General features: G+C 48.9%; 105 protein-coding genes, 4 pseudogenes and 2 riboswitches (1 of these 111 running past the window's edge). Of the genes and pseudogenes, 86 read left to right on the forward strand and 23 right to left on the reverse strand.

The genetic code is table 11. The annotated features are described in order from the left end of the window. Positions 1-1,231 carry the 5' portion of an MFS transporter gene (locus tag QMK20_RS05435; RefSeq protein ID WP_044645276.1) on the reverse strand. The gene continues 38 nt to the left of window position 1, outside the view, so the window shows 1,231 of its 1,269 coding nt (coding positions 1-1,231); its start codon is at positions 1,229-1,231; its stop codon lies off the left edge, out of view. A gap of 375 nt (positions 1,232-1,606) precedes the next feature. On the opposite strand from QMK20_RS05435, the gene QMK20_RS05440 reads away from it, so the two are divergent. Next, complete coding sequence (locus QMK20_RS05440; protein WP_283654916.1) at positions 1,607-3,376, forward strand: acid phosphatase; 1,770 nt, start codon at positions 1,607-1,609, stop codon at positions 3,374-3,376. 167 nt (positions 3,377-3,543) lie between these two features. Here QMK20_RS05440 and queF read toward each other — a convergent pair whose 3' ends face one another. The 6 genes from queF to QMK20_RS05470 all read right to left on the reverse strand — a co-directional run bounded on the left by queF (position 3,544) and on the right by QMK20_RS05470 (position 7,793). Continuing rightward, positions 3,544-4,041 (reverse strand): preQ(1) synthase, encoded by a 498-nt coding sequence (gene queF / locus QMK20_RS05445; protein WP_283654917.1) that lies wholly within the window; start codon positions 4,039-4,041, stop codon positions 3,544-3,546. Positions 4,042-4,337: 296 nt separating this feature from the next. After that, positions 4,338-5,216, reverse strand: a complete 879-nt coding sequence (gene queE / locus QMK20_RS05450) for a 7-carboxy-7-deazaguanine synthase QueE (protein ID WP_283654918.1) — start codon at positions 5,214-5,216, stop codon at positions 4,338-4,340. Further along, positions 5,209-5,700: a 6-carboxytetrahydropterin synthase QueD gene (gene queD, locus QMK20_RS05455; protein ID WP_283654919.1), complete on the reverse strand. Its 492-nt coding sequence runs from the start codon at positions 5,698-5,700 to the stop codon at positions 5,209-5,211. Before queD ends, queE begins: the two co-directional genes overlap by 8 nt. Continuing rightward, positions 5,693-6,376 (reverse strand): 7-cyano-7-deazaguanine synthase QueC, encoded by a 684-nt coding sequence (queC, locus tag QMK20_RS05460; RefSeq protein ID WP_283656212.1) that lies wholly within the window; start codon positions 6,374-6,376, stop codon positions 5,693-5,695. The genes queD and queC overlap by 8 nt, the downstream gene beginning before the upstream one ends. Positions 6,377-6,508: 132 nt before the next feature. Beyond that, positions 6,509-6,552, reverse strand: a riboswitch (PreQ1 riboswitch). A 70-nt stretch (positions 6,553-6,622) separates the two neighbouring features. Beyond that, positions 6,623-7,327: an AIM24 family protein gene (locus QMK20_RS05465; RefSeq protein WP_283654920.1), complete on the reverse strand. Its 705-nt coding sequence runs from the start codon at positions 7,325-7,327 to the stop codon at positions 6,623-6,625. Between the two features lie 25 nt (positions 7,328-7,352). Beyond that, positions 7,353-7,793: an SH3 domain-containing protein gene (locus QMK20_RS05470; RefSeq protein ID WP_283654921.1), complete on the reverse strand. Its 441-nt coding sequence runs from the start codon at positions 7,791-7,793 to the stop codon at positions 7,353-7,355. A 304-nt stretch (positions 7,794-8,097) separates the two neighbouring features. On the opposite strand from QMK20_RS05470, the gene QMK20_RS05475 reads away from it, so the two are divergent. The 3 genes from QMK20_RS05475 to QMK20_RS05485 all read left to right on the forward strand — a co-directional run bounded on the left by QMK20_RS05475 (position 8,098) and on the right by QMK20_RS05485 (position 10,299). Continuing rightward, positions 8,098-8,253, forward strand: a complete 156-nt coding sequence (locus QMK20_RS05475) for a hypothetical protein (protein ID WP_283654922.1) — start codon at positions 8,098-8,100, stop codon at positions 8,251-8,253. A gap of 223 nt (positions 8,254-8,476) precedes the next feature. Continuing rightward, the gene (locus QMK20_RS05480) at positions 8,477-9,244 is read left to right on the forward strand and encodes a hypothetical protein (RefSeq protein WP_283654923.1); all 768 of its coding nucleotides are present in this window, start codon (positions 8,477-8,479) and stop codon (positions 9,242-9,244) included. Between the two features lie 71 nt (positions 9,245-9,315). After that, a complete protein-coding gene (locus QMK20_RS05485; RefSeq protein WP_283654924.1) occupies positions 9,316-10,299 on the forward strand; it encodes a helix-turn-helix transcriptional regulator in 984 nt (327 codons plus the stop codon). 44 nt (positions 10,300-10,343) lie between these two features. Here QMK20_RS05485 and QMK20_RS05490 read toward each other — a convergent pair whose 3' ends face one another. The 4 genes from QMK20_RS05490 to QMK20_RS05505 all read right to left on the reverse strand — a co-directional run bounded on the left by QMK20_RS05490 (position 10,344) and on the right by QMK20_RS05505 (position 14,245). Continuing rightward, positions 10,344-11,015 (reverse strand): 3'-5' exonuclease, encoded by a 672-nt coding sequence (locus QMK20_RS05490; RefSeq protein WP_283654925.1) that lies wholly within the window; start codon positions 11,013-11,015, stop codon positions 10,344-10,346. Between the two features lie 244 nt (positions 11,016-11,259). Beyond that, entirely contained in the window at positions 11,260-13,146 is a 1,887-nt protein-coding gene (locus tag QMK20_RS05495; RefSeq protein WP_283654926.1) for a 5'-nucleotidase C-terminal domain-containing protein, read from the reverse strand. Positions 13,147-13,337: 191 nt separating this feature from the next. Then, a complete protein-coding gene (locus tag QMK20_RS05500) occupies positions 13,338-13,763 on the reverse strand; it encodes an ImmA/IrrE family metallo-endopeptidase (protein WP_044645259.1) in 426 nt (141 codons plus the stop codon). Positions 13,764-13,774: 11 nt separating this feature from the next. Continuing rightward, complete coding sequence (locus tag QMK20_RS05505) at positions 13,775-14,245, reverse strand: helix-turn-helix domain-containing protein (protein WP_283654927.1); 471 nt, start codon at positions 14,243-14,245, stop codon at positions 13,775-13,777. Positions 14,246-14,645: 400 nt separating this feature from the next. Here QMK20_RS05505 and QMK20_RS05510 point away from each other — a divergent pair, with 400 nt between their 5' ends. From QMK20_RS05510 to QMK20_RS05625, 24 genes are all read left to right on the forward strand, one after another. Further along, positions 14,646-15,122: an ArpU family phage packaging/lysis transcriptional regulator gene (locus QMK20_RS05510; protein ID WP_283654928.1), complete on the forward strand. Its 477-nt coding sequence runs from the start codon at positions 14,646-14,648 to the stop codon at positions 15,120-15,122. 361 nt (positions 15,123-15,483) lie between these two features. After that, a complete protein-coding gene (locus QMK20_RS05515) occupies positions 15,484-16,455 on the forward strand; it encodes a hypothetical protein (protein ID WP_283654929.1) in 972 nt (323 codons plus the stop codon). 10 nt (positions 16,456-16,465) lie between these two features. Continuing rightward, the gene (locus QMK20_RS05520) at positions 16,466-16,684 is read left to right on the forward strand and encodes a YqzN/YkzM domain-containing protein (RefSeq protein WP_283654930.1); all 219 of its coding nucleotides are present in this window, start codon (positions 16,466-16,468) and stop codon (positions 16,682-16,684) included. A 2-nt stretch (positions 16,685-16,686) separates the two neighbouring features. Next, positions 16,687-18,153 carry a phage tail sheath family protein gene (locus QMK20_RS05525; RefSeq protein WP_283654931.1) on the forward strand — a complete coding sequence of 489 codons (1,467 nt, stop codon included), beginning with the start codon at positions 16,687-16,689 and terminating at the stop codon, positions 18,151-18,153. Between the two features lie 63 nt (positions 18,154-18,216). Beyond that, positions 18,217-18,624, forward strand: a complete 408-nt coding sequence (locus tag QMK20_RS05530; protein WP_025685150.1) for a phage tail tube protein — start codon at positions 18,217-18,219, stop codon at positions 18,622-18,624. Positions 18,625-18,689: 65 nt separating this feature from the next. Next, the gene (locus QMK20_RS05535) at positions 18,690-19,124 is read left to right on the forward strand and encodes a phage tail assembly chaperone (protein WP_025678604.1); all 435 of its coding nucleotides are present in this window, start codon (positions 18,690-18,692) and stop codon (positions 19,122-19,124) included. A 177-nt stretch (positions 19,125-19,301) separates the two neighbouring features. Further along, a complete protein-coding gene (locus QMK20_RS05540) occupies positions 19,302-21,224 on the forward strand; it encodes a hypothetical protein (RefSeq protein WP_283654932.1) in 1,923 nt (640 codons plus the stop codon). 40 nt (positions 21,225-21,264) lie between these two features. Continuing rightward, entirely contained in the window at positions 21,265-21,903 is a 639-nt protein-coding gene (locus QMK20_RS05545; RefSeq protein ID WP_283656213.1) for a LysM peptidoglycan-binding domain-containing protein, read from the forward strand. Further along, positions 21,900-22,880, forward strand: coding sequence for an XkdQ/YqbQ family protein (locus QMK20_RS05550; RefSeq protein WP_283654933.1), 981 nt, complete (start codon positions 21,900-21,902; stop codon positions 22,878-22,880). The genes QMK20_RS05545 and QMK20_RS05550 overlap by 4 nt, the downstream gene beginning before the upstream one ends. Next, positions 22,873-23,280, forward strand: coding sequence for a hypothetical protein (locus QMK20_RS05555; protein ID WP_283654934.1), 408 nt, complete (start codon positions 22,873-22,875; stop codon positions 23,278-23,280). Before QMK20_RS05550 ends, QMK20_RS05555 begins: the two co-directional genes overlap by 8 nt. Then, positions 23,273-23,731 carry a DUF2634 domain-containing protein gene (locus QMK20_RS05560; RefSeq protein ID WP_283654935.1) on the forward strand — a complete coding sequence of 153 codons (459 nt, stop codon included), beginning with the start codon at positions 23,273-23,275 and terminating at the stop codon, positions 23,729-23,731. The genes QMK20_RS05555 and QMK20_RS05560 overlap by 8 nt, the downstream gene beginning before the upstream one ends. Next, positions 23,731-24,882 carry a baseplate J/gp47 family protein gene (locus QMK20_RS05565; protein WP_283654936.1) on the forward strand — a complete coding sequence of 384 codons (1,152 nt, stop codon included), beginning with the start codon at positions 23,731-23,733 and terminating at the stop codon, positions 24,880-24,882. The genes QMK20_RS05560 and QMK20_RS05565 overlap by 1 nt, the downstream gene beginning before the upstream one ends. A gap of 7 nt (positions 24,883-24,889) precedes the next feature. Next, on the forward strand, positions 24,890-25,492 hold the full coding sequence (locus tag QMK20_RS05570; RefSeq protein ID WP_349361953.1) for a YmfQ family protein: 603 nt from the start codon (positions 24,890-24,892) through the stop codon (positions 25,490-25,492). 1 nt (position 25,493) lies between these two features. After that, the gene (locus tag QMK20_RS05575) at positions 25,494-28,010 is read left to right on the forward strand and encodes a hypothetical protein (protein ID WP_283654937.1); all 2,517 of its coding nucleotides are present in this window, start codon (positions 25,494-25,496) and stop codon (positions 28,008-28,010) included. Positions 28,011-28,023: 13 nt separating this feature from the next. Further along, positions 28,024-28,635, forward strand: a complete 612-nt coding sequence (locus QMK20_RS05580) for a hypothetical protein (RefSeq protein WP_283654938.1) — start codon at positions 28,024-28,026, stop codon at positions 28,633-28,635. A 60-nt stretch (positions 28,636-28,695) separates the two neighbouring features. Continuing rightward, positions 28,696-28,962 (forward strand): hypothetical protein, encoded by a 267-nt coding sequence (locus QMK20_RS05585; RefSeq protein ID WP_283654939.1) that lies wholly within the window; start codon positions 28,696-28,698, stop codon positions 28,960-28,962. A 198-nt stretch (positions 28,963-29,160) separates the two neighbouring features. Then, positions 29,161-29,607: a phage holin family protein gene (locus QMK20_RS05590; RefSeq protein WP_283654940.1), complete on the forward strand. Its 447-nt coding sequence runs from the start codon at positions 29,161-29,163 to the stop codon at positions 29,605-29,607. A 134-nt stretch (positions 29,608-29,741) separates the two neighbouring features. Then, entirely contained in the window at positions 29,742-30,707 is a 966-nt protein-coding gene (locus tag QMK20_RS05595) for a glycoside hydrolase family 25 protein (RefSeq protein WP_283654941.1), read from the forward strand. 891 nt (positions 30,708-31,598) lie between these two features. Next, positions 31,599-33,254, forward strand: a complete 1,656-nt coding sequence (locus tag QMK20_RS05600; RefSeq protein ID WP_283654942.1) for an ABC transporter substrate-binding protein — start codon at positions 31,599-31,601, stop codon at positions 33,252-33,254. Between the two features lie 38 nt (positions 33,255-33,292). Continuing rightward, entirely contained in the window at positions 33,293-34,297 is a 1,005-nt protein-coding gene (locus QMK20_RS05605; RefSeq protein ID WP_283654943.1) for an ABC transporter permease, read from the forward strand. A 35-nt stretch (positions 34,298-34,332) separates the two neighbouring features. Beyond that, positions 34,333-35,244, forward strand: a complete 912-nt coding sequence (gene nikC / locus QMK20_RS05610) for a nickel transporter permease (RefSeq protein WP_283654944.1) — start codon at positions 34,333-34,335, stop codon at positions 35,242-35,244. Positions 35,245-35,473: 229 nt separating this feature from the next. Next, positions 35,474-36,889 carry a deoxyguanosinetriphosphate triphosphohydrolase family protein gene (locus tag QMK20_RS05615; RefSeq protein WP_283654945.1) on the forward strand — a complete coding sequence of 472 codons (1,416 nt, stop codon included), beginning with the start codon at positions 35,474-35,476 and terminating at the stop codon, positions 36,887-36,889. Positions 36,890-36,957: 68 nt separating this feature from the next. Then, positions 36,958-37,902 (forward strand): MsnO8 family LLM class oxidoreductase, encoded by a 945-nt coding sequence (locus QMK20_RS05620; protein WP_283654946.1) that lies wholly within the window; start codon positions 36,958-36,960, stop codon positions 37,900-37,902. Positions 37,903-37,915: 13 nt separating this feature from the next. Further along, the gene (locus QMK20_RS05625) at positions 37,916-38,905 is read left to right on the forward strand and encodes a THUMP domain-containing class I SAM-dependent methyltransferase (protein WP_283654947.1); all 990 of its coding nucleotides are present in this window, start codon (positions 37,916-37,918) and stop codon (positions 38,903-38,905) included. A 4-nt stretch (positions 38,906-38,909) separates the two neighbouring features. On the opposite strand, the gene QMK20_RS05630 is transcribed toward QMK20_RS05625, so the two are convergent. After that, positions 38,910-39,866 carry a D-2-hydroxyacid dehydrogenase gene (locus tag QMK20_RS05630; protein ID WP_283654948.1) on the reverse strand — a complete coding sequence of 319 codons (957 nt, stop codon included), beginning with the start codon at positions 39,864-39,866 and terminating at the stop codon, positions 38,910-38,912. Between the two features lie 185 nt (positions 39,867-40,051). Here QMK20_RS05630 and thpR point away from each other — a divergent pair, with 185 nt between their 5' ends. The 21 genes from thpR (at position 40,052) to QMK20_RS05735 (ending at position 65,022) form a co-directional block, all read left to right on the forward strand. Next, positions 40,052-40,654, forward strand: a complete 603-nt coding sequence (thpR, locus tag QMK20_RS05635) for an RNA 2',3'-cyclic phosphodiesterase (RefSeq protein ID WP_283654949.1) — start codon at positions 40,052-40,054, stop codon at positions 40,652-40,654. Between the two features lie 102 nt (positions 40,655-40,756). Next, positions 40,757-41,569, forward strand: a complete 813-nt coding sequence (locus tag QMK20_RS05640) for a cell wall hydrolase (RefSeq protein ID WP_283654950.1) — start codon at positions 40,757-40,759, stop codon at positions 41,567-41,569. A gap of 140 nt (positions 41,570-41,709) precedes the next feature. Then, a complete protein-coding gene (locus QMK20_RS05645; RefSeq protein WP_283654951.1) occupies positions 41,710-42,393 on the forward strand; it encodes a metal-dependent hydrolase in 684 nt (227 codons plus the stop codon). A 462-nt stretch (positions 42,394-42,855) separates the two neighbouring features. Further along, positions 42,856-47,454 carry a glutamate synthase large subunit gene (gene gltB, locus QMK20_RS05650; RefSeq protein WP_283654952.1) on the forward strand — a complete coding sequence of 1,533 codons (4,599 nt, stop codon included), beginning with the start codon at positions 42,856-42,858 and terminating at the stop codon, positions 47,452-47,454. Positions 47,455-47,778: 324 nt separating this feature from the next. Next, positions 47,779-49,416, forward strand: a complete 1,638-nt coding sequence (locus QMK20_RS05655; protein WP_283654953.1) for a sensor histidine kinase — start codon at positions 47,779-47,781, stop codon at positions 49,414-49,416. Positions 49,417-49,509: 93 nt separating this feature from the next. Continuing rightward, on the forward strand, positions 49,510-50,151 hold the full coding sequence (locus tag QMK20_RS05660; protein WP_044645228.1) for a response regulator: 642 nt from the start codon (positions 49,510-49,512) through the stop codon (positions 50,149-50,151). A gap of 325 nt (positions 50,152-50,476) precedes the next feature. After that, entirely contained in the window at positions 50,477-51,220 is a 744-nt protein-coding gene (locus QMK20_RS05665) for a YveK family protein (protein ID WP_200893390.1), read from the forward strand. Beyond that, positions 51,204-51,842 carry a CpsD/CapB family tyrosine-protein kinase gene (locus QMK20_RS05670; protein ID WP_283654954.1) on the forward strand — a complete coding sequence of 213 codons (639 nt, stop codon included), beginning with the start codon at positions 51,204-51,206 and terminating at the stop codon, positions 51,840-51,842. Before QMK20_RS05665 ends, QMK20_RS05670 begins: the two co-directional genes overlap by 17 nt. A 39-nt stretch (positions 51,843-51,881) precedes the next feature. Then, positions 51,882-52,775, forward strand: a complete 894-nt coding sequence (gene galU, locus QMK20_RS05675; protein ID WP_014280252.1) for a UTP--glucose-1-phosphate uridylyltransferase GalU — start codon at positions 51,882-51,884, stop codon at positions 52,773-52,775. A 16-nt stretch (positions 52,776-52,791) separates the two neighbouring features. Continuing rightward, the gene (locus tag QMK20_RS05680; RefSeq protein WP_025685121.1) at positions 52,792-53,490 is read left to right on the forward strand and encodes a sugar transferase; all 699 of its coding nucleotides are present in this window, start codon (positions 52,792-52,794) and stop codon (positions 53,488-53,490) included. Next, on the forward strand, positions 53,490-54,425 hold the full coding sequence (locus QMK20_RS05685) for a glycosyltransferase (protein WP_283654955.1): 936 nt from the start codon (positions 53,490-53,492) through the stop codon (positions 54,423-54,425). The genes QMK20_RS05680 and QMK20_RS05685 overlap by 1 nt, the downstream gene beginning before the upstream one ends. Positions 54,426-54,434: 9 nt before the next feature. Continuing rightward, a complete protein-coding gene (locus QMK20_RS27550; protein ID WP_283654956.1) occupies positions 54,435-55,100 on the forward strand; it encodes a hypothetical protein in 666 nt (221 codons plus the stop codon). Further along, the gene (locus QMK20_RS27555; RefSeq protein WP_283654957.1) at positions 55,063-55,773 is read left to right on the forward strand and encodes an O-antigen ligase family protein; all 711 of its coding nucleotides are present in this window, start codon (positions 55,063-55,065) and stop codon (positions 55,771-55,773) included. Before QMK20_RS27550 ends, QMK20_RS27555 begins: the two co-directional genes overlap by 38 nt. A gap of 4 nt (positions 55,774-55,777) precedes the next feature. Then, positions 55,778-56,548, forward strand: coding sequence for a WecB/TagA/CpsF family glycosyltransferase (locus QMK20_RS05700; RefSeq protein WP_283654958.1), 771 nt, complete (start codon positions 55,778-55,780; stop codon positions 56,546-56,548). A 5-nt stretch (positions 56,549-56,553) separates the two neighbouring features. Continuing rightward, positions 56,554-57,996, forward strand: coding sequence for an O-antigen ligase family protein (locus tag QMK20_RS05705; RefSeq protein WP_283656215.1), 1,443 nt, complete (start codon positions 56,554-56,556; stop codon positions 57,994-57,996). Between the two features lie 5 nt (positions 57,997-58,001). Beyond that, a complete protein-coding gene (locus QMK20_RS05710; protein WP_283654959.1) occupies positions 58,002-59,381 on the forward strand; it encodes a lipopolysaccharide biosynthesis protein in 1,380 nt (459 codons plus the stop codon). A 22-nt stretch (positions 59,382-59,403) separates the two neighbouring features. After that, complete coding sequence (locus tag QMK20_RS05715; RefSeq protein WP_283654960.1) at positions 59,404-60,243, forward strand: glycosyltransferase family 2 protein; 840 nt, start codon at positions 59,404-59,406, stop codon at positions 60,241-60,243. Continuing rightward, positions 60,230-61,417 (forward strand): glycosyltransferase family 4 protein, encoded by a 1,188-nt coding sequence (locus QMK20_RS05720; protein WP_283654961.1) that lies wholly within the window; start codon positions 60,230-60,232, stop codon positions 61,415-61,417. Before QMK20_RS05715 ends, QMK20_RS05720 begins: the two co-directional genes overlap by 14 nt. Beyond that, entirely contained in the window at positions 61,411-62,559 is a 1,149-nt protein-coding gene (locus tag QMK20_RS05725) for a glycosyltransferase family 4 protein (RefSeq protein ID WP_044645219.1), read from the forward strand. The genes QMK20_RS05720 and QMK20_RS05725 overlap by 7 nt, the downstream gene beginning before the upstream one ends. Positions 62,560-62,587: 28 nt before the next feature. Beyond that, a complete protein-coding gene (locus QMK20_RS05730) occupies positions 62,588-63,688 on the forward strand; it encodes a glycosyltransferase (protein ID WP_044645218.1) in 1,101 nt (366 codons plus the stop codon). Positions 63,689-63,693: 5 nt separating this feature from the next. Continuing rightward, positions 63,694-65,022, forward strand: a complete 1,329-nt coding sequence (locus QMK20_RS05735) for a UDP-glucose dehydrogenase family protein (protein WP_283654962.1) — start codon at positions 63,694-63,696, stop codon at positions 65,020-65,022. Between the two features lie 352 nt (positions 65,023-65,374). Here QMK20_RS05735 and QMK20_RS05740 read toward each other — a convergent pair whose 3' ends face one another. Further along, positions 65,375-65,596 carry a hypothetical protein gene (locus tag QMK20_RS05740; protein WP_283654963.1) on the reverse strand — a complete coding sequence of 74 codons (222 nt, stop codon included), beginning with the start codon at positions 65,594-65,596 and terminating at the stop codon, positions 65,375-65,377. 173 nt (positions 65,597-65,769) lie between these two features. Here QMK20_RS05740 and QMK20_RS05745 point away from each other — a divergent pair, with 173 nt between their 5' ends. The 4 genes and pseudogenes from QMK20_RS05745 (at position 65,770) to QMK20_RS05760 (ending at position 71,831) form a co-directional block, all read left to right on the forward strand. Continuing rightward, on the forward strand, positions 65,770-67,146 hold the full coding sequence (locus QMK20_RS05745) for a sugar phosphate nucleotidyltransferase (RefSeq protein WP_283654964.1): 1,377 nt from the start codon (positions 65,770-65,772) through the stop codon (positions 67,144-67,146). Positions 67,147-67,312: 166 nt separating this feature from the next. Next, positions 67,313-67,393: riboswitch (cyclic di-GMP riboswitch) on the forward strand. After that, on the forward strand, positions 67,374-68,999 hold the full coding sequence (locus QMK20_RS05750; protein ID WP_349361924.1) for a glycosyl hydrolase: 1,626 nt from the start codon (positions 67,374-67,376) through the stop codon (positions 68,997-68,999). Its footprint overlaps the riboswitch before it by 20 nt. Positions 69,000-69,048: 49 nt before the next feature. Continuing rightward, positions 69,049-71,338 (forward strand): annotated as a pseudogene (locus QMK20_RS05755) (hypothetical protein). 310 nt (positions 71,339-71,648) lie between these two features. After that, a complete protein-coding gene (locus QMK20_RS05760; RefSeq protein ID WP_283654966.1) occupies positions 71,649-71,831 on the forward strand; it encodes a hypothetical protein in 183 nt (60 codons plus the stop codon). Between the two features lie 54 nt (positions 71,832-71,885). On the opposite strand, the gene QMK20_RS05765 is transcribed toward QMK20_RS05760, so the two are convergent. Further along, positions 71,886-72,254 carry a helix-turn-helix domain-containing protein gene (locus QMK20_RS05765; RefSeq protein ID WP_044645213.1) on the reverse strand — a complete coding sequence of 123 codons (369 nt, stop codon included), beginning with the start codon at positions 72,252-72,254 and terminating at the stop codon, positions 71,886-71,888. Between the two features lie 309 nt (positions 72,255-72,563). Here QMK20_RS05765 and QMK20_RS05770 point away from each other — a divergent pair, with 309 nt between their 5' ends. The 15 genes and pseudogenes from QMK20_RS05770 (at position 72,564) to QMK20_RS05840 (ending at position 88,133) form a co-directional block, all read left to right on the forward strand. Beyond that, the gene (locus QMK20_RS05770) at positions 72,564-73,313 is read left to right on the forward strand and encodes a YveK family protein (RefSeq protein WP_283654967.1); all 750 of its coding nucleotides are present in this window, start codon (positions 72,564-72,566) and stop codon (positions 73,311-73,313) included. Continuing rightward, positions 73,294-73,980, forward strand: coding sequence for a CpsD/CapB family tyrosine-protein kinase (locus QMK20_RS05775; protein WP_283654968.1), 687 nt, complete (start codon positions 73,294-73,296; stop codon positions 73,978-73,980). The genes QMK20_RS05770 and QMK20_RS05775 overlap by 20 nt, the downstream gene beginning before the upstream one ends. 86 nt (positions 73,981-74,066) lie before the next feature. Beyond that, complete coding sequence (locus QMK20_RS05780; protein WP_283654969.1) at positions 74,067-74,765, forward strand: sugar transferase; 699 nt, start codon at positions 74,067-74,069, stop codon at positions 74,763-74,765. Positions 74,766-74,796: 31 nt separating this feature from the next. Next, on the forward strand, positions 74,797-75,735 hold the full coding sequence (gene fcl, locus QMK20_RS05785) for a GDP-L-fucose synthase (protein WP_283654970.1): 939 nt from the start codon (positions 74,797-74,799) through the stop codon (positions 75,733-75,735). A 20-nt stretch (positions 75,736-75,755) separates the two neighbouring features. Further along, complete coding sequence (gene gmd, locus QMK20_RS05790; RefSeq protein WP_283654971.1) at positions 75,756-76,745, forward strand: GDP-mannose 4,6-dehydratase; 990 nt, start codon at positions 75,756-75,758, stop codon at positions 76,743-76,745. Positions 76,746-76,868: 123 nt separating this feature from the next. After that, the gene (locus QMK20_RS05795; RefSeq protein WP_283654972.1) at positions 76,869-78,212 is read left to right on the forward strand and encodes a flippase; all 1,344 of its coding nucleotides are present in this window, start codon (positions 76,869-76,871) and stop codon (positions 78,210-78,212) included. After that, positions 78,199-79,467 carry a hypothetical protein gene (locus tag QMK20_RS05800; RefSeq protein WP_283654973.1) on the forward strand — a complete coding sequence of 423 codons (1,269 nt, stop codon included), beginning with the start codon at positions 78,199-78,201 and terminating at the stop codon, positions 79,465-79,467. Before QMK20_RS05795 ends, QMK20_RS05800 begins: the two co-directional genes overlap by 14 nt. A gap of 533 nt (positions 79,468-80,000) precedes the next feature. After that, positions 80,001-81,239 carry a glycosyltransferase family 4 protein gene (locus QMK20_RS05805; RefSeq protein ID WP_283656216.1) on the forward strand — a complete coding sequence of 413 codons (1,239 nt, stop codon included), beginning with the start codon at positions 80,001-80,003 and terminating at the stop codon, positions 81,237-81,239. A 158-nt stretch (positions 81,240-81,397) separates the two neighbouring features. Further along, complete coding sequence (locus tag QMK20_RS05810) at positions 81,398-82,603, forward strand: glycosyltransferase family 4 protein (RefSeq protein ID WP_349362257.1); 1,206 nt, start codon at positions 81,398-81,400, stop codon at positions 82,601-82,603. Further along, the gene (locus tag QMK20_RS05815; protein WP_283654975.1) at positions 82,581-83,390 is read left to right on the forward strand and encodes a WecB/TagA/CpsF family glycosyltransferase; all 810 of its coding nucleotides are present in this window, start codon (positions 82,581-82,583) and stop codon (positions 83,388-83,390) included. The genes QMK20_RS05810 and QMK20_RS05815 overlap by 23 nt, the downstream gene beginning before the upstream one ends. A 51-nt stretch (positions 83,391-83,441) precedes the next feature. Continuing rightward, on the forward strand, positions 83,442-84,782 hold the full coding sequence (locus QMK20_RS05820; RefSeq protein ID WP_283654976.1) for a UDP-glucose dehydrogenase family protein: 1,341 nt from the start codon (positions 83,442-83,444) through the stop codon (positions 84,780-84,782). Positions 84,783-84,797: 15 nt separating this feature from the next. Beyond that, positions 84,798-85,776: pseudogene (locus QMK20_RS05825) on the forward strand (LCP family glycopolymer transferase). Positions 85,777-85,837: 61 nt separating this feature from the next. After that, positions 85,838-86,329 (forward strand): hypothetical protein, encoded by a 492-nt coding sequence (locus QMK20_RS05830; RefSeq protein WP_283654977.1) that lies wholly within the window; start codon positions 85,838-85,840, stop codon positions 86,327-86,329. A gap of 108 nt (positions 86,330-86,437) precedes the next feature. Next, on the forward strand, positions 86,438-87,358 hold the full coding sequence (locus QMK20_RS05835) for an ABC transporter ATP-binding protein (protein ID WP_283654978.1): 921 nt from the start codon (positions 86,438-86,440) through the stop codon (positions 87,356-87,358). Continuing rightward, positions 87,351-88,133, forward strand: coding sequence for an ABC transporter permease (locus QMK20_RS05840; RefSeq protein ID WP_283654979.1), 783 nt, complete (start codon positions 87,351-87,353; stop codon positions 88,131-88,133). Before QMK20_RS05835 ends, QMK20_RS05840 begins: the two co-directional genes overlap by 8 nt. Positions 88,134-88,552: 419 nt before the next feature. Here QMK20_RS05840 and QMK20_RS05845 read toward each other — a convergent pair whose 3' ends face one another. Beyond that, a complete protein-coding gene (locus QMK20_RS05845) occupies positions 88,553-89,014 on the reverse strand; it encodes a bactofilin family protein (protein ID WP_283656217.1) in 462 nt (153 codons plus the stop codon). A gap of 45 nt (positions 89,015-89,059) precedes the next feature. Continuing rightward, positions 89,060-90,091, reverse strand: a complete 1,032-nt coding sequence (locus QMK20_RS05850; RefSeq protein ID WP_283654980.1) for a M23 family metallopeptidase — start codon at positions 90,089-90,091, stop codon at positions 89,060-89,062. 127 nt (positions 90,092-90,218) lie between these two features. On the opposite strand from QMK20_RS05850, the gene cls reads away from it, so the two are divergent. Together cls and QMK20_RS05860 are read left to right on the forward strand one after the other, a co-directional pair. Continuing rightward, positions 90,219-91,649 (forward strand): cardiolipin synthase, encoded by a 1,431-nt coding sequence (gene cls, locus QMK20_RS05855; protein ID WP_283654981.1) that lies wholly within the window; start codon positions 90,219-90,221, stop codon positions 91,647-91,649. A gap of 195 nt (positions 91,650-91,844) precedes the next feature. Next, entirely contained in the window at positions 91,845-92,789 is a 945-nt protein-coding gene (locus QMK20_RS05860; RefSeq protein WP_283654982.1) for a YitT family protein, read from the forward strand. A gap of 55 nt (positions 92,790-92,844) precedes the next feature. On the opposite strand, the gene ligD is transcribed toward QMK20_RS05860, so the two are convergent. After that, entirely contained in the window at positions 92,845-93,735 is an 891-nt protein-coding gene (gene ligD / locus QMK20_RS05865) for a non-homologous end-joining DNA ligase (protein WP_283654983.1), read from the reverse strand. Positions 93,736-93,891: 156 nt separating this feature from the next. Between ligD and QMK20_RS05870 the strand changes: the two are divergent. From QMK20_RS05870 to QMK20_RS05900, 8 genes and pseudogenes are all read left to right on the forward strand, one after another. Further along, positions 93,892-94,542, forward strand: a pseudogene (locus QMK20_RS05870) (sulfotransferase family protein); the annotation flags it as partial. Between the two features lie 690 nt (positions 94,543-95,232). Beyond that, complete coding sequence (locus QMK20_RS05875) at positions 95,233-97,158, forward strand: asparagine synthase-related protein (RefSeq protein WP_283656218.1); 1,926 nt, start codon at positions 95,233-95,235, stop codon at positions 97,156-97,158. Between the two features lie 44 nt (positions 97,159-97,202). After that, the gene (locus tag QMK20_RS05880; protein ID WP_013369856.1) at positions 97,203-97,331 is read left to right on the forward strand and encodes a paeninodin family lasso peptide; all 129 of its coding nucleotides are present in this window, start codon (positions 97,203-97,205) and stop codon (positions 97,329-97,331) included. 109 nt (positions 97,332-97,440) lie between these two features. Then, on the forward strand, positions 97,441-98,502 hold the full coding sequence (locus QMK20_RS05885; protein ID WP_283654984.1) for a dephospho-CoA kinase: 1,062 nt from the start codon (positions 97,441-97,443) through the stop codon (positions 98,500-98,502). Further along, positions 98,471-98,773, forward strand: a complete 303-nt coding sequence (locus QMK20_RS05890; RefSeq protein ID WP_283654985.1) for a lasso peptide biosynthesis PqqD family chaperone — start codon at positions 98,471-98,473, stop codon at positions 98,771-98,773. The genes QMK20_RS05885 and QMK20_RS05890 overlap by 32 nt, the downstream gene beginning before the upstream one ends. A 1-nt stretch (position 98,774) precedes the next feature. Then, a pseudogene (locus QMK20_RS27335) lies at positions 98,775-99,236 on the forward strand (lasso peptide biosynthesis B2 protein); the annotation flags it as partial. Positions 99,237-99,242: 6 nt separating this feature from the next. Further along, positions 99,243-100,439, forward strand: a complete 1,197-nt coding sequence (locus tag QMK20_RS05895; protein ID WP_349361954.1) for a nucleotidyltransferase domain-containing protein — start codon at positions 99,243-99,245, stop codon at positions 100,437-100,439. A gap of 20 nt (positions 100,440-100,459) precedes the next feature. Further along, positions 100,460-102,346, forward strand: a complete 1,887-nt coding sequence (locus QMK20_RS05900; protein WP_283654987.1) for an ABC transporter ATP-binding protein — start codon at positions 100,460-100,462, stop codon at positions 102,344-102,346. 56 nt (positions 102,347-102,402) lie between these two features. On the opposite strand, the gene ku is transcribed toward QMK20_RS05900, so the two are convergent. Next, positions 102,403-103,317 (reverse strand): non-homologous end joining protein Ku, encoded by a 915-nt coding sequence (gene ku, locus QMK20_RS05905; RefSeq protein ID WP_283654988.1) that lies wholly within the window; start codon positions 103,315-103,317, stop codon positions 102,403-102,405. A gap of 352 nt (positions 103,318-103,669) precedes the next feature. Here ku and QMK20_RS05910 point away from each other — a divergent pair, with 352 nt between their 5' ends. The 3 genes from QMK20_RS05910 (at position 103,670) to QMK20_RS05920 (ending at position 104,711) form a co-directional block, all read left to right on the forward strand. Next, the gene (locus QMK20_RS05910; protein WP_044645187.1) at positions 103,670-104,068 is read left to right on the forward strand and encodes a RidA family protein; all 399 of its coding nucleotides are present in this window, start codon (positions 103,670-103,672) and stop codon (positions 104,066-104,068) included. A 166-nt stretch (positions 104,069-104,234) separates the two neighbouring features. Further along, positions 104,235-104,474 carry a hypothetical protein gene (locus QMK20_RS05915; RefSeq protein WP_014280296.1) on the forward strand — a complete coding sequence of 80 codons (240 nt, stop codon included), beginning with the start codon at positions 104,235-104,237 and terminating at the stop codon, positions 104,472-104,474. 57 nt (positions 104,475-104,531) lie between these two features. Continuing rightward, complete coding sequence (locus QMK20_RS05920) at positions 104,532-104,711, forward strand: H-type small acid-soluble spore protein (protein ID WP_044645186.1); 180 nt, start codon at positions 104,532-104,534, stop codon at positions 104,709-104,711. A gap of 309 nt (positions 104,712-105,020) precedes the next feature. Here the strand turns inward: QMK20_RS05920 and QMK20_RS05925 are convergent, their stop codons facing one another. Genes QMK20_RS05925 through QMK20_RS05940 form a run of 4 tightly spaced genes read right to left on the reverse strand, consistent with a single transcriptional unit; the run spans position 105,021 to position 108,363 of the window. Then, positions 105,021-105,677 carry a 3-oxoacid CoA-transferase subunit B gene (locus tag QMK20_RS05925; protein ID WP_283654989.1) on the reverse strand — a complete coding sequence of 219 codons (657 nt, stop codon included), beginning with the start codon at positions 105,675-105,677 and terminating at the stop codon, positions 105,021-105,023. After that, positions 105,674-106,339 carry a CoA transferase subunit A gene (locus QMK20_RS05930; protein ID WP_283654990.1) on the reverse strand — a complete coding sequence of 222 codons (666 nt, stop codon included), beginning with the start codon at positions 106,337-106,339 and terminating at the stop codon, positions 105,674-105,676. The genes QMK20_RS05925 and QMK20_RS05930 overlap by 4 nt, the downstream gene beginning before the upstream one ends. A 41-nt stretch (positions 106,340-106,380) precedes the next feature. Further along, entirely contained in the window at positions 106,381-107,121 is a 741-nt protein-coding gene (locus tag QMK20_RS05935) for an acetoacetate decarboxylase (RefSeq protein WP_283654991.1), read from the reverse strand. Between the two features lie 57 nt (positions 107,122-107,178). After that, entirely contained in the window at positions 107,179-108,363 is a 1,185-nt protein-coding gene (locus QMK20_RS05940) for an acetyl-CoA C-acetyltransferase (RefSeq protein WP_283654992.1), read from the reverse strand. Between the two features lie 745 nt (positions 108,364-109,108). Here QMK20_RS05940 and QMK20_RS05945 point away from each other — a divergent pair. Together QMK20_RS05945 and QMK20_RS05950 are read left to right on the forward strand one after the other, a co-directional pair. Beyond that, a complete protein-coding gene (locus tag QMK20_RS05945) occupies positions 109,109-109,696 on the forward strand; it encodes a DJ-1/PfpI family protein (RefSeq protein WP_283654993.1) in 588 nt (195 codons plus the stop codon). Positions 109,697-109,727: 31 nt separating this feature from the next. Continuing rightward, positions 109,728-110,426: an alpha/beta fold hydrolase gene (locus QMK20_RS05950; RefSeq protein ID WP_283656219.1), complete on the forward strand. Its 699-nt coding sequence runs from the start codon at positions 109,728-109,730 to the stop codon at positions 110,424-110,426. 96 nt (positions 110,427-110,522) lie between these two features. Here QMK20_RS05950 and QMK20_RS05955 read toward each other — a convergent pair whose 3' ends face one another. Beyond that, positions 110,523-110,897 carry a hypothetical protein gene (locus QMK20_RS05955; RefSeq protein ID WP_283654994.1) on the reverse strand — a complete coding sequence of 125 codons (375 nt, stop codon included), beginning with the start codon at positions 110,895-110,897 and terminating at the stop codon, positions 110,523-110,525. 152 nt (positions 110,898-111,049) lie between these two features. Between QMK20_RS05955 and QMK20_RS05960 the strand changes: the two genes are divergently transcribed. From QMK20_RS05960 to QMK20_RS05970, 3 genes are all read left to right on the forward strand, one after another. Beyond that, a complete protein-coding gene (locus QMK20_RS05960; protein ID WP_044645178.1) occupies positions 111,050-111,283 on the forward strand; it encodes a helix-turn-helix domain-containing protein in 234 nt (77 codons plus the stop codon). A 655-nt stretch (positions 111,284-111,938) separates the two neighbouring features. After that, positions 111,939-113,822 carry a beta-glucoside-specific PTS transporter subunit IIABC gene (locus QMK20_RS05965; protein WP_283654995.1) on the forward strand — a complete coding sequence of 628 codons (1,884 nt, stop codon included), beginning with the start codon at positions 111,939-111,941 and terminating at the stop codon, positions 113,820-113,822. 1 nt (position 113,823) lies between these two features. Next, on the forward strand, positions 113,824-115,272 hold the full coding sequence (locus tag QMK20_RS05970; protein WP_283654996.1) for a glycoside hydrolase family 1 protein: 1,449 nt from the start codon (positions 113,824-113,826) through the stop codon (positions 115,270-115,272). Positions 115,273-115,343: the final 71 nt, after the last annotated feature.

Raw genomic sequence — 115,343 nt, forward strand, 5'->3', positions numbered from 1 at the left:
GGGTTTTATCTGTAGGAAGCAGGAACGTCAAAATGCCGAGCAGCGGCAAAAAGCCGCACAGGAACATGATGTTGGTGATGCCTACTTTGTCGATCCAGTTGCCGAGCACAAGCGCACCTACCCCACCAAGGCCAAAAGCGAGGCCCGTGATCAGACCGGAGACGGTTCCGATTTTGCCGGGTACGAGCATTTGAGCATATACGACCGTAATCGAAAAGCTCGACAGCATAATAAATCCGATAATCGGCAACAGGATAGCCGTCCAGAATTGGTTGGCGTAAGGTAACAATAGCGCGAGAGGCGCGGCCAATACCATGGACAGGAAAATCATGTTGCGTTTACCAAAACGGTCTGCCAGTGGACCGCCAAAGAAGGTGCCTAGCGCACCAGCTCCGAGAAACAGGAAAATGTACAGTTGTGCATCAGCCAGAGGCATTTTAAACACTTCCATCAGGTAAAACGAATAGTAGCTTCCGACCGAGGTTGAATACCACGAACGGACGAATACCAGCAGAATGAGAACAACCATGGCAAACATAATACGGTTGCGTACTTCGGGCTTCATCTGGCGTGCCGCCGCTTTTTTACGTGCATAGCCTTCCGTGCGCAGGACGTTACCATACCAGCGGGCGATGAACGACTGGACCACAATCCCGGCCGCAGCAATACCTGTGAACCAGATGGCGCCAAATTGCCCTAACGGGATAAAAATCCAGCTCGTAAGCATGGGTGCCAGCGATTGGCCCGCATTGCCGCCAACCTGGAAAATAGACTGAGCCAGCCCCCGACGAGGTCCGGCCGCCATGTGGGATACCCGCGAGCCTTCCGGGTGAAAGGCAGCCGAGCCCAGGCCCACGAAGATGACCGCGATGAGCACTGCTTTATAATCGGCAGCATAGGCGAGCAGCAGCATGCCTGTCAGCGTAAAGCCCATGCCGATCGGAAGGATCGCGGGCGTAGGTCTCTTATCCGAAAACAAGCCAATGACTGGCTGCATGATCGAAGCTGTAAAATTGATGGCGAATGAAATCCAGCCGATCTGCGTGTAGCTCAGGCTCATGGATTCTTTTAAGATCGGAAAGATCGCAGGAATGACCGATTGAATCGAGTCATTGAACAGATGGACGAAGCTGATGGCAATCAGAATCGCAAAAACGGTGCCCTTCGCTTGAGGTCCCGGCAGAGGGAGCGATTGGCCCGCTTCTTTTTTTGTAGCAGATTTAGTAGTCATGGCAACCTCCGATTATGTATGTATATTTTAAGATATAGGAAGCGATCCGTTTGCAGCAAATGGCTGAAAGGGGCATAAAGGCCGCCTTTACTCGGTGGTTCTTTCCCATCCTGCTGCATACTCGCAATTGCTTGATTTAGTTGGATTTTCTACACGTCGCATGGGAATTCAAACCAGCTTTTCTATAACAGACTAAACAAGGGTGTCTCAAGAGTCCGTATATGCGGCTCTGGGGGTGCCCTTTTTTCTTTTAACAAAACCATGCTCTTCATTTAACAAACTTAAGATATGATTCTTTATATCATACAACTTGTTGTATAGGTGATAGCTTTGTAGAGAACGCATGAAGAGCACAAGAGAGGATATGATTTGAGAATGAAATTGTTAAGGAAACCGTTATCAGTTGCTTTATTATCTGTACCCTTACTTATAGGTTCCCTGGGTGGAAGTTATGCGAGTGCGGCAACAATGCCAACAACGGTAACTGCGCCAGAGCCGTCTTGGGGATATTTCGTAGATCATTACAAAAATAATAATTCTGATAATAAGACGGAAAGTTCAAATCCGACACTCGGGTTGCTTTCCGGATTTAATAAGCTTTGGACTCCCGGCACCACCTGGGATACAGGTACCAAGCTGAATAGTAGCGTACTGGACGCCAATATTCAAAAAGTTATTGATATTGCTGCTCGCCGTACTTCCAGTGAGGCAGATGCGGCTTATTTGGATGATCGCAGAAATCAGAGCTACAGTGTGATCGATGGTCTGGGTTCGCTTACCGATGTATATCGAAAGAATGCAGGGGCAACTACAACAATCAATGACATTCCGGCAGATGCCTTGACTAAAAAATATGAAGATGCCGGAACCAATGCAGGCAGTACGAGTTCCGCTTTAGGCAATATCGTGAATTTAGTCAATACCTTGCGTGGTGATTACTCTTCGACGAGCTCGGCTAAGGCTTATTTTAGCTATCCTCGTCCGTTTCGCTGGAGCAATAATTCAGTCGTGGTTCCGACCCTGCTGCCCGCGCAAAATTCTGATCCGAGCAAGGATGGCGGTTTTCCTAGTGGTCATACCAATGCCGCGTATCTCAGCGCTTTTGCGATGGCCTATGCCGTACCAGAACGTTATCAGGAATTGATGACGCGAGCTTCGGAGCTGGGCAACAACCGTATTGTTGCCGGTGTGCATTCGCCATTTGATGTTATGGGAGGGCGCGTCATGGCAACTGCGGCGGCGGCTGCCATCCTGTCTGATCCGGCCAATAGCAGTTTAAAGAAAGCAGCTTATCAGGATGCTCACAGTACATTGTTAACGCAAACGGGTACAGCCTCGGATCGGTTCAGCAATTACTCTGCCAATAAAAAAAGCTATACTGAACGATTGACATACGGGTTTAGTCCAATGAACCCGACCGCGACTGCAATGAAGGTGCCTAAGGGAGCTGAGGTGCTGCTGGAAACACGTCTGCCTTATCTGGACAGCACACAACGCCGTTGGGTTTTGGCTACTACAGGTCTTCCTTCCGGCTATCCTGTACTGGATGATGCTGAGGGATGGGGACGGCTTAATCTCTTTTCCGCGGCGGATGGTTTTGGGGCTTTTGCCAATAACGTTACCGTGACCATGGACGCTTCCAAAGGCGGTTTCAATGCTTTGGATCGCTGGCGCAACAATATCTCCGGCGTTGGAAAGCTGACTAAAAAGGGAACAGGTACGTTGAAGCTGCTGGGCAACAATACGTATTCCGGCGGTACACAGCTCGACCAAGGCAGACTTGAGGGGAATTCGGAGACGGCTTTCGGAAATGGGGATGTTACGAACAACGGGGGTACCCTCACTGAAAATGTTGCTGGCAAGCTGATCATCGGCGGCAATTACAAACAATCTGCCAAGGGCACACTTGAGCTCAACCTTCAGAGTAAAAATGATTTGCTCAAAATTAAAGGCACTGCAATACCTAATGGGAAATTGCGTCTGAATTTTTCAAACAAATATGTACCAGCTAACGGTGCCACGATCATGACTTATGGTAAACGAAATGGAGCATTTACTTCTATTGAAACCACAGGATTGCCAAGCAAGTACAAAGTGAAGGTTGTCTATAAAGCTGATAGTATTCAGTTAAAAGTTACAAAGTAATAAACTCGGAATACAACAATTGAAGTGCACCTTTAGAATTCATCGGATAACGGAAGGGTTATTCCCATGTCAATTCTAAGGGTGCACTTTGTTGTTTAATGATGAGGATATTGGGTTTTAAGTATCTTTACAATAGCAAATCATTGGTAGTGAAATTTCGTGAAATGTTAACGGTTATCTATAGTCTCCGGGTACATATCATGGTTCATCATACGGTGCTCTGCTATCTGCTCATACTTTGTTCCCGGTTTGCCGTAGTTTGTGTATGGATCAATGGAGATGCCACCGCGCGGCGTAAACTTGCCCCACACTTCGATATAACGCGGGTCCATCAGCTTGATTAAGTCATTCATAATGATGTTGACGCAGTCCTCATGGAAATCGCCGTGGTTGCGGAAGCTGAACAGATATAGCTTGAGGGACTTGCTTTCGACCATTTTGATATCGGGAATGTAGCTGATGTAGATGGTGGCAAAATCCGGCTGTCCTGTAATTGGACACAGGCTGGTGAACTCCGGGCAATTGAACTTTACAAAATAATCGCGGTACGGATGCTTATTATCAAAGCTTTCAAGAATGGCGGGATCATAGGCAAAGGTGTATTGTGTGCCTTGATTGCCAAGCAGAGTAACGTTGGTCATTTCTTCGGGTGTTCTTCCGGTCATATTGGATAAGGCTCCTTAAGTTTAGTTTGGTAAAAGGGGGAGGGAGTTATGGTGATCGGAGGGGGAAAGCGCTCCGCCATCAACACCATAAAATCCCTACTCGTTTTACATGTAGGTTGGGGCAGAAGTGAATAGTGTTCGCTCTTTTATTAAAGGAGCGCCACTTTGAGAAAGCCCGTCTTTAGAGACGAGGCTTTCTCTTTTTTATAACTTTGGATGTCGAAAGTGTACTTCAACGAATTTGGTGTAACTTTTGTATCACATACAGCTCATATGGAATATATTACTTATCAGTGCTATACGCCGCGTTTGTTGCCCCATACGAGGGCGTGGAGCTGCGGGAGTACCCGTACGTCGTTCAGACGTGAATCGTCCATAACACGGTCAATAAGCCATTCATAACGATGCAATAGGGATTCCGCAATCTGTCCGGTGTTCTCCGTGTTCACATCCGGGTTGCCAGTCTGGAGGAACAGCGGTACATGTGGATAGCGCTCGTGAACGGTGCGTGCATATGCGAGATCAATGTCATCGAATATGACGACCTTCAAGCTGCATGCTCCGTGGTAGCATCTCACTGATTCATTAGTGGCTTCCTTCGTGCACGTTGCGGTAGAGAAGTTGGACGCTGACGAGGGCTCTCCAGCCGCCTTCCAATCAGTAATCTTCCGATTTGACAGGCGGGCTACGATGTCATCCAGCACGTCCCAGTGGGTCGACATACCAGAGCTGGGCGGCTTGGGTGACAGGGTTACCTCGTCGATATCATACAGCCATTCCTGCCAGCGGGAGCCTTGTGTTTCGACAGCGGTGGCAATGCCTTGGCTGCGCAGCAGCGTGATTAGCTCTCCAAGCTGCGGCAACAGGGCCGGGTTGCCCCCGGATAGGGTCACATGTGAAAACCGTGTGCCACCGATGGCCTGAAGCTCCTGCCAAATGTCTGTGGCGCTGAGACGACGGATCTGATCCTTGGCGCTGCCGTCCCAGGTAAAGGCGGAATCGCACCATGAGCAGTGGTAATCGCAGCCTGCGGTACGAACAAACATCGTTTTGCGCCCAATGACCATGCCTTCGCCCTGAACGGTAGGACCAAACACCTCCAGTACAGGGATAGGGGCTGTTTTTGGGCCCCGGGAAGGTGCGGCTGTTTGGTGAGTCGCCGTGATATTACTCATCCAGCATCCACTCCCGTCGGAATTCGGCGTAGCTGGTAGGTGTTTCGAACAGCCGTACAAATTCAGTGCGCCCGCCTTCCACACGATGGCGGTATGCTTCCGAGGTTAGGGCGGACTCCATTTGTTCGAAGATCCAGACGACCATATTTTCCGCCGTTGTATTCATCGGGGGCAGCGTCTCATTCAGATAGTGGTGATCCAGATAAGGCTCAATCCGCTCCTTCCAGATCGTTTTGATATCACCAAAATCAAGGGTCAGACCGATTTCGTCCGGTATGCCGCTAATGCCGAAAACGACGATATAAGTATGTCCGTGCAGATTTTTGCATTTGCCTTCGTAGCAGTGCAAATGGTGTGCTGCATCGAACGTAAATTGCTTGCTGACCAGTACACGTTTGCGATGATAACGCAGCTGGGAGCGTTCAATGTCCGTCCCGAACTGCTGGAGCTTGTCGACGATACGAAAGGGGCCCGGCTCACGCATGGTCTTCAACTCCTTGCGACGAAGCTCCGCGTACAGCCAGATACTGTTCCAGCCCGGCGCGGCGCAGTTTGCAGGCAGGGCATTCGCCACAGCCGTCGCCAATGACGCCGTTATAGCATGTTAGTGTACGGGTTCTCACAAATTCAAAGGCTTCCAGCTCATCGGCCATTTGCCAGGTTTCGGCCTTATTCAACCACATGAGCGGGGTATGAATGACAAAGGGATAGTCCATGGAAAGATTTAAAGTAACGTTCAGCGATTTGATAAAAGAATCCCGGCAATCGGGGTAGCCGCTAAAATCCGTCTCGCATACGCCTGTGATCATGTGACGGGCTCCTTTTTGTTTGGCGAGCACTGCTGCGAAGCTGAGGAATAGCAGGTTGCGGCCGTCTACAAAGGTGCTGGGCAGCTCGCCTTCCTGCTGAGTAATGTCAATGTCGGTGCGTGTGAGGGCATTGGGGGCTAATTGATTGAGCAGGCTCATATCCAGTACCGATTGCGGAACACCCAGCTCGTGGGCAATCCCGGCCGCTACTTCGATTTCCTGCTTGTGGCGTTGACCGTAATCGAACGTCACCGTTTCTACTTCGGCAAAATGTTTTTTCGCCCAGAATAAACAGGTGGTGCTGTCTTGGCCGCCGCTAAATACGACGACCGCTTTTTCGTTTGCAAACATAAAAAAACCTCTCGATCTTCTTGGAATGGTGTAAGACACAGGGTCTTGTCACATGGAAGAAGGAGAGTTCTTGAACCGACTTCAACAAAAAACAGGCCTTGCCCCGCGATTATTTTTCATGCGGAGGACAAAGCATCGTTAGTTTTTTATAGAGGGAGTTCGCGAACCTCTCCCATGCATGGAGCATGGACTTTCTTCATTTGGTGTCTGACAGAGGACAGACGCCTTCATTATAGCATGGCAGAGCTATTTGATAAACACTCCGCCAAATGGAATGACTTCCCTTAAAAAGCGTTTGATCACGCCATCGTCGTTCATATCCTGCTGGAGCCGTCGATGATGCTCACCCGCATGAAAAAGCACAGTACCGTGTCCGGTCATTTTAAAATGATAATTCATATGCTGGCTGGCCAAATGGTTGCCATACACTGTCAGCTCCAGCTTGGCGTTTTCGGGATAGGCAATGACGCTGCTTGCATCGACATACATCGGCTCTGTTGGATGAAGCTGTTCCTGGCATACCAGTCCCTGAGTCAATAGACCGATCTGGCCGATGCCATCGAATTTCATTTTAATGACATCCCGACTGAACAACATGTTTTTCATGCTCAGCAGCTTGGTGCGCATATGGATACCGGAGCTGTACCAGAACAGGTTGCGAAAATCGTATAGCAGATCGTCGCCTCCTTCCAGCTCAATCATTTTCAGACTGAAACCGGGAGGAAGTGCGGCAATGAGGCGGCAAGCTCCTGTAAAATCGGCCTGAATCAGCTTGTGCTTGCGGTACATGCCTTTAATATTCATCAGTTTGTCACTACGGCCTGAGCTGGGTCCGCGGTACGCGATGATTTGCTGCGGGTGAAGAACATGCAGCTTTTCGCCCTCCGTCAGATCAAGCGTTACGACAGAACCGACACTTTCATCATGGTGTTGTCCTGCTTGTATGTCCATTCTGACCTTTCATCCTTTCAGGGGGCTAGTATCTTCCCGAACGTCGACGCATCCCGTAACGCAACAGGCGGATACCGATAAAATAACCAGCCAGCAGAATGACAGCTGTGAGGATCAGCATCTTGTTACGGTGTGAAGCCTGATCGCGCTGAACCTGAAGATTTTTCAGTTCGGTGACGGTGTCAGTCAGCTTGCGATTTTGCTCTAATAGTTGAGCGTTTTGCTCCTGATAAGCCTCAATGCTGCTACGGGCCTTTTGCAGCTCTTCCTGCGTTTGCTTATAGCTTTCCTTGAGCTGGTATACATCGCCAGGCAGTCGGGAAAATTGCTCAAAGCCCTGGTATACATCATCCCAGTAGGCGGCATGTGCTCCCGGAACTCCGTTTCCGCCAAAAATAAACAGAAGCGCTACAGCAGCGCAGACGACACGGCGGCAGAAAGCAAAGCGAGAAATTTGTCGTATCAAGAGATCTTCCTCCTTCTGATGCACCAAGATGTTAAATGATAAGCATAATTACCCATATCTTATGGTTACGCATAGTGTAATGATTAGGGTTCAAAGTTTAGAATAACAGGATGACAAATCCGGGAGGAATATTTACAAAAAAAGTCGATATTTTAGTTTAAGTGTACCTCAAAACGGGTATATCAAGGAAGCAACTACATTCCGGTAATTTTCTGGGGAGCACGTACAAGAGCCAGCCCTATTTGATGAAGAACAGAAATGAGTATAAATATATTAAGCAAGAATATAGAAGGAGAAATGAACGATGAACGAAAAGGAACAAACCTATAAAACGTTAAAAATAACGGTAAACGGAAAGCCTTTGTCGAAGGAACTAGTGGTGGACAGTATAACTTTTGCGCCTGTTCCCGATATTTTCACAAAAGCGAATGTTTCTTTGACAGAAACTATGATATCTTAGCTTTATATATGAAACGAGACTATAATGCAGCCCGGCTTACGCCGGGCTGTTTTTGCGTAATCATGCAATTTCAATGGGTTAAAATGTTATTTATTGATGTACTCCCCCTTTCCTATAGATTACCATGTATAATTTTCGGTAACGAACATATGTTCCCTGACAATATAGTGTCAGATAACACTGTTAATTTAGAGTTACATGTTCTTTTAGGGGGAATTTACCAGTGGTGAAGTCAATGATTAACGTAACGTACACATGGGACAAAGAGTCTATATCTGCGAATGGGTCCGAGCAAGTAAATCTGCTGATAGAATGGGGCCATGGGGCTATACGTAAAAGAAAAGGGACTTTAATGCCGAAAACAGTTGGATGTGACCTGCAACTCCGGTTCATTCCAGAGAGTGGGGTAAATCTATTAAAAGTGGATGGGGCCAGGCTGAGCTTCAATCGCTCGGAAGACGGAGAGTGTATGCTTGTTCACTGTGGTGATATGCGGAGGGGGAAGTATAAGCAGGCAATTTTGTCCTTTTCTATACCGGCCCACTCTTCCGGAAGACATATCATTGGATTGATGGAGTGGAGCTGGTGTAAGCCAACTCAGGAAAAAAGGACGCTGATTCGAACGGATCAGCTCTATATCCATTACACGCATCATCTCGGTCTGCTGAGCATTCCAATCAACCCGAAGGTGGAAAAATACATAAAGCTGAATGAGACGGCTCCTATTGTGAAGAAAGTATTGCGTATGTACGAGAAGGGGGAACAGGAGCGAGGGGCGTTTGTGCTTACCAGACAAGCAGATGAACTGCTTATACGGGCGGCGAGAACAGAAGACATGGAATATCTGCAGGAAGCCGAATTACTCTTTGCCGTACGCAATAAATGGAATGGGACTTTTGGATTATTTGAAACGTATAGTTCTAAAGTCTTTGTTAATAATGGGATAGCTGTAGAGGATGTTCGCTTTACCGAAATTAATATTTTAAAGTAGGCAATTATGCTAGTTTATTTATGTAATATAGTGAGTCTAATTTACTATCTTTTTGTAAAGGAGAGACTTCCTTGACTGATCGGTTGATACGGTTAATGCGGATTATTACTATTGTTCAGGCAAATCCGGGGATATTGGCAAGAGAGCTTGCCGAACGTTGTGAAACATCAGAACGCACCATTTACCGAGATATGGAGGCTCTAAGCGCTATGCATATTCCGATAGCCAATATGGGACATGGCAAAGGATACATATTTATTAGTAACTTCGCCTTGTATCCTCTCAATTGGACGGAAGAAGAGGCACTGGCTTTTGCCAGGCTGGGGGATGTCATGGAAACCGTAAAGCCTCTTTTACCACCAGCTTTTGAAAGTGCTTATGAGAAAGTGATGGCCTCCAGTCAGAAAAAAAAGATGGACCAGACAAGCTTCGCGCAGGAAATGAAAAATATCGTCCGGCTCGGCTCGACACTTGAGCGGGAAAACCAGCCCTATCTGCTCAGGCTGATTGTTTTGGCAAGTCTTACGCAGCAGACCATTGAAGCGGAATACAGTTCGCCTCAAAATGAAGATGTATCATTGGTTCAGATTGATCCTTATTGTCTGGTTCCACAGGATCGGCGTTTTTATATGCTTGGTTTTTGTCACAAGCAAGCCGCCATGAGAACCTTTCGGATCAGCCGCTTTCGAAATATGAGGATTTTGCCGTATACGTTTCAGAAGAATACTTATGAAATGGAAATGTTTTTTAAGGGAACCTGGTCGGTTACCAAGGGAGACCAGAATATCCGTTTTGTGGTAAGGTTTTCTGCTGGATCTGTATATCGGGTCAAAGAAGAGGAGCTGTTCATCAAGCCTTTTCTCAAGGATTTGCCGGATGGAAGTCTATTGTTTGAGGTAACGGTTAATCATGATGGTGAATTTCTGGACTGGCTCACTCAATATGGAGCGGAGGCGGAAATTTTGGAGCCTTTGCGATACCGCAAGCGAATGCAGGAAATGCTGCGAACCTGGGGGGCATTTTATTCCGATAAAAAGGCAGGGAATCACGAATGACAAGGGGTGATAGATCCCCCGGAACGGGCCGGGGTGCTATCCTCCTAACGGTCCTTAAACAGGTTGGCGAGATTGCCAAATGGACTGTACTGCTCCTGTTCTTCTTCCGGTGTGGAGTATACAAGCTTCGAACCCCGGCTTTCCTCATCGTCAGAAGCGTTATTGGATAATGTGATACGATCAAAATGATGCATGAAAACCTGAGCGGTATTCAGTGCATCGTCCAGCGCACGGTGCTGTTGACCATCAAAGTCAATGTTGCACAGCTCCAGCGCCTGAGACAGGCTTAGTTGACGGTATTTGCCATTGGAGCCGGACAGACGGGAGATTTGTTTTTGTATATCATTCGTATTATGAATCCAATGGAGGTCCACATGATGGGTGCGGCAATGAGATACCAGCTTCTGACGGTCATCTGGCCCCCAAGCACATAAGTAATAGGGGGAGTCCGTTCCGAGCCATGCGATAAATTGCTTCACAGCTTCAGGGAAGAGCGGGGCCGCATCAATGTCTCGTTGAGTAATACCGGTGAACTGCACAGTATCTGTAGACAGCACAGGCCGATTTGAGGGCCTGACAAAGCTATGGAACGTGTCCGCAACGTACAAGCCATCGTCTCCCTTCATGACTTTGACGGCACCGATATCAATGATTTCGGAGGAATATCTGGCGTTACGGCTAACGGTAAACTCAAGATCATAAATAATATATTGCATTTTTGTGCTCCTTCCACACATGTAACTGATCCCGTTATAGAACGGGATGGATATTTTCTGCCCGAATGGCTCTTCTCCATCATACCTCCCGGTTCACAACTTGTCAGCGTCTAAAAGGCTTGCTTTTGAAAAAAATATGCGATGTCCAAATGAATTTGGACTATCGCATAAAAACAACCTTCTGACATACAGCAGCGTCCGAAACCATTGGGATTCCGGACGCTGCTTTTGCAAGCTTATTGAATTAGGCCGGGAGGTCAAGCTTTTGTCCCGGATAAATGCGGTGAGGATTTTTCAGCTTGTTCAGCTTTTGAAGCTGTTGCCAGGTGATACCGTATTGGCGGGAAATGTCATACAGTGTATCCCCGGACTTTACAATATACACATGGCTTTTTGTAGCTTGTGCAGAAGCAGGTGTCTGCTGTGGCTTCGCTGTTTGAGCTTTGGCTGGTGCAGGTTTCGCAGACGGGGTAGAGACCACTTGCGGTTCTTCCTGCACGGGTGCCGGTGTTGCGGTTGGAGCAGATGGTACAGGCTGCGCGGCAGGAACGGAAGCCTTGCCGTCTGCTTTGGCTTCTTGAATGCGGCCGTCTGCTTGTACTTGCAGGCTGGCGGAGCCAACCTTTTGCATGTAGCGAATCAGCGCCTCGTCAAGCGATCCGAACATACCTGCCTGCGGATATTTGGCGAACATTGTATACTGATCTCCGCCTACAGCAGTAAAGTCATTGGTTGCCAGTGTGTACGTGGCATCAGGATCAAGCGTTTTTCCGCCAATCAGAATGGAGTGGACGCGACTTCCCTTGGCTGCCGATGTATCTATTTTAAACGAGATCCCCGATACTTGTGGAAAACCGCCGCTTGGCTCCGGATAGGAGGCTGTGCCATTTTCAAGTGCTGCCTGAATGTCGGAGCCTTTCACTTTCAGGGTAACAATCTGGTTGCCAAAGGGCAGCACAGTGATGATGTCTCCCTTGGTTACCGTTCCTGTCTTGATGGACGCCCGAATGCCGCCGCCGTTGGTCAGGGCCATATCTGCCCCCGAAATATCACGCATGGCATCGGTGAGCAGGTCGCCGAGATTCGTTTCACCTGCACGTACCTTTTCACGCGCTCCTTCCAGGTTCACACTCGTTTGTGCTACAACTTCTTTGAGAATAGGCTCCTGTTCCTTCTGGATGGAAGCGATCAATGAAGTAATCTCAGCATTTGGCTGAATGTCGGCTGCTTGCGTCGAATCAATCAGCTTGGCTTGTTTTTGGGTAACCTTACCCCCGTCGACCCATAAATCAACAACGCCCAGATACTTCGTATATTCACCCGCGCTTGCGATCAGTGTACCATTGTCACCGACCAAGCCTTTTTCCAGTACGGTATGGCTGTGTCCATCAATGAAAATATCAATGCCAGGCACTTCCTTGACGACCTTAAGGCTGGTGTCTTTGCTGGAAGCATCTTGTCCCAGATGACCAAGGACCACGACCACGTCCACTTTACTGCGGATTTCATCTACAGCCGCTTTGGCTTCAGCCGCGGGATCGGTGAATTGAATGCCCTCGACATTTTTAGGATTCGTTTTGTATGCCGTTTCGGGTGTGGTCAGGCCGATAATGCCGATTTTAACGCCATCGACCTCTTTAATGACATAAGGCTGGAACAAACGTGTTCCGTCCGTTTGCTTAATATTGGCGCTGAGTACCGGGAATTGAATTTCCTTACTCAACTCTACAAGATGCTTCCAGCCGTAATTAAACTCATGGTTGCCTGGTACCATCGCATCATAGCCCAGCTTGTTAACCACTTTTACAATGCTCTCACCGTTGACCAAAGTAGCGAAAGTCGTTCCATGAACAGTATCTCCGTCATCCAGCAGCAGCGTATTGGGATTGGAAGCACGGTACTGATCAATGATGCCTGCCAGCTTGGCGAAGCCCATTTCCTTGTCGTTTGCCACCACGTGGGAATGAGTATCGTTCGTATGTAGGATGGTGATGTGTTTCCCGCTGACCGGAGGAGTTGCAGCTCCCGCTGTTCCCGTACTGACTGCCGGGTCCGCTGCTGCTGTGCCAAGACATCCGAGCAGAAGCGCGGCGGTCGTCAAGATGGACGAGATTTTTTTCCATGAGTTCATGTTGTTCTTTCAACCTCCTATAAAATGAATGAATTAGAGAAACCACTTACGTCCACATTTTATCAGAAGATTGTAAAAATAACTTCTATTTTATATTAGGGCACTAAATTTTTTTGCATATCGGTTGTTAAAGCCATCGCCAAATTACCTATATTGAAGATGAATTAATAAACGACAATTAGATGTGGGAACTAATGTTCCGTTTTAGGGTCAAAAAAAAGGGCAGCCTCCTTGGGCAGACCGATCCGAGATAAATAATGCTCCTGCGTTTCGTCAGTAAGCGGTGGTTGTCCTTCACTGAGCAATAGCACAGCGAACCGGTTGGCTTGCATCTCAAATTTGCCGGGGAAAAAGTAGGAATGCTCCTCCATAAAAAAGCGGCTGACGCCTTTATGAAGCCGATCATGCCCTAATTCATGCGCACAGACGAATCGTTCCCATTCCGGTGTAAGCCCGTTGTGGATGACGATGAATCTTCTGCGCAGCTTGCGGTAATACAGCCCTTTGGTTGTGGGGCCCAGATCGCAATAACGGATATGGATACCCAGAGCTTCCGCAATATCGAAGGGGGAGTTCGTACGGTATTTTCGGACGAGTTTGTGAATGAGTTCGTTCATGCGCTCACCTACTATTCCTGATCACTGCCCGCTGGGGGCGATTTGGGTTTATGCTTGTTCATCTGTTTGGCTTCCCAGAACAGACCTGTCAGCACATCCTTGATCCGTTGACGATCTTCTTTATCCAGTGGAATGCCGTCGAACATCAATTCGCCGTCTTCCTCCAGCATTTTTTTAAAATCCCGGCGGTCCTTGGAAGTAGCCCATTCCGGTACGCTGGAACGATAGGAGTCGTGTGAATGTTGCTCTACGGAATCATGGTCTCCCCAATATCCGGCGTTCTTCATCATCTCGGTATACGATACGCCGAGCGCGTCCGCTATTTTGCGGAGAGTAGAGGGCTTGGGTACTCCACGCAGCCCGTTTTCAATGCGGGAAATTTGTGAATTGCTGATGCCAGCGGCTTCTGCCAATTGGTTAATGCTCCATTGCTTGTGCTCACGCTGCTGCTTTAAGTATGTTCCAAATGCTGGTTGTTCCACAATGGCGGCTCCCTTCTGCAACAGAATAAAAGATTAGTTTCATTATACCATTAGGTAAATAGTAAAAGCACGTAATATGCCAAAAGGCATAGGAAAATAAAGCGAATATCCTGTTTTTGAAGCTATACCGCTTTTTTTGCTGATGGATAGCTATCCTAAATAATGCTATGTTATACTCATAATACGAACAAAAGGGGAACAAATTGTAAACGTAAGAGTTGTACGATTGAGGATTTTGCAAAAATCCAATAAGCGACTTCCAATGAACAATATATAGATCGAAAGGGTCTAGTTCGTCTATATATTGCACTTTGGAGCGACTGGAATCGAATTTTGCAAAATTCTGGATCTAAAAAATACATCATTGTCAAAAGGCATAAGATAAGGAGTGTTGCTTTACATGAAAAATAACCTACCCGAATTGGACAGACGCAAAACGCAGAACGCACTGGAGGGGGTATTTGAAAAATATCGGATCTATAAAACCATTACCTTTATGGACCGGGAAAGTTTTATCACTGCCGGCTATACGGATCGCCCGAACAGCCCGACGAATGTGACCAGCGATCCAACGGCACGGACAGCCGTATATAATGTAGATGCTCCTGCGGCTCGCTTGGCTTATTGTGAAATGGTGGATGCCGTAGTCGGCCGTTTGAATGAACGCGAACAGCTGCTCATCCGTGAGCGTTATTTAAAGGATGACGATGTGTTCGACTACAAGGTTTACAATTATGTACTCGACCCGCCAGTAAGCAAGGATACGTACACGAAAATCCGCACACGGGCTTTTTACAAAATGGCGCTTGCACTGGCGGATCAAGGTGTGTTGAATCTGGCGGGTTTACAGAAGGGTACGGATCGAAAATTGGGATAGTGTAATAATTATCCATTCGTTCGCATTTCTATTTTAATATCGTTTCTTAAAAGGCTTTGATTTCCTGCAATAGCGGGGGTCAAGGTCTTTTTTAATAACGAGAACACATGTTCTCTAAATACCGCCTAATTTCATCCCTAGTCTCTGCTTTTATCGTCCATTTCCCCGGCAACGCATTCGTTATAAGGGTGTAAGATTGTATCATCGGGAATCAAGACAAGAGGACATACCGAAGACACACACAGTCAAACGTTAGCCGGCCACCAGGGCCGGTTTTTTCATGCGGTTGTCGTCCCTGTCGATTCCCGGGAATTGTTTTACAGAAAGGAGGAGTCGTGTTGCCTAAGCAATGGATGCTGCAATGCATGAGGTTGAGGCTGCGCCGGATGAGAACACGGAAGTGGAAAAAAGCCTGGCTAAGCAGCCACAACATGCGAGTGCAGGATGCGCAAAGGTGGCATGCCGCAGGATGAGACAAGCCTTTAAACAAAAGCTCATTGAAATTGTTCCAGCGCTACAAGGGCGCGTATACGATGTTCAGCCACCGTCGCAGGCGGCAGAGGAGCCGTACGCGGTTATGGCGCTGGGCGAGGAAATCTGGAAGTCGTCCTGGGCTGGATATCGGCAGGTTGTCCGTATCAAGCTGTACGCAGGACAAGCCGGGCTGGCACAGGCCGATGTATGGGCGAACGCCCTGATTGCCGGACTGCACCGGGAACCGGTGACAGGCGAAGGCGAGGACACGTCGGCTTTTACCGCGCACTATTTGGGCGTGCGGGATGCGGAAAAGCTGGACACCGTCACGTGCAAGGCCTACAGAACGCTGCGATTTGGCGTGTATGTGCCTGAAACGGAAGGGAGTCCGGCGGCCGCTCCGGCAAACGGTGTTGCACAGCCGGATGAATGGCTGGCGGCGCTGACCCGCTGGACACAGAAGCAGCTGGGTGAGACGTGGTCGGTATACGCCGATGCATGGCCCGCACAGCCGGGACGCCACTCGGTGCTATGGCGGCTAAGCGGCTGCGAGACAAGGATGGCGGGAGCCTCCATGTATGAACTCCGCAAACGGTTCATTGGGCACGTTATTGCCCCGGACACTGCTGAAGAGAACCGCGGGGCTTCCGTGCTGGTCGAGGGCTTTGGCGCTCAAATTCAGCTTCCTCTGGATCAGGAGAAGGGCCGTTATATGTCCACGGCGGAAGCTTCCGCAGACTTGCAGGCGGATGCGATTTTGGACGGTCAGCTCCGGCTGACGCTGGTACAGCGGCGGATGCGTCCGGCTGAGGAAGCGGCGTTAATCCGCAGAGTGGAAATTCATCCTATTTTGAAATGAGGTGGTCCGAGTGACCTTGGACAACAACGGGAAAGCCCCGGTTAATGCCGGGCAGGAAGCAAGCGGTCCCCGCTATACGCTGGAGGAGCTTAAGGAACACGCGGAACAATTGTTTTCCGTGAAGGAAGAAGTGCTGGCAGGCGCATTTTTTGGCACACAGGACAAGCTGTTCACGGTAGCAGAAGCACACACTAAAATCGAACAATTTATGAAAGCGAAGGTGGACTAATTATGGCAGGCGGAACATGGGAAAACACGAATAAACCGGTATTGCCGGGTTTGTATATGAATTTTCAGGCAGCAGCAGCTTCAGCTATTCAAGGTGGTTCACGCGGTACGGTCGTTGTGCCGGTTAAAGCCAACTGGGGACCTGTACGTGAGTTTGTAGAGATTGGCAGCGAAACGGCGATCAACCAAATCTTTTCGAATGACAGTCTGGATGGAGCAACAGCGTATTCTACGCTGTATCTGGCTCTGCTGGGTGGACCGAAAAAGCTGTTGGCCTACCGTTTGGCAGATGACACGGCTGCTCAAGCAACTGTGACGCTGAAAAGCGGCGGTGAGGCCCCAACCGATGTGCTGCGCTTGCAGGCTTTGTACACAGGTAGTCGTGGTAATGGCTTTGCCGTAACGGTACAGCCAACCTTGGGTGACGAGCAAGCCCGTGAGGTGCGTCTCTATGAGGGCACTAAGCTGCTGGGTACGTATAAAGGCAGCGACGGTACGGCTGCTTCGATTGCCGAAGCGATGAACAAGAACAGCGAAAATGTATGGGTGAAGGCGGAAGTTGTCGGCAACGGCGGCATTCCGGTGGATGTCAGCGGCGTACATCTCACAGGCGGTAACAGCGGTAATAGCAAGCTGGTTAATGCAGACTACATCGCCATGCAGGAAGCGCTGGAAGGACAGGAATTTAACGTCCTCGCGCTGGATTATGCAGCCGATCTGGCCTTGCTGCAAAGCTTTGCCGCGTGGATCAAGCGTGTCCGGAGCGAAGGCAAGGGTGTTATCGCCGTGTTCGGTGGTTCTGCGGCGGATGATGTATCCAAAACCGCTGTCAGCCTGGCCTCTGCCCGCTCCCTGGCGCTCAACCATGAAGGTATCGTAAACGTGGGTACTGGCGTGCGTCTGGCAGGTACGGACTACAGCTCCGCTCAAACGGCTGCTTATGTAGCCGGACTGATCGCAGGCCAACGTCTGAATCAATCCGCCACATATGCGGTGACGCCTTTTGAGGATGTAACCCGCCGCTGGACACGCTCCGAGCAGGAGCAGGCTGTCCGCAATGGTGTCTTCCTGCTGTTCTTCGACGGCCGTCAGGTCAAAGCGTTGCGTGGGATCAACAGCTTGGTGAACCCGGCTGCCGGGCAAAACAACGCATGGAAGAAAATCCGTTCCATCCGCGTTATGGATGCTATTAACGCTGACTTGCAGCGTGCAGCCGAAGAGACCTACATCGGCAAAATCAACAACACGGTAGAAGGCCGTCTGGCACTCATCGGTGCGATCAAAGAATACCTGGCACAGCTGTCGCTAAGCAACGTTATCGAAGCCGATGGCTACGATGTCATTCTCGACCCAGCCTACTATGGTGATGCGCCAGTCATCAAACCGGAGCCGGACCAAGTGTTCCTGCAATGGAATGTGAAGCTGACCGACGTGATGGAGCAACTGTTCGGTACATTTTACGTGCAATAAGCATTTCGTGGAAAATTAGAAATCCAAAACTATATTATGGATCATTTTGAGGAGGAAAAATAAATGTTGGATGCTTCAAGAGTCATTTTAGGTACGTATGGTCAGGCATATATTGACGGGGTATGGCAGACACATGTCAACAAGCTGGAAGCCAGTGTGGAAATTGATAAAAGAGAACTGAATTTGGTAGGTAATACCTGGAAAGTGCATAAAAATGGAGCCAAAAAAGGGACTGGGACAATGAGCGGTTACAAAGTAACTTCTGATATGATTCGTCGTGGATTTGCAAAATTCGATATTATTTCCAAGCTGGATGATCCTGAATCTTTTGGACATGAACGTGTTCGTTTGATTCGCTGCATGCCAGATAAAATTCAGTTGGCTAACTGGACCGCTGGAGAAGAAGTACCGGAGGAAACGACATTTACCTTTGAAGGCTACGAGCTTCTCGATCCTATCGTCGCTGAGTAATTTATTGCTTAATAGTGGGCCTGGAGTAATCCAGGCCTAATTAAAAAATATTAGGGGGATATAAAATGAGCTTGCCAGAAAACATGTCAGAAGAACAAATTTTAGATAGTCTTTTTGAAGCCGCAGACAAATTACCAGAGGAAACTGTTCGTATTCAGCGCTTGGATATGCTTCTCACACTTCGTGGCTTAACTTCCAACAAAGTCGATAGCATCCGTGAACGTTGCACAATTCGTAAAACAATTAAAGGCCGTGTGGATGAAAAAGTAGATACAGAAACATTTAATGCGTTGCTTATCTCTGAAGCTACGGCTGGACTGGAAGTCAAAGGCCTCCAAATTAATGGATGGGGTGATCCGCGAATCACTAGCCGTCTCAAATTGTCCGGTGGTGAACAGGCAGTACGTCGTATGCTTTTGGCTGGTGAGTTGGATGCGGTAGGTGACAAAGTTCTGGAACTATCCGGCTTCGGTGTGGAGATTGATGATCTAAAAAACTGATTCGCTCCGGCGGGATGACGACGCTGCTGTATCATTTGTGGATACGGCATCATCTCCGTCCCGGAGAGTTTTGGGCCTTAAACAGAGGAGAAAAATCCATGTTAATCGCATTTGCACAAGAGGAACTGGATGCATTATCCAAACAAATACAGCAATGATACGTTAGGAGGTGAATATATGGCAGGATCAAGTAGTTACAGAGTTAATATTGTTACAGATGTAGAGGATTTGATCATGACAAACCGGGAACTTAAAGCCACAAGTCGTTATATTGAGCAAATACAGCGACTTTCTGATCGGCTAGGGCGCGCTCGTTATCAGAGCTTGATTAAGCTTAATACTGAACTCAAGTATATGCATAGGCATCTAGGCAACATTTACAGTTTGGCTATTCGTCTTAGTCGCCTGCGTATTATGCCGAAAGTCTTTCTAATTGACAAGGCTACTCCAGTGCTTGAAGCGCTCATCAGAAAGCTAAAAAGTCTTAAGGATGTCTACATTGTTGCGCGTGCTAAAACGGGCATTGATCAAGAGGGTACAAATAAGAAGAAGGCTAGGGGTGGCGGCTCTGAGGGGAACAATTTAAATATCTCTAATATTGTAGAGAAGACTGTTAGCGTTACTGCAAACATAGAGATAAAGGATCCTAAGTTTGACTTTAACTTTAATTATGATATCAAGGTTAAACCACCGAGATTGAATATTAGAGTGGCGGCTCCAAAGTATGCGCCTAAGATCAATGTGAAAACAGGCCCCATTCGAGTTTCTCCCAGAATAAAGGTGATTTGTGATTGTTGTTGTTGTGGAAAAAAAGGCGGCCGCAAAAGAGACGCTCCTGAACAAGACGGACCTGATCGTAAATACAAAAAGAAAGACAATAAGAAGAACAAAAAAAATCCTGGAAAAAAACCAGGGTTTTCTGATTTGTGGGAAAAGGTAAAGAGTCTTTTAAACCCAAAACCAGGCTCTAAGCCTACCAATAAGCCGGGAATTCCAGGGGGACGGCCGACTCCAAATGGAAATAAGGGAACGTTTGGAAAAATCTTTGATTTCGGAAAAAAAATACTTGGTGAGAATCCGGGTAATACACTTAAGAAGCTAGGCAAGGGGGTTATGAAGGGGGGCAAGAGGTTACTTGGACCATTTAGCTTGCTTTTAGATGCTGTAGACATTGCTACTGCTTCGCCGGAAGAACGTCCGGCTGCTATTACATCAGCAGTTTTAGGAAGTAGTCTTACCATAGCTGGTGCAGGTATTGGTACAATGATTGCTCCGGGTATAGGTACCGTAATTGGTGGTCTTATTGGTGCAATTGCTAGTGTTATAGTAGATAGTTTAGCAGGTGAATGGTTAGCTCAAAAGTTCTCTGAAATGAGTGATTGGGCCGGAGAAAAAGCTACTTCTGCAATGGACTGGGTTGGAGAAAAAGCTATTGGTGCAAAGGATTGGATTGGCGAAAAAGCTACTGTTGCAAAGGATTGGGTTGGAGAAAAAGCTTCCCAAGCAACGGATTGGATGAGTGATAAAGCATCTGATGTAGGTAATTGGTTTTCCAGTCAAACAGATAGTATGAAAAATGACTTATCCAATATATTTGGTTATTCAAAAGAACCAGAAAAATCACAACCTGCTGTATCTGAAAATAAGATCTCACAAGCTTATAATCCCGCTTCCACCACACCTGGGCAGTCGTTAGCTCTGTCAAGATTTCCTTCGGTAGATCCGGGACTGCCGCTACCATCTTTTATCCAGGATGCCCAAAACCGTTCTAAGGTAATTCAAGGCATGGGACCAGGTGGTTCACAAGCTCCTACAGCGAATGGAGGAAAACCTGCTCCGCAGCTCGTGCGAATAACGGATGAGCAAATGAGCAGTTTTTCAGGCTTTCTCAAGGATTTCAAGACAGAAATGAACAATCAGATTAGTGTGACGTTACCCCCAGGGGCAGTACAGGTAACAGTTCAGGAAGATTCAATTGATTTTGACACGATGGCACTTCAAGTGGGACACCGGATTGTAAATGAGGTGCGACAGGCAATTATTAATAGAGGTGGAGGAGACAATAGCTCCCTTAAAAAGGGTAAAGTTGTACAAGCCTAACGTAAATCTATCATAGTAGAAAGGAGGGGGGGCCATGAGTATAGACTTTTTTTTGATTAATGGTAGAAGTGTATTTCAATTCCCGGTTAATCCTGAAGAGGTGAATATTTCACGACAAAAGGGATATGAAACAGTTACGATGCTTACACACGGAGAGTTTGATTTTCCGCAAGGAGAAAAGGTGAAAGAAATCACCTTTTCTTCTTTTTTTCCCAAGGTATATGATGCATCTTATTGCCGTTATAAAAATATTCCGGATCCTAATGAAGCGATGAACAGGTTAAATGCAATGTTAAAAGCAGAGAACCCATATCAATTTATTATTACCAATACGCTAATTAGTGTTCCGGTTTTTATCATTGCCCATAATACGACCTTTCGTGGAGGAGAGGCAGGGGATATCTATTTTGAAATTACTTTGCGTACATGGCGTGAACCCAAAATAGCTCTACGAACTGGAAGCTCTCCCCAAAAAGTGAACTCAAAAACCCTTCCACGCACGGATCTTAAAGCTAAATCTAAAACGTATACTGTCAAGACAGGGGATTCACTTTCCAAAATTGCAAAGCTGGAGTTGGGGGATAGTTCCAAATGGAAAAGTATATATCAAATGAATACAAAGGTCATAGGCAAGAACCCGAATATGATTAAAGTGGGTCAAAAGCTGGTGATGCCATGAGCTACCAAGTAATACTTCAAGATAAATATGATCTTACCCCTCTGGTGGAGAAAATAACTTTAAAAGATGCTCTTAACCAAATTGCATATCAGGCCAGCATCCGAGTAGCTGCTTCAAATGGTATGCCCGCGATTACTCCGGGAATGCCTATTCGTGTCAGTGGAATTCCATTTGGGAAAAATGTGAAGGTGCCACTTCTCCATCCTGCTGTTGTGTGGGAAGTAGAGAGTTCTAACAGCGGAACAAAACGTTACTCTCTGGTTGTATACGATAGGACGATTTATTTGGATAAATCCGAGGACGAATATTTATTTCCCAAAGGACAAACGGCCACACAACGGTTGCGCAAATACGCGAAGGATTGGAAGTTTCAAATCGCCTCAATACCCGATACGAAAGTGCAGTTAGGAAAAGGTATCTATCGTGCCCAGACTCTATATTCCATGATGCTGGCTGATTTGAAAGAGACAGCAAAGTTGGGCGGAGATTTGTACCAGTTACGCATGACAAGTGCTGGATTAGAGTTATTTAAAATCGGCAGCAATCCTTCCCCCTATGTGTTAGACCGATTTATTGATCTTACTCAGTTGCGGACACTTGAGGGAGCCGTAACTAAAGTTAAAGTGATGACAGCTAATGAGAATGTAGGAAGCGGACAAGAGGTGCCGTCTAAGGTGCTGGCTGTAGCAGAAGGGGATACTAAAGCGCTGGGTACTTTGCAAAAGCTGGTTGAGGATGATCAAGTGAAAGCAGCTGGTGGAGCCAGTAAGCTTGCTAAAAGTCATATAACTGGGATCCAGGAAACTTTTACAGTTAATTTACCAGATATTAATACCCTACGTGCTGGTGAAGCTGTAATGTTACAAGGGTTGAAGCTGATTGTTACATCAGTCAGTCGGGATTTGGGGAATCCGGGAAATATGACTTTAGAGCTCGCTTCCTTCGATATGGTAAAAAGGAGGTATTTTCTTGAGTAAAGACCCCTATGGTGCATTTGTAAGTGTAATGCAGTCGTCTATGGCGGGACACACTCGGCAAGCGCTGAGTGGAGTAGGTGCGGTACTGGGCACGATTACTTCCACGGGACTCAAGCTGGACGATTTTAAACATGAGCTTCAGGACTATTTGGTCGCCGAGCTGCCGGGATTGCTGTCTGTACCGCGTCATATGTACAAAGGAACCTCAACCGCAGTAGAGTCGGAGAATTGGGAGGGCAAGGAGCTGAAAACCTCCTTTTATATCGGGGAGGACGAGCTGAAGGATGTGAATCTGAGCCTGAACGAAGGACTTAAACCCGGAGATCGCGTACTTGCGGTTCGGGTGAATAGCGGCAACGATGTGGTTGTGGTGTGCAAGGTGGTGAGTGGACGTGGCTAATTTATTTCCCGAAACGGATGATATGCTCTGGACGGATATTACGGACCCGGATGTGCTGGAGGATAATCGGGCAGTATTTGGGCGAAGCTGGCGGTTTGATTTTGAAGCCGGAGAATTTGTCATGAGTCCCAGTCGTAAAATCGTGACTACAGGTGAAAAAGAAGCTTGGGTACAGTGGTGTGAAAAAGCAATTCGTACCCCCCGCTACCGTCATGTCATCTATTCTCCCGACTATGGTAGCGAGTTGGAGGAATTAATTGGCAGCAGCTATGGGCACGGTGTGCAGGAAAGTGAAATCAAGCGCATGGTCACCGAAGCGTTGCTGGCAGATGCTCGCACGGCTAGTGTGGATCAGTTCACGTTTAGCTGGGAAGGTGAGGTATGCCATTTTAGCTGCCAGATTACGAATGTGCGGGATGAAACGGAAATTGTAGAAAGTGTGGTGATCTAATGGCAGACTTGCCGGAATATTTGGTAGACCAGACGGAAGAGGAAATTTTGAGTCGTATGCTGGAAAAAGTGCCTTCGGACATTGATAAGTCCGAGGGTTCTTTTATTTGGGATGCGCAGGCACCGGTAGCGTTTATGCTCTCCGAAGCGGCGATTTGGGCGCAGGAGCTGCTAAGACGTGGCTTTGCCAGCACAGCAGCTAGCGATAACCCGGATTTTCGCTCGCCGGAGCTGGATCTGCGAACAGCAGAGCATGGAGTGACACGGCGGGAAGCGGTTGCTGCCTCAGGCATGGTCACATTCACGGGCACAGCGGGAACGACCGTTCCGGCGGGAACGTTGGTTGCGACCCCGGCAGATGATGTATCCGGGGAAGCCTCCATTGAGTATGCGACCACGGCATCAGTCACGCTGGATGAGCAGGGTAAAGGAGAAGCGGCGATTCGGGCAGTCAATCCCGGTCGCAGCGGTAACGTACCCGCGGGCGTCATTCAGGTGATGGCTAGCCCGGTCAATGGTGTTTCCTCCGTTATCAATACGGAGGAAACGAAAAGTGGCACGGACATTGAGAGCGACCAGCTGTTGCTGGAGCGTTTTTATGCCAAGGTGCGGAACCAGGGGACAAGCGGCAACAAGGCGCAGTATATGCAGTGGGCGAATGAAATCGCTGGAGTAGGCGGCGTGGAGGTTGTTCCGCTGTGGAAAGGGCCGGGTACGGTGGCTTTATATGTGCTGGACACAGATAAACGCGCTGCCAGTCCGGTTATCGTCGCTGCGGTACAGAAGTACATTGATCCGACTCAGGATGGGCAAGGCGAAGGGTTGGCACCAGCGGGTCCCGTAGTGACGATCATGCCAGCGACAGAGGTGGAAATTAACATTTCGGTCAAGGTACAGCGTACCAAGGAGAAGCCATCCACCCTGGAAGAGATCAAAAAGCTGATCGAAAGTGGTGTGAGGACGTATTTGAAGCAGCTTGCTTTTTACAAGGAAGACCCGTTGGTTCGGTATACCCGGATTTCTGCTGTTTTGCTGGACATTCCGATCATTATTGATTTCTCTGAGCTAAAAATCAACGGACTGACCAATCAAAATATTGAGATTGGATCAGGCCAGGTGGCGGTGCTGGGGACGGTGAGCGTCAGTGAGTAATGATGGAATGAACATGAACGATCAAACGAATCGTCTAGCTATGGGTGAAGAGGGGCAAATGAGCAGCTTGCGGGGACGCGAGCTGTTTTCCTATTTACCCGCCTACTATGAAATTTCCCGTGTGATGCGCTCCGATATGGATGCGAAGGGCAGTGAACTGGATTCCTTGTATCTGGCGATGGATGCGACGGTGGCTCAGTTTTTCGTCCGTACCGCTACATGGGGATTGGAACGCTGGGAAATGGAGCTGGGTATCGAAACCGACCTTGGCAAGCCGCTGGACCAGCGTCGTGCAGTAGTAGAGTCGAAGCTACGGGGAGCAGGGACTTTTTCCGGCCGACTTGTCAAAAATGTAGCTGAAGCATATGACGGCGGTACAGTAGATGTTACCTTTCATCCCGCTGAATGGGGATTCACGGTCAAATTTATAGATACCATCGGGATTCCGCCCAATGTGGAGGATCTTAAAGCAGCCATCGAGGAGATCAAGCCGGCTCATTTGGCGGTTGAATATAAACTACGCTACCTGACCATTGCTGAAGTCGAATCTATGACCATCTATGAAAATGAACATACAACACAGGATAGATATTTAGGAGGTGGCGCATAACATGGCAAGTGAAAAAACACCAAATCTGGGCTTAAATCAAATTGACCGTACATCGCCTAAAACAACGTATTTTGATCTGGAGAAGTATTTGGATCAAAACTGGCGTGCTGTAGATAATTTTGCAGGTGATGTGAATGATGGTGTGGATGCGATCAAGAAGCGGTTGGATACGACGGAGCGTAAGGCGGTAACCCTGGAGCCTGGGGTGCAGATTGTTCATGCGGAAAAGGCTTCGCCGTTCTCGCTCACGGGGCTGAGCGGGCGTACGTTGGTGAATTTGTTGGGTAGATGGGGGAATTTAAGTAGTTTAACTGGGATTATGCCATATCAGACCGATTTAGCGCTGGATACTACGAATAAGGAAACGATGCCTAATTCGTTAAAAGTAACAATCAAATCGGGATATACAGTCGGAGTTGGGTTTTATAGCGATTTTAAATTTTTGGCCGGAAAGTATTATGTTGCAATCGCAAAGGTGAAGGTTGGAAACTCTACAAATGCGGGAATATCAGCCCCGAACGTTCAGGAAGGAACGACAGTAACAGATAAGACTAAATTTACTACATCTTGGTTCAGGGCGGCTCCTACCAGCAATGTGACTTCAAATATTGATTTGAGAATACAGGGGACTCAAGGACAGTATTCTTATTTTGAGGCTGTGCGCATCTATGAGATTTCTGCTACTGACTATAGTGCATTAGCAGCAATGACAACTGACCAAATTGACGCTAAGTATCCATATGTGGATAGCGTAATGCCTGTACGTAATCCGTATGCGATACGTTATGGGGAGAACCTATTGCCTTCCCTGTTTGAGTGGTCAGCCAAACAGGGAACACCTACCATAGCGGATGTAAAGAGCGTTTCCGTCACGGTGGATAACAAAATAGTACACACCGTATCACCGTTAGTGCCTGGGCAAAAGTACACTGTCTCAGTTCAATCCGGCGGAGCGACTGGTAGAATTACGGTCACGGATGAACCGGAGACATCAGTAATAGCCGAAGCGGCTGGTTCTGGGCTATTGAGCGTCACGTTTACGGCGGGCCGGGCGGTGAATGTCAGATTACTTGGTACGTCAACGACAGCGGTGACTATTTCTAACCCTATGCTCAATATCGGCAGCACAGCCAAACCATTCAAGCCTCGTGAAGACTCCATGCTTGCGCTGCAAACAGACCTGTACGCCGATCCAGTTACAGGTGCAAATGCAGATATGGTATTTGAGCGTGACGGGCAATACTTTAAGGTGAAAAGGTTCGAAAGCATCCTACTAGATGGCGGTAGAATCACCAAAGTGAATAACGTAGTGTCGGGAACGGGTTTCAAAGTCCTCTATCCTGTAGTGCCCGATGTAAATTATGCATTTGTTGGCAATGGCACGGCAGTAAAATTTGATGGCAAAATATTGTTGTGGGGCGGGCAAGACACTTCAACCGACAGATGGGCTATAGACGCGACCGCATCCAATTTTGCTGTTTCTGTCTCTGTGGCAGACAGCGGATGGGCTGACAGCTACGCACCGACGTTAGACGACATCAAAGCCTACTTTTACGGGTACAAAGCATACGATGCTAACACCATCACGCCAGCACAGGCACAAGCGGCAACAACGGCAACATGGACAGGTACGGGTACTAAGTATTGGGTACAACGTGTAGGCGCAGCTAATTTCACGCAAACCGTTCCGCAAACGTCATATGCGGGGTACACGCCGTATCAACTTGTATACCAGCTTGCAACGCCTACCGTGGAGCCTATCGTTTCAGAGGGTCAGCTATCCTTTGTGGAGGGAGACAATCAGGTTGAAGTAGGTACGGGTATTGTGTTGCGTGAGCGTGCTAAGCCTGCCAAGTATGATAACTACGACATCAATACTGGGAAATCACAAGGCAATGCCCTTGCTCAGCGTGTAGCTTCTTATATCGGCCTGTACGAGAACGGTAATCGCAAGTTACGCGGGTGGGGCGTGTTTAATGGTATAGATAACGGTCAAGCCATAGCGATATATCCTGACAGCTATGTTTCGGATGCTTCTTACAGTGTCACATATCTGATGCTGGATAAATCTCCTTTAGCATCCTTTGTCGGCAGTTATGCCGCAAACGAAAAGACGCTACTCCTCGACTTGGTAGATAGCGTACAGCAGAATACGGCGCGTGTGTCGGTGCTGGAGAATAAGAAAGTTGACAAAGACAATACCACATGGATTAAACCTACGCTGCTTAATGGGTGGTCTTCTGGACAAGTAGGTTACCTTAAAATGAGCGATGGACTTGTCCTTTTTAGGGATAGCATAACGGGAGGCGCGGTGGCACCAGGGACATTATTGTTTACCTTGCCCAAAGGATATAGACCTGGGAAACTGACAGAAATAAGGGTGCGGTCTAGCAACGGTGGAGGGGTTGAATCTAATAATTCCACGATCATGGTAGATGCCTTGGGACAGGTAAAAACGCAGAACACAACCTATATGACAATTTGGCTCGACGGTGTTTCATTTTTGGCTGAACAATAAAGGAGGGCACACCATGAAAGTAGTACCTAAAGTAAATACAGACGGTCTCTATCTGGAGGACGAGTTGGTGGACGATGCCTTTTCTGGCGTCGTCCCTTTTTATGCTCCATCTTCGCTCCCAATATCTGATACGGACCAGCAGTTAGGCACCTATCAGCTTATTGCAGATAGTTCGAGTGCCACAGACGAAGCGAACTCAAAAACTATCCCTACTGGCTATACCGTTGGTATTCCAGTGCCACCGGGCTTATACCATCCCCGTTTTGACATCCAAGGCTGGCTGACCTATGAAGCAGAATATGACGAAAAGCTGCTAGAGCCTCAAAACGCGCACGAGCAGTTGAACAAGGAATCTCATGCTTCATTTCAGAAGCTGCATGATGAATGGCAAAGCAAGCCAGAAAACGAACGTGGGGAAGAACCCGTATATTCTGTACCAAATTTTACAACTCCAGAACGAAAAGACCCAACGACATTCTGGGGTGAAGGATTAAGTGACGAAGCGATCAAGGAGCTGACACAAAAAACGGAGCAACAGCCAAGCGAGGCAGACCAATTGAAGCAGCGTATTGCAGATCTGGAAGTAACGCTGATCCAACTCATGCTTGGTAACACAGGAAAATAACGTGTACTGACTATTATATACAGTAGCAAAAATCTATATAAAAGAGGTGAAATCATAACCATGGCAGCTTTAACAGAGGCTCAATTGCGTATTTGTGCTCATGCCTGCATCACCCGCTATGATCGGGGAGAGGGCGATGTAGCTACGATCATTGGAAGCTATGTTTTGGATGAACAACAGCGTGACGAGGTCATGGAGATTATTTTATCCAAACGTTCCGATCTAGTGCCGGGTAACGTAGAAGATTCGTCATCTGAGGATATTTTGAATGAACAGGAAGAAACGGTTCCTTGGTACAGCTCTATTTTTCGCAAGAAAACAGTATAACGATTAGGAAAATAAATATATACACGAATCTACAAATTCCACTGTATAGATGTGCTGGTGACGTTATAGGACATCGTTGTAAAAATTTCGGTTTTATAGAGAAAGTGAAAAGCATAGCGCACAGCAGGTGATACTATGATGCCCTTGGACCAACCAAGGGCATCCATTAGATAAGTTGGTTCAAAAGGGGGAACAAGCATGCATGAAAAGGTCGATCAGATTTGGCTGGGGTTTTCCACGGGGACCTTGATCGGTTATTTTTTCGGGGGGTGGACGACGATGTTGACGTTGTTGTTATGGATGGTCATTATCGACTTTTTTACCGGCTGGGCGGCGGCCTGGATTAATGGAGCATTGAAAAGCCGAGAGGGCTATTACGGTATTTTTCGCAAGGTTACAGTGTTTTTGATGATTACGGTAGCTCATCTGATCGACGGTATTCTGGGGGATGCACATTATTTCCGGGATGCCGTTGTTTTCTTTTATTTGGCGAACGAGCTATTGTCGATTATTGAAAATGTGGGCCGAATGGGAGTGCCAATGCCGGATATTTTGCGAAATGCGGTAGCCATTTTTGAATCCAAGTCGGTCGGGGAAAAGAAAAAGCCAACAGACCCCTCCGACAAAAGAAATAAAGCTTCATAAGGTGAGCAGAATGCACCTTTGCCCCATTTTCAGCACCAAGTTGGAAAAGCCCGGACCACGTCAATGGTCCAAGCATAGTTATAACAGTAACATCATCGGTTACAACATTATGAATGACAAGGAGGGATCGACTTATGCAAGATCGCAGTCCTAACGCTGCCGAGGGCATTGACGTGTCCCGATACCAGGGAAATATTGATTGGAAACGTGTACGAGCCGATGGCAAATCGTTTGCCTTTATAAAAGCGAGTCAGGGACAGCGTTACGTCGATCCGACATTTATCACCAACGCCAAAGGGGCCAAGGCAGCAGGGGTATTGCTGGGAGCTTACCATTTTGTAGATGCAACCAGCGTTGACGCGGCCAAAGCGGAGGCCAGACATTTTGCCGAGGTACTGGATCGGGTTGGAGGTGCAGAAGCGCTGGACTTTCCAGCGGTCATGGATTATGAGAATAATCCGGGTGGACTTAGCTCTGCCGCGATCCATGACGTAGCCATGGCGTTTTTGACGGAATTTGAAAGGGTAAGTGGTCGCAAGCCGATGGTATATACGGGAAACGCTTTTGCAGCCCATTTCAAAGCGTCGCTGGTAGCTTATAAGCTGTGGATTGCGCGCTATAGCACACGAGTGCCCAATGATACCACAGCATGGAAGCTGTGGGACTTCTGGCAATACAGCGACAGTGGACGAGTTGATGGGATTCAAGGGCCAGTTGACCTGAATGTATACGCCGGAACTGAGGCAGAGCTGCGCCAAGCTTTTGCAGGAGAAGAGGGGGATGAGCCGATGACAGCAGAGGAAAAAGCGGCATTTAAAGCCTTGCAGCAGCAGGTTGCCGCACTTGAAAACAGCAAGGATGTGCTCAAACAGACATTGAACGAACAGACCGCTTATATTAAAAAAGTGGATCAGCAAGTAGCTGACCTGGAGGCGCGTCAGGCTATGCCAGTGCCAGCTTGGGCAAAGGAAGCCGTAGCCGCAGCCGTTGCTTTTAATCCGTCGAGTCCGATTGTGGATGCCAAGCAGCCGAGCAGCTATGATTTTTATCGCCTGCTCGTAGTCTTGAACCGTCTGGGTGTGTTTAAGAAATCGTCGTAAACTACTGAACAAACAGGAACTAAGTAGGAGAATTGGATCTTACAAAAAGGACGCGAGCAGCTGTTACAGCGGCGTTCTTTTTTGTATATTTGTAGATATTTCCCTGTGATATTAACTAACATTACTCTCCGAAAACGTTCGGAAATTTAAAAAGATCTATGAAAACGCTCTTGTCTACCATCTCATTTTATAGTAAAGTATCCAGTAATCACTCTCCATTCATGTAATCACTTGTATATACTGTGAGTATATATGACATTTTTCACTATGATTCAACAAAAGCTGAATGCTTGGAGATAGCAATCTTCCTCATAACCTCACAGACCATCGCATCGGGTACGAGACTTTAGGCATACATCACGGAGGCCGATTGAATTGAACCACAGGGTGTTGATATCTACTTCTACATATAAAATTACCTTACACACCTCCTACTTGAGCATTTTGCAACAATCCCAAGAGCGATTTCAAATCAGCAATATATAGATCGAAACGGTTTAGTTCGTCTATCTATTGTACTTTCGAGCGTTGGGAATCGAATGATGCAAAGTGCTGACTTATGAAATAGCTTCCATCAGAGAAAATGATATCACTCGGTAATAGGCTAAAAATCAGCTTGATTCCCTCATACTCACGCGAAATAATGAACATGCAACCCAGAAGAAGTCTATTTTTCTGTTGAATATAAAGGGAGATTCATTTTAGCAATTTGTCCTCCATCATTTGATAATACCTTACGATTGGTGATAGATATTTGCTGTGTAAGCTTACGTAACTGTGTGTCATCGGGTTTAATTTGGACCCTGTGTCCATTAGATCATAGAGATTATCCGGGCATCCATCTGGTATCAACGAACTAACAATATATGAGGTGTGAAAGGGGTCTGCTGCATGAGGAAAAAGTACGTAAAGAACAAAGCTTGGACCGTCCTACTGGTGCTTGCATTGGGGGCTGTTCTGGCACTTTCCGGCTGTGGAGGTTCCAATGAAGGCGCAAAACCGGAGGCAGGAAAAACGCCAGGCGGCGCAGGAGAGGGCAAGCAGGATACATTAATTTATGGACGCGGTGGCGATTCCGTGGCGCTGGACCCTGCGATTGTGACCGAAAGTGAATCGCTAAAAATTGGAATGCAGGTGTTCGATACCTTGCTGGAATACAAGGAGAGCACCACGGAGATTCAGCCGGGGCTTGCAGAGAGCTGGGAAGTATCACCGGACGGACTGATTTATACGTTCAAGCTGCGTCAAAGTGTAAAATTCCATGATGGAAGCGACTTTAATGCAGAAGCCGTTGTATTTAACTTTAACCGCTGGTCTGATCCGAAAAGTCCATACAAATTTGAAGGGGACTCGTATGATTATTATGACTCCATGTTCGGCCCAGAAGGGAGTCGGGTGATCAAGGAGGTCAAAGCGGTAGCTGCGAACACTGTCCAGTTTAAACTGACCAAGCCGCAGGCGCCTTTTTTACAAAATATCGCTATGCCATCCTTTAGTATTGCAAGCCCTAAGGCTATTCAGGAGAAAAAGGCTGATTTCAAGAGCAATCCGGTCGGTACGGGACCCTTTGTATTTAAGGAATGGAAACGAAATGATACCATCACGCTGGAGAAAAATCCAAACTATTGGAAAGAGGGACAGCCGAAGCTGGCCAAGATCATTGTTCGTTCTATTCCCGACAATACCGCGCGATTTAATGCTCTGCAAAACGGAGAAATTGATCTGATGGAGGATCTGAACCCGGACGATGCGAAGCAGCTGGAAGGCAATAACGAACTGCAAAAAATTGAACGCCCATCCTTTAATGTGGCGTATATTGGATTTAATTTAAAGAAAAAGGTATTCAATAATCCTAAGGTACGGCAGGCGCTTAATCATGCGGTGAACAAGCAGGCCATTATTGATGCATTGTTTGCGGGACAAGCCAAGCCTGCGGTCAATCCGATGCCACCTACGTTATGGGGATATAACGATAGCATTCAGGATTATGCCTACGATCTGGATAAGGCTAAATCCTTGCTGGCGGAAGCGGGCTATCCTAATGGGCTTACCGAGCCGTTAACCTTTTACGCGATGCCTGTATCTCGTCCGTATATGCCTGACGGCAAAAAGGTAGCGGAAGCCATTCAAGCTGATTTTGAAAAAATAGGTGTGAAAGTGAACATTCAATCGCCGGAATGGGCCACTTATCTGGATGATGTCAAGGCGGGCCAGAAAGATGATTTGTATATGCTGGGATGGAACGGAGATAATGGCGATCCGGACAACTTCCTGTACACCCTGCTGGACAAGGATACGATTCCGGGCAATAACCGTAGTTTTTATGTCAATGAGAAGCTGCATAAAATATTGGTGAAAGCTCAGGTTGAGGTCGATCAGAACAAGCGGGCGGAAATGTACAAACAAGCACAAGTGATTATTAAACAGGATGCGCCGTGGATTCCACTGGTTCACAGCACACCACTGATGGCAGGTAAAGTGAACCTCAAGGGCTTCGTGCCTTCTCCGGCAGGTATTGAATCGTATGGCAACGTTTATTTTGAATAGTCCAAATAGCACATACGCAAGCAGGCGGTGATTTTGGTATGAACTCATATATTGTAAAAAGACTGGCCGTTTTGATTCCGGTATTACTGGGCATGACGCTCATCGTTTTTTCGATTATTCATGCCATTCCGGGGGATCCGGCGGAAACGATACTGGGAGACAAGGCCACAGAGCAGTCCAAACAGGCACTACGTGAGCAGTTGGGGCTGGACAAGCCGTGGTTACAGCAATATGGAACTTACCTGGGTGAGCTGGCCCATGGCGATTTGGGTGATTCGATCCGCACCAGACAGCCGATTGCCCGGGAAATGCTGCCTTACTTGGCGGCTACGCTGGAGTTGACGGTGGCGAGTATGTTTTTTGCCGTTGTTGTTGGAATGAATGCGGGTATCGTGAGCGCCTGGAAGCGGAATTCCTGGTTCGACTATGTCAGCATGGTCATTGCCCTTGTCGGGGTGTCGATGCCCATTTTCTGGCTGGGTCTGATGGAGCAGTGGATTTTTGCCAATAAGCTGCATTGGCTTCCTTCTATCGGACGTATGAATTCCCGTGATCCGGTGGAGGCGGTAACGCATTTGGCGGTTATTGATGCGATGATTGGTGGACGTATGGAGCAGGTATGGACGGTCATCAAGCATTTGATTTTGCCCAGCATCGCACTGGGAACCATCCCGATGGCGGTCATTGCCCGCATTACCCGTTCCAGCATGCTGGAGGTTATGGATTCGGATTATATCCGTACAGCCCGAGCGAAGGGACTGGCATCTTTTCAAGTCGTGTACAAGCATGCACTTAAAAATGCCGCCATCCCCGTGCTTACCGTCATCGGTCTTCAGACGGGCTCGCTACTGGGCGGCGCGGTGCTGACAGAGACCATTTTTGCATGGCCCGGCATCGGACGCTACATTTTTGAAGCGATCAGCTCGCGTGACTATCCTGTCATTCAAAGCGGGATTCTGATCATTGCGTTCCTGTTCGTCATCATTAATCTGATTGTCGATTTACTGTACGCGGTTCTGGACCGGCGTATCCGTTATCAGTAATCAAGTCGTCAATGGGTCAAGGGGGAGCTTGTCCGATGTCACAATTTTCGATGGAACCCAACAATATACCGACGACACGCCATACGCTGGCTCATGTGCCTGTCGTTTCCGGCCCTTGGAGAGACGCGTGGAGGGCTTTCCAACACAATAAAATGGCGCTCGTCGGCCTCAGCATTATTATCTTCTTTGTCATTATCGCTTTGATCGCTCCGTGGATTGCTCCTTTTGATTATAAAGCGCAGAATTTGGTGGGTCGCTTGCAACCCCCTTCCGCAGAGCACTGGTTTGGGACGGACGATCTCGGCCGGGATCTGCTGACTCGTACACTATATGGAGCCAGAATCTCGTTGTGGGTCGGTTTTTTGTCCGTCATTGGTTCGATGATCGTAGGAACGGCCTTGGGTTTAATTGCGGGATTTTACGGAAAATGGGCAGACATGCTCATCTCGCGGCTGTTCGACATTTTACTGGCATTTCCGGGGATTCTGCTGGCGATTGCTATCGTTGCTATTTTAGGGCCTTCCCTGGAAAATGCACTGTATGCCATTGCGATCGTCAACGTACCGACATACGGACGGTTGGTGCGCTCCAAAGTGCTCAGTGTCAAAACCGAGGAATACATCACTTCTGCCAGAGCGCTTGGGGCGAATAATGTTCGAATCATACTCCGATATATTTTGCCGAACAGCCTGACACCGATCATCGTACAGGGCACGCTGGGGATAGGAACGGCGATCATTGAAGCGGCAGCGCTTGGATTTCTCGGCTTGGGCGCACAACCTCCTGAACCGGAGTGGGGGAAAATGCTGTCGGATTCACGCCAATACATCCAGAATGCACCATGGACTGTTATTTTTCCGGGTATATCCATTATGCTGACTGTATTGGGCTTTAACCTGATGGGTGACGGCTTGCGGGATGTGCTGGACCCGAGGGCGAAGCGCTAGAACAAAAGTAGTTTAGCTTATATACTTCTAATATTATTAAAAAAAGGTGTTCCCCGGCCTGAATCCTAATGGCTGGAGGAACACCTTTTTCATATGACATTTTTCGTGTAATGAACTTCGATTCATTCAACTGTGACATACAATCTTCTCAATGCAAGTCATGTCAGCTTTCCTGAGACGTGAAAAAAATGTATAATCACTCCAATTGAGTACGTTGGGAGTGGGCTTTATGACATGGCAAAATAAGAGAGAGCATCGGCAGTTTCCGGAACAGACACGAAGCGACGCTTCACGGGCAGCATATGAACGGGATTACTCCCGATTGATCCATTCACCGACCTTTCGTCGGCTGCAAGGCAAATCTCAGGTTTTTGGCGCAGGCACGGGTGATTATTATCGCACACGGCTGACGCATTCGCTGGAGGTAGCGCAGATTGCACGCGAAGCGGCACGCAGCTTGCTGCGGCGGCATCCCGAGGTGGAGCTGGGGCAGGCTGATAACGCCGGGCTGATTATTGACCCCGAGGTGGTGGAATGTGCGTCCATTGCGCATGATTTTGGCCATCCACCGTTCGGACACAAGGGCGAAGAGGTACTGGACGGCATTTTGGATCAGTTGATCGAGACGAAGGTGGAAAAGATAGCGGCCGCTGGAAGCTTCACGCCTGATTCCAGGCAGGGGCTGGAGGCATATGCACGCGAGCGGCAAATCTACGAGCATTTTGAGGGGAACGCACACAATTTCCGACTAATTATGTTTTTGGAGAAGCGTGAGAACGTAGATGGTTTGAATTTGTCGGACGCTGTTTTACTGGGGATCAACAAGTATCCGTATCCGGGGATTTTGAACAAAAAAGGGATGTATCTGCATGAGTGGGAATACATTCGTTCCATCCGCGAGGATTGGGGAATTCCTGATGGTCAAAAGACGCTGGAGGCCCAGCTTATGGACCTGTGCGACGATATTGCGTATTCCGCGCATGATCTGGAGGACGGAATTAAGGCAGGGAAAATTGAGGTGCACGAGCATTTTTTGTATGATCCGTACTTGATCCGTCTGATTACAGAAAAAATCACCACGTTGGAGGATAGCTTCTGGCAAGGCTGGCAGCTGGCTCAGATCGAACAGAAGGTGGCGGCTGTGCTCAGTGAATTTTTGAAGGTATGGAATGGCAAGATGCCTATGTGTGAACACGATTATTCCCGTACCCGTCGTGAGGTGAAAGCGTACTGGGTCAGTCTGTTCGTCAGCAGCTTGGGTGTAATTGATGTGGGTGATTGGAAAAAGGTTACTTTTGTGCGGGATGGAAGCGAGGATCTCGATATGCTTCGTACCGTGAGTGTGCTGAAAAGCTTTGCTTGGGTCACGATGATCCGTGATCTGCGCGTGCAGCGGCTGCAAAAACGGAGTGAATGGATGCTCAGACGCCTGTGGCTGGCTTTTCTCGATCCAGAGACATCCAAGTCCATTATTCCGAGTGATTGGCTCCAACGCTTTGAACGTGATCAGGGCAAGGCAAAACCGATTTGGACATGGGAGCATATGGTCATTGATTATATTGCAGGGATGACCGATGCGTTTGCCGAGAAAATCTATAATGAGCTGTATGGTTTGAAGGTGGGTTCCATTTACGATTTGGACTAACATTTCATGTTGGCCCTATATAGTAGAAGAAACTGGTTTTTAAGTATGGAAAAGAAGGGGGGATATCAATGGGTTCTCAGTCTATACCTGCCAAATCACTGAATTTGGGGGTACTGGATATGGTGCCGTTATTGCCCGGAAACCGACCGGAGCAGGCCGTTCAATGGGCAGGAGAGCTGGCCAGACGTGCAGAAGCGTGGGGCTATACGCGCTACTGGACCTCGGAGCATCATGATATGAAGGGGCTAGCTTCCTCCAGCCCGGAAGTGTTGCTGGCTCACATCGGGGCGGTGACCCGGCAAATCAAGCTGGGGGCAGGCGCTATTTTGCTTCCGCATTATAGTCCGGTCAAGGTCGCAGAATGGTTTCATCTGCTGGCGGCTCTATATCCGGGCAGAGTCGAGCTGGGTCTCGGGAGAGCACCCGGTGGAGGACCACATGCTTCGATGGCGCTGAGCGGCAACTTTCTCCAGCATGTGGCTGAACTGCCACAGACGATGGAAGCGCTGCTGGCTTTGCTGGAAGGTACCTACGAGTATGAGCAGGTGCCTGTGTTTGCCCGCCCGATGCCTGAACAGCCACCTGCGCTGTGGATGCTGGGTACAAACCGTAAAAGTGCCGAATACGCCGCCCGGTATTCAACTGGCTATGTGTTCGGTCAATTTATGAGTGGGCAGGATACGAGAGATATGCTGAGCATGTACCGTTCCGGCTTTCAGCCGTCCAAACGAATGGACAAGCCCCGTACGATGGTTGCTGTAGGGGCCATAAGTGCCTCAACGAATGAACAGGCGCAGCGGTGGGCTGCACAGATTACGATGGGTGACCCGGCGATGCGGGCCAATTGGCTGGTGGGAACACCATCGGATGTTGCCGAACGGTTGCGCAGCTTGCAGGTTGAGTACGATAATGATGAATTTTTGTTGGTCACACCCATTCCCGATTATGAGCAGCGGCTTCAATCCTACCGTCTTATAGCAGAGGCCATAAATTCTAGCTATGATTCTAAATGAAAAGAGATCTGACATGAACCGACATGAAATAAATAGTTCTGCTATGAATATGCAAAGATACATATATACCTACGCGTGTCATGAAACCGAGCGAGAGCTGTGTCTTTTGGAGTTGAAAAGCTTTTTCGGCCAGCCGCCTGCGCATGATTCCATGCTGTTGTCCTATCGGCGGTTGGAGCCGGGCACCAGCCCGTTCATCCATCTTCGGCTGGATGTGACCGCAGATGCGGGTACGTTGGATGAGCTATGCGAAGCAGCTTCCGCAATTCACCTTGAAGAAGGGAAGACCTTCAAGGTCCTGTGCCTTAAGGAAGGCGACAACGTGGCTGACTATGACGAGCGTCGCGGTATAGAAAGACGCATTGGCGCACGTATTCGAGGACAGGCGCAAATGAAAGAACCGGATGTCACCCTGGGTGTCATACGGGTAGGAGAGCGATGGCTGCTTGGCAAGTGCATATACAGCGACAGATCGTGGCTGGAGCGCCGTCATAAGCCGCAAAACTACTCCACCGGACTACCAGTGCTGGTAGCCAAAGCGCTTGTGAATTTAGCAGTGCATGACATAGCAGCACAGGATATAGATGTGGGCCGATTGAAGTTGCTGGACCCGTGCTGTGGCATGGGTAATGTGATGATTGAAGCATTGAGCATGGGAAAAGATATTCGCGGTTGTGATATTAATCCGCTGGCGGTACGCGGGGCACGCGTGAATTTGCGTCATTTTGGATATGAAGAGGATCGGGTGAAGCTGGGAGATATGAATCTGCTGGAGGGAACCTATGATGCAGCGATATTGGATATGCCCTATAACCTGTGCTCCGTGCTCCCTGCCGATGAACAAAAGCAGATGCTGCGCAGCCTGAGGCGCTTGGCCGCACGAGCGGTAGTCGTAAGCACGGAGCCGATGGCAGCATTGCTGTCCGAGTCAGGCTGGACCCTCACGGAGCAATGCCGCATACACAAGACAGGTATGAGCCGGGAAATATGGATCTGTGAATAGTTTGTTAATACTGAGTTTTGTAGTTAACCAAATTCAGCGGCAGCTCCTGATCGGCTGCGTAGGCTTTCAAATTGGTGAGGAAAATATCTACCGCCCGTTCAGCGTAACGGTCCGTGTCGCCTGCAATATGCGGCGTAATCAGGACATTCTCCAGACTCCACAGTGGATGTGACGCGGGTAGCGGTTCTTCCTCGAATACATCCAGTCCGGCAAAGGCAATATGCTTTTGCTCCAGAGAGCGCACAAGTGCATCCGTATGGACAGTGTTGCCACGACCTACATTAATGAAGAAAGCTCCCTTACGCATGGCTGCAAATGCCTTTTCGTCAAAGAAGTGACGGGTTTCCTCGGTGAATGGCAGAATATTTACCACGATATCCGCCTCTCCCATCGCTTCATGTAATTGCTCATTTGTGTACATGCGCTTCACATGAGGGGCATCCTTGCCGGAACGACGAACTCCGATCACCCGCATGCCGAAGGCTTCTGCGATCCGGGCCGTTTCACGACCGATTTCGCCCACGCCCGTAATCAGCAGCGTTTTACCGCGTAATTCCGTTAGGTCGCCTTCCGGTGGCTGCCATGTTTTCTGACGTTGCAAGAGAACTGCTTGCTGTAAATACCGTGTATGCGACAGCAGCATCCCGAAGATTTGCTCCGTAATCGGAACGGCATGAACGCCGCTTGTATTGGTGAGTAAAATATGACGCTTTTCCAGCTCTGCAAGTGGCAGCTTATCAATGCCCGCCGACCAGGTCTGTATCCATTTCAGTTTGCTGTCAGGATGCAAAGCCGCTTCGGAAATATGCTTGGACCAGCCTAAAATGACCTCTGCCTGTCGGATTTGTTCAGGCTCCAGCTCTTGGGCTTTACCAATGAACAGCTCATAGCCCGGAGCTGCTGCACGAATTTGCTTTTCTTGCTCTGCGGTAAGCTGGTGTAAACTTACGATGGTTCCCATGATTCATTACCTCCTCGGTTTTTGATTCTTTGGAGCTTCCAATATATTCTGCTGAATCATCCTTTCAAGGATAACAGATTGGTGAAAAGATTGCATAAATAGGGGTAAAAGCGAGCTTGCTGTGTCACTATAGATAACAACGAATGACTGTAGCTCCGATTAGGGATGAAAGGAAGACCATGACGATGAACGGATTACCGCTGGTAGTACCGCAAACAGCACAAACACAAAGACTTTTTACCGCGATTGCTCTCCCGAGCGAGCATAAGAAGGAGTTACGCCGCTGGGTGGAACAGGATGTTAACGAGCTTTCTTTTCGCAAATGGACCGATTTCAGGGATTACCACGTGACACTTCAGTTCCTGGGGGATGTGGCGACCAAGGATATACCGGAACTGGAACAGGCTTTATTTCAGGCGGCCGCTGCACATTCCCCGTTCACTCTCGGGCTTGGCGAACCGGGGACTTTTGGACGAGATGGATTTCCGCGTGTGCTATGGAGGGGAGTTACGGGGCAGAAGGATTCTTTGAACCAGCTCCACCAATCCATAGTTGAGGCTACCGAACCGCTTGGTTTTAAGCCCGAGGAACGGCCTTACAGGCCCCATATCACAGTAGCACGTTCGTATACAGGGCAGGAGCCTATTCCGGCGTCTATGTTTCAGTCCAATGACCGGATAGGCGAGCCGTGGGAAGTGGGAGAATTTGTTTTGTACGCGACCCGAATGGGCCAAAAACCAATGTACCAAATAATTCAAACAATCCCATTATCAAGGTGGAACCCTTGATCTATCAGCGATTTTAGTGATATAGTATTTCAGCGTTATTCAAAAGGCGCATTTTGGGTTACATATCTGAGGAATGTGCCTAAAGTTAACAGGAGGAACATTATGGAAATCGTTAAAGAACATCGTTGGTTTGCACCTCTTTTGAGTGTGCTGCTTGTTTGTATATTGGGGGTAGGCCTCTACGCTGAGGTTCAACAAACACAAAAAAATCATAAAAATGCACCTATGCAATCTCTGAGCTGGTCAGGGAATTCTTCGGCTCCTTCACACGGGGACAGGATGGAGACCCATAACGGGTCAAACAGGACAAGTCCCATCTTTGCCAAGGCTCATGGGCAGCCGAGCTGGAAACAAATCATGCCGACTCCGTTACCCGCTTCCCAGATGAAGCAGGCGGGACAAGCCCGGAGCAATGTTGCAACCGGCGTGAAAAAACCTGAAGTCCAGCATAGCAAGTCCGCAATTCTTCCCCCTCCTACAACCATCTACTTTACGAAGACACAAATGCTCTCTCAGGATGACAAGGCGTTGTCTACCTGGAGCTATCCTGTCTCCGCTAAAGAACTGCTCCTGCTACAAAAAATAGTCATGGCAGAAGCAGAAGGCGAACCGTACGAAGGCAAAGTGGCAGTTGCCAACGTTGTCTTAAACCGGCTGCGGTCAGCCCCATTTCCCGATACGATTCAGGCAGTGATTTATCAAAAAGCGCAATTTAGTCCGGTTGCGAACGGGCGTCTTCGTCGTGTCCACCCCAACCAGGACAGCATTCGTGCGGTTACGGCTGCTTTGAATGGCCATAAAGCCGTGCCTGATAATACCTGTTTTTTCCTGTCGCTGACGTTGGCTCAGGATCTTACGGTTCATCATTCGCGTACCAAAGTGAAAACAATCGGTCATCATACCTTTTACAAATAACAGCCCTTTCTAAACAACAGGGTTCAGCTTTGTGAACGTATTTTTTTCGTGTACAGATGAAGCTTGTATGCAAAAAGCGGTATAATGGGTAAATGAAAGGTACCTAAGTTCTGAAAGTGACAATGGAGGTGGCAGATGATATGAAAATCACATATTACGGGCATTCAGCTGTGCTGGTGGAGGAAGAGGGCAAACGGATTATTATTGATCCTTTTTTGACCGGGAATCCTAAAGCGGTAGTAAAAGCTGAGGATATTCAGGTGGATGCAGTGCTGTTGACGCATGGTCATGCGGATCATTTTGGAGATGCTGTTGAAATTGCCAAGCGCAACGATTGCCCTGTAATCGCGGTGGCGGAATTGGCTGACTATTGTTCATCTCAGGGAGCCAAGGCTCACGGCATGAACCTTGGCGGTGGTCACCAATTTGACGGATTCCATGTAAAATTCACGCTTGCGTTCCACAGCTCCTCTTTAAATGTGAATGGACAAACGATATATATGGGTGAGCCTGCGGGCATTTTATTGACCATAGGCGGCAAAACATTTTTCCATGCTGGCGATACCGCCCTGTTTGGCGATATGCGTCTCATTGGGGAAACTAACTCGATAGATGCTGCGGTATTACCGATTGGTGACGGCTATACCATGGGACCGGAGGATGCGCTGCTGGCAGCTAAATGGCTCCGGGCAAGCCGCGTGATACCAGTGCATTACAATACATTCCCGGGCATTGAGCAGGACGGGAACGCCTTCTGTGACCGTCTGCACAAGGAAGGGATTGAGGGGAAAGCCCTGAATCCCGGTGAAAGCCTCGAATTTTAACCTGCACTGCCGAATTGCAGGGATACGTCTGAGAGTCAGAATGTTCAACAGATATCCTTTATCAGCCTTTTTTGTTCCTTCGGGAATGGGAAAGGCTGGATTTTTTAAAGTGAATATTTATACATAAAAACAGTATATTTTTGCATGTAACATTGAAGCTGTAATGTAAAAGATTTATTATCACAATCATAAAAACTTTGAATTGCTAACATGGTAGGTCAATGATAAAATGATAGAACTAATTAGATTCATCAGTAGATCCGACGTGTTTTTCAAGTCAAGCTATTGCATAATTATTGAAAAGCATTCGCATTCGGCGGACCGTACCGCCTTGAATACGTCACATGTTTTGTCCCCCAATCCTCGTAGTTGTTCTTTGAGTTACCTCTTGTTGCCACTGTCTTCTATTCGGCCGCCTGTATTTCAGGCCAGCATGACTTTATAACAGAAAGGTTGCGTTCCATGAGACAGACAGGTTTACCACCCAAACAGGGATTATACGATCCCCAATTCGAAAAAGACGCCTGCGGCATGGGCTTTGTTGCCCACATCAAGGGAAAACCATCGCACGATATCGTAAGTCAGGCTTTGACCATGCTCGTAAATATGGAGCACCGGGGCGGTCAGGGAAGTGAACCGAACTCCGGTGACGGAGCGGGGATCATGATTCAGGTACCGCATCTGTTTTTTCAAGAGGAAGCGGAGCGACTGGGCTTCAAGCTGCCAAAGGCTGGACATTACGGCGTGGGGATGCTTTTTGTATCCAATGATCCGAAGGTTCGTGAAGTTCATGAGCAGAAGCTGAGAGATATTATCGTAGATGAGGGCCAGAATTGTCTGGGCTTCCGTGATGTTCCGACTTATGACGAAATGCTGGGCAAATCGGCGAAAGCGGCCAAACCGGGCGTACGTCAGGTGTTTATCGGTCGAAGCAGCGATTTGAAGGAAGAGCTGGACTTTGAACGGAAACTGTATGTTATTCGTAAACGGGCGGAGCTTGCCATTCGCTATAACGAAGAGGACCAGAACCGTGAGTCGTTTTATATCCCGAGTTTGTCATGCCGCAAAGTTGTATACAAGGGTATGCTTACAACCGAGCAGGTAGGCAAATTTTATCTGGATTTGCAGGATGAGCGGGTGACTTCGGCAATCGCGCTGATCCATTCCCGTTTCAGTACCAACACGTTCCCGAGCTGGGATCGTGCGCATCCTTATCGTTTTATGATTCACAACGGTGAAATTAACACGATGCGCGGTAACGTGAACTGGATGCATGCACGTCAGGCCCAGTTTGAAAGTGAAGCGTTTGGCGAAGATATCGGCAAGGTAAAACCGGTCATTAACCCGGATGGTTCAGATACAGCCATGTTTGATAATACACTGGAATTTCTGTATTTGAGTGGACGTTCCCTTCCTCATGTAGCCATGATGATGGTGCCGGAGCCTTGGAACAAACACGAGACGATGGACCCGAAGAAGCGGGCATTTTATGAGTATCACAGCACGATGATGGAGCCTTGGGATGGACCGGCTGCGATGGCGTTTACGGACGGTGTTCAGATCGGGGCGATTCTGGATCGCAACGGCCTGCGTCCTGCGCGTTACTATGTGACCAAGGATGACCTGATCGCATTGTCTTCAGAAGCGGGTGTACTGGATATCGCTCCTGAAAATGTACTTTACAAGGATCGTCTTCGTCCGGGACGGATGCTACTGGTCGATACCCAGGAGGGCCGCATCATTTCTGACGAAGAGTTGAAGGAGCGTATCGCTTCCGAGGAACCTTATCAGGAATGGCTGGATGAGCATCTGGTCAATCTGGATGAGCTGCCGGAAGCTCTGGAGCAGCCGGAGCCGAAGCATGAGAATGTAAACCAGCTTCAGCTGGCTTTTGGCTATACGTTTGAAGAACTGCGCAAGATTCTGGAGCCGATGGCGCTCACAGGTGCGGAACCGATTGGCTCGATGGGATATGATGCTCCATTGGCGGTGCTGTCTGACCGTCCGCAACGTTTGTACAACTATTTTAAACAGATGTTTGCTCAAGTCACGAATCCGCCGATTGATGCCATTCGGGAAGAGATCGTAACGTCCACGGCAACTACGATTGGACCTGAGCGCAATTTGCTGCATCCGGAACCTGAAAGCTGTCGTCAGATTCGTCTGGATTCACCGGTGCTGTCGAATGAGGAATTTGCCAAAATTCGTCATGTACACCGTCCAGGCTTCAAGTCGATGACGATTCCGATCTTCTTTGAAGCGAAGGAAGGCGCAGAAGGACTGCGTAAGGCACTCGAAGGACTGTTTGAGGCTGCTGACCGTGTCATTGACAAGGGTCATAACATCCTGATTCTGTCCGACCGTGGCGTGGATGCTGAGAATGCGGCCATTCCGGCGTTGCTGGCTGTCTCCAGCCTGCATCACCACTTGATCAAGCAGGGTACACGCACACGTGTAAGTATTTTGCTGGAGTCCGGAGAGCCGAGAGATATTCATCATTATGCGGTGTTGCTTGGTTACGGCGTGAGTGCGGTTAATCCGTATCTGGCTTTCGAAACGCTGGATGTCATGATTCAGCAGGGCTTGCTGCGCGGTGTCTCGCATGAAAAAGCAATTAAAAATTATATTAAAGCAGCTACCAAGGGTGTCGTTAAAATATTGTCCAAAATGGGTATTTCCACGATTCAGTCGTACCGTGGAGCACAAATTTTTGAGGCCGTAGGTCTCAAACAGGATTTCGTTGATCGCTACTTCACCTGGACACCTTCCCGCATTGGCGGTATCGGTTTGGAGGAAGTCACGGTGGAAGCGCTGGCTCACCACAATCGTGCTTTTACTGACAAGGACGGCAACGACAAGGTGCTGGATTCAGGCGGCGAATATCAATGGCGTAACGATGGGGAAGAGCATTTGTTTAATCCGCAAACGATACATTTGCTCCAGCAGTCGGTTCGCTCGGGAGACTACAAGCTGTACAAGAAATACGCCAAGCTGGTTCAGGGTGAAACTGAACAGCATTTGACGATTCGCTCCATGCTTCAGTTGAAGCCTGCGGGTGAACCTGTGCCACTGGAAGAAGTGGAATCCGCTGCATCGATTATGCGTCGTTTTAAGACGGGAGCTATGTCCTTCGGCTCAATCAGTCAGGAAGCGCATGAGGATATGGCGATTGCGATGAACCGTATCGGCGGCAAGAGCAACACCGGTGAAGGTGGGGAAAACCCTGCACGTTTCATTCCGGATGCCAATGGCGATTCTCGCCGCAGCTCGATCAAGCAGGTGGCATCAGGCCGATTTGGTGTAACGTCGAATTATTTGGTGAACGCCGACGAAATTCAGATTAAAATGGCGCAAGGCGCGAAGCCGGGCGAAGGCGGACAGCTGCCAGGACGCAAGGTGTATCCTTGGGTGGCTGAGGTGCGTGGTTCTACGCCGGGCGTGGGACTGATTTCGCCGCCGCCGCATCACGATATTTATTCTATCGAGGATTTGGCAGAGCTGATCTACGATCTCAAAAACGCCAATCCGCGTGCTGACATTAACGTGAAGCTGGTGTCGGAGGTAGGCGTAGGTACGATTGCAACAGGAGTGGCTAAAGGCCGCGCTGACATTATTCTGGTCAGCGGCTATGACGGGGGTACAGGCGCTTCTCCGCAAGGCTCCATCCGCCATGCGGGTATGCCTTGGGAGCTGGGTCTGGCCGAAACGCATCAGACGCTGATGCTGAACAATCTGCGCGACCGCGTGGTGCTGGAGACAGACGGCAAGATGCTGTCTGGCCGCGATTTGGTGGTAGCTGCTCTGCTGGGCGCGGAAGAATACGGCTTCTCTACAGCGCCGCTTGTGGCGTTGGGCTGTATTATGATGCGGGTTTGCCAAATGGACACCTGTCCGGTTGGTGTGGCTACACAGAATCCGGAGCTGCGCAAAAATTATATGGGTGATCCTGCCCATGTGGTGAATTTTATGCGTTTCATCGCAGAAGATGTCCGCGAAATTATGGCGGAGCTGGGCTTCCGCACGATTCAGGAAATGATCGGACGTACGGACTGTCTGGATACCGTAAACGCCGATTCGCACTGGAAGAAGAAAGGCGTCGATCTGAGCTTGCTGCTGCATGTTCCTGAGTTGGAAGACGGTAGTGTACGTTACCGCGTACAACGCCAAAACCACGGGCTGGAAGAAACGCTTGATATGCAGGAGCTCGTACCGATGGCTGCTGGGGCGTTGGAGAACGGAACAGCTGTAGAGGCTACCATGCCTATAACGAACGTGAATCGGGCCGTAGGTACGATTCTGGGCAGCGAGGTCACCCGCAAGTACGGAGCGGAGGGCTTGCCTGAGGATACGATTCGCTTTAACTTCATCGGATCAGCAGGTCAGAGCTTCGGGGCTTTTATTCCTAAAGGCATCACGCTGAGCGTTGAAGGCGACAGCAATGACTATGTAGGTAAAGGGCTATCCGGTGGTAAGGTTATTGTGAAGAAATCTCACAAAGCGACCTTTAAGGCAGAAGAGAACATTATTATCGGAAATACGGCTTTGTATGGAGCGACCAGCGGGGAAGCTTATATTAGCGGAATTGCAGGGGAGCGCTTTGCCGTTCGGAACTCCGGCGCACGTATCGTCGTCGAGGGTGTCGGCGATCATGGCTGTGAGTATATGACAGGCGGACGTGTAGCTGTACTGGGCGAGACTGGACGGAATTTTGGAGCCGGGATGTCTGGAGGTATTGCATACGTCTATGACCCTCAGGGGACGTTTCTGAGCCGTTGTAACCTGGAAATGGTGCTGCTGGAAGACGTGGAAGCCCCCGCGGAAGCAGCGGATCTGCGTGGTCTGATTCAGCGTCATGTCACGTACACAGGCAGCGAAGCGGGACAACGTATTTTGGATGACTGGCAGACTGCGATTCAGCAGTTTGTACGGGTGATTCCAAAGGATTACAAGCGTATGGTAGAACAGATACAAAAAGAAGAGGCGACCGGCTTGAGCGGGGATGAGGCTCTGCTGGCTGCATTTGAAGCCAATATGCGTGAACTGGCGCGTGCCGGGGGTTAATGAAGCCCCTCACCAAATTCACTAAAAAAGGACTTGCTGAATACCGTTGTTAAGATCACGGTAGTACCAGCAAGTCCCTTTTTTAGTTCTTTGAAAACATGATTTATGTCCTTGACAAACGTTATAGTTTCTGACATTACCCCCAAAATGTTTTCCTGAAACGGTAAATATGTTATAAAAAGTGTCATTTTTTTTGGAATGTAACCGTTTACGTTAGAGTTTATGTCTTGTTATTTATTTTTGGATTGGTTATGATTTTTTTAGAGTACACATGCAAATCTAGTATGCCCATCGTCACTTCAAAACACAGAATAGGGTGACAGGATGAAGTTGAAGAAGTCAGCAGAAGACCAAATGATTTTTTTGTACCGGTATGTATCACTATCTTTAACGTCGCTTGTTTTTCTGTTCGAATCATCCGGATTAATCGTGTGGCAGAAGTTATTACTCATTGTGTTTCTATTTATATCTGTTACATTATTTACGTGGATTTACCGCAAGTACAGACTTCATGAGATGGTACTGAAATGTTGCATTGCTCTGGAAACCGCAGGGATCATTTTGTTGCTGCTCCCGACGGGAGGGATGGATAGTCCGTTCAAATGGTATGTGATTACCCCTATGCTGGTGGCTTGTGCTCATCTTTCTATGAGGTACAGTTGGACGCTCCTTCTTTCTTATATCGGCTTGGTACTCACATTTTGTTATATCTTTTTTACACCAGGTCAATATTTTTTGTGGGATATGGTGTTGCAAAATGCGAATTTATTTCTGGTGCTGATTGTGACCACGATGGCGATGCAGGTGATCGGTGTCATGAAGAATGAGCTGAAGATGGCGAAGGAGCAAGCTAATGAGACGATGGAGCATATTAAGTCGATTTACCACATCATGGAGACGACCAGCCACAACGAGGCATTGAATCTGGGGCAGGTCATCTCGGACTACACGGTTAAGCTGACGAAGCAGAGTCGCGCGTTTTTCTGGTTGGACAGTCAGGAGGAGGATGCGCCGGAGAGCAGCCAGACAGGTTGGACGGTGGAGGAAGAGGAGCAGCTATTCGAGGAGCTGGGGAATTATCGTGAGGAATTCAGGGAAGAACGGGAGCCTTTTTTCAGGCATCTGCCGGAATGGGGCGATTTTCTCATGATCACGGTACCGATGACGACTCGATTTGTAGCGACCATCGGACTCAAGCTGGGCCCGGATCAAAGTCTGACGGGAAGACGCTGGCTTGTGCAGCAACTGATATTCCTCGCTGAGCTGAGCGCCGTGTTTTTGGAGCGCTATGAGCTGGAGCGTATCGAAAATCAGTTGATTGTGACAAATGAGCAGAACCGGATTGCGAATGAAATGCATGATAATGTATCACAAAGTCTTTTTGGCATTGTGTACGCGACGCATTCACTTCGGCAGACATGGCATGATCAGTCGAAGGAGCAGGTGGAGGAACAGATTGAGCTGATTCAGCAATCCGCTAATCAGGCAGTGAGAGAGCTAAAAGGGGCCATTCATAGCTTAAGCTCGAAAAAGAGCGGGGGCCCGACTTGGTTAGGAACAGTGAAAAGCCATCTGCATACGCTGTCCAAGCTGAATCATGTACAGATTGATTTTGATATTCATGGGGATCATTTTTCACTGCCGTACTTGTATCAAAAGGCTTTGTTTCGTATCATATCCGAAGCCGCAGGTAACGCAATCCGGCATGGGTTGGCGAAGCGGATTGATGTGAAGTTAAAATTGACGCCTCAAGTGATTAAATTGTCTATTCATGACGACGGAGTAGGGTTCGAGACAGCGAGAATGGTTGCAGGAGGTGAGGTGGTCAGTGCAGGCAGTGGCCTGGGCATGATGAATATGGAATATTTAGCTCAATCGATGGGAGGTGAATTTGATATTTCAAGTCGAATCGGAGAGGGAACACAGATCCGATTGTCCATTCCGGTAAATGCTTATGAATAAAGATGTGTGAACATCCTGCAATACAAAATCTGCGGTAACAATCGGATACATAGGGATTAAGCAAATCCTGAACTGTAGACAGGAGGCCGAATCATGAAAATTGTCATTGTCGATGATCATCCTTTAGTACGGAAAGGACTCGCTGCGGTTATATCCATGCAGCCCAATGTTCAGTTTGCGGGAGAGGCCCAGAATCAACAGGAAGCACTTGTGGTTATCGAGGAAACGGATCCAGACCTGGTGCTGCTGGACTTGAAACTTGCCGACGAATCAGGTCTGGATATTATCAAAATAGCACGTGGACGCGGGTTCAGAAGCAAATTTATTTTGCTGACATCCTCAGCCACACGAGAAGACTTCCTGAAAGCGGAGGAAGCTTCTGTGGACGGCTACGTACTCAAGGAGGCTTTGCCTGAGGAACTAATTTACGCGATTCATCTTGTCAACAAAGGACGCAAATATTATGATCCTGCTATTCTGGAGAACAAGCTGCGGGAGGATGCGGGCAATCTGACAGACGACCTGACACCGAAGGAAAAGGAAGTATTGGTCGAGCTGGGACAGGGAGCCTGCAACCGCGAAATTGCATCCCGGCTATTCATCAGCGAATTTACAGTCAAAAAGCATGTCAGTCAGATTTTGGCCAAGCTGCGGCTGGCGGATCGGACGCAGGCAGCGTTGTATGCCAATGCGATTGGGCTGGCGAAGTACGAGCCAAGGACATCTAGCGTGTGATACGCTGAAGGCGGTGGCAATGGAATGCCTGTCCGACTGGACAGTGCGCCCATGTAGCTTTCCAGTTCAGTTTATATACCGAGTAACAGAAGAAGCCTCAAAATCACCAGCCTCGGTGGTTTTGGGGCTTTTTTTCGATTTATTTTTCCATAATCAACTAAGACTGGTACAAAAGTATACCATGCCGTAGCCAAAAGTATACAAACTCATCCCCCTGTAGTGATGGAGAAAGTGCCGTCCGGTTCCATGTCGTTCCCACAGCAGCTTGTTACAATTAGATCATCATTAAAATAAGAAGAAAAATGGTATGGGAGGGAGGATTTTTGTGGAGAAAACCATTTTGGATTATCTGGTCCTAATCAAAAAAAGATTGTGGCTGATTGCGATTTTTGTCATTCTCTCATGCGTAACGACTTACTTTGTGAGCGACAATGTCGTGAAGCCGGTCTATTCCGCATCAAGTCAGCTGCTGGTTAACCATATTTCCGGTAAGCAGGGGAGCAACAATCTGAACGACGTCAACACAAGTCTTAATTTGGTGGAAAGCTACAAGCAAATTCTCACTTCACCCAAAATTATGGAGGCTGTCGTAACGACCCATCCCGAATTCGGCTTGACGCAGCAAAAGCTGGCAGAAAAGCTACAGGTCAAAACCTCGGATAAAAGTCAGGTCATCGGCTTGACGTTTGAGGCAGGGAGTTATCCACAGGCCGCCGCTGTTGTCAACGCGGTAACCCAGAAATTCGTGCAGACGGTTCCGGGACTGATGGAATTGAATAATGTGAAAATCTTGAATGAGGCGGACCCGCGGGCCAATCCTGACCCGACCAATGGAAATCCGCTCATGAATATTGCGATTAGCTTTCTCGTATCGCTGATGATTGCGCTGGGCACGATTGTGTTTCTGGAAAGCATCAACGGTACGCTGCGCACGGAAAAAGAGGCAGATGCGGACATCGGTATTCCGGTGATTGCATCCATCCCGGTCATTCGCAAGAAGGACATCGACGGCGCAGCCGGAAATTCCAAAGAACGGGTAGGGGAGCGTAAATATGCTGCGATTGAATGACATGTTGATTACAGAAAGCAATCCTTCATCGTATGTCTCGGAATCATTCCGGTCCCTCCGTACATACATCCGGCAGCAGGTCATCGGGCAGACGGACCGCGGGACGGTTCTGCTGCTGACCTCGCCAGAGAGCGGAGCAGGCAAAACAACGCTGCTCGCCAACATCGGCGTTTCCTTTGCACAAGAAGGCAAGAAGGTGGCTCTGGTGGATTGCAATCTCCATACACCAGCGTTGCACGAGATATTCGGTTTGGAGAATACCGGAGGTTTATCGGCTTATTTGCACGGTGGAGCTTCTTCCAAGTCCATCGTCAGGCATGGCGTGCCAGAGCTGTCTATTATTCCCGGCGGAGACATCTTGTACAACGCAGCTGACTTGCTCGGCAGTGAACGCATGGTGGAGCTGCTGGAAGAGCTAAAACGCGAATATGACATCATACTGCTCGACTCGGCTCCGGCGCTGAACTACACGGATGCCCGGCTGGTCGCAAGCTTGACGGATGGTGTGATTCTCGTCGCCAGACACGCCCGGACCAAACGGGAAGATTTACGCAAAACAAAGCAACTCATGGATCAGGCCGGTGCGACACTGGTTGGAATTGTGATGAATCAGGTGAAGTAAGCAACACCAAAATTCGATGAAGCAAGGAGAATGAGTGCGATGACGAAAAGAGTGAAAAAGGCCATTATTCCAGCAGCAGGGTTGGGTACGCGCTTCCTACCTGCGACCAAAGCAATGCCTAAGGAAATGCTTCCGATTATCAATAAGCCCACAATTCAATATATCGTGGAAGAAGCAATTGCTTCCGGTATTGAGGACATTATTATCGTAACGGGCAAAGGCAAGCGTGCTATTGAGGATCACTTTGACAACGCATTTGAGCTGGAATCGAAACTGCTGGAGGACGGCAAGCTGAAGCTTCTGGAAGAGGTACAGCGTTCTTCGGGAGTAGAAATTCACTACATTCGCCAGAAAGAACCCAAAGGTTTGGGACATGCGGTATGGTGCGCAAGACGCTTTATCGGGGACGAGCCGTTTGGCGTACTGCTGGGTGATGATATCGTAACAGGTCAGAAGCCTTGCCTGCGTCAGCTGATGGATCAGTATGAGGAAACTCAAAATTCCGTCATCGGTGTACAGCGGGTACCGCAGGAATTCACGAATCGCTACGGCATCATTGAACCGGATCAACAGGACGGACGTCTGTATCGGGTAAATAATTTTATAGAGAAACCGGCTCCAGGCACAGCGCCTTCCGATCTGGCTATTATGGGCCGTTATGTATTCTCACCAAAAATTTTCAAGTATCTCGATCTTCAGGAAAAAGGGGCGGGCGGCGAAATTCAGTTGACCGATGCCATCCAAAAGCTGAATCAAAGCGAGCGCGTGTACGCCTATGACTTTGAAGGAACACGTTATGACGTGGGCGAGCGTCTTGGTTATATTTTGACCACACTTGAATTTGCACTCGCTAGCGATGATTTGAAGTATCCGGTTATAGAGGCCATGCACGAGTGGCTGAAAAAGACCGAGAAAGCAACCACGGCAGGTTGAGAGGGGGTACGTCAGCATGAGCATGGAAAATTTACCGGAGGACGGCGAGGCTGTCATGTCAGGTAAAGCGTTTTACATGCCATACGGAAATACACAAATTCAGGATAAAACGTCTTACCTGGTAACCAAGCGATTGCTCGACATGTTGCTGTCTTTCGTGGGTTTGATCGTATTACTGCCGCTTTTTATCGTGGTGGGTGTTTTGATCAAGCTCGAAGATCCGAAGGGAAGCGTGTTTTTCAAGCAAATTCGGGTGGGCAAGAACGAGAAGCTATTCAACATGTATAAATTCCGTTCGATGGTGTCCAATGCCGAGGAGCTGAAAAAAGATTTGATGGAGCTGAATGAAGTGAGCGGCGCCATGTTCAAAATTAAAAACGATCCGCGGATTACGAAGATTGGCAGTTTTTTGCGCAAGACGAGTATTGATGAGATTCCGCAGCTGTGGAATGTGCTGGTCGGGGACATGACGTTAGTGGGTCCGCGTCCGCCATTGCCGAGCGAGGTTGAGCAATACTCCGATTATGACAAGCAACGCCTGATTGTCACACCGGGATGTACCGGCTACTGGCAGGTGAGCGCACGTAACAGTGTAGGCTTCGAAGAAATGGTGCAAATGGATTTGAAGTATATTCATGTTCGCAATACGTGGCTCGATCTGAAAATCATCATGAAAACAGGCATTAAAATGCTGTTCTCCAAGGATGCTTACTGATGGATGCATTCAAGCGGTGTCCCGCAGTGTCCGTCGTTATTTGCACCTATAACCGGGCGAACCTGCTGGAAAAAACGCTAATGTCCCTGCTGGAGCTGAACGACCTTGCGCTGGCTGAGATCATTGTGGTCGATAATCGCTCCACCGATCATACGGCGGCGACGATCAAAAGATTTAGTGCCGCACACGGTCAGGATATTCATCTCCGGTATCATTATGAGCGCGAGCAAGGATTATCAGCTGCTCGTAATGCGGGCATTACGTTATCGAGGGCAGAAGTCATTGCTTTTCTGGATGATGATGCGATCCCGTGTGTTTCATGGCTGCAAACGATTATGTCGACCTTCGGGAACAACCCCGAGCTGACGGCCATGGGCGGGAAGATAGATCCTTTGTTTGAAACGGAACGACCGGGTTGGCTGACAGGGCCGCTTGAGCTGCCTTACACGATTATTGACTTGGGAAAAGCCATCCGCGAATATCCGGCGGGACTGAATCCGTTCGGAGCGAATATGGCCATGCGCAAAACGGCTTTTGCTGCCGTGATGTTCCCGCTCCATTTGGGAAGAAAGGGAGATATCCTCTTATCTGGTGAAGAATCGTGGGTTTTCGAGCAGATTCGTAAAAATGGCGGAACGATCATGTATCATCCTCACATGGCTGTGAAGCATTTTGTTCCGGCTGCACGGTTGACGAAGGAATGGATCATGAATCGTTACTACTGTCAGGGCATGTCTCACGCTGTTCAGGCCGCAGGCCTGCGCGGCAACGTGATGCTGATGGCGAAGACGGCAGCCAAATGGCTATACAACACGGTGGACTCCCTGCTGGCACGTACTGAGGGCAGAAAGCTGTTGAACCGGTGCAGATTTGAAAGTATACGGGGAACCCTGGATACGCTGCGCAACCGGAAAAGCGAGTCAGCTGCGGGGTGAAGATTGATCATGAGCAACTATCCTTGGACTTCGAGAATAAACACAATACAGCATGTTTTCATTTTTCTTCTGGGCGCTCTTGCTGTAGGAGTTGCGGCTACTTATCAGCCGGTGGCCAGCATTGCGGCGGTATGCTTACTGCTTCTGCTGGCCGTTTCTATCCATCATCCGGAGCGCATCAGCTATGCAGTTCTGCTGAGCACGGCGGTATCGGTGGATTCCTTGTATCAGGGTGGCGTATTCGGTATCGAGATTTTGTCATTATACAAATTGGGCATTTTGGCCTTGCTGGTACCGTGCATGCTCGTTTACGGCATACGCCTCAAATTTAGCTATCCGATCTGGGCATTGGTGATCATGCTGGGGATTACATTTGGATTTTCAGCATGGCTGCCTACGCTGACGACCTCAATTGCAGTGAAGGCGTTCGTCGGACTATCGCTGCCCTTCTCTTTTTTACTGATCCAGTGGAAGAAGGAGGTGGCGGAAAAGCATATCCGGTTGATCAGCCTGCTGCCGATCATTAGTGTGGTCGTTGGACTCGGTTTACAGGTCGTAGGGCTGCATTCGTTTACCGATGTGGAATTTACGGGAGCGGTGAGAGTACAGGGGGGCGAACATTCCGCCGCATCTGGCGATGCTCTCCTTTCTCGGGATTGCCGTCTCGCTGATTGAGGTCAAACGCAAGCCGCAGCAAGCTGCCTTTTATTATACGGTGCTGGCGCTGAACTTTTTGATTCTGATTGCCACCGGTACACGCGGCCCGATTCTGGCACTGTTGCTAATGTTTGCAGTGTATCTGTTCGATATCGCCAGGCAGTATCTCAAGGGGAAAGTCAATTATTTGCTACCGCTGGCCGGATCGTTTTTGATTGCTCTGGGGGCGGTGGCCCTGCAATGGAACAATTTAAAAAAACGCTCCTTCGAGCGGGAGACCGATACGGGAATTGATCTGTCGGGACGCTCGGAGGCATGGGAATATTTCTTGAACAGAGTACAGGATTATCCGTGGTCAGGCAGGGGTCTTGGCGCGGTGACGGTTGCGAACGACGGGACGTTATTCAAAGGCTTTGTCGTGCCGCATAACGAGTATATACGCTTTTATTTTGACACGGGATATATCGGTTGCGGGTTATTGATGCTTTCATTGCTGGTCGTGTTCGTTCTCATTTACCGGTCGCTTGCCAAGCCAATCAAACCTTATTTTGCAAGCTTGATTGCGGGCTTTCTGATTTATTCGTTTTCAGATAACACGTTGTCGACGGTTCAGATGATTATTCCATTTTGCTGGTATTTGAACGCTTTATACCAGACATCTACTCAAACCGATTTTCGCAAAGAGAAGTGATACGATGAGCAGAGTGAACATGTTCGATGTCAACTTTGATAATTATGATTTTAACGATCTACTCGAATTTATAGATACTTCTATTGAGCATCAGCGTCATTCCTACATTTTGACCTGTAATGTCGATCATGTGATCAAGCTTCGCAAGGATGATGAATTCCGCAAGGTATATTCCGATGCAGGAGCTGTGGTGGCCGATGGAATGCCAATTATATGGGCGTCCAGGTTGCTGAAAAAGCCCCTCAAGCAAAAGGTGTCAGGCTCCGATCTGTTCACCCGGCTGGGGGAGGCTTTTGAGGATCGAGGCTATCGGTTGTTTTTTCTGGGTGCGGCGGACGGTATTCCTGAGAAGGCGATGGTCAATCTTCAGGAGTCGTACCCAAACATGAATGTAGTGGGTTGTTACTCTCCTTCCTATGGCTTTGAGAAAAATGAGGAAGAGAACAGACACATTGTCCAATTGCTGCAAGAGGCCCGCCCGGACATCGTTTTTGTCGGCGTAGGCGCACCTAAACAGGAAAAATGGATTTACAGATATTACGAGACATATCGCGCTCCGATTTCGATAGGGGTAGGAGCTACGTTTGATTTTCTGTCGGGAAATGTGAAACGTGCACCGGAGCTGATGCAGAAGACGGGATTTGAATGGTTTTGGCGGTTGTCTCAGGAGCCTAAACGTTTGTGGAAAAGATACTTGATTGAGGATTCCCAGTTTCTCGTTCTGCTGTTTAAGGAAATGTTCAAGCGGAACCGGGTGAAGGGAGGTCAGGGGTGAGAAATATGACTCGGCTGGCAGATCAGCAGGTTTCCGTTTGGTTAGGAAATCGGCGTGGAATCGGCATGATCGGCATGGGAGTGCTGGCTTGTATGCTGCCACTCGCCATCGGATTTGTCAGCGCCAAGATGAATCCCACCATGAGCCAGCAGGGAGCCATATTGCTGGCGCTCGTTTTTCCGGCCTTTTTGCTGGCGATCATCCAATCGCGGATGCTGATTCCGTACACACTGATGGTGTGGGCAGTAGGACCGGAAATCCGGCGCATTGCAGACTGGCTGGAGGGAACGTATCACTCGGTGTCCTTATTGAGCTTGGCACCGTTGCTGGTCAGCAGCATGTTGATTATTCCTGTGCTGCGTGGCATTCATCAGGCGGAAAAGCCATTAACCCGAATTGCTGTGTTTTTTGGTATTGAACTGGCCTACGGAAGTGCGGTCGGCTTGTTCAAAAATGGTATCGTTTTTGCTTATGATTTGGCCAACTATGTGATTCCTTTGCTACTGCTGCCTTATTTTGCGATTAAGCCCATGAAAGCGAAGGAGCTGGACCGTCTGCTGTATTCATATGCCAACATTGCCGTTCTCGTGGCGATTTACGGCATTATTCAGTATTTGACGGTGCCTCCATGGGATGCGTTTTGGATGAATAACGTAGAGATGAATTCCATTGGTATACCAGAGCCGCTTCAAATCAGAGTTTTCTCATTGATGAACTCGCCTGGTCCCTGCGCTATTTTTCTGGCAATGGCGCTCGTACCCATGATGATGGAAAAACGGTGGCGCGGCACATTGGGATGGATCGGGGTCCTGCTGACGGTCGTTTGTCTTTTGATCACGCTGGTACGTTCGGCTTGGCTGATTGCATTCGTTATGCTGCTGGCATATATCCTCACTTCATCCTCCAAGGGAAAGTGGAAAACCTTGTTTCAACTTGCTGTCGTTGGCCTCCTTCTCTACATCATTGTTCCGAAGCTGCCGGGGGCAGAAGGTCTCGTGGCCCGCATGCAAACGTTGACGGATATTCAACAGGATCATTCGTACAATGAACGCCTGGATCTGTTGCATACGATGCTTCCGGCCATTGTCGGTAATCCGGTGGGGCAGGGGATCGGGAGTGTAGGAATTGGAACCAAGCTAGATAACGGCGGCGATCTCGGTGAACTTGGGATTATGGATAATGGCTATATTGCCATTTTTCTCACCTTCGGTATTTTCGGAGCGTTCTTTTTCTTCGGTGGTCTGTTCGTTATCGTCAAGCGCCTCCTTGTGCGCATTGCCGAGCGAGATTCCAGCCAGCCTTATATCAGACTGGCGTTGGCTACGTGGGCCGGAGCTGTAGCCAGTCTCATATCGGATAACGGTTTTCCCGGTATGCGCGGCTATCTGATCTGGATGATGATCGGCATAGGACTGTGGGCGAAAGATGTCATCGTGGAAAGAAGGTAAAGGCTGTGCAAAACTTACAAACATTATCCGCACCTGTCCGGACACTATGGTCCACGGTGGTTCGCTTTGCCAAGAGCAAGGATAGCAGCTCGGCAGCAGTCAAAACGATGATATTCAGCATGCTGATTCTCGTCGTAAACATGCTGACTGGCGTGCTGACGGCCCGATTCTTGGGTCCTACCGGACGCGGGGAACAGACCGCGATGGTGAACTGGTCCCAATTTCTTGCCTTCTGCATGAGCTTCGGTGTCCCGTCCGCGTTGATTTACAATGCGAAAAGGAACCCGGAGGAAACAGGCAAGCTGTACGGCCTCGCCTTGCTACTGGCGACGATGTTCGGGGGCTTGGCGACACTTATCGGCGTGTTCCTGATTCCTTATTGGCTGCGCTCCTTTTCTTCATCGGTCATCCTGTTCGCCCAATGCTCCATGATGATGTGTCCGCTTATCGCGATCTCACAGATCAATAATGCATTGCTTCAGGTCCGGTCGGAATACAAGCAGTACAATTTGTTTCGGTATCTTGTGCCGCTGAGTACGCTGCTGGGTCTGGCGATCCTGATCCTGACGGGTCAAATGAATCCGTACACCTCAGCCCTGGCCTATTTGCTGCCAGGTTTGCCGATTTATATCGGTGTCACGATTCGAATGGTTCGGCTGTACAAACCGAAGGTGAAGAACAGCTGGACGCAATTCAAAAATCTCTTTACCTACGGCATGGGCTCATACGGCAATGATCTCATGGGGCAGGTTTCTACTTACATTGATCAGATCCTGATTGCGGGTCTGCTCAGACCGGCTGATCTCGGCTTATATGCGGTAGCGGTCAGCCTGGCCCGGATGGTGAATGTATTTTCAACCTCGATTATCGTCGTGCTCTTTCCCAAGGCCTCCGGGTTAAACAAGGAGGACGCGGTTGCAATAACATTCCGGGCATTTCGGGTGACTTCAACAGCAACGATTCTGGCTGCCACGATGCTGATGCTGATTGCTCCGTTCGTATTTACATTGCTATATGGTCAGGAGTTTAAACAAGCGCTTACGGTATTCCGGTTACTGGTGCTTGAGGTTGCTATCAGCGGAGGAACCATGGTGCTGGCACAGCAATTCATGGCGCTGGGTAAGCCCAAGCTGGTTACCATCCTACAGGGTGTCGGATTGGCGCTCGTCATACCATTGCTGTCTATACTCGTTCCGAGATACGGCTTGACGGGTGCAGGGATAGCAATGCTGTCTTCGGGGATTCTACGGTTCGGTTTCATTTTATGTAATGTTAAATTCGTTCTGAAAATGAAAATTCCGAGACTGCTTATTTCCAAACAAGATATTCAATGGCTCCGATCAACGATGTCACACTACATCCGGAAAAAGCCAGTTAACGGTTAGATAAAGAAGGAGGCACCCCCTAATGAACCACATGTCTAGCGTTCCCGCGGACAACCGGATATCCGTAGTTATTATCGCTCAGGATGATGGCACTCGAATCACAGCCGCCATTAAATCCTGCAAGCCCTTTGCGGACGATATCGTCGTCATTGACGGAGGGAGCAAGGACAATACGATTCAGGTAGCTGAATCATTGGGCTGTCGGGTGTTTTCCAACCCATGGCCCGGTTATGCGAAGCAGCGCATGTTTGGTGTTGAAAAAGCCGAATTTGATTGGATTTTCCTGATTGATACGGACGAGGTTGTAGATGCGGAGCTTCTTGGAGATTTGTTGAAGGTCAAGGAAACACTCCATGATCCGGCCAAAGCATATTCTGTGTTTCGAATTGGTGATTTTCTGGGCAAATGGATGAACAAAGGCGAGCATTTGGTTCGTCTGTACAATCGGCGTATTTACGGCATTACGAATAGTCTTGTTCATGAAATGCCGGATGTAGCCTCTTCCCAGATCATTAAACTGGAGGGTGTGTTATGGCACTACGGCTTCCGCAGTATCAGTGATCATATGACCCGTTTTAACAAGTATACGGACCTCGAAGCTGAGACGGCCTTTAACAAAGGCAGATCCTTTCGGATTTCCAGGCTGTTGTTGCGACCTCCGGCCCGCTTTGTGCAGAAGTATTTTGTCCAAGGCTTATACCGCAAGGGATTGGCAGGTTTTGCAGTAGCGGTCTTTTGGGTAATGTACGAGTTTCTGGTCTGCTTCAAGCATTATGAGCTGACGAAGCGGCGAAAAAAAATAGAGATTGTGGAAGACGGACAGACCGAGCAGAAAGGAGAAACCAGCTATGTCGTACAATAACGGATTTCGCATTGCAGCAACAGGGCTTAGCTGGCCGTCCCTGCAGCCCGGCGGATTAAACACGTACTTCAAATCCATCTGTGAGCAACTGGCGGAGCAAAATACGCTGGATGCTTTAATCTGTAGCGATGAGAAGCCGCAAGTACCTGAAAATATCCGAATTCATTCAATTGGCAGCAAGCAGCAATCCATCTGGAAGCGTCGAGAGCTGATGCAAAAATATGCAGCAACGCTGTTCGACAAGCAGCCGATAGATGTGCTCTACTCCCATTTTGCCCCCTATGGTGTCGGCCCGGCGCTGGAGGCGAAAAAACGGGGAATTCCGGTAGTCACCACCTTCCACGGCCCATGGACGGAGGAAATGAAGATTGAAGGGCAAGGCCTCAAGCATCTGCTGAAAACAACGTTGGCCAAATCCATTGAAATGAAGGCTTATGGTCTGGCGGACAAATTTGTAGTGCTGAGCGAAACCTTTCGGGATATTCTGCATGAGCATTATAAGGTTCCACTCAGCAAAATCCATATCATTCCCGGTGCGGCGAATGTAGAGAGGTTCCATCCGGCAGAGGATCGGGGGATGGTGCGGGAACGGCTGAATTTGCCACAGAATGCGACGATTGTGCTGACCGTCCGTCGTCTTGTTAACCGAATGGGACTGCTACAGCTGCTGGAAGCATGGCGGCGGGTAACCGAGCGTCATCCTGATCATCTGCTGCTGATTGGGGGGAAGGGACCTCTGATGGAGGAACTGGCTTCCAAGGTGGCAGAATACAATCTTCATAATCATGTGAGATTGCTTGGATATGTATCGGATGAGGAACTCCCCCTGTATCATCAGGCATCGAATATGTTCGTTGTGCCGACACAGGCACTGGAGGGCTTCGGCCTGATTACGGTGGAGGCGATGGCCTCGGGGTTGCCAGTGATGGCGACTCCTGTAGGCGGCAACAGGGAAATTTTAAGTGGATTCCGTCCGGAGCTGTTGTTCCGGGGAACGGACAGCGAAGCCATTGCGGAAGGACTGCTGCGTGTGCTGGATAACCGCGAAGCCCTTCCCAACGCACGGGAATGCAGGGACCATGTCCTGAGCAAATATACGTGGGGACATGTGGCGGAGCAGGTTGAAGATGTGTTCCGGCAGGTCCTTGACAGAAAGGCGGCTGCAAAATGCTGAGAATAGCTTATATCGACCACACGGCAAGATGGAGCGGTGGCGAAGTTGCGTTGTATAACATACTGACGAACATCGGGGAACATATCGACCCGCTCGTGATTTTGGCGGAGGAAGGCGATTTGGCCGATCGTCTTCGGCAGCGCAACATTGATGTACGTATCGTTCCACTGGATGATTCCATTCGCAATCGGGGGCGGAATGCCGTCAATCTGGGTGCGCCTGCGGCAGCCTACCGACTGTTGGCTTATGGGAAAAAGCTTGCGCCTTTGCTGCGCGAGGAAAAGGTCGTGTGTGTTCACACGAACTCGCTCAAGTCAGCGTTCTACGGCGCAGTAGCCGCGAAGTCAGCGAAGGTGCCGTTGATCTGGCATATCCGTGACCATATCGGTCCGCCGTACCTGAAGCCGATTGTGGCCAAAGGCATACGGCTGATGTCCCGCTTTTTGCCCAACGGCGTCATTGCCAATTCCAAGTCCACGCTGAGTGCGCTGGAGCTGCCCCCGGACAAAAAGACGCTCGTCGTCTACTCGGCATTTGCCAAAGCGATTACAGCCCGTGATGCGACTGCAAATTCACGTGACGATGACTCGTTTAACGTCGTGTTGGTCGGTAGACTGGCAGAGTGGAAGGGACAGCACATTTTACTGGAAGCGGCGCGCTCTTTTTTACCGGATAAGCGTGTGAAATTTTGGCTGGCTGGAGATGCGCTCTTCGGCGAAGAGGAATACAAACGCCGTCTGGAATCCACGATGCGCGAATACGGATTAGACAACGTTAATTTACTTGGACACGTCGATGACATTCAGGGCTTGATGCAGCGTTGTGATCTGCTGATTCACACCTCCATCACACCGGAGCCGTTCGGGCAGGTCATTATTGAAGGCATGGCCGCAGGGCTGCCGGTGATTGCTTCGAATGAGGGTGGACCCAGGGAAACCGTCGTACCGAACGAAACCGGGCTACTTATTGAACCGGGTGATCCGGCCAAGCTGGAAGAAGCCATCCGCTGGATGCTGGAGCATCCACAGGAACGTCAGCAAATGGGCGATAAAGGGATGGAACGGGTCAAGAAGCATTTTGTTATCGAGAACACGGTTAAGGATATAGTTCATTACTATAAGGGTTTGTTGGCAGGAGTCTGACCGACATTCGCGTTAAAGGATGATTCAGATGAAAATAGCGATAGCACACGATTACTTAATCCAAATGGGCGGAGCGGAAAGGGTGGTAGAGGTATTCCACGATATGTATCCGGAGGCTCCAATCTTCACAACGGTGTTCAGCGACGACCGCCTGTCGAACAACTTGAAGGATGCAGATATTAGAGCCACCTGGCTACAGAACATCCCGGGAGTGAAGGCCAATTTCAAAGGAGTGCTGCCGCTGTACCCCATCGCTATCCGTGATTTTGATTTTAGGGATTTCGACATTGTGTTAAGCTCCAGCAGCGCATTTATGAAAAGCATCCAGGTACCTAAACATACGTTTCACATTTGTTACTGTCACACACCGATGCGGTTTGCCTGGGATTACGATACATATATGGCCCGGCAGTCCAAATCCAACCTGCTCAAAAGCATGCTAAAGCTTTACATGAATCGGTTGAAAACATGGGATGCCAAAACTTCTCGCAACGTAAACCAATTTGTCGCCAACTCTTCGGTCGTCAAACGGAGAATCCTGCACTATTACCAACGGGAGTCGGATGTCATTTTCCCTCCTGTTAATACATCCCGTTTCCAACGTGCTACAAGCATCGGTGACTATTACCTGATCGTATCCCGGTTAGTGTCCTACAAGCGCGTTGACCTGGCGATTGAGGCATTCAAGCGCAATGGTCTCAAGTTGCGCATTGTCGGTGAAGGACCGGATCGCAAAAGACTGGAAGGCATGGCCTCCCCGAACATTGAGTTTCTTGGCAGACTTGAAGACGAAGAGGTCAACAAGCTGATGGCAGAATGCCGTGCGCTCGTTTTTCCGGGGGAAGAGGACTTCGGTATCACGCCTCTGGAGGCGAATGCAGCCGGACGGCCTGTTATCGCTTATCAGGGCGGGGGAGCGTTGGATACCATTGTCCCTAATGTGAATGGTGTATTTTTCCGCAGACATCAGGTAGAGGATGTGCTGGAGGCGGTCGCCAAGGTCGAGCAGCATGCATGGGATGTGGACGGTATCATTAGCCATGCACGCAAATTTGATGAAGATACGTTCAAGGATCATTTCAAAAAGTATGTAGAGCAAGCCTATGTGAACTTTCTAAAAGGAGGATGAACGGAATGAAGCTGGCTGTAATCGGTACTGGATACGTTGGACTCGTCTCGGGCGTGTGTTTTGCACATAAAGGTAATGAGGTGATTTGTGTCGATCTGGAGCAGCACAAAATCGATATGCTGAACCGGGCGGAATCTCCTATTTATGAACCTGGCATTGAGGAATTGATCGCGTTAAATCTGGAAGCGGGTCGTTTGGAGTTTACTTCGGATTTGGCCGACGCGGTTCGCCGCTCGGATATCGTTATTTTGGCGGTAGGTACGCCGTCTCTGGCTAACGGTGAAGCTAATCTGTCCTACATTGAGCAGGCTGCTGCTGATGTCGGGAAGGCCATGAACGGGTATAAAATTATAATGACCAAGAGCACGGTGCCTGTCGGAACGAACGAAAAGATCAAGGACGTGCTGGCCCGTCATACGAGTTTGTCCTTCGATATTGTATCCGCTCCGGAATTTCTGAGAGAAGGCTCTGCTATCAATGATACACTCCATCCAGATCGCATCATTATCGGTTTGGACAACACGGGGCTGCGTGAAACGATGGTTTCGCTGCATCAGGTGTTCACGGATAAAATTTATGTAACGGATATCCGCAGTGCAGAGATGATCAAATACGCGTCCAACGCATTTCTGGCGACCAAAATCTCGTTTATCAACGAAATCGCCAATATTTGCGAAAAGGTAGGCGCGGATGTTACCTGTGTGGCTGACGGTATGGGGATGGACAAACGAATCGGGTCCTCTTTCCTGCAAGCTGGGATCGGGTACGGTGGTTCTTGCTTCCCGAAAGACACGAATGCGCTCATCCAAATTGCGGGTAATGTGGATTATGAATTTAAGCTGTTAAAATCGGTGGTCGAGGTTAACACTGACCAGCGTTTCATGATCGTATCCAAGCTGCGTGAATCGCTGGGTCAGCTGCACGGCGTGCCGATTGGCATTTGGGGCTTGGCCTTCAAGCCGAATACAGACGATATCCGCGAGGCTCCGGCACTGGAAATCGTTGAAACGCTGGTTCAGGCAGGTGCTATTGTGAAGCTGTATGATCCGATTGCAATGGAAAAATTCAAGGAGCGCGTGGATCATCCGAATATTGTATGGTGCTCCTCCCCGCAGCAAGCTGCCGAGGGAAGCGACGCGGTCTGCCTGCTGACCGATTGGGAAGAGTTCAAAAACGTCAATCTCTTACAATTGTCTTCCATTCTGCACAAGCCAGTCCTGATTGACGGTCGTAACGTATTTACGGAGGAGCAGATTCAAGGCTCGGGGCTGGAATACTATTCCGTGGGTCGTCCGCGGATGAGTGGGTGGAATCGGGATAAGGTGGAAGCTTAAAAAAGTGACGGATTTAAAAGTGAAACATTAAAAAGTGACTGTGGTGGTTTTGGAGACGCTACGCGTGCAGATTGTTCTTCCGATTGCTGTTACCCCCGGATTTTCTTGATTGTGTAAAACATTCAAAGGTTAAAATCCGGGGATAAAGGCAAACGCTGCCGCTTCTTCAGAACAATTCTGCCCGCTTCGCTGCTTTCCGCCGTGGAGTCACAATTTTTAACCTCCACCTTATGGGGGGAGGTAGGAAGGGCGTATCCGAAGGAGCGGCGCGGGTGGTACCGCTCCTTCGGATTAAGGCGCCATGCGGCTGCGCCGCACCGCTCCTTCGGAGCAAGGCTGCCATGCGATTGCGCTATGCTGCTCCTTCCGAGCAAGGGCGTGGCAGGGCCGACTGATACTTGAAGCCTGCAAGCACGGCAGGCAAGCGCGCGAGCGTCTTTACAGGCTGACCGGACATGAATCGTCCGGTCGTGCTTTTTGCAATAAACGGTATGATTGGCATGATGCATATTTGAGTAGCGCAGGGATGGATTTGAAGCTGGAGAAGCGGAGCGTTCGCCTGAAAGCTTTCCAAAGGAAAGCTCGCATCGGAAGCATTAGCTTAGTGGGATTCTTACATCTAAATGTCTTACACAATCCAAAGAATCCCACGGCAACAGCGATCGTAAGATCAAATCCATCCCGTAGCGGGCTACTCGACCTTGCCCATCCGATCACCTACCCAAATTAGAGAGGAAGTGGAGAGTTATGAAGCTCGTACTTTTGTCTGGTGGTTCCGGTAAGAGATTATGGCCTTTGTCCAACGATTCCCGTTCCAAACAATTTTTGAAGGTGCTGGAGAGTCCGGAGGGTAATTCGGAATCTATGGTGCAGCGGGTGTGGAGACAACTGGGGGATAACGGCTTGTCCGAATCCTCGTTTATTGCAACAGGGAGAGCGCAGGTTGAAATGATTCAGAGTCAGGTTGGGCAGGATACGCGCATCATTGTTGAGCCGGAACGAAGAGATACTTTTCCCGCGATTGCGTTAACAGCCACTTATCTATATTCCATCGTGGGTGTTTCGCCCGATGAAATCGTTGCTATATTGCCGGTAGATCCCTATGTAGAGGATGCTTTCTTTGCTACAGTTGCCCAGTTGGAACATACTCTTCAGGAGAGTGAAGGCAAGCTTGCGTTAATCGGGGTTGTCCCTTCCTATCCTTCTGAGAAATATGGTTACATTATACCTAAAAATGATGCCACACAAGGTAGCACAGGCTACCGCAAAGTGAGCCATTTTCAAGAGAAACCCGACCGGGAGCAGGCGGAGCGTCTGATGGAACGCAATGCTCTATGGAACTGCGGGGTTTTTGCATTCAAATTGGGTTACTTGCTCGATATCTTGGCATCCAAAGGATTGCCGTTGAACTATGAAGAAATGCAAAAGCAATATTCTTCTCTGGAAAAAATCAGCTTTGACTATGAGGTAGTCGAGAAGGAGAAGGATATCGTTGTTCTTCCATATGATGGATTCTGGAAGGATTTAGGTACCTGGAACACCTTAACGGAAGAAATGTCCCATCAGCAAGTGGGCAGAGGCGTAGTAACGGAGGATTGCGTCAATACGAGCCTTATCAACGAACTGGATATCCCCGTGGCGATCATCGGAACGAATGATCTGATCGTAGCTGCCAGCCCGGATGGCATCCTTGTGACCAATAAGGCGGAAAGTCCGCGCATCAAGGAAGTGCTCAAGGCTCATAATCAGCGTCCAATGTACGAAGAGCGCCGTTGGGGTCATTATCGGGTAGTGGATTATGTGAAGTATGACGAGGGCAACGAGGTATTGACCAAGCGAATCCGTGTGCTGCAAGGCAAAAATATCAGCTACCAACTTCATTTCAAACGGAGTGAAATTTGGACCATTATTAGCGGTGAAGCGGAAATTATTTTGAATGAAAAGCTGCATAAGGTGAAGGCTGGTGATGTGGTTCGCATTCCAGAAGGGACGAAGCATAGCATTTTAGCCGTGACCGATGTGGAATTGATCGAGGTACAGACAGGTTCTGAGTTGATCGAAGAGGATATTGTCCGTTTTTGCATGGACTGGGATGAAATTTCCCGTCACCAGTTTATTTCATAAATGAGCATCTTGCAACCATCCTGGAAGATAAAAAAGGACTCATTTATGAAGTTTTTTAGCCCGAACTGTCGAAAATACGCGAAAATCTGTAAATTCATGAACATGACCTATTAAATTTTGGTAAAAAAAAGTCGATACTTAGGGTAAGAAGGAATCCAAACTCCTTCCACGATAAACGCAGCCCTGTTGAAAGGCAGGTACGCAAAGCTAAAGGGCCTTCCGTGAGGATGGCAGCCTGGCTACCGAAAGGAAGAGCGAGAGTGAGCCCCTATTTTACCCCTGTGTATCGATTGATACGCAGTGTACTCCCCGTTGTTATGCTTTTTTCCTTGTTGCCCGCCGGTTTTGGTGAATCTCTGTCCGTGGCGAATGCTGCCACATTACAGCCTGTTAATTCGGACGCTTCTGCTGAGGCCCGTGAACTATACAACTATTTGATCAGCATCTCGGGAAAAAAGATGGTCACAGGTCAACATGATTATTTGGAAAGTCCGGATGAATTAAGCAACAAGGTCCAGAAAATCAGTAAGGCGTATGCTGGTGTACATGGCTACGAGATGGGAGCCATCTCCGGCCAGTCCGCCGCTACGGAGGCAGCACAACGTAAAAATGTCATCGATAGCGCCATACGTTGGAGTAGAGCTGGCGGAATGGTTACGATGACTTATCATGAACCGCTGCCGGGTAAACCACTGACTTGGGCCAATGTGCAGGCGAAAGTAAGCCAGGCGGAGTTCAATAAATACGTGACGCCGGGTACTACGCAGTATAATCTTCTCATTGCCGATCTGGATAAGGTCGCTGTATCGTTAAAGCAGCTTCGTGATGCAGGCGTTCCAGTATTATGGAGACCTTACCACGAAATGAACGGCGACTGGTTCTGGTGGGGAAACAAAAACAATTTCAATCAGCTCTGGAATATCATGTATGACCGTTTTGTAAACACGCATCAACTAAACAATCTGCTGTGGGTATGGAGTCCGAACGCGCCTAATTCGTACACTGTTCCATATACCCCGAAATATCCGGGGGATGACAAAGTGGATATTTTGGCTGTAGACATTTACAACCATGATTTTAAGCAAAGCCATTACGAAGGACTGCTCGGACTGGCACGGAATAAGCCGATTGCCATTGGGGAACACGGTGAGGTGCCCAGTCCCGAGGTGATGCAGGCTCAGCCAAAATGGGTGTATTCCATGACCTGGGGCAAGATGCTGACCGAAAATAACACGACGGATCAGATTCAGGATTATATGAATGATTCGACAAGCTTGACGCGGGATGATGTGAAAAAAGGGTTAGCTGCGATGAAAGAACCTGAGACGGAGCTACCGACCGTACCGGACACGGGGCCAAACGATCCAACTCCGGCTCCGCCAGTGGTAAGTAAACCAGCCCCGCCTTCCGTTCCGGATATGGTCTACGTGAACGGGCTGCGGGGTGAATATTTTAACAGCATGGATCTGGACGGCACCGCTGTTTTGGTTCGTACAGACAGTAAGCTGGATTATAACTGGCGTGCGGCCTCGCCTGATCCCGAGGTGAAGGCTGATCAGTTCTCGGTCCGCTGGACGGGCAAAATCAAGCCGCAATATAGTGAGACCTATACGCTTACCACGATATCCGATGATGGCATTCGTGTATGGGTAGACGGCAAGCTGGTTATTGATAGCTGGTTCAAACAAAGCTGGACAGAACGCAAGGACAGCATTACCTTGCAAGCAGGCAAAATGGCAGATTTGAAAGTTGAATATTATGATGAAAAAGGCGACGCAATGGCACGTCTGATGTGGGAAAGTCAGCATGAAGCGAAAGCGGTAATTCCCGGCAACGCTTTGTTTCTTCCTTGATATATACTCTTTCCCCGCCAAAAATTTTGAGGAGAGAGGGTGGAGCACAATGATGAAAAAATGGTTGACCCAAAGGTATATAGTATTATTGGCCGGGCTGCTGGGGGTCGCAGCTATAGCGATGATCGCCTGGTTTATTCATACGCCTCCCAAGAGTGAAGAACTTCAGACGATTAAAGTAGCGGCGGCCAGTCCGGTATGGAAACTCGGTCAGCGGGATGACTCTTCAGCAGAATTTAAAGGTATGGTCGGTAAGGACAATGTCAATATTTCGGCGGCCTCCACCGAGTCGTCTGCTAAAGGAGCATCGTCAGCGATGTCCATAGCAGAGAGTACAACGGCTCCGGTATTGCTCAGCAGTGGAGATATTCCTCCCGGTTTAAATGCGTCCATGAATCCTGAACTATCACTCCAGTACAAGCTGGATCAGGTTCCTCCCAACGGGATGATATTCCGTGTACGGATTTTGGATGCGGGCAAAGCCGTTCCCCAAATGGCTGTATTTTCAAATCATCAGCTGTCCGGTATCATTCAGATTGCCGGGGTTTCCGGCACAGGCAGTGCATATAATTTCAAAAACAACTACGAGCTGTATATCCCCAAAGAGCAATTGCAAAGCGGTGTTAACGTACTCAAGCTAAAGACAGCGCGCTGCCTATACTGCTCCTCTGCTGAAGATAAAAATGTGTGGTGGACTTGGGATGACTTGAGCTTGGAGACGTTAGCTTCACCTGCGACTGAGCCGATACACGGTAAATATATACTGACCGGAACGAATGTGAACAATAAAGAATTTTATTATGATCAGGGTGCAGTAAAACATTTACCATACGTTCTCAAATGGCTGGGAATTGCATATAGCGGCAATGTCATGAGAGTCACATGCGCTAGTAATGTGAACAAGGCATGCACAGACGTGGAAGAGTACTACCAAACGTTGAAGCAGTATAATATGCAATCGTCGGCTTTGTATTTATATACGGGCGATATCAAGCTGCAAAAAGACGGCTCCCTGCCGGAGACGGCCAAGCAGAAATTGCGCGATTATGTAAAAAAATATGGTTCATACCTGCAATATTATGAAGTGGATAATGAACCGGGATTGTTTAACCGCTCGAAAGCGGTCAATCTGGCCGTGGCCCAAGTGGCTGAATACGGAAGGTAAGCAATTGGCGCCACATCTCAAAACGGTAGCGCCGGGCTGGGCCTACTGGCCGACGTATTCGACCAAGGCTTGTAAAAACCAAACCGGAGGTACGCTGAAATGCGGCGATCCGGATGGATGGGAGCGGGACCCGGCACAACGTAAACAGCTGGAGGATGTCACCGACCTGACTAACGGGCACGCCTACGGCGAATCGTATAATGAAGAGGGCGGGGGCAGCTTCGTTCAAAATCTGAAAACCTTCGGCGGTTCAAGCAATGGGCTGGAGAAGAAGATGCTGAATACGGAGTTTGGTACGAACGATACGCATCGGGACAACCCTGATTACGGGGCCAGTCAGCCACAAGCAGCAGCATTCGACCGGATTATGCGTTCGCAGATCGGTTTTGCCAATATGTTTATCCAGCATGCTGCTTTTTATAAGGACTACACGCTGTTTAAAACCGGCTTTGACCTGCAAAATCACAATCCGGCGAATACGGAAATTTATCCGTTCGGACAAGGGCAGGACAGCCGTGTAAACATCATGAGACGCTTGAGTCTGGCTTATGCCACACACGGGAAACCATTGACTTATACGGTCCTGAATCCGGAGGAAACGAAGGATAAGATGGTCTATGTCCGTACAGTGGATACGTCTAAGCTTAAACCGCTGGCTGGCAGTGGGGCCACCTCGGACAAATTGCTAGTGAACCTGGTGAATTTTGAATCCACAGCACAGACGATCCGTGTACGGGTGACGATGCCGAAAGCCGGTTTGTACACGGGTGAACGCTTCGGAGCTGGCTCTACGTACAGCCAGGCACAGCGTTCCATATCCGGACTCAAGGCTTCGCCTGCCCTTGATTTTGAAGAAAAGCTGGGTCCCGGAGAGTCGGTGCAATACATTCTGGAACTGAAAAGTACAGATCAGACCGCAGCTTCGGCTCCTACAGAGGTGAAGGCCGCCTCTGTTCAGGAAGGCGCGGTAAAGATCAATTGGCTTCAGGCAGAAGGCGTATCCGCCTATGATGTACTGCGTGCGGACGGGACAAACGGGGCGTATCAGGTGATTGCATCGGAAGTAGTGGGAAGCGCGTATACGGACCACACGGTGAAAGCCGGAAGTCACTACGCTTACAAAGTCCGAGCGACTGGGGGCACCCAAGTGTCCCCGGCGGCCGAGGTCGCTTAATCAGGACAGATACAGAGTAGGACCAGCGTCGAAGAATACCTTACATGCAACCGAAAATAGAATGCCAAAGAACCTATCAGGAGAAAGTAGGACCTGACAGGTTCTTTTTTATCTGTAAATGGTTCTGATTTGGAAGTTCATTGCGTATATTTCAGAAGAAAATCCGAAAATCCTTTAATTTTCTCGCCATAAGACGACAACATTACAGGTATGTATTCATATATAATAGTTTTGCTCATAACTATACATACATGGTTTGTGGGGATTCTCTTTCCAGTGACCAAGAATGATAAAGTGAGGTAAGTGCCGAATGAACAAGGAGACTGAATCAGGAATGGACAACCCTCTTCTACGAAACAACGAACGGAAAGCAGACAAACCTGTCGTCCACTTGGACATCCGGGATATTTTGCTTCAATGCGGCATCACAATGCCGCATTGTCTACAGAGCGAAGCTGACGGAACCAAGGACCGAAAGGATAAGAGCTTGTAAAATACCGGTTGCCGGTACTGCTTAAAATAGGAGTGAACCGGCTCCCACCCTTCTTTATTCCATCATTCGTTCCATGCGGACAAACGCGATAAAACGCTTGGCTTCTTCCTCAGACAAAGTTCGTCCATCAATGGTCAAATTAAAACGTTGCAGGATATCTTCATCGGACAGCTCCAACTGGTCCACAAATTCCCTCACAGCTGAATCCAAAATTGCTGCCGGATGGCTAGTGCGTCCTACCAAGTAATCAATGGATACCCCGAAAATGTCTGCAAGCTTGGTCAGTATCTCAAAATCTGGCTTGCGCCGGTTTTTTTCATAGTGAGAAAGAGCCGCCCGCGTAATTCCGAGGGATTGTGCTAGTTCCTCTTGTTTTAATCCCTTATATTCCCGTAATTCAGCGATGCGGGTGCCATAATTCATCTGATATTCCTCCTGAATGCAAGGTTGAGAAAGAAAAAAAGCAAGTTTACGCTTGACAAGATACGTTTTGTATCATAAATTAGTTATGTAAGATACATAACGTATCTATATTTTATAGTTTTAACCATATGTTATCGTTCATATACCCTGGGAGGCCACCGATGGTTTAGCACTTGTGCTTATTCGCTGGCTAGACCCTCTATGCGCTATTATACAACATTTTACTATAGATTATATGGTCATGCTATGCAGAGGATCAGTACAAGCGTCATTGCATCGAAAACAAGTCAATCAGAGAGGACTGGTCTTGTGCAGCTGAAAGAGTACATTCGTATGATCCAAAAAAGAATATGGTTGATTAGCGGTATCGTATTGTTGGTATGTGCTGTGGTGGGTGTGAAAAATGTATATTTTACCCCTCAGATTTATGAAGCGACAGCGAAGCTTATTATCAACCAGACGCCAAGGCCGGATCGTGCGGGTGTCGTCGATTACAGTGTCGTTCAAACGAATATAGCCTTAACGAACTCCTATAAGCAAATTATGATGTCCTCGGCAATTATGGACCAGGTGGTCGCCAGCTTCCCCGATCTCAAGGTCACTCCGTCAGCTCTGACGCAAAAACTAAGAGTAAATACCGCAGGTGATTCACAGGTCATGGATTTAACAATCCGTGATTTATCGTATACGAAGGCTGTCAAAACCGTAAATGCGGTAGCCAAAGTATTCAAACGACAAATTCCCTCTATCATGAAAATGGACAACGTCACGATTCTAAGCGAAGCCAGTCTGACTGAACCGGCTGTTCCTGTGAACAGTAATCCCGCTATACAGATGCTTATTGCTTTTTCCGCCTCCTTGTTGCTGGGTATAGGCTTGGCGTTTTTGCTGGAAGTGCTGGACGATACCTTTAAAAATGAAGAGGATGTTGAAAAAGAACTCGGCCTGCCTACCCTGTCCCTGATTACGAAAATGAAAAAAGAAGACAAACGCTCCGACGGTTCAGCTACAACTCCCAAACAGGTAGGTGAAGGACAATATGCCGCGATTAATCAATAACCAGCTCGTCACATCCCTGCATGCCCAATCTCCTGTTTCGGAGGAGTACCGTATGCTTCGCACGAACATCCAGTTTTCTTCTGTAGATGAGCCGATTGAGGTTATGATGGTCGCATCAGCTCAGGCGGGTGAAGGCAGGACGGTCACGATTAGCAATTTGGCTGTAACGTATGCGCAAGAGGGGAAAAAGGTGCTGGTCATGGACATGGATTTGCGCCGCTCTTCCTTGCACCACATGTTCGGCTTGCGTAACCATACCGGTCTGACGCGTGTCCTTGCCAACCAGCAGCCATGGCAGGAAGTGGTTCAGGAAACAGGGATCGATCATCTGTATACCATTACAGCCGGACCGACTCCGCCGAATCCGTCCGAAATGCTCAGTTCCCGCAGAATGAACGCTCTAATGTCTGAGCTGAAGGAGCATTATGATGTGATTTTAATGGATACGCCGCCATTGTTGTCCTTTCCAGATGGCCTCATTATAAGCGCCATGTGTGACGGAGTAATTTTGGTGGTGCAGGCAGGGAAGGTCAAAAAGGATCTCGTCAAGAAAGCGAAAGCCAATTTGGAAAGAGTAAAGGCACGTATTTTGGGCGTGGTGCTCAACAACGTGAAACGGTCGGATACTCGTGCGGAGCGCGGCATGGAGGAACGCAACCTGACATGAACAGAAAGGAGGGAAATGAGAGTTAATAAAATTCTTTTAACAATGAATAAATAATACTTATCAATCGGAAACTGAGGTGATGAGCAGTGTCTTCTTCCCACTCGAACGAGGCCGAAGCTTTGAGTACATCAGTGGAAGTGTATTCGGCCGCTCATGGGCTTGAACGTCGGCAAGGATTGAGCGTATATCCGTTCGTGAAGCGAAGTATGGACATCATGCTGTCGTTCATTGGATTAATCGTGCTGTGCCCGGTATTTCTGCTCGTGATTTTGCTGATTAAGCTGGAGGACCCGAGAGGAAGCGCGTTATTTTATCAAGTTCGTATTGGTAAAAATGAGCGGCCGTTTCGCATGATCAAATTTCGTTCCATGGTGTCCGATGCCGAGGACAGATTGTCCACGCTGCTGCTGGAAAATGAAATCGAAGGTGCAATGTTCAAAATGCGGGATGATCCACGCATCACCCGTATTGGGCGCTTCCTCCGCAGAACGAGCATTGATGAGCTGCCGCAACTGCTGAATGTACTACGTGGGCAGATGAGTCTGGTAGGGCCCAGACCCCCGCTGCCCAGAGAAGTCGATGATTATACGGTAAGGGATAAGCTGCGTCTGACGGTTACGCCAGGCTGTACCGGCCTATGGCAGGTCAGCGGTCGTAATCATCTGAGCTTTAACCAGATGGTAGAGCTGGATCTGGAATACATATCCAGACGCAGTTTACGCACGGATATTATCATCATGCTGAAAACGTTCCGGGTGCTATTGGGCTCCAACGATGCATATTAAATTCACTCCAACAGGAAGGGTAGGGGAAAGCATGGATCTTCATTCCAACATATATGTAGCAGGGCACAACGGACTGGTGGGTTCCGCCATTGTTCGGGCATTGAGCAAAGCAGGCTACCGTAACCTGATCACTCGCACAAGCAGCGAGCTGGATCTGCGCAACAAGGAGGCTGTAGACCGCTTTTTCGAAACTGAGTCGGTGGACTATGTGTTTTTGGCAGCAGCCAAGGTTGGTGGGATTCTGGCGAACAACGATTACCCGGCCGATTTTATCCGTGACAATCTGCTCATCCAGACGAATGTGATAGACGCGGCATACCGGACGAATATAAGCAAGCTGCTATTTCTTGGGTCGACCTGTATTTATCCCAAATTTGCCCCGCAGCCGTTGCGGGAGGAATATCTGCTCACAGGTGAGCTGGAGCCTACGAATGAAGCCTATGCTATCGCTAAAATCGCCGGGATTAAAATGTGCCAGTCCTACAACCGTCAATATGGAACCCGTTTTATTTCGGTGATGCCTACGAATTTGTACGGTCCAGGCGACAATTTTGATCTCCAGACCTCTCATGTGCTGCCTGCGCTCATCCGCAAGTTTCACGAAGCCAAGCTGAATCAGTCCCCGACAGTCGAAGTATGGGGCTCCGGCACACCACGCCGTGAATTTCTTCATTCGGATGATTTGGCGGAAGCCTGTCTGTTCCTGATGAATAGCTATGAGGGAAATGAGATTGTGAACATCGGCGTTGGGGAGGATATTTCCATCCGGGAGCTGGCTGAACGGGTGAAGGAAGTCGTCGGTTATGAGGGGGAAATTACCTTTAACACGTCCGCTCCCGATGGCACACCGCGCAAGCTGGTGGATGTGTCCCGAATTTCCGGGCTGGGCTGGTCGGCGCGTATTTCACTGGAAGAGGGATTAAGGTCTGTGTATCAGGCATTTCAAGGTCTGGATCTGGTTGAACAATAAAAAACGGTGGAGGAATAGGAATGAAAAAAGCGCTGATCACAGGGATTACCGGACAGGACGGATCTTATCTGGCCGAGTTGCTGCTGTCCAAAGATTATGAGGTGTACGGGGTACGCAGACGCACCAGTACGCCGAACTTTGAAAATGTGGCACATATCCAGAATGACATTCATTGGCTTTCCGGCGATATGACCGATCTGGCTTCGCTCATCGAAGCCGTGCGTCAGTCTGACCCGGATGAGGTCTATAACCTGGCTGCCCAATCCTTCGTCGCGGCCTCATGGCCGCAGCCCTTGGCTACCGGGCAGATTACAGCGCTATCCGTCACCAATATGCTGGAGGCGGTACGGATTGCCAAGCCGGACACGCGCTTTTATCAGGCGTCGAGCAGTGAGATGTTCGGCAAGGTGTTGGAGACGCCGCAGACAGAAACGACCCCATTTTACCCGCGCAGCCCTTACGGTGTCGCCAAAGTGTACGGTCATTGGATCACGGTGAACTACCGCGAAAGCTTTGATATGTTTGCATGCTCAGGCATTTTGTTCAATCATGAATCGCCCCGCCGTGGGCTGGAGTTTGTAACACGCAAAGTGACGGACGCTGTAGCCCGTATCAAGCTGGGTTTGCAGCAGGAGCTGCGCATGGGGAATCTGGATTCGCTGCGGGACTGGGGTTTTGCGGGGGATTACGTTAAGGCAATGTGGATGATGCTCCAGCAGGATCAACCGGATGATTACGTCATTTCAACGGGAGAAATGCATTCCGTCCGCGAACTGCTGCAAATTGCCTTTTCCCATGCAGGTCTGAACTATGAGGATTATGTCGTCATTGATCCTCAGTTCGTCCGTCCGGCAGAGGTAGATCTACTGCTCGGCGATTGCGCCAAAGCAAAGGAAAAGCTGGGCTGGCGAGTGGAAGTAGACTTCGAACAGCTCATTCATATGATGGTGGATACAGACTTGGAGCGGGTAAAAAGGCAGGCTGCGGTCGAAGCTTCCGTCGTCGTGTAAGACATGGAGGGACCGCCCGCCTGGCCGGGAGGTCTCTTCGCTGTACATTATTGTAGTCGCATCGGCAGAACAGCATGCTATGGAGCCGTGCGAAAGGTCATTTTCCAAGATGGAGTAGAGCTTATGACATTAGTCAAAAATCGCGCCAAATCGCGCAGAAGTCTGCTGGCGAATACGTCTTGGCTGTTCGGTGACAAGATGATCCGCATGGTGTTTGGGCTGGCGGTCAGCATTATCATGGCGAGAGTGCTCGGACCGGAGGAGCTGGGGAAGTGGAATTATGCGGAATCTTTTTTCGGGATGTTTCTGATTTTCACGACTCTTGGCTTTGATTCTATATTGGTGCGCGATCTCGTCAAGGACCCCAAGGATGAGCAGGAGTTATTGGGTACGGCGATTCTGCTGAAGCTGGCGGGTACTTTGGTAGCCATTGTCTTGTCATGCTCCTTCATTTCGCTGCTCAGACCGGAGGATAGTTCCGTACGGTTGATCAATCTGATCCTGGCAACAGCCTCGGTGTTTCAGTTGTTTGATATCATCGACTACTGGTTCCGGGCGCAAATGTTGTCCAAATACACCGTCATTGCCAAGAACACAGCCTTTGTCCTCAGCTCCACCGTTAAAATCATTTTATTGCTGTCCGGTGTCCCCATATGGGTGGTGGCGCTGTGCGCTCATGGCGAGTTTCTGCTGGGAAGTCTGATTCTGCTGTATTTCTTCCGTAAGGAAGAACGGCGTATGCACAAGTGGACGTTCAGCCTAACCACAGCACGACGAATCATGAATCACAGTTGGCCGCTTATTTTGTCATCCTCCGCTGTATATGTACAGGCACGGATCGATCAGGTCATTATCGGCGAGATGCTGGGGGATGCGGCGGTGGGGCAATATTCTGTTGCGCTCCGTCTTATTGAAGTGCTGGGCTTCATTCCGGTCGTTCTTACCACAGCATATGCCCCGGTGGTGACCCGTTCCAAGATGAAAGGGAGCGACGAATACAGACAGACGTTGTCCAACGTGTATCGGCTGATGTTTATCTGCTTTCTTGTGACCTCAATACCATTATTTTTTCTGTCCCAATGGGTGGTGGTCGTGCTGTATGGGCAGGAATTTACCGAGGCAGGCTCGTTGCTGTCGCTGTTTGCGATTCGTTTGTTTTTCACCAATTTCAGTGTTGCCAAAAGCTTGTTTATCACGAATGAAAATTTGTTCAAATATACGCTGCTGACCTCGATCGTGGGTGCGGTGACGAATGTGGCTTTAAATTATGCGCTTATCCCGTTACTTGGTGTTCGAGGTTCGTTGGTGGCGACCATCTTGTCTTTTACGATATCTGTATTTCTATTAGATTTGCTATTTAAAGAAGTAAAAGCCAATTTGGGCTGGATGATGAAGTCGATCCTGACCTTCTGGCGTGTTCATATTACAGTACCGAAAGTTGGAGAGAACAATCATGATACCCATTAAACCGTTTGTTCAGCATGAGGGACAATGTCCGCATTGTGGAGGTAAGGTACGGGGCGGAGAGGTGCTGTGGCAGGGAATTCATGTATGTGTCAGCACTTGGTGTGAGGGCTGTGGACGTGAATATATCGAGGATATGCGGGTCGGGCATGCGACGTATTCACCCTATCGGGTAGAAATGCCTAACTATACACTAACCGGAGATGCGAAATCGAGAAAATGGCTCGGAGAGCCCTTGCGGCAAGCGTTGCTCAGTCCTTCCTATGATTTGGCGGTTGGCATGACTGTGCATAAAATGAAACCCTTTAAGCGAATCATCATCGTCAATACGATTGATTATTTGTATGGTCACGCTTTGCTCAAGCTGCTGAATGTGCAGCGGGAATACGAACAATCGCCGGAGCTGGGTATCGTCGTTATTGTGCAAAAATCGCTGGAGTGGATGGTTCCCGCATGTGTGGCTGAAATCTGGACAGTAGATGTGCCATTCAGCAAGGCCCGCAACTTTTATCCGGTGCTGCATCATCGGATGATAGAGGAACTGGTACGCTTTGATGAGGTCTATGTCAGTCCGGCGTATTCACACCCTAGTCAGTTCGATATAGAGCAGTTTACGGGCATCCCCCGTTATGAGGAGGGGCGCGAGTCGGAGCCGCGCATTACCTTCGTATGGAGGGAAGACCGCTTGTGGAGCGGCAGCCATCATATCGCACGGGCGGTGCAGAAATTTCCGCAGCTCAAGCGTTGGCTCAAACCGCTGATTTATCATCAGCGCAGTAAAATTATCCAGTTGTTCCGCAGGCTGCGGGAATCCTTTCCGGATTATCGTTTTACAGTCGCCGGATTGGGTCGCACCGGGAGCTTCCCGGCATGGATTACGGACGAACGTGTCGCACGCTTCGACCGGGAAAGCGAGCTAAGGGTATGCGAGGTGTACGCAGCCAGCCGATTGGTGATCGGCATTCACGGCTCCAATATGCTGCTGCCCTCCGCACATGCCGGTATGACGATTGACTTGATGCCCAAGGATCGTTGGGGCAACTACGCGCAGGATATTTTATTTCACGAAACGGACCATCGGCTTACGGCCTACAAATACCGCTTTGTCCCGATGGAGTCGAGCGTGACATTGGTGTCAGATATGGCGGCTGCCCAGCTTAAAGGAGCGGACCATTTTAATATGCAGATGATGGAGGAAAGGCAGGGGCAGGGGGAAAGTTCGGTTTGGAGGGGGGAGGCCGCTTCGAGCAGGATTTGATCTTCCGATCGCTGTTGACGCGGGATTCCCTGATTGAATAAGCCCCTATAGGGGGCGGAATCCCACGTCAAAGGCGAACGCTTCGCTTCTACAGATTCAAATCCTACCCTCCGCTACTTCCCGCCGCCGCCAAAAAGAATTTCCCCCAGCCCATAGGGTGGGGGAAGGTAAGAGCCGCCCGGCGATAGCTTCGCCTATCGCCGTGAACTTCTCTCGGACACGCATCCCAGCGTAGTCTACGGCTGCGTGCATCCGCCCGCGTAACCCGCGCAGCGGGGGCACTTCATGCCCTAAGTTCCCTTTTTTTAAATTAGGGTGACTTTATGGACACGGCGGTTAGCAGCGGAGCGGTCCATTTGAATCTGAAGAAGCGATAGCGTTCGCCTTTGCAGTGGGATTCTTACCTTGAAATGTTTTATATCATCCAAGAATCCCACTGCAACAGCGATCGGAAGATCAAATGGAGTGCGCAGCGGTCTCTAAACCCTCCGCGCCCCATAACTCACCCAATATGAAATGGCAGGAGTCTAATGATGATTCAAAAAATATTGTATCTTCGCAATTTTGCCAGCAAGGTGAACGGGGCCTCATACAATTTGCAGGAAGTCGGCTTGGGCAAAGCACTCGTTCGGAAAGGCTTCGATTGCGACATTGTCTACTACAACGACCACAAGGAAACCCATCTGGAGCAGGTATACCGTCACGAAGGCTGCACATTGCGCATCATCTGGCTCCACGGGTTTAAGTTCCTGAGCAACAGCATCTACAGGGATGTCCTCAATCATTCGTTTTTGGCTGCTTATGATTGGGTCATTTCCACAGAATACAACCAGATCATGACTTATCTGCTTTCCCGCAAATGTCCCGAAAAGCTGGTGCTGTATCATGGCCCGTACCGCGATAACACACATGCGCTGATCCGAAGATTGTACGATACCCTGCTACTGCCGAAGGTGGCAAAGTCTCTACGCTGTACCTTTGTCAAATCCGATCTTGCCAAGCGCTATCTGGAGGATAAAGGCTTTCACAACGTCGTCACCCTTGGAGTCGGACTGGACCGCAGCAAGGTGGAGGGAAAGTTCAACAATGAGAACAATGACAACAGCGGCAACGACAAAAGCGAAGACCGGGAGAAAAATCCTGAGGTCGCGGATGAGCTGAGGCGGCTCGGGGATCGTCCGGTGCTACTGTATGTCGGCGTGCTGGAGGAGCGGAGAAATATACGTTTTATGCTAGGCGTGTTCAAAAAGGTACTTCAAAAGCATCCCAGTTGCCTTTTGTTAATGGTCGGGGATGGACGTAAGGCGGATACGGATCGCTATTGGGCCTATGCACATGAGCTTGGGCTGACGGACAGTATTTTGCATTTTTCAAGAGTGGAGCAGCGCCATCTGTGGCAGATTTACGGAGCAGCGGATGCGATGCTGTTTCCGACTCATTACGATATTTTCGGTATGGTTCTGCTGGAAAGTATGCTGTTTCGCGTCCCGATTATCTCTTCGGTAAATGGCGGCTCGGTTACCTTGATCGAGGACGGGGTGAGCGGAGTGATCCTGAGAAGCTTTTCAGAGGAGGAATGGGTGAGTCGAGTCTCTGAATTGTTGGACAATGCTGAGCTGAGACAAAGTATGGCGGAGCAGGCGTTTCTTACAGTCGAGCGTATGTCGTGGGATCGTATTGCGGAAGAAATGCTAAGCCACTCACGGATACAACCGATGCAGCCTATGCACCATCCCATGCAATCTACGCAGGAACGAGGGACCGCCACGTGAGCAAACAGATCAACATACAGACGGGGCCTCCAGTACATCTACAGGCTTCAAACCCAGATCATCATCATGTTCAGGGGGAGGTCCCTCAGTCCGACATATCATCACCATTAACGGATACAGCAAGCCATGTCCATCGACGTGAATATAACCAAAAAACGGTGGGCAAGGTGCTGGTCATCCACAACTTTTATCAGCAAAGCGGGGGAGAAGACAAGGTTGTTGAACAGGAATTGGCTATGCTGCGCTCCAGAGGGATAGAGTCAGAGCATTATTATGTGCATAACGACAGCATCCAAAGCAAAGGGCTGGCTAACATGGCAAAGCTGGCGGTGGAGGCGGCTTGGTCCCTGCCAGAGTTCAAAAGAATCAAAAAGCTGCTTTTGCGGGTGAAGCCGGATGTGGTGCATGTGCATAACTTTTTTCCAGTTATATCTCCTTCCGTCTATCATGCCTGTGAACGGCTGGGGATTCCGGTCGTCCAGACGCTGCATAATTACAGGCTGATTTGTCCGGCGGCGACCTTTATCCGAGGGAATGAGGTTTGTGAAAAATGCCTGCACGGCACGCTGCTGCATTCCATCCGCCACGGGTGCTACCGGGGCTCACCGCTACAGACGATTCCAGTGGCGGCGATGATCAAGTTCAACGATCTGATCGGCACATGGCAGCACAAAGTAAGTCGATATATTGCGCTAACCGAGTTTGCGCGGGAGAAATTTGCTGAAAGTGGCATTCCACCGGATCGTATCGCGGTAAAGCCAAATTTCATCCAACGTAAAGAGGTGGAAGCCGTGTATGACCCGGATGATCGTTACTTGTTGTTTGTGGGGCGGATCTCTGCTGAAAAAGGGGTGCGTAATCTGCTGCAAGCCTGGATACAGGTGGAAGATCGGGGCGACTTGAGACTGGTCATCATCGGGGATGGCCCGGAAAAGGCTGAACTGGCTGCCGCATATCCGCAGGAGGACATCCGTTTTCTCGGCAAGCAGGATGGAGACACGGTGCTGGATTGCATGAGCCGGGCCATGTATGTCATGGTTCCTTCCATTTGGTATGAAGGCTTTCCCATGACCATCGTAGAGTCCTATTCCGTGGGAACCCCGGTGTTGTGCAGCCGGATCGGGGCGCTGGAGGAAGTGGTGGAGGATGGAGTAACCGGGTTCCATTTTCAACATGATGATATGGAACATATAAGTGCCGTAATCCGTCGTGCGACAGCCTATGAAAACTATCCAGCCATGAGACAGAAGGTATCGGAAATATATGCTGAACGCTACACGCAAGAAGTGAATTACGAGCAACTGATGGCCATATACAACGAGGCGATAGAGGAGCGTGCTTATGAAGCAACTGCCCCAGTATAGAGTCGGAAGGATTGCGGACGCAGATATTGCGGCGCTTACGTTTCAGGAAACCGTACACACGGTGGAGCAATGGGCAGTCGGACGCAAGGACAGCTATGTATGTATCTGTAACACGCATTCTATTGTTACAGCCGGAAATCAATCCGAGTTCCATGAAGCACTTGCGCGTGCAGATTTGTGTACCCCGGATGGTATGCCGCTGGTTTGGGCGCTCAAGCTGTATGGATTTGAGCGTCAGGACCGGGTGGACGGCCCCAGTCTGATGCTCAAGCTGTGCGAACGCGCGCCGCAGACAGGATTAAGTATCTATTTTTACGGCAGCACGCCGGATGCGCTGGACAGCCTGAAGGAAAGAATGGAGCAGGACTACCCAGGAATTCGAATTGTAGGTGGCTTTTCACCGCCATTTCGGGAGCTTCGGCCCGATGAGGAGGAGCAGATTATTCATGACATCAATGCGTCAGGCGCGCATATCATCTTCGTCAGCTTGGGCTGTCCGAAGCAGGAAATATGGATGTATCGTAACAAAGACCGCATCCGTGGCGTGATGATTGGTGTAGGAGCGGCCTTTGACTATATCACCGGAAAGGTTCGCAGACCGCCGCTAATGATACAAAGGCTGGGGCTGGAGTGGCTGTACCGCCTGATCAGCGAGCCGAAACGGTTATGGAAGAGATACGCCTATAACAATCCGGTGTATGTATACCGATTTCTCAAATCCTATCGGCGGAACAAACGGCTTACGCTCCATCATAATCGGCATGCAGGGAGAGGCGTAGAGAAGTGAAGCTGGTAAAAGCGTAATTCAGCGAGACAGTATGTAAAAGGGGGAGCCGCTTTGAAGCTATGTGTAATTGGTGCGGGGTATGTCGGACTGGTATCGGGAGTCTGTTTTGCCGCGCTCGGGAATACGGTTGTCTGTGTCGACCAGAATGAGGACAAAATTAGTCAGCTTCATGAAGGAAAAGTACCGATTTATGAGCCGGGCTTAAAAGGCTTGATCCAGGATAATGTCGAGCAGGGACGCCTGACCTTTACAACAGATACCACATCTGCGGTAGAGGGAGCGGAGATTGTTATTTTGGCGGTCGGTACGCCTTCGTTGCCGGGCGGGGAAGCGAACCTGTCCTATATTGAAGGAGCCGCACGCGAGGTGGCAGACGCCATGAATGGCTACAAAGTGATTGTCACCAAAAGCACGGTGCCTGTCGGAACCAATGATCGTATTCACAGCCTGATCGCGAGCCGCACGAACTACTCTTTTGGCGTGGCTTCGGTTCCTGAATTTTTACGCGAAGGCTCGGCGGTAGCAGATACGCTCCAGCCGGACCGCATCGTGATCGGGGCATCCGACCCTCATGTCGCCGCTGTGCTGTGTACGCTGCATGAGCCGCTGACGACAAATATTTTGACCACAGATATCCGTTCGGCGGAGATGATCAAGTACGCGTCGAACGCTTTTTTGGCGACTAAAATTTCGTTTATTAATGAGATTGCGAATATTTGTGAAAAAGTGGGCGCAGACGTTACGCGTGTGGCACACGGCATGGGGCTGGATCAGCGGATCGGTTCCTCTTTTCTGTCCGCAGGCATCGGCTATGGCGGCTCTTGTTTTCCCAAGGATACACAGGCGCTGATCCAAATTGCGGGCAATGTGGATTATGAATTCAAGCTGCTGAAATCGGTGGTGGAAGTGAATCAGGGGCAGCGCTTTAATGTGTTACGCAAGCTGGAAGAAGCGCTGGGTGATCTGGAAGGAGCCACGATTGGCATATGGGGGCTGGCGTTCAAGCCGAATACAGATGATGTAAGAGATGCTCCAGCGCTGGATATTATGCAGTCGCTTCTGGAAGCGGGGGCGCAAATTCGCGCGTATGACCCGGTTGCTACCGCCAACTTCCGCAAATTGCTGGACAGCTCGGAAGTGATGTGGGCCGATAGCGCACGAGAAGCGGCAGAAGGATGCGACGCGCTGTGTCTGCTGACGGAGTGGGAGGAATTTGGTGAGGTGGGGCTGGGTGAGCTGAACGAGCTTATGAAGCATCCCATTATGATCGACGGACGCAATGTGTACCGTGAGGAGCAAATCAGACAGTCCGCCTTTGCATACTATTCTGTCGGCAGGCCGCAGATGAACAATATGGATATGGATCGTCATCGGTCTGTAATGAACCCGTAAAGGGGGAGGCTCTGTATGAAACGATGGCTGAAAATAACATTAGGGGCCGCTGCATTATTGATGGTAGGTGCTTGTGCTTACACCGCTTATGTATATCATTCCGTTCAAACGGCGGCAAATGCCATGTACCATCCGCGGAGTATCGTGCAGCCCGCCGCGATTTCTACCCTTGCAACAGGCGGAGCGGGACGCCCGGCAGTAACAAGCAACGGATCGGGCACACCCAATCCGGCGGCCATATCCCAATTCAAGCCGTTCACCGTGCTTGTGTTGGGGGTGGACCAGCGTCCCCATGATCGGGGGCGTTCGGATACGATGATCGTCCTGTCCGTTAATCCCGCCGAAGGCACTGTGTTGATGTTCAACATCCCGCGCGATACGCGAACGGAGCTGATCGGCAGGGGACGTGAGGACAAAATCAATCATGCCTTTGCCTTTGGCGGGGTGGACATGTCGATTCGTACGGTAGAGCATTTCTTGAATCATCCGATGGATTACTATGTGCAAATGAACATGGAAGGGTTTGCGAAAATGGTAGACCTTTTTGGGGGGAGTCGCGGTTAACAATCCGCTCGATTTTCAATATGAAGGACATCATTTTACACAGGGCAGCTTGAAACTGAACGGGACTGAGGCGTTGGCCTATGCCCGGATGCGTTTTGATGATCCGCGCGGGGATCTCGGGAGAAATGCCCGCCAGCGGGAGCTGCTCAAGCAAATTGTCGCACAGGCGATCAGCAAGGAAGGGCTGTTAAGGGGAAAATCGATATTGCAGGCAGCGGGGGAGCAGATCCGCACGGATATGACCTTTGAAGATATGACGACCTTCCTGACCCGGATCGGCCCGTCTCTACGGCAGACGGATATGATTGAGTTGAAGGGCCATGGAACCAAAATCAACGGAGTGTATTATTACATCGTGGATGATCAGGAACGCCAGCGTATCCGTGGACTGATGGAGAAGCATTTGCTTACCACAGCCATATCACCTTAGGCTTGTCCCACATACATCTGTAGTGTTCAGTAGAATGTGCAACTGAGGGGAGGGGCGATTTGTGCTGTTCAGAAGAAGAGCGGTTTCCGCGTTCGTCCGCAAGCTGCTGTATTTTGCATTGATATGTGGGCTGTTATGGCTGCTGTGGCTGGGTCTGGGCGGGGTGATGTCTACGGGTGAGGGCGATCAGGCGGTTGAAGCGCTGAATGAGTTCTATATGATGGAGCAAGCAGGTAATTTCGGAGGCTCCTGGGAGCTTTTTCATCCACAAATGAAGAAGAGATTTGAAAAATCCACGTATGTACAGCAGCGTGCGCATGTGTTTATGCAGGATATGGGGACGGATACGTTCACATTCGAGCTGGGAGAGCCGCAGGCTGAATATGATATTCGCACAGAGCAGAGTGGAGACGAGTTGGGAAAGGCGTATCGCATTACGGTTACCCAGCATTACAAGACCCGGTTCGGCACTTTTGAAATCGTACAGCCTTGTTATGTGACGCAGGAAGGTGAAGAGTGGCGGGTACTCTGGATATACAAGGATAAGGAATAGATGGACGCGGTGTTTCTAACAGGTTAAATATGGTACAATACTTCCAAAACCGGAAATGAACAGCAAAATAGAATAGAGCTTCACTCCGGATGGAAGGAGTTTCATAGCATGCAGCAAGCGACAGGACAGCTTCCCGTCATACGTATGGAGGGTGTGAGTAAAATCATTTCTTCAAAAGCGATTGTGGACGATCTGACGCTGGAGGTTCCAGCGGGGCAGGTATTTGGTTTCCTCGGACCGAACGGTGCGGGAAAAACAACCACCATCCGTATGATGGTTGGCCTGATTTCGATCAGTAAAGGCGATATCCATATTTGTGGAGACAGCATCAAAACCGATTTTGAAAAGGCTGTTTCCCACATTGGTGCGATTGTGGAGAACCCGGAGATGTACAAATTTCTGACCGGTTATCAAAATTTGCAGCATTTTGCGAGAATGTCATCGGGGGTGACCAGGGAGCGCATAGATGAGGCGATCCGTTTGGTAGGACTCGGGAACCGGATTCACGATAAAGTCAAAACCTACTCGCTCGGAATGCGGCAGAGACTCGGGGTAGCACAGGCGATCTTGCATCGGCCAAAGCTGCTCGTGCTGGACGAGCCGACCAACGGGTTGGACCCGCAGGGTATCCGCGAGCTGAGGGATTATTTGCGGCAGTTGAGCCGGAGCGAGGGAATTACAATATTTGTATCGAGTCATTTGTTGTCCGAAATGGAGCTGATGTGCGACCGTGTCGCCATTATCCAAAGCGGACGGCTGATTGACATCAAGCAGCTAAAGAGCACAGGTGGAGAGGCCCAGACGGCGGAAATTGCTTTTGAAGTGAATGATGCCCAGCAAGCCTATGCGCTTGCCGGTGCAGGGCGCGTCGAAGGCAACCAACTGCTGCTGCATCTGGAGCGGGAGCAGATAGCAGACATGAACAGCCTTCTTACTGCAAATGGAGTCAAGGTATATGCGATTCGTCCGGTGGCCCGTACGCTGGAAGATCAATTCTTGGAAGTGACGGGAGGCGGGTCCATTGGCTGACTTCTTCAAGCTGGTACATAACGAAAATCTTAAAATTTACTTGCGTGTACGGACGTGGATTATGCTAGGGCTGCTGGCGGTCATCACGGCTGTGATTCCGATGCTGATTGCCCTGGTTTCCGATCAGGTCAGCGTGTGGGATGGTATCGTGTTGACGGCGATGTTTACATTTTTCCTCAATACGACGTTTACGGTCATTGTAGCGGCTGATTCGGTGGCGGGTGAATTTACATGGGGAACCATCAAGCTGCTGCTTATCCGCCCTTGGACCCGCAGCAAAATTCTTTTGTCCAAATATATATCGGTCATCCTGTTCAGTTTGCTCGGAACGTTCATTTTAATAGCGATGGTTACGCTGTCCTCTTGGCTGATGTTATCCAAAGATACGCCAGCCGGTTCGATTCCGCCGTTCAGTGATCCGTTTTCTTATGTAACACTGAACTTCTTGTACAGCTATATCGCTCTATTCGTGACCATCGCCTTTGCTTTTATGCTGTCCGCTGTTTTTCGTTCCAGCGCCTTGGCGATTGGCCTGTCTTTGTTCATGATGTTCACCAAAACAATCTATAATTCAATCGGTTTGTTTAGTACAGATCGTTATGAATGGACCAAATACGTGCTGTTTACGCATATGGACCTGAAAAAATATCTCGAAATGCCGCCGGGCACGGTAAGTTCTGGTTTGACCTTTTCGCTCACCGTGCTGGCTGCCTATTATGTAATTTTTATCGCAATTGCCTGGGTAGTTTTTGTAAAACGGGATGTTTCAACCTAAATTCTGAAAGCAGTAAAAAGGACGTGTTAAATGGCTATCCATTTGCACGTCCTTTTTGCACTGTTTTGGCGCTTGTATCTATACAATTACCGCTACAGATTATGCGTACCGGGGTATATTGCAACCTATTTTCAGCAAGAATCAATCAATAGGGTCGTTTTGCGTTTAAAGAGGTAGAGAAAAACAGATCAGAAGGGGGTGCTGCATGATATGCTGCCCTGCTGTTTATTTTCTCATGGGGTGTATGGCCTACGCTGCGTGATCAGGTAACGAATTTATTTGAAAATGCGCCGAAGCTCATTAGCAGTCTGGTTGATCAATTGAGCCAAAGGCGGCATAATCAATCCTTGAGACAAGTGCTGCCTCTGGGTGAAGATCCGCTGTCACGACTGTCGGAGGATAGGATGGAGTAAATGGAATTATCCCGTCTCTGATTGCAGGTTTGCTTGACTGGTATCTCTGTCTTTGCGAGTACCGGATTGTGTTTCAAGATCAGAACCGTCAGTTGAAGCAGACGGTTCTGCGTCTTTCGTGCGGATCATCTGACTCGTACCGTCCAGTACGCCGCCTTCGGAGATGACCAGCGCGGCGGCGGCTACATTACCGTACAGTTCGCCCGTAGGCGTGATCGTCAGCCGTCCCTCTGTGGTGATGCTGCCGAATACCTTGCCGGCCAGGATGACGTCTTGTGCGATGATATCCGAACGCACAACAGCAGATTCCCCGATCACGACGGCGTGAGTGCTGCGGATATCGCCCTGAAAATGGCCATCAATCCGAATATTGGCCTCAGCCTCAATCGTACCTTCAAAGCTGGTGCCGTTAGCCAACAGCGTATCGGTCGCAGGAGCGGCCAGCTTTTTTTTGGAGTCCTTGAACATGTTGTTTTCCTCCAATCCTTTTATTGTAAGCATTTTGCAAAATCCTCATTGTACATACAGTAACGGATCGACAGGCTGACTATGCTTGACGATCTGAAAATGAAGATGAGGCCCCGTGCTTCTTCCCGTGCTTCCCAGAAGGCCGATGGTCTGTCCTTTACGGACTCGTTCCCCCGGAGTCACCTGCATACCGCTCAGGTGCATATACCAGGACTGGAATCCGTCAGGATGCTGGATGATAATGCACTTGCCCCGTGCCCCGCTGGAGGCTGCCTCCAGCACGGTGCCCGCTCCTGCGGCATAGACGGGATCACCCGTTTGTCCGGCAATATCCATGCCCGAATGGAAAGCCGATTTGCCCGTAAACGGATCGCTGCGATAGCCGAAGCTGGAGGTCATCTGGCGTGAACTGACAGGCCAGGCCGAAGGCTTGCCTTGTTCGGCAAGCGCCAGTCTGCGGGTCTGGAGCAACTGTGCGGCTTGCTTCTGCTCAAGGTTCTGCTGTACGGCGTTCGCCTGCTGAATAGAGCGGGGAACCGTGCGCTCTACCGTGTCCAGCAGGGATTCGATTTCCTGAAAATCATCCATGGCTTGACGAGTAAGCATGGCTGTATTTTCATGTACTGTAATCAATTCACCCCCGGTATAGCCGGAGGCATCCCAGGAGAGTGGGGTCATGGCCGCTTTGCTGCTACTGGTGGCAGAGGATTTTCCGTATTTACGAATAAATTGCTGCATTTGCTGCTCCAGTTCCGTTACACGCTGGAGGCGTTCGCGAATACTGGTGGCCTGATTCGTCAGCTTCATGACTTCGCGGCGCAGTCGCCCGATTGCCGCATCCTTGTCCGCTACCGTAACCTCCATCTGCAAGCTCTGGACAGCAAGATTCGTTTCCATTTGGGAGATAATATGGGAAGAACGGATTTGCAGCCCGATCACGAGTGTAGAGATGGACGCGATCACAAGGGTCGGGACGAGAATGACAGCGGCTGTAGAGCATTGTAGCTGCTTGGGCGGTTGCTGTGCATCTCGAATGACGAGCAAGGTCATCCGGCGATTTAGGCTTCCTTTTTTCATAATCGCTCCTTTCTGGACATCGCTCCTATCCTATAGTGCTTGGTTACTATCTATTCAGCTTAAGGGGCAAACATGTCAAAAAAATTGGAGCTTGGTATAAAACGTAGATGTATAAGGAGGCTTAAACATGCTGTGGTTGCTGTTGGTTTTAATTGTTTTTATTTTTCAGACCGGGACGATCCTGCTCTTTGAATTTCGCAAGCCGTCCAAGGCGGTAGCCTGGCTATTTATTTTGTTCTGCTTCCCGCTTATCGGCTTTGTCGTGTACTACTTTGTTGCACAGGATTATAAGAAGCGCAAAATGGTGCGAAAAGGGGGATCACAGCTGTTTCGTGAATTCCGCGAGCGCCTATGGTCGCAATCGAGGGTGATTGAGAATGTGGAACAAATGCATAATCCTCATTTCAAGCAACAAGAGCGTCTCTTTAACCAGCTCATCCGTATGTCGGAAAATCCGTTGACCGGCTGCAATCGCACACATGTGCTAACGAATGGGGAGGAAACCTTCGAGGCGATGCTGACAGCGCTGGAACGGGCGCAGCATCATATCCATGTAGAGTTTTACATATTCCGGGCGGACGACATCGGTATCCGGTTTCAGGAGGTCATGATCCGCAAGGCGCGCGAGGGTGTGAAGGTTCGATTCGTGGTGGACGGCGTGGGGAGCTACAATCTGCCCTATTCTTTTATTCGTGCCTGTAGTGAGGCAGGTGTAGAGTTTCATTATTTTCTGCCCCCGTTTTTCGCGACGCTGGATCGCCGGATTAACTACCGTAACCACCGTAAAATCGTAGTGGTGGACGGACTGATTGGGTTTGTTGGAGGAATCAATGTGGGCGACGATTATCTCGGCAAATACCCCAAGGTGGGATTTTGGCGCGATACGCATTTGCAGATTGAGGGAGATAGCGTCTATTTTCTGCAAAATGCTTTTTTGAGCGACTGGAAGCTGGCCTCCGGGGAACGGCTGATGGATGAGAATTTATTTCCACCGCATTCCTGTGAAGGGGATGAGGAAGTACAGATTTTGAGCAGCGGCCCCGATCAGGTATGGGATACGATTCAGGAAATGTGCTTTGGTGCGCTGGCGGTTGCCAAGAAGCGGATCTGGATAACCACACCGTATTTTATTCCCGATTCGGGGATTTATGAAGCGCTTAAGCTGGCGGCGGTCAGCGGCGTAGATGTGCGAATTATTATTCCATACAAATCGGATTCAAAGCTGGTGCATCTGGCGTCCCTGTCCTATGTGCAAGAGCTGCTGGAGGCGGGTGTGGAGTTCTATCAATACCGCAAAGGATTTATTCACGCTAAAGTCATCATTGTGGATGATTTGCTCGGCTCGGTCGGGACCGCCAATATGGACATGCGCAGCTTTTTCTATAATTTTGAGTTGACCGCTGTACTCTTTGCCCGGTCAGCGCTGGAACACCTTTCGGCCGATTTTGAAGAGGACCTGTCCAACTCCTCGCACATCGATTTAAAGGTGTTCCGCAGACGGCCACGATTACAGAAAACAGCTGAAATTCTGGCTCGCATGCTCTCTCCGCTCCTTTAAAGGCGGTTTTCGCCGTTTTTATCAATATAATCCCGCTTTATTGAGATTTATGTGCTTTTTGCTAACTTTTTTGCGCAAAATCACTGTTTTATGGTATAGTATTCATATAACACAAGCGCGGTAAAGGAGAAGGGACTGCGGAATGCAGCCCCTTTTTTGGTCCAATATACCATACTGTAACGGGGGGATTTATATATGAGTGTAGTGAGCAAGGAAGTCCAAAATCTGTCTGAGATCACAGATGTGACCGGAGAGTTGACCAAGATCAGCAAAATTCCAGCCAATCCTAAAAACAAAGCAAAACGCCTGTTTCAGCGTGCGGCCATGATTATTTTCGGTGCAGCGCTTATGGCAGTGGGCCTCGAGATATTCCTGGTTCCTAACGGCGTTATCGACGGTGGGGTCACAGGTATTTCAATTATGGCCTCCAAGATTACTGGCTACCCGCTCGGCATTTTCCTGACCCTGTTGAACCTTCCATTTTTGGTTATCGGCTACAAGCAAATCGGTAAAACCTTCGCTTTATCCACATTATTCGGCATTATCGTGATGTCTATCGGAACCACGTTACTTCACAGTGTAAATGCGTTAACCCCTGGCGAACCGCTGTTGGGCGCTATTTTTGGCGGTGTCATTCTCGGCGTTGGGGTAGGTCTCGTCATCCGGTCCGGCGGCTCGCTGGATGGAACAGAGATCGTAGCTATTCTCGTCAGTGAAAAAACTCCTTTTTCGGTCGGTGAGATCGTACTTTTCGTTAACATCTTCATTCTGGGCAGCGCAGGCTTTGTATTCGGTTGGCCGAATGCCCTGTATTCCATGATTGCTTATTATATTGCGATGAAAATGATTGATATTACCATCGAAGGTCTGGATCAGTCCAAATCGGTCTGGATTATTAGTGAAAAATACCGCGACATCGGGGATGCCCTGACGGACCGTCTTGGACGGGGTGTAACCTATCTGGAAGGTGAGGGCGGCTTTACAGGCGAAAGCAAGAAAGTCATTTTCGTCGTCATCACCCGTCTGGAAGAAGCGAAGCTGAAGAACATCGTTGAGGATTGGGACCCGCATGCCTTTGTGGCAATTGGTAACATTCATGATGTGAAGGGCGGACGCTTCAAGAAAAAAGGAATACACTAGCGCAAGGGGACGATTCCTCGGCCGATTTTACGGCTGTGGAGTTCGTCCCCTTTTTTTATTTGGCGCGCATATGCTTTAGAACATCCTCGATGGGCTGGGGAGGGACCTTGGCGATCAAGTCGCCCACCTGATTTAGCCGTTCCTCAATATTCAGCAAATGATAGTCAAGCGGCGATACGTTTTGTCGTACCTCGTCCCATGTTAGTGGGGTGGATACCGTAGCGCCAGGGCGTGCCCGCGGGGTATAGGGAGCGGCCAGGGTTTTTCCTTGATAATGCTGCAAATAATCAAAATAGATAGCATTTCCCCGATCCTTTTTTAACCGTTCCAGTGTGAACAGATGAGGGTGCTTTTCGGTCACGAACTGTCCCACCAGCAGACCGATGCTGCGAAGCTCGTCGAAGGTGATACCTGTGCGGATCGGGACGATAATTTGTACACCCGTGGCCCCGGACGTTTTGGGTACGGATTCCAAACCAAGTGAAGCCAGCACTTCACCGACGATGGATGCCGCTTCCATAATGCGTGGCTCCACTTCTCTGGAAGGATCAAGGTCAATCATCCATTCACACGGTAGCGTGCTGCCCGCCTGATGCAGGGAGGGATGAAACTCCAGCGCGGCCTGATTGCCGAGCCATAGCAGTTGCGGTAGCGTACCAAGCACCATATATTCAATGCCGTCATGCAGGAAAGTCTCGATGTAGTCTGGACGGGGCTGCGGGGCATTTTTCTGGTAAAAAAAATCCCCGTGAATGCCGTGCGGCCATCGGATGACGGTCAGCAAACGGTTGTGGCTATATTTGAGCAGAAAAGGAGCCAGCACCGCAAGCTTGCGAAGATACAGCGCTTTGGTGATACCAGCTTCGGGCCACAGTGGTTTATCCGGATTGGTGATAGGAATTTCCAGACCTTCGATGGTAATGATGCCTTTAACAGCTTGTCCCATAACGCTACGCTCCTTCTTTTAACCTGTTATAAGCTGAGCTTGAGAAATTCACATGGAAACGGAGTAGGCGGAATGATGTACCTGTAGATGTAGTTATGGATTAACATGAGCGTCATGTACACAAATTATCCGTCAAAGGGATTGACAAGATACAATATGTATCATAAATTTATAATAAAATACGTAGTGTATCTATTAAATGTCTTGAGCAGAGGTAGAGGAGGAGTTTCCTTGATTGATAAGCAAGGCGAGGGACTGGTTTTCCTGCTTAGTGTCCCCCGAAGTGGAAGCTCGCTAGTGACTACCATTTTGCAAAACCACTCCCGCCTGTTTGCTACGCAGGAAATGTGGTTCCTGCTCAGCCTGTATGATCTTCCCCAGTCGCAAACACGTCCCTATGGGGGAACTGGAATCATCCGGCAGTTTTTTAACGGTATGGTTCCTCCGCACGTATTGGAGCAGGCTTCCCGGTCGTATGCACTTGAGATCTATAACGGTCTGCTTGAAGGGACTAAAGCAAATATGGTTATCGACAAATCCCCGCGTTACTATACGGTGCTGGAATTTATAGACCGTCTTTTCCCGGCAGCCCGCAGGGTATGGCTTATCCGTAATCCTTTATCTATCGCGGCTTCATTCAAAAAAGTTAATCAGATGCGCAGCGAACGCTTTCATCTGCTGGAGGAGCTGGAGAGCCCGCATTTTAATATGAAAATGACGGATATTACGGTCGGTTTGTTCCGTTATGCACATTATTTTGCTACGCCTCATCCGCTTGCATACCCGCTTGTGTATGAACAACTTGTAGCCAACCCAGCGGTGGAGATCGGGAGGCTGTGCGATTTTCTGGGTGTCGATTATGAACCAGGCATAGAAAAGTACGGGGATTTTGCGGATACACCTAAATCCAGTCTATTTTACAGCATGGGAGCGGGTGATCCGTTCGTGGGGGAGCATGAACAGACGCATCTGGACTCGGTACATAGCTGGCAACATCTGTTGAACAAAAAGGAAATCGAGCTGTACTGCAGAAGCATCGGAGCTCGTATGTTTACACAACTTGGCTACGGGGAAGCACTGGAGCAGGCCGAGCATATCACCGGGGTAAGGTTTGAAGAGGAAGCCGATGTGGAGCTACTAAGTCGGCGTACGAGCCAGTTTCTCCAGCAAAGCGGCTTTGAGTGGAAGAACGCTTATCGGATGCTGGAAAAGCAGGATGCGGATAACAGGGGATTTATAATAAAAGCAGGACAGCATCCTGTACTTCAAGATTCTCGACAGAATGATGCTGTACAGGTTGTAAATGATAGACGTCTCCAATCGCTGGAAAATAGGCTGGCACATAGCTATGAGGAGCGTAATCGTCTTATCGCACAGCTCCAAACCTACCAACGCAGAAATCAACGGCTCCGATCTCGTATCCCCTTTGCTCGTCATTTGGGTCGCTGGGCGTCTGTAGCGCTATCAGGTATGGAAAAAGAAAAAGGGGGGGAAAACGTGAGTGCGATTGCCGGAATATACAGCTTCGGACATGAGCCCGTATGCACCGAAGAAGGCGGTAAAATGATGCAAGCTCTGCGAAAATATCCCGCCGACCGCGTTTGCGCCTGGTGTGAGGGTTCCATATTCTTGGGCTGCCACGCGCAGCATGTGACACCGGAATCCGTCCATGAGCGTCTCCCTTTCTATGACGAGGAACGGAATTTGGCAATCACGGCGGATGCGATTATTGACAATCGTTTCGAGCTGTTTGAACGGCTGGGGGTGGGACAGGAACGGCGGCACGACATCACGGACAGCGAGTTGATTTTGCTGGCATACGACAAATGGGCCCTCGACGCGGCCCGCTATCTGATAGGCGATTTTGCCTTTGTCATTTGGGATGCCGGGCAGCACAGATTATATGGCGCTCGTGATATGGCAGGAAGCCGCACGCTGTATACATACCAACATGACCGAGGGTTTGCATTCAGTACAGTAGTAGCCCCTCTTCTGACGCTGTCTTCCCTGCAAAAAGAATTGCATGAGCCGTGGCTGGCGGAATTTCTGTCGATCCGCGCCATGCAGGAATCCGTCGATATTGGGACTACTGGCTACAAGCATATAAACCAGCTCCCGCCCGCCCATTGGTTCACCATGGAGGAGGGAAAGTCAACCATCCATAAATATGCTTCTTTGGATGATGTGGAGCCGCTGCGGCTCAAAACCGGCGGCGAGTACGTGGAGGCTTTTCGCGAGGTATTCTCACAGGCGGTGAATGCCAGATTGCGCACGCATCGTGGCGTGGGAGCGGCCTTGAGTGGCGGTCTGGATTCCGGTGCGGTTGCCAGCTTTGCCGCACCGTCGCTGCGATTGCAGCAAAAGCCTCTTCATGCGTACAGCTATGTGCCCGTACAGGATTTTACGGATTGGACACCGTCGACATTGCTGGCAAATGAACGGGCCTATATCCAATCCACGGCTCGATATGTGGGCAACATTCACGAAAATTACCTGGATTTTGAGGGGAAAAGCCCATTTTCAGAAATTGATATCTGGCTGGAATTGATGGAAGCTCCCTATAAATATTTTGAAAATTCGTTCTGGATCAGAGGCTTTTATGAAAAAGCACAGGAACAAAATGTGGGTGTGCTGCTAACCGGAGCGCGAGGTAATTTTACCATTTCGTGGGGGCCTGCGCTGGACTATTATGCCCGTCAGCTTCGTCGTTTGCACTGGCTGCAATCTTTTCAGGGATTGTGGCAGTACAGCAAGCTGACTGGAAGGCGAGTATCGCATTTATTACCCGTGATGCTGAAAAAAGCGACCTCGCTCGATTCTCGTTCCTGGTTACGCGGCGGTAATCGGAGTCCGGTTCCTTCGCTCATTCACCCGGAGTTTGCCAAGCGGATGAATGTGGAGGACATTCCGACTTTGAGTGGAACCGGATGGATGAAGAATGCAGATCAGGCGAGAAAAGAAAAGTTCACGAATTTGGCGATTGCGAACAAAAATGGTGTGGTTGCGACCAAACTGTCGCTGCGATACGGACTGTGGGAACGTGATCCGACCGGAGACAGCCGGGTGATCCGCTTTTGCCTGTCGGTGCCCTTTGAGCAATACGTGCAAAACGGCCGGGATCGCGCACTTATTCGCGGAGCTATGCGGGATTATTTGCCCGATGATGTCCGGTTAAACCAGCGTGTACGCGGTGTCCAGCCTGCGGATTGGCTGCACCGTATGCTCCCCTGCTGGGAGACGTTTATGGGGGAACTTCAACTGCTGTGCCATGATTTACATGCCGCCGAATTTCTGAATATCGATGTCATTAAAACGGCTATGGCGAAGTTTCGTCAACCGCGACCGGAGCAGGCGTCCGATCCCAGCATACGGCTGCTAATGCACAGTCTGATTGTGTACCGCTTTATACGCGGATTTAACTGATCTGGTCAGACAGATACGTCGTTCGTTGGAGGGGAGGTGATGACATGAGTAAAAAAGAATGGCAAGAGCCAACCATAGAGGTACTGGATATTAACCAGACGATGGCAGGTAAGGGCTGGAAACAGATTGACTGGGTATCTGACCACGATGCCGATTTGTATAACCCAAGCTAGAGAGTGGCAATTATTCAATACACAGCCGTCTTTATTTCTTGGGGGTTGGAGACTTTGCTCGAAGAAATAAAGGCGGGATTTTTAAAGGACAGAGGGAGTGAGTCCTATCGTGCATGACAGGAGTACCAATGTTAACCTGACAATGTATACAGCCTTTGGACTCAAACTTGCCAGCGAGCTGTACCTGCCTGAATTGATACCCGCAGCGCCGGGAGCGGTGGAGGATGTGGTCATTCGTCAGGCTGATTTGACAGCATGGAGCGATCAACTGGAGCAGGCTAATTTTGTGATGCAGGGTGACCGCTTTATGTTCCATATACCGGACACAGCCATTTACGCCGTCTGGGGAGGCAGGGCAATTGAAGTATGCTCTTACTCTGGCGCTGATCCGGATACGGTGCGGTTGTTTGTGCTGGGCACATGTATGGGTGTCCTTCTGATGCAGAGACGGATACTGCCTATTCACGGGAGTGCGGTAGTTATCGGAGGCAGGGCCTATGCTTTCGTGGGCGAATCCGGAGCAGGAAAATCGACGCTGGCTGCTGCTTTTACGCAGGCAGGCTATCGGATGGTCAGTGATGATGTTATTGCTATGCAAGCTACGGCTTCCGAAACTATAGTCTATCCGGCTTACCCGCAGCAAAAGTTGGGTCTGGAAAGCTTGCTCCAGCTGAAGGCTTTACAGGGAAATCAGCATGCACGCAAAAGTAATCACGGGCTTGTTTTAATGGACGGAAATCCTGCGATGCTCAAAAATGGACATTTGCGCAAGCTTACAGGTGAGCTGAATAAATATGCCGTGCCGAGAGTGGATTACTTCCACAACAAACCGCTTCCCTTGGGAGGTGTATTCGAGCTGGTGGCAGAGTCCCCCAACCGTGAGTTCCAACGTGAAGGGGAGTTGGCGGCGGTTACGGAGCAACCTTTGAACATGCTGGAGTTCTTGCATACGTTATTGCTTCATACATATCGCAGGGTGATCATTCCGCGAATGAGTCTGGGTGAATGGCATTTTGGAACGGCAGCCCGGATGGCCCGGCAGGTGGAGGGCTGGCGACTACTGAGGGATAGCTCTGCTTTTACCGCGTCCGAGGTTGTAGATCGGGTACTTGATATCATTCGTAAGGAGGAAAACAGCTATGGCAGCTACTCATTCGACGAAGGATCATGACCGTGTCATTCACGGTGAGGAAGTCTATGTCAGTGACATGGACGGGGAAAAGGTCATGATGAGCATCAACACAGGAAAATATTATAATCTCGGCTTCACGGGAGGACGAATTTGGGAACTGGCGGAATCCTGCCCTTCACTCGGGGAGATCGTAGCTGCTCTGACGGATGAATATGAAGTGGACGAGGAACGGTGCAGACAGCAGGTACATACCTTTGTGACTGAACTGGAGCGGGAAGGACTGCTCAAGCTTTTGCGGGAGACGGTTTAAAATGTGGCTTCAACGCCTTCGTCGTCTATCCCCGGAGGTCAGGAGACTATTGCCGGAAGCCTGGCTGCAACTGGGATGGGCGCGTCTTCACCAGCATCGTCCGTTTGAAGATTATGCACGCGGCTGGGGTATACGGATGGAAGAAACCTCTTGGGAGTGTGATGCCCGGCAGAAGCAAGCCGTTCGGCATATTTCACATGCTGTGGAGTTGGCAAGTCGGTATACCCCTTGGCGCAGTAGCTGTCTTGTGCAGGCTGCCGCCGCAATGACGTTGCTTGGTCGCAGAAAGCTGGACTGCACACTGTATCTTGGCACAGCCAAGAATGATGCGGGACGTTTGGCGGCACATGCCTGGGTGCGGAGTGGACCGATTTATGTTACGGGCGAACGGGAGATGGGGGCGTTTACCATGGTGGGCACCTTCGGCAGGCGTGCTGTGACAGACCCAAATACGAAGATTGCTGAAAGCATGTCCACCCATACTGCTCTGAAACCTGACCGTTGGAATGAGGATCAGGAATTAACGCTGCTGCTCTTTTTACTGCGAAAAGACGCCACTCCAAGGCTGGATACAGTCGATGCTGCTGCTCTGTATGGATTGGATTGGGCCCGCTTGCTGCGGCTGGCAGAACACCATCGGGTGGTACCTGCGGTATATCTTCAGCTGAAAAGAATAAATCATCCGGCCATCCCCGCTGAATTGCTGCGCAACCTTCAGGCGCAATATCACCGGAACACCCTGCGTATGTTGCACCTGCAAGCGGAAGCCGGGCGGGTGACCGGGCTGCTCATGAATCATGGCATCCGTGTACTTATGCTCAAGGGTCCTGCCTTGGCGCAGCAATTGTACGGGGATGTTTCCCTGCGTACCTCCAAGGACGTAGATTTACTCATTGCCCCGGACGACATGGATCAGGCGGAGCAATGGATGCAGGAAGCCGGGTATGTACCCAAAAGCGGAGAAGCGCGTGTCCTGGGCAGTTGGAAATGGAAGGACCATCATGCATCCTTTCTTCATCCGCATAAGCGGATAGAGATAGAGCTGCATTGGCGGCTCCACCCGGATGCAGGCGGAGAGCCTTCTTTTGGGGACCTGTGGAGACACAGGCAAATCGGTGAAGTCACAGCCACAGGAGTACCCTGTGTGTACACGCTTGGCAGCGAGCACCAGTTTCTGTACCTCAGCGCACACGGGGCGCGTCACGGCTGGTTCAGGCTGCGCTGGCTGGTGGACATCGACAGGCTTGCGGTACGCGCCGTCGATTGGGAGGCGCTTCTGCCGATGATGCGCCGATATGGGGGACTGCCTGCGGGCGGGCAGGCTTGGGCGCTCGCCGCCGCGCTGCTGGGCACCTTGATACCGGAGCCGCTGCGTCAGGTAGCGGCTACACGGCTGGCGCACAGGCTCGCGCTGAGCGCGCTGGACTTCATTCAGGCCAGCGTACCCGCGGCGTACCCGGTAACCGAACCAGCTACCCACCAGCCAACCAGTCGATCCTATTTGCTCTCCCTAAAGGGGCCGAGCCACCGATTGATGTACCTGATCAGCCGTTTGCTTCCTTCTACGGGCGATCCGGCCGTTTTACCGCTGCCTCGTCAGCTGCATTTTCTGTACATCCCTCTACGTCCATTTCTCTGGCTAAAACGGCGATTCTCAAAGCACTGACCTGATAAGGAGCGTGCATTATGTACCACCTGCGATTATATATGACCAAGCTGTACGCCGTGAATGGCGGTGCTTTATTTCTCAATATTGGATGTATGATCATCGTCAGCTTGCTGGAGGGGCTGGGTATTTACATGCTTGTTCCCATGCTGGCGGCTATCGGCATATTTGGCGGTCATGCAGGGATACCCTTCCTGTCAGGCGGATTTGATCTTTTCTTGTCAAACATCCCTAAAAGCTGGCTGTTGCCGGGAATGCTGCTGCTTTTTGTGTTACTGCTCATAGGGCAGGCACTTCTTCAGCGTTACCAATCCATTCTGAATTCGCGGATTCAGCAACGGTTCATGCGTTCCCTTCGAATAGACGTGTATACCTCCTTTATGAAGGCCCAGTGGACTTTTTACTTGCGTCAGCGAAAGTCTGATTTCAGTCATGTGATGACGACCGAGCTGGCGCGTGTTAGTCAGGGAACCAATCTGCTTCTCCAGCTCACCACAGCCGTTATTTTTACGCTGATTCAGATTGCGCTGGCTTTTTGGCTGTCTCCTTCTTTAACCGGGCTGGTGTTCCTGTGCGGATTGGGGTTGTTTGTCGTCTTTCGCCGATCCATTCAAAATGCTAAACAACTGGGCGACCGTACCACCGAGCTGTCGCAGGTTTATTTTGCCGGGATCACCGACCATATGAACGGGATGAAGGATATTAAAAGCAATCTGCTGGAAGCTGCGAATATAGACTGGTTTCGATCTTTGACCCAACGTATGGAGGACAACACAACCCAGTTTGTACGGCAAAATGCCACCACACAATTTTTTCACCGCACGGCGGCTGCCGTGTTTATCGCTTGCATCATGCTAGTGTCATTGCAATGGCTACACGTTTCTCCTGAAAAGCTGATTGTGCTCATCCTTATATTTTCTCGCTTATGGCCAAGGTTTGCCCTTATTCAAGCGAGTCTGGAATATATCATGTCTATGCTGTCTGCTTTTGAAAGTGTGACCAAGGTACAGCAGGAATGCGAAGCTTTCTCAGATCCATCGCTGACTGCACTTACAACCTTTGAGACTCGCATTCCAAGCGATTTATCGGTAACCCATAAATCTGTATCTGCATCTACAACTGCATCTACAACTGCATCTGCACGCCAGCCCTTGTATCTTCGTACGGGCATTGAATGCAGTGGTCTGGATTATCGGTATGATGGTACAGCAGAGCTTGCATTACACCAAATAAATCTGTTCATCCCCGCTCAGGGAATGACGGCTATTGTGGGGAAATCGGGCGCAGGCAAAAGTACAATGGTTGACGTCCTGATGGGATTTTTACGACCAACTCGGGGCCAGATTAAAATGGACGGACATGTGCTGGACGACGAGCTGTTGCCACAGTGGCGGCAGTCGTTTGGGTATGTGTCGCAGGACCCTTTTTTGTTTCATGCCACTGTCCGTGAAAATTTGAAGCTGGCCGATGCGAATGCGAGCGAGCAGCAGTTATGGGAAGCGTTACATTTTGCAGCCGCAGATGGCTTTGTTACCAGATTGCCCGAAGGGCTGGACACGGTGATCGGGGATCGCGGCATTCGCCTGTCTGGAGGGGAACGTCAGCGGCTAGTGTTGGCAAGAGCTGTCCTGCATCGTCCTCCGGTGCTCATTCTGGATGAGGCGACAAGTGCGCTGGATGGAGAGCATGAAGCCGATATTCAGGCGGCGCTGGAGCGGATGAAAGGTCAAATGACGCTGATCGTCATTGCCCATCGACTGTCGACCATCCGCCATGCCGATCAGATTGTCGTTCTGGAGCAGGGAGAGATTATACAGCAGGGGAATTACCGTCAATTGGTGCAGGAGGAGCGGGGGGCGTTCAGTCAACTGCTGTCATACCAAAGCAGTGTGATCTCCACCCCTTAGCTGCCTGTTCTGTTCACAATGCTTAACTCCCCACTGGATATGGAATGGGCACAGTCTCAGGTTTCCTTGCGTTTGGCTGTGCTTCTTTTCTTTTTGATCGGAGTTGGGGAAACGGCATCTCCTGACACTGCTTGTTGTGTTGTTGTGGCTGCTGTTTTACGCGCAGGGCGTTTTTTCACGTCAGGGCCGGGATCGGTAACGACAGGCTTCACTGCCTCGATGCTGGCCTGGAGTGCAGCCATCAGGTCCACGACATTGGTCTGCGGCTGCGACGGGGCGATTCGGATCTCTTCTCCAGCCACTTTATGCTGAATGAGATCCAGCAGCCGCTCGCGGTACTGGTCCGTATATTTTGCTGCATCAAAAGGTGTAGATAGCTGCTCAATTAACATTTTTGCCATGGTCAGTTCCTTCTCTTTAACTTCCTCCTGCCCCGGCAGATTAGGAACCTGGGACACTGGGCGAATTTCATCCGGGTAAAACATCGTCTCCACCGCCAAGCATTCATCCAGCACACGAATAGCCGCCAGACTGCTTTTGGAGCGGATCGAGATTTGGGCAATACCAATTTTTCCGGTATCCTTCATCGCATTCATAAGAAGCTTGTAAGCATTGGAGCCTGCCTGATCCGGGGACAAATAATACGTTTTTTGAAAATAAATCGGATCAATCTCCTGCAAATCCACAAAATCCAAAATGACGATATTTTTATCTGCTTGTCCGCTGATTTGCTCCAGTTCCTCTTTATCGAACATGACAAATTTCCCTTTTTCGTATTCATAGCCTTTTCCAATTTCCTCCCATTCGACCTCCTTGTCACAAACGGGACACTTTCGTACATAACTGAGCGGACTTCCGCATTCCTTGTGAATATAACGCATGGAAATATCTTTATCCTCTGTAGCCGAAAACATCTTAACGGGCACATGAACCAGCCCAAAGCTGATCGCGCCTTTCCAGACCGTATGCATACCGCCAGTCCTCCTTTTCTTTAATCCGCATTTTGTATCCTTCGATTCCAACGCTCGGCTGTGAGCATATTCATTTTTCACTTAGTATGCTTCGGAGAGCTACATCGCATAACACAATGATTTGAGGTTGTTAAGTTACATTGGGTATATTAAGATAAGGAATAATAAATAATCTTGCCATTTTATAAGGAAGGAGTGTTCATGTCATGAAGAAAAGATCATTAAATTTTATATCTTTTGGATATGGATACTCTACTGCTGTTTTTTTCTAAAATCATTTTTATGGGTGGAGTCTGCCTAAAAATGGTTAGGAGAAACGGTAGAAAAATTTTAAAATGACGAGGTCGATTAAATGAAAAATGAAAAAATAATTAGAAAAAATCCAGCAGGCATGCCAAAACCAGTAGGGAATTACACACATATAACTAAAATACCCAGAAATTCAGAGCTATTCGTGACTTCAGGTCAAATTGGAGTAGATCAGAATGGCCAATTCCCAGAAAGCTTTAACCTGCAAATCAGCAATACTTTTAATAACATTAAATCAGTTTTGGACGCCGAACAATTAACCGCTGACAATATTATTAAAGTAAATGTTTGGGCAACTGAGCAGATAGATTGGGATTACATGTATTCCCAATGGGAAAAGTTATTCGGGAATGATTATCCTGCAATGACTATCGGCTACCTTACTGCTCTAGGATTGCCTGAAATAAAAATTGAAATTGAAATTTGGGCAGCTAAAGCATAAAAATAATACGTACCTCATTTATGGAATGGAATCATAGATAGCCCCGGTCTTCGTGAGAAGCTGGGGCTGTTTGATGTTTAAACTCACGAAAAATCCGCTTGCGCATGGTTGCAGCTTTTTTGGTGCATAGTAAGGCATATCCGATTCAAAAGGAGGTACACAATTTATGCCCGGAAAATCATATCCTCGGCAAATCAGACATCGTGTGGGTCAAAGCCATATCGCCTTTCGGGGACCCGCCGGAGGCGAACAGGATGCATTGCCGCCCGAGTTTGCCCTTTCCCATGGAATCCAGCCGCCTTTTCCTGTAGCTGTGGGTCATGTGGATTTGGAGGCTGTGGTTTCAACTTCGCCTTCTCATAGCATCCCTTCATTGGACGTTGAACGGATTATAGATGAGGACTAGGTGAACCTGTATTTCTGAATACATGAATACAAAACAAATCATCAGGAGGAGATCAGCATGAACGTGGAACGAGCAAAAGCGATTTACAATTCATCCGAAAACATTGCCGTGCAATTAGAGGGTAAACCGATCTGGATCGAGCATGTGGATGAAGCAAACGGTATGGCTACCGTACAGGTGGGAAGCAACCCTGGCAATACTCAAACCGTTCGTGTGGATCGTCTGGAAGAGCGATAGGAGATGGGAATCAAACATTTAGTCATTATCCATGGCCGTGACAAAAAGCCCAGAATGGTCCCACTCCAACAAAAAAAGGCTCGCAATTGCTCAATGAGCAATTAGCGAACCCTACTTGTAAAAATGAATGCGGTCGAGAGGACTCGAGCCTCCACGGGGGATTAGCCCACACGGACCTGAAACTTCTTCGTCATTGTAACATAAGCGTGATATAAGCTGTTCAAGACCTGTGGGGGGAGCGCATCGAAAAATCACAAACAGGAGTCAGTCCCCATCTCCCCTTAAGGGCTTGTGCCGTTCCCATGACCTTTACACTGCAATGGCCTTCAAATGTGATGAAACCATCAGTTTAGCCTCTGTCGCCATTTGAACGTCTTCGACTGACAAACCCGGGGCAATTTCCTTCAGCATCAGCCCTCTACCCGGAATAACATCGATGACAGCCTTTTCGGTTACTATGGTCTTTACAACATTTACAGCGGTCAGGGGCAGCTTGCATTGTTTCAGTATTTTCGGCGCCCCATTTTTGTTCACATGCTCCATGGCTATAATCACTCTCTTGGCTCCGACCACCAAATCCATGGCTCCCCCCATGCCCGGCACCTTTTTACCCGGGATCATCCAGCTTGCAAGGTTACCTTTCTCATCGACCTCCAGGGCGCCCAAAACGGTGATATCCACATGTCCTCCGCGGATGATGGAAAATGAAAGTGCACTGTCAAAAAAGCAAGCTCCTTCTACAGATGTAACATAGTTTCCGCCTGAATCGATACAATCGAGTCTTTCTTTTCCCTGAGCCGCTTTGGGACCTACACCGAGGATTCCGTTCTCCGCCTGCAGCATAATATGAATGTTTTCGGGGATATAGTCCACCACCATTGTAGGCATTCCAACACCAAGGTTGACAACTTCGCCATTTTTGAATTCCTGGGCTATTCTTCGAGCAATAAATTCTCTGTTATTCATGCGTTTCCACCCACCTTTACAATTGCGTCGACAAATATTCCGGGAACGTTGACATGATTGGGGTCAATTTCTCCCGCCTTTACGTATTCGTCTGTCTGAGCAACTACATACTCTGCCGCTGTAGCCATAACCAAATTGAAGTTGCGTGAAGAGCCGTTAATGACAAGATTCCCCTCTTCATCAGCCTTATGGGCTCTGATTAGCGCCACATCCGCTTTGAGCGGCAGTTCAAGCAAATATTCCCTTTCATCAATTTCTATTTTCTTTTTTCCTTCCTCTACCATGGTGCCTACACCTACAGGTGTTAAAACACCGCCCAAACCGGCTCCCCCTGCGCGTATTTTTTCAGCGAGCGTGCCTTGCGGGAAGAGCTGAACCTCTGCTTCTTTCGTCATAAGGAGCCTGCCCGTTTCCGGATTGGAGCCGATATAGGATGCAAAAATCCGCTTTACTCTGCCGCTTTTTACAAGGTTATAGATAGATAATTCCGGTGTGCCTGTGTCATTGGAAATAATCGTGAGATTGCCGGCGGAATTTGTGTCGACAAGCGCACGCACCAGATCCTCCGGAAAGCCTCCTGCCAGAAAACCTCCGACCATCACCGTGTCTCCGTCTTTGACCTTCTTAACTGCTTCTTCAGCGGAGATTACTTTGTTATTCATGGTTCCGTCTCCTTATATATATATTTTTAGGAAAGCAAACTTTATTGGAGATAATCGTAGAGGACTCTTCCATATGGAAGCGTTAAATCGGCAATAAAATGTTTTCCGCCAATATAAGCTTGAACCGGCAAATCTGCCACAGGAGCATTGACATGGGGAATCAGGCTTAATCTGGCAGGCCCTGACCAGGCGCCTTTTACAGTGATGGCTTCGAGATTATACGCTACTAACTGAGCAATTTTGGGGGTACCGTCAACATCAGGAATTAATTTTAAATTAACTTGTGTTTTTGCGATGGCTTTAGCCGTTTCCTGTTCATCAAGAATGTTATATTTGAAAGGCATGGTTCCCGTGGCCACCAGGACGTGATTATAATGCAATGTACCTGTAAGCGTCTCCGTATCCTCAACGATCAGATGAGGCTTCGCCCATTTTTTCGGAAATCCCCAGATTTCACGTCCCCCAAGAATAGCAGGCGCGTTATCCAAATACATTTGGGCAACAAAATTACAGGGTTCTCCTTGAAAAGTACACGGAATGACAATACCGCTTTCCTCATAGCTTCCTAAACCGGATGAATCGGGCATCTTGATCCATTCATAGGAAACAGTATTGCTTCCATCCGGCTGAAGAGGTTCCGGGACCGCTTGTCTAATCGCAGCGGGGTCGGATTCATAGGTAATGATAAAAAATTCCCGGTTGATGAAGCGGCATGGCGGGCGCCCATAACTGCCGCTGGCCGCAGGCATGGATTGGAGTGAAAGTACATCTTTTTGATTCATAGCGATCTCCCTTCCTTTTAAGAGGTAGTTCCAAAAGTCATCTTTTGAACACGCATTTTAAATGAGTGCATTTTCAACCAGCATCGCTATTCCCATTCCCGTTCCGATGCATAACGAGGCTATGCCGTAACGTGAAGATCTTCGCACCATTTCATGAACCAACGTAACCAATATCCTGGCACCGCTTGCACCGACAGGATGCCCGATCGCGATCGCGCCGCCATTGACATTCACCTTCTCCGGACTGACCCCAAGCTCTTTCAATACCGCTAATGCTTGTGCGGCGAACGCTTCATTAATTTCAAAAAGATCAATGGCATCGATGGATATTCCCTGTTTTTTAAGAAGTGACGAAATGGCTTTTACCGGTCCCATTCCCATATATGCAGGGTCAACGCCAACAAGTGAATAACCCTTGATATATGCCAACGGCTTCAACGCATGTTCCTTACATTTGTCTTCCGACACTACAAGCATAGCTGCCGCGCCATCATTGATCCCCGAAGAATTTCCGGCGGTAACCGTTCCGTTCTCCTTAAACGCAGTTTTTAAATGAGCAAGTTTTTCTTTCGTTGTATTTCCTCTTATGTGTTCGTCCTCCGTGAAATAAATAGTTTCTTTTTTGTTTTTGATCATGACCGGAACAATCTGCTCTTCAAAAACCTTTTTGTTTTTTGCTTCTAAAGCCTTTATCTGGCTTTCATAGGAAAACTCATCCTGCTCAAGTCTTGAAATTCCATATTTCTCGGCAACATTTTCTGCGGTAATTCCCATATGGTAATTATTGATCGGGCACGTAAGTCCGTCGGCCACCAGGGAGTCTACCAATTCACCGTTGCCAAGCTTGTAGCCGTTTCTTGCATTCCTTAGCAGATAAGGGGCGTTTGACATGCTCTCCATACCTCCGGCCAAGACGATGTTGCTTTGTTCGGCCAATATTGAATCGTAGGCTAAAGCAACGGCATGAAGTCCTGAACCGCAAACCGTGTTTATCGTTGATTCGGGTACATCAATGGGGATATCGGCTTTCAGTGCCGCCTGTCTGGCAGGATTTTGGCCATTGCCCGCCTGAAGAACATTTCCCAAATAAATTTGATCAATCAAAGCAGGCTCTAATTTACTTTGCTGAAGGCATGCTGTCATCACAATTGCTCCCAGTTCAGGAGCGCTTAGGGGCGCAAGGGTTTTGTTAAAAGAGCCGACCGCTGTTCTTAACGGGCTTACTAAAGCTACTTTTTTCATAAAAATTCACATTCCTTTCGCTGTGTTCAAGACACAATACATCCATGACTGCAATTCCATTCGTAATTTTCGCTCTTACCTTACGAAGTACAGCGACTGCAAGATACGTTTGCATGCGGGCATATCATGGTGCCTAAGACGGTGGGTGTGACGGTGCGATCGCCTTCTTTCGTTGGAAATTAAAACCATTTTCATCATAGTCCCAATGCAGAATTTGCTCAATGTTCAAATATTTACATATATTTGTATACAGATGTTTATAAAGCCATATACTCCAAAATAAATAGGCCATTCTAATGTTTTCTGTTAATTTCTCGATTTTTCTGAAAATAATGATCACAAATTGGATTTTCTGTTAAAAATGAAATTTCTAATCAATACGTGAAAAAGACGAGGCCAATCGTTGAGTTTGCACACCTTCCTCATTAATCACGCCCTTCCTTTTCTTCGCAAATAGAACCTAACTCATCGCTGGGAAATAAAAAAAAGCCCTTCAGAATTTTCTGAAGACGGCTTTGCCTTTAAATATTCATGATCTTCGTCATAATTGTGCCAGCTTGCTTCTTGTTAACGGTGTCACCCCAATTACACAAAAAGCTCCTGAATCTCCACAGAAGGAAATTCAAGAGCACTTTCATTGCTAAGTTGATGCAGCCTGAATAGGCGCCCGAAAAGGCCTTTTTATATTGTTTAATTCAGGAAACAGGGTGTATAGTATGATTAATCTTTGAGGGAGGTGAGCCATATGGACTTTAACATATGCTTGTTCAATGATTTTGAAACACTGGATGTATTCGGACCCGTTGAGATTTTTGGCCGCCTGCCAGAAGAGTATGACTTAAAATATTTCTCTATGAACGGGGGAATTATTGAGAGTCGGCAAAAAACCAAGATTGTTACAGAACCTATTGCACAAGCAAAGCCCGATGGTATATTCATGATCCCAGGCGGACAGGGGACAAGAAGTTTAATCCATGACGATCAATTTATGAAACAGGTCAAAGAGATTGCGGAACAGTCCTGTTTTTGTATAACTGTCTGTACAGGTTCTGCGCTGCTTGCCAAAACAGGCTTGTTAAAAAACAGGCGCGCCACATCCAATAAATTAGCCTTTGATTGGGTGAAATCCATCGACACGGAGGTTGACTGGATTCCAAAGGCAAGATGGGTAGTAGATGGAAAGTTCTATACTTCATCGGGTGTATCCGCTGGAATAGATATGTCCTTAGGCTTTGTTTCCGACCACTTTGGTCTTGAAAAAGCTCAACAGGTTGCCAATCAAATTGAATACATTTGGAATTCCGACAAACATGATGATCCTTTTGCGAGATAAGTATATTGTAAAAGGATAAGGAGGTTCGATGATGACGTCCTTCGTGCTAGTTCATGGCGCATGGCATGGTGGATGGTGCTGGGAGCGTGTGGTTCCGCTGCTCGAAGCAGAAGGCCATTTCGTCACAACGCCGACGCTGACCGGGCTTGCCGAACGGGCACCCGCGCTCTCGCGAGACGTGAATCTGACGACGCATATCAACGACATTGTGGATCATATTCGGGCTGCGAATCTCGATGATGTCACCTTGGTCGGTCACAGCTACGGCGGGTTTCCTGCGAGTGCCGCAGCCCTCCAACTGTCCGATGTCGTCTCACATCTTGTGCTACTCGATGCTTTTCTGCCGGGCGATGGTGAGATGCTGCTGGACCATGCTCCGATACTAATTGAAGACTATGGCGCACAGGCAGCCGCAGATGAAAGCTGGAACATTCCTCCACTTCCAGCAGCTCTGTTCGGGGTCGGAGAGCCGGATCAGCCATGGGTTGACGCTCAGTTGACGCCGCAACCAGTGAATACATATTTCGAGCGAATGCGTTTTGAAAGCCCGTTCGATATTCAACGAAAATCCTATATACGTTGCACTCAGGCACCTGGAGATCTGCTTGAGCGATCACTGTCGCGCGTGCGGAGGGACTCAGGCTGGCGCTATATCGAGATAGACGCGGCCCATGACGTCATGATTAGCAATCCAGAGTTGCTTGCGCATGTGTTGCTCAAGCAACTCTGACCGCTCTGGATGGCGTCTGCGGTACGGGCTATGATACGTTGAAAAACGGAATGTAATTGTAAATAGCCTTGATCTTAGTGATAAGATGGGGCTATTTCATGCTCTTACGAAATTCAATTTGATATCTCCACGATTCTCTAGCCACAGCAGTTCGTTGAGTAAAAATGTCATGCTATCCATAGTATGTAGTCTTTCAATAGTATCCGATACAACTGTCATAAGATCACACTGAATGTTTTCTGCAAGTTGTAGTCCACCACTGTCACCGTCGACGAATAAGTGTGTATGTTCAGGATGGTCTATCTTAAGTACATGACGGAGCCACAAGCAACCATGCTCAATGTGAAAGAAGTAGTGTTCACCGTAAATAATTCCCTCAAATATCTCATACATATGTGATTGATCATAGGGTCCAAATACCATCGCTGCCCGTTCTAGTGCGAGTGAATTAGTTTCTGGTGCTATAAACATATAATTGTGCCTCCTATTGGATAGTTGAAAAATGCTTTGGAACTTTAACATATTGCTAATAACGAATGGTTTTGCTACGATGGGTGTACGTGAATATTAGTTAACATTTCAATATATCAACATGTAGTGCTTATTTTTTTGGAGGGATTTCTATGGAACCTTTGAGTATACGTTGTCGCCTTGGAGAAATGATGAGAGAACGTGGATTACAAAACAAAGATGTAGTGGAGTTAACAGGCGTGAGTCGAAACACAATTACCTCGCTTGCTGGCAATGCCACCAAACGTATAGATTACGATACACTCGGTGCATTGTGTCGCGGATTAGGTGTTACTCCCGGTGATCTTCTGGAGTACATACCGAATGCCAAAGAAAGTACTGAATAATTGACATGGACCGTTACTATTAACGGTCTTTTTGCATAATATACTGGGCTGAGTAAACATATAAGGAATGTTTCGATGAGGAAAATTCTTTTGTTTGTCCCATGATCTCAATATTTGTTCTACTAGCAGCTTGTTCAAATAAGGTAATAACTTATCAAGGAGAAAGTGATAGCTGGCGAGTTACAAGTACTGCTTAAATCCATGGAGACTCTAGCAGTTATCAATATACCTTGAGCTATAAGGGGAAGATTCCGGCCTTCACGCAGCAGCAGAATGATGATTTTAGGGCTGCCATATCGGCCCTTTGTATCGTTGTTCTTTTTCTTTAACGATCAATGACTCCGACGGGAGGTAATTATGGACAAGGCCGCTATGAAATCGCAGTCCATTGAATTTATTGTGCTCAGAATAAGAATTGAAGGCCCCCCTTTACTTTTTCAAAATCAGCATGTATTATAGTTTCAGGCAAGATGAAATCGCTTTATTCCGGAATTTAATTGATTTCTTACAACTACAAAATTTAACTGGGCGTGTTACTGATAATGCAGGCAAGACCTGGGTAGAGTATTCAATGGTACATTTATGTACTGTCGTACTTTATCTGGGTCTTTTTTTTGTTAACTTTTCCAGTTAAATGAAAAAGAAGGGGATTATTATGGACCATAAACAAACAGCGTCCCAGATTTTAAAAGGTGTAGGCGGACAGGGAAATATTGAAAGCGTATATCATTGCTCCACACGTTTGCGTTTCACATTGAAGGATGTGAGCAAGGCGGACAAAGATTTTATTGAGAAGGTAGATGGAGTAATCAGCGTAGTGAACAGTGGCGGCCAGTTCCAGGTGATCGTTGGAAATGAAGTTAGCTACGTCTATCGGGAACTGCCCGAAATTGGAGGGTCGTCTCCCGGGCCCACTGAATCTTCAACCAGAAAAAGATTCAGTATCAGCTCTTTCTTTGATTTAATCGCGGGAATCTTCCAGCCTCTCGTTCCGGCAGTCTCTGGAGCCGGGATGCTCAAGGTGCTGTTGTTGCTGCTCTCGATGACAGGGATCTTAAAGACAGCTGACCAGACTTATATCATCCTTAGTAACCTTGCGGATGCAGCCTTTTATTTCCTGCCTGTACTGGTAGCATACTCTTCTGCCGTCAAATTTAAAACAAGTGTGCCGCTGGCAATAGCTGTGAGTGCGGCGTTGCTGCATCCCAAAATGACTGCCTTGTTTACTGAAGGTAATCCGCTGGCATTATTCGGTATTCCGCTGACTCCGGCCAATTATGGCGGACAAGTCGTACCGATCATCCTGATCGTGTTTTTCATGGGGTACATTCAACGTTTTGCCGACAGAGTCTCGCCCAATGTGGTCAAAGTGTTTCTCAGTCCGCTCATTGTTATATTGATTACCGGACCTGTAGCCTTTTTGGCTCTTGGCCCGATCGGTGTTTTCCTGGGCAATGGCCTCACTCAAAGCATTCTGCTGATTCAGGACCATATCGGATTTATTGCAGTAGCCATTCTGGCTGTATTGATGCCTATCTTTGTATCCCTGGGTATTCATAAAGTCTTCATTCCTATTATGGTTTCGTCTATCGCTAATCCGGGCTATGATATGCTGATTCTGGCTGCCCACCTTTGCTCCAACTTTGCGCAGAGCGCCGCATCCTTTGCAGTTGCTACACGCACCAAGAGTTCTTCTCTTCGCCAGCTTGCGATTTCATCTGGTATTACGGCATCTTTCGGGATTTCGGAGCCTGCGCTCTACGGTGTAACGATGAAGCTCAAAAAACCGCTGTATGCCGCAATGGGCGGGGCCGGTGTTGCTGGAGTCTTCGCAGGGCTGATGCATCTCAAAGCCTATGTGGTTGTTGGTCCGGGCCTTGCTTCGCTTCCGATGTTCGTTGGGGCCGGCAACAATTTCACGGTAGCCGTCATTACGCTTGCCATTTCGTTTGTCGTAACGTTTATCTTGGCCAGAATTATCGGATTTGATGAGCCGGTCGACCCGACTGAAAGAACAGTTGCTCAGTCGGTTGCCCAGTCCGTGTCCATCAAAGTGCCTTCAGGCAAGCAAGAGACTGTTGAACTTTATGCTCCTCTTAGTGGACAGAGCATACCGCTGAGCGAAGTTTCGGATGAAGTCTTCTCCAAAGAAATGATGGGAAAAGGAATTGCCTTCGTGCCTGGGGAGAACATCCTTTACGCACCGATGAATGGGATCATATCCCCCCTCTATAAAAGCAAACATGCAGTGGGACTGGTAACCGATAATGGGGTAGAACTGCTCATTCATATCGGGATAGACACAGTGAAAATGAAGGGTTCTGGCTTTAAAGCGTTTGTGAAAACAGGAGATACCGTATCCAAGGGGGACAAGTTGATTGAGTTCGATATTGAAGCAATCAAGGCTTTTGGCCTGGACCCTACTACTATGATGATTGTAACCAATACCGACAGTTTTACAGAAATTAAGAGCAAATCATTGCCAAATGTACAACCTGGCGATGCTATCATGACATTAATAACCAAAGGAGGAATATAATATGAATAATGCTAATCAATTTCCTGAAGGCTTCTACTGGGGCGGAGCCACAGCCGCCAATCAGATTGAAGGGGCTTGGAACGAAGACGGCAAGGGAGTCAGCACACTGGATATGTTCACGGGCGGTTCCATCCACCAGAAACGCAGGATTACCCTTGAGCTTGACCCGGCAGAACGTTATCCTACGCATGAAGCCATTGACTTTTACCATCATTATAAGGAAGATATTCGATTGCTCGCCGAAATGGGATTCAAGATGTTCCGTCTTTCCATTAACTGGACGCGTATTTTCCCTAACGGAGATGAGCCGGAGCCTAATCAGAAGGGCCTTGAATTCTATGACCGGATATTCGCCGAGCTGAAAAAATACAACATCGAGCCTCTCGTTACGATTGCGCATTATGAGTTTCCATTCCACCTGTCCAAAACGATTAATGGTTGGGCCAGCCGGGAGATGATTCAGCATTACTTGCGGTATGCTGAGGTACTGTTGAATCGCTACAAGAATGATGTGAAGTACTGGATTCCTTTTAACGAAATCAATTGCCTTACCCTTGCACAAAAAGCTTATCAAGCCGGAGGTATCATCTATGATGAGAACGGTGAAACAATCGACCTGACAAGGGACAATGCCCAGCTCCGCTTCCAGGCACTCCATCATCAATTTGTGGCCTCTGCGCTGACGGTAGCCCGCGGTAGAGAAATTAATCCGGACTTCCAATTTGGGTCCATGCTGACTCACTTCACCTTTTATCCGCTGACATGCAATCCTGAGGATATTATGCTGGCTACCCGGGAAATGCAGATGAAAATCTATTATTGTGCCGATGTTCTTCACCGCGGATATTATCCTTCCTATTCGAAGCATTTCTTTGAGCAGGAGGGGGTCACACTTCATCAAGAACCGGGCGATGCGGATATCTTAAGACGCGGAACCATGGATTTTGCATCCTTCAGTTATTACATGTCCGTATGTGTCAGTTCAGATCCCAATCAGGAACAGACCGGTGGCAACCTGCTGGGCGGTGTTAAGAATCCATACCTTCAGGAAAGTGAATGGAAATGGCAGATTGACCCTATCGGACTGCGTTATACGTTGCATACCTTGTATGATCGCTATCAGGTACCATTGATGATTGCCGAGAATGGTCTGGGTGCCGTGGATATCGTGGACGAGGACGGAAATATTAATGATGATTATCGTATTGATTATTTGAGGGGTCACATCAAAGAAATGAAGCAGGCGATTGCCGAAGGTGTTGAATTGATCGCTTACACAAGCTGGGCCTGCATAGATTCCGTGTCGCTCGGAACGGGAGAGATGAAGAAACGTTATGGCTTTGTCTATGTGGACAAGCATGATGATGGCACCGGAAGCCTCAAACGAATGAAGAAGAAATCTTTTGACTGGTATAAGCAAGTCATTGCAAGTAACGGAGATAATCTTTAAGAAGAATAAATAAGCTCAGGGCCTGCTGTGGCAGGTTCTGAGTTTATATGGATACGGGGGTTCTCCACACA

This window comes from Paenibacillus sp. RC334, from assembly GCF_030034735.1.
Lineage (GTDB): Bacteria > Bacillota > Bacilli > Paenibacillales > Paenibacillaceae > Paenibacillus > Paenibacillus terrae_A.

What these genes read in the sequence shown, in the direction of transcription:
- QMK20_RS05440 (WP_283654916.1), top strand. Translation starts at nt 1,607, where the DNA reads ATGAAATTGTTAAGGAAACCGTTATCAGTTGCTTTATTATCTGTACCC.
- queF (WP_283654917.1), bottom strand. Translation starts at nt 4,041, where the DNA reads ATGACCGGAAGAACACCCGAAGAAATGACCAACGTTACTCTGCTTGGC.
- queE (WP_283654918.1), bottom strand. Translation starts at nt 5,216, where the DNA reads ATGAGTAATATCACGGCGACTCACCAAACAGCCGCACCTTCCCGGGGC.
- queD (WP_283654919.1), bottom strand. Translation starts at nt 5,700, where the DNA reads ATGCGTGAGCCGGGCCCCTTTCGTATCGTCGACAAGCTCCAGCAGTTC.
- queC (WP_283656212.1), bottom strand. Translation starts at nt 6,376, where the DNA reads ATGTTTGCAAACGAAAAAGCGGTCGTCGTATTTAGCGGCGGCCAAGAC.
- QMK20_RS05465 (WP_283654920.1), bottom strand. Translation starts at nt 7,327, where the DNA reads ATGGACATACAAGCAGGACAACACCATGATGAAAGTGTCGGTTCTGTC.
- QMK20_RS05475 (WP_283654922.1), top strand. Translation starts at nt 8,098, where the DNA reads ATGAACGAAAAGGAACAAACCTATAAAACGTTAAAAATAACGGTAAAC.
- QMK20_RS05490 (WP_283654925.1), bottom strand. Translation starts at nt 11,015, where the DNA reads ATGCAATATATTATTTATGATCTTGAGTTTACCGTTAGCCGTAACGCC.
- QMK20_RS05495 (WP_283654926.1), bottom strand. Translation starts at nt 13,146, where the DNA reads ATGAACTCATGGAAAAAAATCTCGTCCATCTTGACGACCGCCGCGCTT.
- QMK20_RS05500 (WP_044645259.1), bottom strand. Translation starts at nt 13,763, where the DNA reads ATGAACGAACTCATTCACAAACTCGTCCGAAAATACCGTACGAACTCC.
- QMK20_RS05510 (WP_283654928.1), top strand. Translation starts at nt 14,646, where the DNA reads ATGAAAAATAACCTACCCGAATTGGACAGACGCAAAACGCAGAACGCA.
- QMK20_RS05515 (WP_283654929.1), top strand. Translation starts at nt 15,484, where the DNA reads ATGCATGAGGTTGAGGCTGCGCCGGATGAGAACACGGAAGTGGAAAAA.
- QMK20_RS05525 (WP_283654931.1), top strand. Translation starts at nt 16,687, where the DNA reads ATGGCAGGCGGAACATGGGAAAACACGAATAAACCGGTATTGCCGGGT.
- QMK20_RS05530 (WP_025685150.1), top strand. Translation starts at nt 18,217, where the DNA reads ATGTTGGATGCTTCAAGAGTCATTTTAGGTACGTATGGTCAGGCATAT.
- QMK20_RS05535 (WP_025678604.1), top strand. Translation starts at nt 18,690, where the DNA reads ATGAGCTTGCCAGAAAACATGTCAGAAGAACAAATTTTAGATAGTCTT.
- QMK20_RS05540 (WP_283654932.1), top strand. Translation starts at nt 19,302, where the DNA reads ATGGCAGGATCAAGTAGTTACAGAGTTAATATTGTTACAGATGTAGAG.
- QMK20_RS05550 (WP_283654933.1), top strand. Translation starts at nt 21,900, where the DNA reads ATGAGCTACCAAGTAATACTTCAAGATAAATATGATCTTACCCCTCTG.
- QMK20_RS05565 (WP_283654936.1), top strand. Translation starts at nt 23,731, where the DNA reads ATGGCAGACTTGCCGGAATATTTGGTAGACCAGACGGAAGAGGAAATT.
- QMK20_RS05570 (WP_349361953.1), top strand. Translation starts at nt 24,890, where the DNA reads ATGAACATGAACGATCAAACGAATCGTCTAGCTATGGGTGAAGAGGGG.
- QMK20_RS05575 (WP_283654937.1), top strand. Translation starts at nt 25,494, where the DNA reads ATGGCAAGTGAAAAAACACCAAATCTGGGCTTAAATCAAATTGACCGT.
- QMK20_RS05580 (WP_283654938.1), top strand. Translation starts at nt 28,024, where the DNA reads ATGAAAGTAGTACCTAAAGTAAATACAGACGGTCTCTATCTGGAGGAC.
- QMK20_RS05585 (WP_283654939.1), top strand. Translation starts at nt 28,696, where the DNA reads ATGGCAGCTTTAACAGAGGCTCAATTGCGTATTTGTGCTCATGCCTGC.
- QMK20_RS05590 (WP_283654940.1), top strand. Translation starts at nt 29,161, where the DNA reads ATGCATGAAAAGGTCGATCAGATTTGGCTGGGGTTTTCCACGGGGACC.
- QMK20_RS05595 (WP_283654941.1), top strand. Translation starts at nt 29,742, where the DNA reads ATGCAAGATCGCAGTCCTAACGCTGCCGAGGGCATTGACGTGTCCCGA.
- QMK20_RS05600 (WP_283654942.1), top strand. Translation starts at nt 31,599, where the DNA reads ATGAGGAAAAAGTACGTAAAGAACAAAGCTTGGACCGTCCTACTGGTG.
- QMK20_RS05605 (WP_283654943.1), top strand. Translation starts at nt 33,293, where the DNA reads ATGAACTCATATATTGTAAAAAGACTGGCCGTTTTGATTCCGGTATTA.
- nikC (WP_283654944.1), top strand. Translation starts at nt 34,333, where the DNA reads ATGTCACAATTTTCGATGGAACCCAACAATATACCGACGACACGCCAT.
- QMK20_RS05615 (WP_283654945.1), top strand. Translation starts at nt 35,474, where the DNA reads ATGACATGGCAAAATAAGAGAGAGCATCGGCAGTTTCCGGAACAGACA.
- QMK20_RS05620 (WP_283654946.1), top strand. Translation starts at nt 36,958, where the DNA reads ATGGGTTCTCAGTCTATACCTGCCAAATCACTGAATTTGGGGGTACTG.
- QMK20_RS05625 (WP_283654947.1), top strand. Translation starts at nt 37,916, where the DNA reads ATGAACCGACATGAAATAAATAGTTCTGCTATGAATATGCAAAGATAC.
- QMK20_RS05630 (WP_283654948.1), bottom strand. Translation starts at nt 39,866, where the DNA reads ATGGGAACCATCGTAAGTTTACACCAGCTTACCGCAGAGCAAGAAAAG.
- thpR (WP_283654949.1), top strand. Translation starts at nt 40,052, where the DNA reads ATGAACGGATTACCGCTGGTAGTACCGCAAACAGCACAAACACAAAGA.
- QMK20_RS05640 (WP_283654950.1), top strand. Translation starts at nt 40,757, where the DNA reads ATGGAAATCGTTAAAGAACATCGTTGGTTTGCACCTCTTTTGAGTGTG.
- QMK20_RS05645 (WP_283654951.1), top strand. Translation starts at nt 41,710, where the DNA reads ATGAAAATCACATATTACGGGCATTCAGCTGTGCTGGTGGAGGAAGAG.
- gltB (WP_283654952.1), top strand. Translation starts at nt 42,856, where the DNA reads ATGAGACAGACAGGTTTACCACCCAAACAGGGATTATACGATCCCCAA.
- QMK20_RS05655 (WP_283654953.1), top strand. Translation starts at nt 47,779, where the DNA reads ATGAAGTTGAAGAAGTCAGCAGAAGACCAAATGATTTTTTTGTACCGG.
- QMK20_RS05660 (WP_044645228.1), top strand. Translation starts at nt 49,510, where the DNA reads ATGAAAATTGTCATTGTCGATGATCATCCTTTAGTACGGAAAGGACTC.
- QMK20_RS05670 (WP_283654954.1), top strand. Translation starts at nt 51,204, where the DNA reads ATGCTGCGATTGAATGACATGTTGATTACAGAAAGCAATCCTTCATCG.
- galU (WP_014280252.1), top strand. Translation starts at nt 51,882, where the DNA reads ATGACGAAAAGAGTGAAAAAGGCCATTATTCCAGCAGCAGGGTTGGGT.
- QMK20_RS05680 (WP_025685121.1), top strand. Translation starts at nt 52,792, where the DNA reads ATGAGCATGGAAAATTTACCGGAGGACGGCGAGGCTGTCATGTCAGGT.
- QMK20_RS05685 (WP_283654955.1), top strand. Translation starts at nt 53,490, where the DNA reads ATGGATGCATTCAAGCGGTGTCCCGCAGTGTCCGTCGTTATTTGCACC.
- QMK20_RS27550 (WP_283654956.1), top strand. Translation starts at nt 54,435, where the DNA reads ATGAGCAACTATCCTTGGACTTCGAGAATAAACACAATACAGCATGTT.
- QMK20_RS27555 (WP_283654957.1), top strand. Translation starts at nt 55,063, where the DNA reads ATGCTCTCCTTTCTCGGGATTGCCGTCTCGCTGATTGAGGTCAAACGC.
- QMK20_RS05700 (WP_283654958.1), top strand. Translation starts at nt 55,778, where the DNA reads ATGAGCAGAGTGAACATGTTCGATGTCAACTTTGATAATTATGATTTT.
- QMK20_RS05705 (WP_283656215.1), top strand. Translation starts at nt 56,554, where the DNA reads ATGACTCGGCTGGCAGATCAGCAGGTTTCCGTTTGGTTAGGAAATCGG.
- QMK20_RS05715 (WP_283654960.1), top strand. Translation starts at nt 59,404, where the DNA reads ATGAACCACATGTCTAGCGTTCCCGCGGACAACCGGATATCCGTAGTT.
- QMK20_RS05720 (WP_283654961.1), top strand. Translation starts at nt 60,230, where the DNA reads ATGTCGTACAATAACGGATTTCGCATTGCAGCAACAGGGCTTAGCTGG.
- QMK20_RS05725 (WP_044645219.1), top strand. Translation starts at nt 61,411, where the DNA reads ATGCTGAGAATAGCTTATATCGACCACACGGCAAGATGGAGCGGTGGC.
- QMK20_RS05730 (WP_044645218.1), top strand. Translation starts at nt 62,588, where the DNA reads ATGAAAATAGCGATAGCACACGATTACTTAATCCAAATGGGCGGAGCG.
- QMK20_RS05735 (WP_283654962.1), top strand. Translation starts at nt 63,694, where the DNA reads ATGAAGCTGGCTGTAATCGGTACTGGATACGTTGGACTCGTCTCGGGC.
- QMK20_RS05745 (WP_283654964.1), top strand. Translation starts at nt 65,770, where the DNA reads ATGAAGCTCGTACTTTTGTCTGGTGGTTCCGGTAAGAGATTATGGCCT.
- QMK20_RS05750 (WP_349361924.1), top strand. Translation starts at nt 67,374, where the DNA reads ATGGCAGCCTGGCTACCGAAAGGAAGAGCGAGAGTGAGCCCCTATTTT.
- QMK20_RS05760 (WP_283654966.1), top strand. Translation starts at nt 71,649, where the DNA reads ATGAACAAGGAGACTGAATCAGGAATGGACAACCCTCTTCTACGAAAC.
- QMK20_RS05765 (WP_044645213.1), bottom strand. Translation starts at nt 72,254, where the DNA reads ATGAATTATGGCACCCGCATCGCTGAATTACGGGAATATAAGGGATTA.
- QMK20_RS05775 (WP_283654968.1), top strand. Translation starts at nt 73,294, where the DNA reads ATGCCGCGATTAATCAATAACCAGCTCGTCACATCCCTGCATGCCCAA.
- fcl (WP_283654970.1), top strand. Translation starts at nt 74,797, where the DNA reads ATGGATCTTCATTCCAACATATATGTAGCAGGGCACAACGGACTGGTG.
- gmd (WP_283654971.1), top strand. Translation starts at nt 75,756, where the DNA reads ATGAAAAAAGCGCTGATCACAGGGATTACCGGACAGGACGGATCTTAT.
- QMK20_RS05795 (WP_283654972.1), top strand. Translation starts at nt 76,869, where the DNA reads ATGACATTAGTCAAAAATCGCGCCAAATCGCGCAGAAGTCTGCTGGCG.
- QMK20_RS05800 (WP_283654973.1), top strand. Translation starts at nt 78,199, where the DNA reads ATGATACCCATTAAACCGTTTGTTCAGCATGAGGGACAATGTCCGCAT.
- QMK20_RS05805 (WP_283656216.1), top strand. Translation starts at nt 80,001, where the DNA reads ATGATTCAAAAAATATTGTATCTTCGCAATTTTGCCAGCAAGGTGAAC.
- QMK20_RS05815 (WP_283654975.1), top strand. Translation starts at nt 82,581, where the DNA reads ATGAAGCAACTGCCCCAGTATAGAGTCGGAAGGATTGCGGACGCAGAT.
- QMK20_RS05835 (WP_283654978.1), top strand. Translation starts at nt 86,438, where the DNA reads ATGCAGCAAGCGACAGGACAGCTTCCCGTCATACGTATGGAGGGTGTG.
- QMK20_RS05845 (WP_283656217.1), bottom strand. Translation starts at nt 89,014, where the DNA reads ATGTTCAAGGACTCCAAAAAAAAGCTGGCCGCTCCTGCGACCGATACG.
- QMK20_RS05850 (WP_283654980.1), bottom strand. Translation starts at nt 90,091, where the DNA reads ATGAAAAAAGGAAGCCTAAATCGCCGGATGACCTTGCTCGTCATTCGA.
- cls (WP_283654981.1), top strand. Translation starts at nt 90,219, where the DNA reads ATGCTGTGGTTGCTGTTGGTTTTAATTGTTTTTATTTTTCAGACCGGG.
- QMK20_RS05860 (WP_283654982.1), top strand. Translation starts at nt 91,845, where the DNA reads ATGAGTGTAGTGAGCAAGGAAGTCCAAAATCTGTCTGAGATCACAGAT.
- ligD (WP_283654983.1), bottom strand. Translation starts at nt 93,735, where the DNA reads ATGGGACAAGCTGTTAAAGGCATCATTACCATCGAAGGTCTGGAAATT.
- QMK20_RS05880 (WP_013369856.1), top strand. Translation starts at nt 97,203, where the DNA reads ATGAGTAAAAAAGAATGGCAAGAGCCAACCATAGAGGTACTGGATATT.
- QMK20_RS05890 (WP_283654985.1), top strand. Translation starts at nt 98,471, where the DNA reads ATGGCAGCTACTCATTCGACGAAGGATCATGACCGTGTCATTCACGGT.
- QMK20_RS05895 (WP_349361954.1), top strand. Translation starts at nt 99,243, where the DNA reads ATGTCCACCCATACTGCTCTGAAACCTGACCGTTGGAATGAGGATCAG.
- QMK20_RS05900 (WP_283654987.1), top strand. Translation starts at nt 100,460, where the DNA reads ATGTACCACCTGCGATTATATATGACCAAGCTGTACGCCGTGAATGGC.
- ku (WP_283654988.1), bottom strand. Translation starts at nt 103,317, where the DNA reads ATGCATACGGTCTGGAAAGGCGCGATCAGCTTTGGGCTGGTTCATGTG.
- QMK20_RS05910 (WP_044645187.1), top strand. Translation starts at nt 103,670, where the DNA reads ATGAAAAATGAAAAAATAATTAGAAAAAATCCAGCAGGCATGCCAAAA.
- QMK20_RS05915 (WP_014280296.1), top strand. Translation starts at nt 104,235, where the DNA reads ATGCCCGGAAAATCATATCCTCGGCAAATCAGACATCGTGTGGGTCAA.
- QMK20_RS05920 (WP_044645186.1), top strand. Translation starts at nt 104,532, where the DNA reads ATGAACGTGGAACGAGCAAAAGCGATTTACAATTCATCCGAAAACATT.
- QMK20_RS05925 (WP_283654989.1), bottom strand. Translation starts at nt 105,677, where the DNA reads ATGAATAACAGAGAATTTATTGCTCGAAGAATAGCCCAGGAATTCAAA.
- QMK20_RS05930 (WP_283654990.1), bottom strand. Translation starts at nt 106,339, where the DNA reads ATGAATAACAAAGTAATCTCCGCTGAAGAAGCAGTTAAGAAGGTCAAA.
- QMK20_RS05935 (WP_283654991.1), bottom strand. Translation starts at nt 107,121, where the DNA reads ATGAATCAAAAAGATGTACTTTCACTCCAATCCATGCCTGCGGCCAGC.
- QMK20_RS05940 (WP_283654992.1), bottom strand. Translation starts at nt 108,363, where the DNA reads ATGAAAAAAGTAGCTTTAGTAAGCCCGTTAAGAACAGCGGTCGGCTCT.
- QMK20_RS05945 (WP_283654993.1), top strand. Translation starts at nt 109,109, where the DNA reads ATGGACTTTAACATATGCTTGTTCAATGATTTTGAAACACTGGATGTA.
- QMK20_RS05950 (WP_283656219.1), top strand. Translation starts at nt 109,728, where the DNA reads ATGACGTCCTTCGTGCTAGTTCATGGCGCATGGCATGGTGGATGGTGC.
- QMK20_RS05955 (WP_283654994.1), bottom strand. Translation starts at nt 110,897, where the DNA reads ATGTTTATAGCACCAGAAACTAATTCACTCGCACTAGAACGGGCAGCG.
- QMK20_RS05960 (WP_044645178.1), top strand. Translation starts at nt 111,050, where the DNA reads ATGGAACCTTTGAGTATACGTTGTCGCCTTGGAGAAATGATGAGAGAA.
- QMK20_RS05965 (WP_283654995.1), top strand. Translation starts at nt 111,939, where the DNA reads ATGGACCATAAACAAACAGCGTCCCAGATTTTAAAAGGTGTAGGCGGA.
- QMK20_RS05970 (WP_283654996.1), top strand. Translation starts at nt 113,824, where the DNA reads ATGAATAATGCTAATCAATTTCCTGAAGGCTTCTACTGGGGCGGAGCC.